A 111,586-nucleotide genomic window follows, 5' to 3' on the forward strand; every position below is an offset into this window, starting at 1 on the left:
ACCAACGACATCAGCCACGGCGAACTGATCCGCACCACCGCCGACCAAACCTTCACCATCGACCCCTGCAACCTCCAACTCCTCTACCAAGGCCGCTCCCCCAACTCCGGCGGCGACTACGGCCTCCTGCCCTACCGCCCCGGCCTGCTCACCCTGCGGCGCTGACGCTCCGCCACTCCACGACCCGGGGCGGGTTCGGCACCACGCCGAACCCGCCCCGGGTCGTACGTCCCTCGGCCGCCGCGACGTTTGGGGCGGGTCCAGGCATGCCGGCGCTACCGCTGGTCGCCGTCCAGGTAGCGCAGCACCGCGGTGACCCGGCGGTCGGCCCGGTCGTCCGGCGGGAGCTGGAGTTTCGCGAAGATGCTCCGGATGTGCTTGTGCACCGCGCCGTCGGTGACGAACAGCCGCTCCGCGATCGCCGTGTTGCCGAGCCCCTCGGCCATCAGCCCCAACACCTCACGCTCGCGCGGCGACAGCTCGCCCAGCGCGGTGTCCGGCCGGCGGTTGCGGGCGAGCAACTGCGCCACCACCTCCGGGTCGATCACGCTGCCGCCGTCCGCGACGCGACGCAGCGCGGTGAGGAACTCCTCGACCCGGCCCACCCGTTCCTTCAACAGATAACCGAGCCCGGCGGCGCCGACCGAGAACAGTTCGGTGGCGAACGCCTGCTCCACGTACGCCGACAGGACCAGCACCGCGAGGCCGGGTCTGCGGCGGCGGGCCTCCACCGCGGCCACGATGCCCTCGTCGGTGTGGGTCGGCGGCATCCGTACGTCAACGATCGCCACGTCCGGCGCGTGCTCGTCGACCGCGACCAGGAACTCTCCCGGGGTGCCCGCCGTGGCGACCACGTCCAGCTCCTCCGCCCGCAACAGCAGCGCCAAACCCTCCCGCAACAGCGGGTCGTCCTCGGCGATCACGATCCGCATGGCAGCTCCACGTGCATCCTCGTCGGCCCTCCCGATGGGCTGGTCAGCGTCATTCGCCCGTCGTACGCCTCGACCCGCCGGCGGATGCCGGTGAGCCCGGAGCCGCGTGCCTCGTCGGCGTCGCCGCGCCCGTCGTCCTCGATGGTGACCAGCAGCCGGCCGTGCTCGCGGCGTACGGCGACGTCCACCTGGCTCGCCCCGCTGTGCCGGACCACGTTCGTCAGCGCCTCGGCCACCACGAAGTACGCGGTGGCCTCGACCGACGCCGCGCAGCGGACGGCCACGTCCACCGCGAGCCGGCACGGAACCGCGCAACTGCCGGCCAGGCCCGCCAGCGCCCCGGCGAGGCCCCGGTCGTCCAGTACGGGCGGCAGGATGCCGCGCACCACCGTCCGCAGTTCGCCGAGCGCCTGTTCCGCCGCGTCCTGCGCCTGCCCGAGGATCTCGTCGGCCCGGTCCGGGTCGCGCCGTACCGCCCGGCGCGCGGCGCCCAGCAGCACGTTGACCGCTACCAGCCGATTCTGCGTGCCGTCGTGCAGCGACCGCTCGATGCGGCGCAGCTCCAGGGCGTGGGCGTCCAGCGCCGCGGCCCGGGTGGCGGTCAGCGCGGCGACCCGCAGCGACAGGTCGACCCCCGGCGGCGGGGGCAGCAGCCACCGGCCGGGCCAGGACTGGAAGCGGACCAGCGCCGGACCGAACCCGACCGCGGCGACCAGCCAGCCCACCCCGAGCACCCCGACCACGAGCGCCTCGGACAGCCCGTCGATGCGCCACCAACCGATCCCCGGTGCGCCGGCCTCGGGCGGGACCAGTCGGTACCACAGCGGGAACGTGATGTCCTGAAGGGCGTAGAGCGGCAGGGCGAGGCCGACCAGGCCGGACACCAGGCCGGTGATCGAGTGGAGCGTGACCCAGCCGAGCTCCCGGCGGACGAACGGGTCGCGCACCGCCTCCCGCAGCTCCTCCGGCACCGGCCCGGGAGCCGGGATCGTCGTGCCCAGACGGGACAGCCGAGCGCGCTCCCGATCGGCCACCGAGCGCACCGTCCGCAACGCGCCGGGCGCCAGCCGCAGACCCACCCCGACCAGGCAGGCCAGTGCCACGACCAGCGCCCAGCACAGCGCGCCCAACGCCAGCAGCGCGGTGCCCAGCCCGCCGACGAGGTGTTCGAGGGCGTCGACCGAGGCGCGCACCCGGCCCCGCACGTACGCCATCGCCGCCCACCTCCCGCGCCAACATAGGCCACCGCGAGCACGGCCGGCAGCGTCCGCGGCGGAAAGTACAGCCTGCTGTACCGCCGCTCGTCGAGCTGGCGGGATCGTCCCCGTCGGGGTCGCCCGCCTAGCGTCGATGGTGTCGTCGAACGTCACCGAGGGAGACAGTCATGACCGACCCGTACCGCATCATCGAGGCCCCGGCCGCCGCACCGGAACGGCCCGGCGGCCTGCTACGTCCGCTGCTGTGGCTGGTGCTCTTCGTCAGCGCGGCGATCAACGCGGTGCTCTCGAGCGTTGTGGACAGCCCGTGGATCGGCTCGGTGTTCGGCCTGGTCGCGGTGCTCTGCGCGGCGGCGCTGATCGTCCACCACCGGCGCAACCGCTGACGCCGTCCCGTCGACGGCGCCCGCAGTCGTTCTACGGGCGTCGGGACGGTCAGCGCTCGGTGGCACTGACCGTCATGCGCTGGGTGCCGAGCACCGAGAGCAGGCGCAGCGCCTCCGCGGAAGGTGAGCCCGGCACCGCGGTGTGGATGACGAGCCGCTGGTCACGGTCGGCGATGTCGAGGACGTCGCAGTTCACGGTCACCGGGCCGACCAGCGGGTGCTGAAAGGTCTTGATCAGGGTGCGCTCGTCGTCGACGTCGTGCGACTCCCACAGTTCGCGGAACCGTTGGCTGCCCGCGAGCAGGTCGCGGACCAGCGCCGCCACCTCGGGGTCGTCGGGGTAGCGGGCGGCGGTGGCGCGTAGTCGCCGGGCCGAACTGCGGGTGAACTCCTCGACGTCGGACACCCCGTACAGCACCCGGCCGTCCGGGTGCGGGCCGAGGAAGGCGCGGCGAACCAGGTTGCGGTCACGTCGGGGCAGCGCCGAGAAGTCCTCCATCAACGCCGCCGCGAGATCGTTCCAGGCGATCACCTCGTAGCTGGCCGACGTCACGTGGGCGGCCGCCTGGGGCAACCGCTCGATCAGGTCGAGGATGCTCTGCCGCACCTCGTGCGGCGGCCCGGCCGGCGGGGCCGGCGGCCTGCCGGCCAGATGGTGCAGGTGGTCGCGCTCGGCGTCGGAGAGGCGCAGCGCGCGGGCCAGGCCGGCCAGCACCTCGGGCGAGGGGTGCGGGGCGCGGGCCTGTTCGAGCCGGGTGTAGTACTCGATGGAGATGAACGCCAGCCGGGACACCTCCTCGCGTCGCAGCCCGGGCGTGCGGCGCCTGGTGCCGGCCGGCAGGCCCACCTCGGCGGGGGTGAGCCGCTCGCGCCGGCTGCGCAGGAAGAGGGCCAGCTCCTGTCGATTCACCCCTCAAGTGTGCGCCGCTGGACGGGCTCAGCCAGTGGCTCACCGCCCCCCGCACCGCGGCGTACGACCGGCTGCCCACCAACCCGCCCTCCTGGCTGGCCGACAACGGACCGCTCACCGCGCAGGAGAAGAGCACCCTGGACACGAACTTCCGCAAGCGTGCCCAGTCCGTGCAGGCGGTCGATCGGCTGATCGGCAACCTGCGCGCCCAGCTCACGACCAGCGGCATCGCCGACAACACCTATGTCGTGTTCAGCTCCGACAACGGCTTCCACATGGGCGAGTACCGGTTGACCGGCGGCAAGCAGACCGCCTTCGACACCGATGTGCGGGTCCCGCTCGTCGTCGCCGGGCCGGGCGTCGTTCCCGGATCGCAGCGCGCCGAGATCGTGCAGAACATCGACCTGGCACCGACCTTCCAGCGCATCGGCGCCGCCGACGTCGGCACGCACGTCGACGGGCGCAACCTGCTTCCCCTCGCGCAGGGCGAGGCGGCGCCGAACTGGCGTACCGGGGCGCTGATCGAGCACCACGGCCCCAACCAGGCCGCCGACGATCCCGACGCCCAGGACCGCCGCAACGGCAGCCCGATCACCTACGAGGCTCTGCGGACCGCGACCTACACCTACGTCGAGTACTCCAACGGCGAACGGGAGTACTACGACAGGACCGTCGACCCGCACCAGCTCGACAACATCGCGGCCGGCCTTTCGGCCACGCGACAGGCCGCGCTGCACGATGCCCTCACGTCGTACGTCGCCTGCCACAGCCACTCGGCATGCTGGGCGGCCGGTCACGTGCCGGCCTGACGAGCGCGGGTTCCCTGGCGGCCTCGACAGCCGTCCCGACGCCGGCTTCACTCCGCGGACGTGACGACCCGCGCGAGTGGAGCCGCGCGGCCGGCTCGGTAGCGACCCGGCGTCGTTCCGATGATCGCGCGGAACGCCGCGATGAAACTGCTGGGGTTGGCCCATCCGCAGGCGTAGGCGGTCCGGGTGGTGTCCCAGCCGTCGGCCAGCAGCACGAGTGCGTGGTAGACCCGCAGCTGCGTCCGCCACTCGTAGAAGGTCATGCCGAGTTCGTCGCGGAACAGTCGGCTGAGGGTACGAGGGCTCACGCCGATCGTCTTCCCGAGTTCGGCCAGCGTGGCGTTGTCAGCCGGCGTCTCGTACAGCATCCGGGCGAGGGCTTGCAGGCGGTCGTCGCGCGGCTCCGGCAGGTGCAGTGGCTGTTCGTGCGCCGCGCGGAGTTCATCGACGAGCACTCGAAGCAGGCGAGAGCGCGCGGAGCGGCTGTAGCCAGGCGTCACGTCGTCGTAGTTGCCCGGGCCGGTCAGGGCGAGCAGGACCTCGCGGGCGAGGCCCGAGGCAACGAACACGGCGGGGTGATCCGGTAAGCGCCCGGCGAGGGATGGCGTAAGGAACACGATCCGCATGTCGGTGTCGCCGTGCGCTCGGTGGTCGTGCGTGCACTCCGCAGGGGTCCAGGAAACCCGGTTGGCGGGAACGATCGACGTGCCGCGCTCGGTGTGCACGGCCAGGATGCCGCTGGCCGCGTACACCAGGTGCCCTCGACCGTGCGTCTGCGCGGCGCTTGTCCCGCCCGAGGGCCAGAGGTGGCGGCCGCCCGAGGGCCAGAGGTGCGACCTCACTCCGGCGGCCGGATGAGATTGGCGGCGAACGGGCATCCGCTGGCTTCCTGTCGGTAGTAAGCCACTCCCTGACCTGGCGACACTACCTCCGGGCGGTGATCTGCGGCCGCACAGAGCCAACCGCCCGCCATCGAGCGGCGTGCCCCGACGCCGAGGCTCAAGAAAGGAAAAACGCATGACGACGTACGTCCTTGTGCCCGGCGCCTGGAAGGGTTCCTGGTCGTTCGAAGCGGTGGTTCCGCTGCTGGAACGCGCTGGCCATACGGTGCACGCGCTGACCCTGACCGGTCTGCGGCCGGACGACGACGACGCGACCGTGGCGACCGCCAACCTCGACACGCATGCCGACGACGTGGTGCGGCTCCTCGATCGCGCCCACCTCACGAGCGCGACGCTGGTCGGCCACAGTTACGCCGGGATGGTGATCGCCGCCGCCGCGGATCGCGCCGGCGGTCGGATCTCGCGACTCGTGCATCTCGACGCCTACGTGCCGCGCGATGGCGAGTCGTGCTGGTCGGCGACGAACGAGCACTTTCGGGCGGTGTTCGCCGCCGGCGCCGCGGGCACCGGCTACGCCGTCCGGCCGCCGGAGGGCGGCGATCCCCGCCGCCGTCCCCATCCACTCGCGTCGTTCCTGCAGACGATCCGGCTCACCGGCGCCGTTGCCCAGGTCCCACGACGCGAATTCGTCTACTGCTCGGGATGGGAGGACCGGACGCCGTTCGCCGCGCTCCGCGCCCGGCTCGACGCCGACCCCGCGTGGCAGGTCCACGACCTCCCCACCGGCCACGACGCCATGCACGAGGCCCCCGAGGCGGTCGCCGCGCTGCTGCTCGACGAAGGCGGCCCATCGCGGTGAGGACGAAGGGCGGCCAACTACTCCAGGAGTTGTTTCAGCGTGCCGAGGTTGTCCCGCATCCCGCCCTTGAAGAGCCTCTCGGCAAGCGGTCCGAGGAGTGCGGCCGGGCCGGTGAGACCGGCCGCGCTGATCGTGCCCTCCAGGATGAGTCTCGTGGTGCCGCCCGACGGCCGGACGAGGTAGCGGTAGGTGAACGGGGTGGGCCCGGTCAGCGAGGTGAAGGTGACCTCCTCGCCCTCCACGTATGCGGTGATCGACACTTCGTTGCGGGCGGCCCGCCGGGCAGGTCTCGATACACCTCGTACCGGGTTCCCAGGCCACCGGCGCCTCCGACGCGCTCCACGCGTCGCACTGCCGAATACCACCGCGGCATGGTGGTGAAGTCGGCGACGAAATCGAACACCCGCCCGGCTGGGGCCGCGATGTCCAGGTCGAGGTGAAAGGTCATGGTGTCCCCTGTGTGCGTGCCGCACCCCGACCACGCGGTCAGTCCTTCTGCCTCTTCTCGGCAGCGAGGCGGTTCGCGAGGGCGAGGCCGGCGGGTGATTGTCGGGTGAAGCCGTGCAGGAAACCGATGAACGCGTCGATGTCCGTTCCCGCACTCGCCTGGTCGAGCAGGTCGTACAGCTGATTCTCGATCTCCGCGACACGGCGGGCCGTGTCCCGGCCCGGCCCGGTGAGCGTGAGCCGGACCTGCCGCCGGTCGTGTTCGCTGGTGGTTCTCTGCACGAGACCCGCGGCGACGAGTCGGTCGACGATGCGACTCGGGCTGGTGCCGGTGTCGCAAACGAGCATGTCGCCGAGTTCCCGGAGGGCGAGCGGTCCGTGGTCGCCGATGATGCGCAGTGCCTCCGATTGCGCGGGCGTGACACCGATCTCGGACAGCAGCACCGTGAGCTGGCGGTTGCCCTCTCGTTGTGCCGCGAGAATGAGGTAGCGAAGCTGTTCGGCTGTTCTCACACCCGCATCGTGCCGTGTTCACGCAGCGCCGTGGCCAGGAGCCCGGCCGCCGCGGGGTCGTGCGCGGCGAGAATCGGCATGCTCGGGTAGCGGGCAGCCAACGCGTTGACGCGCCGGGTGGTTTCGTGCAGACCGGTGGCGTCGCCGACTCCGGGGATGCGGTCGGCCGCGAGCCGCCGCACGTCGTAGGTGACGTCGCCGACCAGCAGCATGGGCGGCAGCCCCGCACTGCGCAGCAGCAGCGACATCGAGCCGGGCGTGTGCCCGGGGGTGGGCAGCAGCAACAGCGAGCCGTCACCCATGACGTCGTACGCGTGCGTGAACGGCGCGATGGCGGGGTCTTCGACGCGCTGCGGGGTGACAGCCGTGAAGGTGACGCCGGGGATGTGGATGTGTTCGCGCAACAGACCCGCGAACGCCGCGAACCTTTTGTCGACCTCCGCGAGTTCGGCGGCGTCGACCAGGACCCGCGCCGATCTCGGCAGCTCCCGCAGGCCGCCGATGTGGTCCTGGTGCAGGTGGGAGAGGACGGCCACCCGTACGTCGGCGATGTCGTAGCCCACCTCGCGGAGCCGGTCGGTCAGGGTCGCGCCCGCCGGAACGTCGAACGTGGCGAGGCGGCGGTAGATGTGTCCGGCCGGGCCGCCGGGGAAGTAACCCGGGTCGGTGACCGAGCGGCGGTCCTGGCCGGTGTCGAACAGCACCAACCCGCTGTCGTGCTCGATGACGTAGACGTTGATCGGGAGGGGCTCGGTCCAGCGGCGAGACGTGTTGAGCCACCACATCAGCGGGGTGCCGTTCGTCTCGCGATGCTCGGGGCGGATCCGGACGGTGCCGGTGCTGACAACCGTGACCTGCTTGATCGGTGTCATCGCGAACTCCTTAGATGTCGCGACATACATGTCGCGACATGAATTAGATGTGCGAAGCATCCGGCCTGTCAAGCCCTATGCGATCCGGGTATAGGTTCGATGGGTGGATGTGGTCGCCGCCTGCCGGGCCTTCGTCGCCGTCAGTGGCCACGGCAGCTTCACCTCCGGCGCCGCCGCTGCGGGCATCCCCCAGTCGGTCGCCAGTCGCCGCATCGCCGCCCTGGAGGAGCACTTCGGGGCGCGGCTGTTCGACCGGTCGTCCCGCGCGGTGCGGCTGACGTCGTTCGGCCAGGACATGCTGCCATCGGCCCGGCGCCTGGTCGACCTCGCCGATGCCATTGGCGACGACGCCCAGCGGGCACGGTTGCGCCCGCTGCGCGTCGCCGTACCCGAGATCTGCTCGCCACACCACCTCGCCGCTCTGGTGGTCGCGGCGCGGCGGCAGCAGATCCACCTGGAGGTACGGCCGGCCGGCCCGGCCGAGCGTGAACGGCTCTGTCGAACCCTGGAGGTCGCTGCCGGGATCGTGGCGGTTCCGGAGGCGGCGGCGTCTTGGCGGGTGCCGCTCGGACTGGCCGCCCGGACCCCCTTCCCGGCGCCGACGGTGTTCCTGGAGACGCTGCGCAGCGGCCGGGCCCGCACGCAGGCACGCCGGCGGATCCTGATCCAACCCGAGGACGACGTCGCGCACCTGCGGGACCCCCTGACCCGTGCCAGCCAGTCGGCCGGCCTGGGGCCGGCCCAGGTGGCGGTCGCGCCGTCCCTCGTCGACGCCGCGGCAGCGGCCCTCGGCTCCCCCGACCTGCTGCTCTGCTCCCGTCAACAGGCCGAGGACTTCGGACTGCACTGGTGCCCCCTCGCCGACCCCCGGCTCCTGCGAGGCTACGAGGTCGCCGCCGGCGTACGCGAGGACCTCAATCAGCTCAGCACGGTCCTCGACGCGGACATCGCACGATGCCTGGGCGCGACCGATGGCGACCCGGGGCCGGCCAGGGGTCGCACACGCGGTGACCGCACGACGGGAGATCCTGCGTGAGCGCCACCGCCGTCGTCCGCAACGCCCAGGACCTGCTCGACGAGGCCGGGTTGCACGGCGCGTTCCTGGTCCGCAACCTCGACACCGGCGAGGAGCTCGGCTTCGACGCGGACACCCCGTACCCGACGGCGTCGCTGGTGAAGGTGCCGCTGGCGGTCGCCGTGCTCGAACGGATCGCGCGCGGGGAACTCGACCCGGCGGCACCCGTTGACGTCCTGCCCGGTCGAATCACCACACCCGGCCCGACCGGGTTGAGCCGCTTCCGCCATCCGGCGCGGATCGCCGTGGACGACCTGCTCTACCTGAGCACCTCCGTCAGCGACGGAGTCGCAGCCGACGCCCTGTTCGACCTCGTCGGGCCCACCGAGGTCGCCGCCGAGCTGCGGCGACTGCGGATCGAGGGCATCGCCGTGCGACACCGGGTCGGCGACCTCGCCGAGACCCCGGCGGAACGTCTCGGCCCCGACGACGTACACCTGGCCCACGCCCTCGCCATCGGCGCCGGAACCCCCGGCCAGGGCCACCCGGTCGCCCAACTCGACGTCACCCGCGCCAACACCGGATCGGCCCGGGCCTACGTCGACCTGCTGCACGCCCTCTGGCGCCCGTCGACGATCCACGAGACCACCGCCGCGCGGGTACGCGCCCTGATGGGCGACAACCTGCACCGCCAGCGGCTCGCGCCGGACTTCACCTCCGACGCGTCCCGCTGGTCGTCCAAGACCGGCACCCTGCTGCACCTACGCCACGAGGTAGGGGTGGTGGACCACGCCGACGGTCAGTCGTACGCGGTCGCCGCGCTCACCGCATCCCGGGTGCCCGCCGTCGCGCAGCCCGGCAGCGAGGCGACGATGGCACACGTCGCCCGGACACTGCACGGCCACCTCCGCACGGGCACCCTGCCCTGGTGGAGTTAGTCAGCTGGTGGCCCGGGCGCACGCTCGGCGGCACGGCACTCCGTCACAACGCGGCGACCACGACCTCCGTTGCCCCGGCGATGAGGGCGTTGTCGTAGCTGGCGTCCTTCTCGTCGCGGCTGGACAGCACCGCGAGGACGATCGGCGCCCGGTCCGGCGGCCAGATCACCGCGATGTCGTTGCGGGTGCCGTAGCCACCGGCACCGGTCTTGTCCCCGACGACCCAGCCATCGGGAACACCGGCGCGGATCAGCTCGCCGCCGGTGGTGTTGCCCCGCAGCCAACCATTGAGGATGTCGCGGTCCGCCGGTTCGAGGGCGTGGCCGACGGCGTACGCCCGCAGATCCTGGGTCAGGGCCCTCGCGGTGCTGGTGTCCCGCCGGTCACCTGGCCTCGCCTCGTTGAGCTCGGTCTCGTAGCGCGCCGGATCGGTGACCTTGTCTCCGACCTCGCGCAGTTCCTTCTCGAACTTCTGTGGTCCGCCGAGCTGACGCAACAGCAGGTTACCGGCGGTGTTGTCGCTGTAGCGCACGGCCGCGTCAGCGATCGCGCGCAGCGTCATGCCCTCGGCGACGTGCCGCTCCGTGATCGGCGAGTAGGTCACCAGGTCGTCCGCCGAGTACCGCACCACCCGGTCCAGCTCGACGTCGGTGGTCTCGTCGAGGACCTCGGCGGCGGCCAACGCCTTGTACGTCGAGCTGTACGCGAACCGCTCGTCGTCCCGGTACTGCACGGTCCGGCCAGTGCCGGTGTCGATCGCGTAGACCCCGAGCCGAGCGTCGAACCTCTCCTCCAGTTGCCGGAACTCGTGGTCCCGGTCAGCGGCGGTGGACGGGTTCACCGTTGCCGCACGGTCCGGCGTCGGCTGCTCGGCGGCATCGGCGGGGCCGCAGGCGGCCAGTGACACCACTGCCAGCGCGGTTACCAAACCGTCTGTCGAAAACACCATGATCGCTCCTTGTCGGTGTCGTGAGGTCCGGCGCGGGCGGCGCCGGTCGGACAAGGCTCGACCCTGACAGGGATTCGGCATGCGGTCGAAGACGGAACTGGCGGTGTTCATGCTGATCTGGCATCGCCCGCGCCCTGACCGACCTCGCTCCACCGCTCGACTCGGACCCGTCAGGAGCTGGTCCCGCGAAGGGACCATCGGCGCACCAGAAGGCAGAAGCCCAGGGCGGGACCGGTCAGGCGGCTGCGACACGTCCGTAGCCTCGTCGACGACCCACTCAACCCCGGACGCCTCCGGTCGCGTCTCTCTCTGCATCCGCTCGTGATCGCGAGGCGGATATGACCTGGAGGTGGCGTGAGTCGGTACGAGGACGACGAACAGTTCCGGCTGTTCGTACAACGACAGTGGGGGCCGTTGCTCCGAACGGCCTACCTGCTGACCGGCGACCGGGGAACAGCGGAGGACCTGGCGCAGTCGGCGTTGGAGAAGACTCATCGGCGCTGGGGGCGGGTACTGCGCAGGGACGCCCCCGAGGTCTACGTACGCCGGGTGATGGTCAACACGGCGATCTCCTGGCGGCGTCGGCGGCGGCCGCTGGAGGTGCCGCTGCTGACCTCCGACAGCGCGCCGACGCCGGACGCGTACGCGCAGGTGGAGGAGCGGCAACTGCTCCTCACCGCGCTGCGGCGGTTGCCCCCCAGGACCCAGGCGGTTCTGGTGCTGCGCTACTTCGAGGACCTCAGCGAGGCGGACACCGCCAAGGTTCTCGGCTGTTCCATCGGCTCGGTGAAGAGCCAGGCGTCGCGCGGGTTGGCCCGAATGCGGGTGGAGTTCGCCCCACCCGCCTCCCAGTCCCCGGTACGGCTCGAGGAGGAACTGGCATGACCGAGAGCTTCGCAGATTCGACGCTCAGTCCTGCGCTATGGCAGGCCGCGCACGGCGTCAACGTAGCTGAGGACCCGTGGCCGGGGTTCGCCCGGCGCGAGCGACGGCACCGGCGGACGCGGCTGATGCGGGCGGTGGTGGCCGCTGCGGTCGGAGTCGCGCTCGTGGGGGTCCAGACCAACGTGGTGCCCCTGCCCGGATGGGCGCCTGGCATCGCGGTCGCTGCCGCCCCGACAGCGCTGCTCGACGCGCCGCCCCGGGGCGCGCTGGCCGGCGATCAGGCCTGGCTGGGCTCGCTGCGGGCGCGGATCAGCACCGACAGCCCGTTGGGTGGATGGAGCCCGGACGGCATCTGGAAGGTCGGCGATCGTGACCGGATTCGTTTGCTTTACGGCAGTGACCAGCCGGGCCAGCGGGTCGCGCTGGTCGCGGTGCCGCTCCGCCTCGGCCTACTGAGCAAGCAGGCGCTGGTCTGGTACGTGGGTCCGGCCGGGGCCGGTGCCGAACAGATGCGCTACGCCGGCCACAGCGAGGGCGTCGACGACCCGGTGATGACCCTGATGCAGGCCGGTCCCGACCGGGGCGGATTCGCGGTCGTCGTCGGGCCGGCCGAGTCCACCGTGATGATCAGTGGCGACCCTCGGTACACACCGAGGGGAACCCTGGAGTACCAGGACCTCGCCAGGGCGGACGGCAGCGGGGTCGGGTTCGCCGTCCTGCCCCCCGCGCCGCTTCGGAACGAACCCGTCGTCCGGGTCAGCCGTGGCGACCAGCTGCTCTACCAGGGGGGCCTGGGCGGCGGCCCGTACGACGCGATCGACCCGACCGGACCGGAGATGGACGTCCTGCTCGCCGCCGCCCGACGGGGTGCCCGAGGTACGCCGGTGGACGATGCCAGCCTGCGCGACTTCGTCCAATCGGCACTCCTCGACAGTCGTCTCCCGGCTGCCGGGACGACAGTGCGGGTGCGTTGGTCGGGCAGCGGGCACGGCCAAGCCGCCACGCTGCTCACCGTGCAGCCTGCCGGCGGCGGGGTGATCGCGTACGCCAGACACGGCGACGACCGAACCGGCTGGTGGACCGACCTGCGGCTGCTGCTGCCGGCCGAGGGCGCCGACCAGCGACCAATCGGCTGGCGGATCCGGGCCGACGACGGCACCCGTCCGCCGACGGACCAGGTGCGGGTGATCGCCCCGCCGGACGCGGCCCGCGTCACGGTCACGATCGGCGGCGCACCCCCCGCCACGGTCACCCTCGACGCGTCGAACGCCGGCATCACCCGGATACCGCCGGACCAGCCGGCCACCCTCACCGCGTACTCCACGGACGGCAGCGTCCTCGGAGCCACTCCGGTGCCGCCGGTCGAGGCCGACATGTCGGGCCTGCCGGGCGACAGCCCGGCTACCCGGGTGACCCCCTGACGAACCGAAAGCGTGGGCGAGCCGTCCGAAGACGGCTCGCCCACGCCGCCGTCCGCAGTCAGGGTCCGCTTGACGTGGCACCCCCGGGCGGTGGCCCGATCCCCGGGGAACGCGTCAACGGCGAACAGGTCGCCACGGTCACGCTCGTCGGCGTTGAGGTGGAGCAAGTTGATCTTGGCCATGCGCGGAGAGTAAGAAGGTCTTCACAGTCCTGGCTAGACAAGAAGAAGCCCCCTAGCGGCCGTTGGGCCTGCTAGGGGGCTGTATGTGCGCCCGAAGGGACTCGAACCCCTAACCTTCTGATCCGTAGTCAGATGCTCTATCCATTGAGCTACGGGCGCTTGTGCTCAGCCAGTCTACACACCCGGCTTTCGCGCGGAGACTCCGGGATTCGAACCCGGGAGGGGCTTTAAGACCCCAACCGCATTAGCAGTGCGGCGCCATAGACCAGACTAGGCGAAGTCTCCCTGGTGATCCGCAGACCACCGCGCCCGAGGATACAGGTCGCCACCCACCGGGAGCAAAACGACTTCCGGGGTACGGCCCGGTCCCCGTGTTTCACCCCTGTGCGGCGGCGTGATCGGGACTACGCTCCATCGATATGCAGGAGCAGCCGCCGAGCGAGCCGACCCGTCGAGAGCCTGCTGAAAGAGCGCGTCGACGCTCTCCGCGGCCCACCTTCACGCCGCCGACCGCCGCCGAGCAGCCCGACGAGACGACTGCGCCGCCGGCAGCCGCTCCGGCGAGCCCGCGTCCTCGACGGGCCAAGGCTGCCCCGGCCGTGCTGTTCCAGCCACCGGACCCCGAGCGCCCCCTGCCCCGCCAGCCGCGCCGCTCGTCTCCGGCATCGAGCGTCCCACCCGCCGCCGACCAGGCCGGCCCGCCACCTGACGCCTCACCGGCGGGCCAGGCCGGCCCACCGAATAACACCCCAGCCCGCGACCAGGCCGGCCCGTCGGTGAACACCCCGGCCGATGAGCAGGCCAGCCTGCCGGCGACCGCCCCAGCCACCGACCAGGCCAGCCCCTCCGACGGCACCCCGGCAGCGGAAATGGACCAGCCGGGCAACAAGCGGGCGACCCCCAAGGCCACCCCCAGCAAGAAGGCCACCTCAGCCGAGAAGGCCCTCCCGGCCAAGAAAGCCACCCCCACCCAGCGGGCCACCCCAGCCAGGCAAACCGCCCCGGCCGACGAGATCACCCCAGCCAGGAAGGTCACCCGAGCCAGGAAGGCCGCCCCGGCGATCAAGCGCAACGCCACGCCCGCGCAAGCCACCTCGGCGCCGCAGCCCTCGACCGCCATGGCCGGAGCAGAGCACGACCCGGTGCCGGCTTCGGGGCGTACCCCGGAATCGGATGTGCGGGCGGTGATCGCCCGCCTGCGCGACCACCCGGGCTTCGCGCCGGAGTTGCTGGCGCTGGAGGCGGTCCGGGCGCTCGGTCCGGGCGCCGCCGAGTGGGCGCAGCGGCTGCGGGCCCGGTATCCGGACGCGCCGGCGGACGGCCTGGCGCGGCTGGCGACCCGGCGGTACGTGCGGGCGGCGGGCGCGGGAGGGGCGGCGGCCGCGCTGGCTGGGCTCTTCGCGCCGCTCGCCGAGCTGGCCTCGGTGCTCTGGACCCAGTCGAACCTGGTGTTGCGACTGGCTGCGGTGTACGGCAAGGATCCGACGCACCCTGACCGGGCCGCCGACCTGCTGGTGCTCACCCTGGTGCATCCGGACGCGACGAGCGCGCAGGAGGCCCTGCTCGCGGCACAGACGACTGGCGATCCGGTCGAGGGCGCCTGGCCGAGGGCGGCGGAGGCCGCGTGGCGGCTGGCGGCGCCGCTCACCGCCCAGGCGGGCGGGTGGGTGGCGTTGCGGTTGGCGTCCCGCCTGTTGCCGGGTGCGGCGGTGGTCGCCGCCACGTTGGGTGACGCGGCGGCGGCCGATCGGTTGGCCGCCCGTGCGGTGGCGGCCTACCGGCCGGGCCGGCGCTGAGGGTCAGAGCCAGGTGAACCAGTCGCGGGGCAGCAGCGCGTAGCCGACGAAGGCGACCACGTCGAGCAGGGTGTGCGCGATGATCAGCGGCAGCACCCGGCGGGTTCGCAGGTAGAAGAGGCTGAACACGACGCCCATGATCGCGTTGCCGACGAACGCGCCGAAGCCCTGGTAGAGGTGGTAGCTCCCGCGCAGCAGCGCACTGGCCGCGATGATCGCGGCGAGCCGCCACTGGAGCTGGCGTAGCCGGGTGACCAGGTAGCCGACCACGATCACCTCCTCCAGCAAGGCGTTCTGCACGGCGGAGAGGATCAGCACCGGAACCGCCCACCAGACGTGCGGCAGGGCCGCCGGCACCAGCGTGGCGTTGATGCCGAGCTGTGCTGCCGCCCAGAACAGGGCCAGGCCGGGCAGGCCGATCAGCGCGGCCAGGCCGGCACCCCGGGCCAGGTCCTGGCCGGGCCGCCGCGCGTCCAGGCCGAGGGTCCCCACCGGGTCGCCGGGGTCACGGCTGAGCAGGTGTACGGCGAGCAGCACGGGCAGCAGCGCGAAGACGATGCCGAGGAGCTGGTACGTCAGGTCCAGCCAGGGTCGGGCCGACGCCGAGGTGTTCAGTGACGCGGTCTGCTTGGAGAGCGGCCCCTCGGCGGTCAGCTTCGCGATGATCGATACCACCGCGTAGACCGCGGACTGGCCGAGGGAGAGGCCGAGGACCAGCAGCGTCTCGGTCCCCAGTACTCGGCGGGACACCGGGCGGGTCAGCTCAACGGTCACCGCACCACTCTGCCCGACGGACGGCACCGCGGGCACGGCCGATCGGCCGGCGTGAACCGATCGCACATTCTGTGCGACCGGTGAGCACGCTCCGTGGAGATTCTATGAGCGCCCGATCCGCTGCCGTCTGGAGAAGGAGCACCGGTGGACAACGTCGCACGGTTGCTGAAGGAGAGCTGGACCCTCGTCGAGGAGGACCGGGAGCGGCTGAGCGGGCACTTCTACGCCCGACTGTTCCTGCTCGACCCCGCCCTGCGGCAGCTCTTCCCGGTGCAGATGACCGGCCAGGGTGACCGCCTGCTGGAAGCGATCATCACGGCGATCCACACCGTGGACGACCCGGAGAGCTTCGACGAGTTCCTGCGAGCGCTGGGCCGGGACCACCGCAAGTACCACGTCGACGACCGGCACTACGCCACGATGGGCGTCGCGCTGCTCGATGCGCTGCGCAGCACCGCCGGCGACGGCTGGAACCTGGAGTACGACCAGGCATGGCGGGACGCGTACGCGGCGATCGCGGCGAAGATGGTGGCCGGGGCTGCCGACGACGACAACCCGCCGTTCTGGCACGCCGAGGTGCTGACCCACGAGCGGCACGGCTCGGACGTCGCCGTGCTGACCTGCCGGGCCCTGCAACATCCGCTGTCCTGGCGGGCGGGCCAGTACGTCAGCCTGGAGCTGCCCCGCTTCCACCCGCGGGTGTGGCGGAACTACTCGGTGGCGAACGCCCCGAACGACGACAACGTGCTGGAGTTCCACGTGCGGAGCCCCGGCGCGGGGTGGGTGTCCGGGGCGCTGGTCCGCCGCGTACAGCCCGGGCACCTGCTGCGCCTGGCGGCGCCGATGGGGTCGATGACCCTGGACCGCTCCTCGGAGCGGGACATCCTCTGCGTGGCCGGCGGCGTGGGGCTGGCGCCGATCAAGGCGCTGGTGGAGGAGCTGGCCAGCTACAACCGGACGCGCTGGGTGCATGTCTTCTACGGCGCCCGGCACGCGACGGACCTGTACGGGCTGGCTGGCCTGCAGGAGTTGGTGGCCGCGCACCCGTGGTTGTCGGTCACCGCAGCGTGCAGCGACGACCCCGACTTCGACGGCGAGTTGGGCGACATCCCGGACGTGGTGGCCCGGTACGGCCCGTGGACGACGCACGACTGCTACGTCTCCGGGTCGGCGCAGATGGTCCGGTCGACGCTGCGGGTGCTGGCCGCGGACGAGGTGCCGCCGCCGAACATCCGCTACGACACGTTCGGCGATCTCTAGACGTTCCTCCCCCCACACCGGGGCGCGTGCCCCTGCCCCCTGGGGCACGCGCCCCGGTCCCCGCCCTGCTCAGTAGCGCCAGGGTTGCCCCGTCTCCCGGTATTCCTCCACCGGCACCAGCGGCACGCCGGGCGCCATCCGGTCGACGTAGAGCCGCCCCTCCAGGTGGTCGATCTCGTGCGCGACGAGCCGGGCCATGCCGAACTCGAACGAGGTGATGATCCGGCTGCCGTCGTACTGGGCGTGTTCCACGTCGAGTCGCAGCGGTCGGGGCACCAGACCGCGGTGGTCGAAGAAGGAGAGGCACCCCTCGTACTGCTCGTCGGTCTCCGGGTCGGCGTCGACCACCCGCGGGTTGAGCAGGACGACCGGTTCCGCCGTCCGGTCGGGGGGTCGGACCACGGCGGCGGCGCGGCCGACGCCGAGCTGCGGTGCGGCGATGCCCACTCCCTTGTTGAACGGGTGCAGCTCGTCGAGCCGGGACAGCGCCATGGTGAGTCGGTCCACGACGTCCCGGGCCACAGGTTCCTCGCCGGGCAGGTCGAACTGCCGGACCTGCTGGCGGAGGAGGTCGGCCCCACGCTGGACGATGCCGATCCCGCGCATCCGCTCGCTGGGGCGGACCCGGGTGCCGCCGGGACCGACGTCCGGGTCGGCGTCCGGCCGAGCCCGGAAGCGCCACTGCATCCGGTAGCGGGCGTTGAGCGGCGGGGCGTCGGTCTGCCAGTCGTAGATCGCCCGGTCGCCCTCGTCGCGACGCTGCGGCGCCGTCCGCAGCGGGCCCTCCTCCGCGGAGAGCGAGGTTTCCACGCCCCAGACCTGCGGGTCGAGGGCCACCGGCAGATCCAGGCGTACGGCGAGGTGCCGCGTGGGCAGCCGGACGGCCCGCTGGAACCAGGGGCCCCACTTCTCGTGCCCGACGCTGTACGCGTACTCGATGATGGCCCGGTCGCCGGGGTAGAGCGGGAAACGCCGTTCGCCGTTCTCGAAGAGCAGCCAGATCTCCTTGAACGCGTCCCGGTCGTGTTTCGCCCGCCAGTGCATCGGCTCCGGGTCGCCGGCGCCGTCGTCGCGGCGGGCCTGCAGTTGCAGCTCGGCGAAGGTGAGCGGGTGTTCCCGGTGGTGCCGGTTGGAGCGACCGGGGTCGTTCGGGTAGCGGTCCACCGCGACGCGGACGAGGTAGCGGGTGACCGGCTCGGTGCCGGCGTTGTAGAGCTCGCGGCGGATGACGCACCGGTAGGCGTCGTCGGTGTGGGTGAGGGTGGCCAGTTCCCGCTCCACGACGAGGCCGGTGCCGGGGGGCAGCCACTGGCCGGGCAGCGGGGGTTTGCGGTGCGGTTGGCCGGACCGGGAGTGCCGGAGGTCGTCGTACTCCCGGAAGCGCTGCCAGATCGCGCCGCTGGCCTCCAGGACGGCCTCGGCACGGCGGGCGAAGTCCTCGGTCGGGCGGTGTCGGCGCCCCTCGACGTGGCTGACGTAGGACGGGTCGAACCCCATCAGGATGGCCAGTTGCTTCTTGGACAGGCCTCGCCCGGCACGATGGCGGGCAAGCTCGGCCGCGAAGGAGTCGGCAGCCCGTTCGAGGGGTGACGTCGTCATCGGCTTCCTCGTGGCCGGGAGTATTAGTTTCACGTTCCGTGGCGAAGCGCACACGCATCTGCCACCTTGTCGACACAACGCTTGACAATCCACCGACGGTGATCGATCCTGCGGCGGCGTTTTCGGAGGCCGGGCGCGGGTAGTACGCCGGGGCGCGGAGCGCTGCTCTCGCCGGGAGCCGAAGTGACCCGGACCTCCCGATCCGACCGAGGCAAGGCTTCCCTTAGACCGGCAGGCGTGGTTAGGCTAGCCTTAGCTCAGGACGACGCTGCTCGTCCGCCGGGGCACGCTCCCGGTCACGCGGACGGGGGATGACACGGTGACAGCGGTGATGCCGAGGCGGGACGTGACCGCCACGCCGCTCGCCCCCGTCACCGCGGCGCTGCGGGCCATGTTCGGCACCGACGACCTTCCCGGTCTCGCCCGGGGCCTGCTGGTCGACGACGAGTTCGGTTGGACGCCCGCCACCACCCTGATCGACGGCACCCGCCTGCCGGAGCTGCTGCACTCGGCCAGCGTCCGCTGGGGTGGCACCCCGCACGCCTGCGCCGCGCTGGCCTGGAAGTCGTACAGCTACTGGACGGCGCTGCCGGTCGTGCTCGGCTGGGCCTCGGCCCGCCGGGTGCCGCTGCTCGACCCGTCCGACGTGCTGATCCACTTCGAGGACCACCGGCCCCTGCTCACGCTGGGCCTGCGCCACGGCACCACCGTGGCCGTGCTGCCGAGCGACCCGCTGGCGCTCTCCGGCCTGCCGGAGGTACGCGTCGTCGCCGGCGAGGCCGAGTTGCTGGCCGAGCTGCGTGCCTCCCTGCTCGACGCCCACCTGGCGCCGCTGATCGCCGCGATCCAGGCGGAGGTGCGGGTGGGCACCCGGACGCTGCTCGGCTCGGTCGCCTCCGGCATCGCGCACGGCATCCTCCGGGCCGCGGACGCGCTGCCGGGCTCGACGGTGCAGAGCATCGACACCCTGCTCGGCGCGCTCGACCTGGCTGACCTGGTCGAGCTGGTGCCCGGCCCGACCGGTGAGCCGAGCGTGCAGCGACGCACCTGCTGCCTGGCCTTCACGCTGCCCAGCCCGAAGGTCTGCCAGGGCTGCTGCGTCCGGCAGGGCTGATCCCGCGAGTCCAACTCCCGGGCCGGCCCGCTCAGTCGGTCAGCGGCCGGACGTCCCACACCCAGACGCCGCCGGTGAAGACCGGTTGGATCCCGGTCAGCTCGGTCATTCCGCGACGCAGTTCCATCTCGTGCTCGTGCGGCCCGAGGATCACCACGCCGGCCCGCCAGTAGCGCAGGTCGTCGACCGCCTTGACCCGATCCTGCGGGGTGATCGGCGGCACCGCGCCGGTCCGTCGGATGGTGGCGAAGAAACTGCTGGTCGGCCGGGGCGGCGCGGTGAACAGCGCGACCTTCGGCGGCTCCGCGCTCGGGCGGGTGTCCGGTCCGAGGAAGTAGCCCCGGGCCAGCGGCATGTCCAGCCGGGTCGCGGCGGACCAGCGCAGCGGCTCCGCGTAGTTCGTGTCCGGCAGCGGCAACGTCACCACGCTGCGCCCACCAGCCACGTAGGGCCGCCACGCCCCGCTGGTCACGAAGGTGGGGACCGGGTCCAGCTTCACCACGGGCAGCGGGGTGGGCAGGATCGGCAGCAGGGCCATCGTCAGCACGGTCGCGGTGGCGAAGCGGATCTGCGGCCGAGCGGCCGGATGCGTACGGGCCAGCTCGCGGGCGCGCTCGGCGCCGTAGGCGAGCAGCACCCCGACGATCGGGGTGATCGCCAGCGCCCACCGGGTCGGCACCACCGAGTGCAGGATCGGCAGATTCTCCAGCGCGGCCCAGGGCCCCGGCACGCCGGTGCCGTGACCGGCGAAGCGGATCTCCCGCCCGAGCGAGAGCACCGCGAAGAGCAGCCCGAGCCCGGCCAGCGCGAGCACCACCACCGACCGCCGCAGCCACCAGACCAGGGCGACCACCAGCACGAGCAGCGACCAGCCGAAGAAGCTGTTCTCCTCGGTCGGGTTCTTGGCCAGCCCGGCGGCGGTGCGCGGGCTGCCGGCCAGCGATTCCCGGGAGTACGCGACGAACGAGGCCAGGTCACTGGAGTAGCCGCGGATCAGGCTGGACAGCCCGGAGTAGGCGCCGGGTCCGAAGAACTGCACGTACAGCGGGTACGCCAGCAGCAGGCCCGCGACCACGGCGGCGACGGCCAGGCCCGCGAGGAAGGACCGGGCGCGTGACCGCAGGGCGGGGCGGCCGAGGGCCAGCGCGCCGACGATCACGCCGAGCCCGATCGCGGTCATCAGCAGGATCTCCAGGTTGAGAAACGCCTGCCAGACGATCACCAGAGCGAGCAGCACCCCGTCGCGCAGCCAGCGGCCGGATTCGGCGAGCCGCAACGTACGCCAGATGATCAATGGGACGACGAACTGCGACACGATGTTCGGGTGCCCGTTGCCGTGCGACACCATGGCCGGCGCGAACGCGCAGAAGCCCGCGCCCAGCCAGGCCGGCCCCCGTGCTCCGACCAGGACGCGGGAGAGCAGGAAGTACCAGGCGGTGGCGGTGGCGATCATTCCAAGGGTGAGAAAGAGCAGGAATGCCGCACGTGGCCCGAACAGCAGGGTGACCGGCGTCATTGGCAATGAAATGGATAATACGGACGTATTTGCCATGAGGTTGACGCCGTCCGGCACGTTCATCTGATCCGAATGGAACGGGTACGCAAAATGCGTGACCACTCGCGCACCGTGCGCCATCATCCATTCGAACTGTGACTGGTCGGAGCGGTTGTCTCGCACTCCGCTGCCCGGGTCCCACCAGAGACGCCCGGTGACCCAGAAGCCGAGCACCACGAAGCTCAGCACGGCGGCCAGATCGGCCCACTTCCCGTTACGGCGCAACCGATCGCCGCCGCCGGCCTCCTCCACCGGCGACGCGGTGGCCGGGCCGTCGCCGGGCGCGTCCGGTTCGGGAGTAGTCATGACAATTCATAGGGTAGTCAGCGTATGGCGGTGCCGTGACATGTTTCGGGGTACTGCCGTACTATGTGCCGGGTTCGCCGACCGCCGATCACGTGCCCACCCCCCGACCGCAATTCGGCCAACCGCTCCCCCGATTCTTCTGCCATCCAAGCGGATGATTCACTCTGTCGGTCCAGGCACGGGTCGAGTTCATATCGTGAGGAATCGACGCATGGCAGAAATCACTGGGGATCAGCGCGTCCAGTCCGAGGTGCTGGAGGGCCTGGCAACGGCCGTCAACCACCGCCGCTGGTTCGTCGAGCTGGCGGTGCCGTACCTCGGTGACGACCCGATCGAGATCGGCAGCGGCCTCGGTGACTACGCGCTGGAATGGTCGCAGCGGCTGCCCCGGTTCACCGCCACGGAGGCCGACCCCGACCGGCTGGTGCAGCTCAAGGAGCGCCTCGCCGCCCAGCCCGGCATCGACGTCCGGCAGATGCTGCTCCCGCACAACGACCGGGGGGACTACAGCGCCGCGGTCTCGTACAACGTCCTGGAGCACATCGAGGACCACGTGGGCGCGCTGCGCAGCATGCGCGACCTCGTCCGCCCCGGCGGCGCGGTGATCATCATCGTGCCGGCGTTCCAGTTCGCCATGAGCCCGGCGGACATCGCCACCGGCCACGTCCGCCGGTACACCAAGAAGACGCTCGGTGCGGCGATGACCGAGGCCGGCCTGACGGTGGAGAAGATCCACTACGCCAACGCGCTCGGGTTGATCGGCTACTTCATGGCCACGAAGGTCTTCCGGCTGATGCCGAAGGAGGGGCCGATGGTCAAGGTGTACGACACCCTCGTCCTCCCCGCCACGAAGGCCGCCGAACAGGTCGTCCGACCCCCGTTCGGCCAGTCCGTCTTCGCCGTGGCCCGCGTCCCGGCCTGACCTCACCCCCACCCCGCCTCAACGCCGTTGCCACAGGGCGGCGGCCGGCGAGGTAAGAGCTTGATCATTGGGCGCCCCTGGGCACCCTGCGGTGGCAGGGCGTTCGGGTCGCCCTTTGCTCTGCTTCAACCTACGCAACACCCGGGGTGCCCGGATCGGACGCACACTGTTGCGTGGGTTGAAGCAGAGCAAAGGCAGCGATGCGGGCGATACGTGGGTGCCTGCCTGCCTCGTCCGACACTGATCCACTCCATATCGCCGACGTGGGGGCATCCAGACGCCCGGACACCCCCACGTCGGCGACGTGCAGTGGATCAACCGCCCGGCTGCCTCGCTGGCCGCCCGGGTCGGGGTCACTCCTTGATCTGATAGGTCGGCCGGATCACCGCCCGCGCGATGGTGTGGAAGGTCAGGTTGAAGCCGACGTAGGCCGGGCTCGCGTCCGGGGTGAGGTCCAGGCGGTCGACGTCCAGGGCGTGCACCGCGAAGACGTACCGGTGCGGGCGGTCACCGGTCGGCGGCGCCGCCCCGCCGAAGCCCTGCTCGCCGTAGTCGTTGCGGACCGAGAAGGCCCCACCGAGGTCGGTGCCCGCCGCGCTCCCCGCGCCGGTGGGCAACTGCGTGACGTCGGCCGGCACGTTCACGAGCACCCAGTGCCAAAAGCCACTGCCGGTCGGTGCGTCGGGGTCGTAGCAGGTCACGGCGAAGCTCTTGGTCTCGGCGGGGAAGTCCGACCAGGTCAGGTGCGGCGAGACGTTCTCACCACCGGTGCTGCCGTGCCCGTGTCGGGCGTCCATCGGCTCGCCGTTCTGCACGTCGTCACTCGTCAGGGTGAACGAGGGCACGGTCGGCAGCAGCTCGTACGGGTCCGGGGCAATCGGTCGTTCGAGGGTCATCGGGACGCGTCCTTCCGGGTGTTCGCAAGATTCCTCCGCCCTTCTTACCCCCTCCGGGTCGGCCGGACTCGGGAAGTACCGGGGTGCCGGGGGACGAACTGCCCGCCGCTATCGTTATCGACCGGCACCGTGGCGCGGGGGGACTTCTTGGCACGCATCTGGCGCGACTTCCTGGTCGCTGCGATCACCGCGTTCCGGCGACCCGACGAGCGGAAGGTCGCTGAGGAGCGCCGACGCGCCGTCGAACGCTTGGCCGCGGAGACCATCCGGGACAACCGACGGGCCACCAAGCCGCCGGAGTGACGCCGGGGTTACCGGGCTTGCCGGTGGCTCGGAGAGGCAACGCTCTCGGCCTGCTCACCGCGCTGACCGCTCGATCCGCCTGGGCGGCTCGGGCCGCCCGTGCCGCGGTCAACTCCGCGGATACCGCCGCCGCTGTCCACAAGAATAAGGGTGTGGGATTCAAACCCACAAAAGAACCGCCACCTATCCGCTCTTACCGGAGGGGATAATTAACGGATACGCCATTATGGACAGGGGCGCGAATTGACGATGCCGCCTTCGGCCGAATTCGCGCCCCTGCCTTGTTCAGATCAGTAGCAAGGCGAGACGGAGTAGACAGGGTCCCAGTCGGCAGAACCAGTGGACGGGCTCTTCGCGAGGACCCGGATCGGGATGCCCTCGGAGCCGAGGAGGTACGGGCTAGGGGCACCGCTGGACTGGTTGTTACGCCAGTAGCCCGTACCCGTCCAGTTGTAGACGTCGTAGATCTTGCAGTCGTAGAGGTAGAAAATCTTCCACGCGGCACCGGCCCAGACCTGCGCACAGAAGTAGCCGTAGGAGCAGGTGTAGGTGCCACCCGGCAGCACAGTCGACGTGCGGACGGACGGCGAGATCGTGGGCGTCGCGGCGATTCCCATGTCACTGGGCGCCGGCGGCGTGGTTACGAGAACACCGCCCGTATCGGAGTTCGAGGAAGCGACCGCGCCAGCCGACTCGGCGCCAACGGCTGCCGGTCTGGCTGCTGCGGAAGCTGTGGTGGGGACGCCGGTGGCCACGACCACAAAGGCCGCGGCCACGATCAGCGCACGCGAAAATCGCTGCATAGTAGTCCTCCCGTGATGGCATGTAACCGCCCCTACTACCCGAGCAGTATTCAGCATCCCAACGAATCTGTCGAGTGGTGTCGCTGGATTGATGAGCCACCCTGAGGCATTCACATCTGTGACCAGGTGGCGCGGAATTGGAGAGCGCGACAGACGGTTACGCGCAAGGCTGGGATTCGAATGCGCAGGTCGTTGCCGCCCGACCGAACTCGAGAGGCCAAGGGCGCAGCTCTCCGCTGGCGCAGCGCCGTGAGGGCTGCCGCCGCCGAAACTTTCTACGCGGACCGGTCCTTCGACGACGCGATGGCGGATCCGCCATCGCCGACCCGCCCTCGACCAACGCTCGCCCTGATCAGAGTGCTCCTTGCGGGGCACGCTGCGGAGGGTGTGGGATTCGAACCCACGAAGACATCGCTGCCTTACCGGTTTTCAAGACCAGCGCCATCGGCCACTAGGCGAACCCTCCCGGACCGCCACCCGCGGGTGTGCGGCCGTGAATAGTCTGCCACGACACCCACGGGTCGGCTCGGCGTCCCTCCCCGAATGCACCGGCCAGAGCGGCGGCCGCGTCCACAGTGGCCGACGCGGTGTCATGCCCGCGGCAACGCCCACGGCACCGGGGTGTGCCCTGCGTCCCACGGAGGCATCGGGTAAGACTGAGGTCATGCGAGCCATCACCGTTCCGCAGCCCGGTGGACCCGACGCGCTGGTCTGGGCCGAGGTCCCCGACCCGGAGCCCGGTCCAGGCGAGGTGATCGTCGCGGTGCGGGCCAGCGCGGTGAACCGCGCTGACCTGCTGCAACGGCAGGGGCAGTATCCGCCGCCGCCGGGTGCGCCCCCGTACCTCGGGTTGGAGTGCTCCGGGGTTATCGACGCGATCGGGCCGGAAGTGACCGGTTGGGCCGTCGGCCAGGAGGTCTGTGCGCTGCTGGCCGGCGGCGGGTACGCCGAGCGCGTCGCCGTGCCCGCCGGGCAGCTGCTGCCGGTGCCGGCCGGCGTCGACCTGGTCGACGCCGCGGCGCTGCCGGAGGTGGCCTGCACGGTCTGGTCGAACCTGGTGCGGGTGGGCCGGCTCGGCTCGGGTGACACGCTGCTGGTGCACGGCGGGGGCAGCGGGATCGGCACGTTCGCGATCCAGTTCGGGGCGGCCCTCGGCGCCACGGTCCTGGCGACCGCCCGCGCGGCCAAGCACCCCCGCCTGCGCGAACTGGGCGCGGCGGACACGATCGACTACCGGGAGCAGGATTTTGTCGAGGAGGTCCGCAAGGCCACCGACGGCCACGGCGCGGACGTCATCCTCGACATCATGGGCGCGTCCTACCTGGGCCGGAACGTGGCCGCGCTGGCGACCGGCGGCCGGCTCGTGGTGATCGGGATGCAGGGTGGTCGCAAGGCCGAGCTGGATCTCGGTGCGCTGCTGACCAAGCGGGCCAGCGTCGCGGCGACCACGCTGCGCTCCCGACCGCTGGCCGAGAAGGCGGAGATCGTCCGGGGCGTACGCGATGAGGTGTGGCCGTTGGTCGAGGCCGGCGCGGTCCGCCCGGTGGTGGACCGGCGGCTGCCGATGGCCGAGGCTGCCGAGGCGCACCGGCTGGTCGAGTCGAACGACCACGTCGGGAAGGTGCTACTCACCATCGGATGAGGCGCGGGGCAACATGAGCCGTGCGCCGGGGCCCTCGCCGGCCAGCGCGTCCCCCGGGTTGTAGAGCGTGCAGCGTTGCAGGGACAGGCAGCCGCAGCCGATGCAGCCGTCCAGGTCGTCGCGGAGTTTGGTGAGCAGCCGGATCTTCTCGTCCAGCCGGCCGCGCCAGCTCGCGGAGAGCCGCTCCCAGTCCTGCGGGCTGGGGGTGCGGCTGTTCGGCAGCGACTCCAGCGCCGCGCGGATCTCGTCCAGCGAGACGCCGACCTGCTGGGAGATCCGGATGAAGGCGACCCGTCGCAGTTCGGTGCGGGCGTAGCGCCGCTGGTTTCCGCCGGTGCGATTGGCGCGGATCAGACCGAGCCGCTCGTAGTAGCGCAGCGCCGACGGCGCGACGCCGGAGCGGACGGACAGCTCGCCGATCGTCAACGAGTCCTGCATCACCGGGTCCTTGAGTTGAAGTGGACTTCAACTCAAGGCTAGCCCGAACGGATGAGCGCTCAGCGGGTCGCGGCGGCGGGACGGCGGCGTGCGCGCTCGCGACCGAGGATCCAGATCGCCTCGACGCCGTCCTTCCAGGTGATCTTCTTGCCCTCTTCGCGGCCCCGCGCCCGGTAGCTGATCGGCACCTCGTACGGGCGGATCCGGCGGCGCAGCAGCTTGCCGGTCACCTCGGCCTCCATGCCGAAGCCGCGCGAGCGCACCTCCAGCGACCGGTAGAGCTCCACCGGCATCAGCTTGAAGCAGGTCTCCAGGTCGCCGATGTACGAGTTGAAGAGCACGTTGGCCGCCATCGTGACGCCCTTGTTGCCCATCACGTACCAGAAGCTGTAGGCGCTGTGGCTGCCGAAGGTGCGATTGCCGTAGACCACCGTGGCCCGCCCGTCGAGCACCGGGGCGAGCAGCTTGGGGATGTCCTGCGGGTCGTACTCCAGGTCGGCGTCGAGGATGACCATGTATTCGCCCTCGGCGCTGTCGACCGCCGTCTTGATGGCCGCGCCCTTGCCCGCGTTGCGCTGGTGGGTGATCACCCGTAGGCGGGCGTCGTCGGCGCGGCCGAGGACCTCGCCGGTGCCGTCCCGGCTGCCGTCGTCGACGACGACCAGCTCGATCTCGCAGGGGTAGTCAACCGCCAACGCCTGCTTGAGGGCATCCGCGATGCGTTCTTCCTCGTTGTAGACCGGCATGAGGATCGAGAGCTTCACGGGAATCTCCACGGTGGCGACAACACGTCGGGCCTAGCCTAGCCTGGCTGGTCAGCCCGACGGTGGCCGCCACCGTCGGACAGTCGGCGTGGCGGGCTCAGCGCGATGGTGTTTACTTCCCGCCATGTCGGCTGCCGGCTCCCTGCTCGCGGTGCTCCCCGCCGCCTCGGTGCTCCTGCTCACGGTCGCGACGAAGCCCCGCGGGGTCGACCCGGTGTCGCCGTCACGGCTCGCCGCGGTGCGCGCGGCCCTGGTCGCCGGGGCGTACGCGGTGCTCGTCGTCGAGGTGCTCGGCGCGCTGCACGCGCTGACCCGGCCGGCGTTCGTCGCCGCCTGGCTGCTCTTCCTGCTCGCCACCGCGACGGCGGTGGGCCTGCGCTGGCGCCGGGAGACGCCGGCCGCCGAGGTGCCCGCCGCGACGTCCCGGCGGGTGCCGGTCGGCGCGGCGGTGACCGCCGGCGGCGGCCCGGAGACGTCCGTCCCGCTCGCCGACCGCGGCCCGGCCGGCGGGCGCGACGCCACGCCGGTCCCGACCGGTGAGGTACGCGCCGGCCTGCGCAGGGCAGCCGAGATCTGGCGTACGGCGAGTCGGGGCGAGCGGCTGCTCGCCGGCGGCATCGGGGGACTGGTGCTGCTGGAGTTGCTGGTCGCGCTGCTGGCCGAGCCGAACAACTTCGACTCGCAGACCTACCACCTGCCCAAGGTCGAGCACTGGGTGGCCCAGGGTGACCTGGACTTCTGGCCCACCGCCATCCACCGGCAGGTGACCATCCCACCCGGCGCGGAGTACCTGCTCCTGCACCTGCGCCTGCTCACCGGCGGAGACGCGCTGCACAACCTGGTGCAGTGGGCCGCCGGGGTGCTCTGCCTGCTGGTGGCCGCACGGATCACCGCGCAGCTCGGCGGCGGCCGGCGGGCTCAGTTGATCACCGCATTCGTGCTGGCCAGCACCCCGATGGTGGTGCTCCAGGCGACCAGTACGCAGACCGACCTGGTCTGCGCGGCGTGGGTGGCGTGCGCGGCGACCCTCGTCCTGGACGGGCTGCGTCGGCGGACCGGTTGGGGGACGCTGCTGGGCCTGGGCGCGGCCACCGGGTTGACGGCGGTGACCAAGACCAGTGGCCTGATCGCGGTGGGTCCGCTGCTGGTGCTGTGGGGACTGGCCCAGCTCCGGCTGGCCCTGGCCGACCGGGCACCGGCCGCCCGTCGGGTTCGGCCGGTCGCTCCGGTGGCCCGCGTCGTCGGTGGCTCGGCGCTGATCCTGGTGGTGGCGGCGCTGGTGGTCGGCCCGTTCCTGACCCGGGTGACCGCCGAGTTCGGGCATCCGCTGGGCCCCCCGCGGCTGCGGGAGTCGATCCCGATGGAACGGCACGATCCGGCGTCGATCCTGGTCAACGCGCTGCGGATCGGGCACACGGCGTTCGACACGCCGCTGGCGCCGCTGCGCAGCGCCAGCGCGGACGCGATCATCGAGGGCGCGGACGTGATCGGTGTCGACCCTCAGGACCGGGCGATCACCTTCGGTCGGGAGGTCTTCCCGGTGCCCGCCTGGTATCCGGACGAGGACCGGGTGGCGTTCCCGATCGCCGGGGCACTCGCGTTGCTCGGCGCGCTGGCCGCGCTCGTCCGCCCACGCCGGCTCGATCCCGGGCAGGTGGGGCCGCTGCGCTCGTACGCCGTGGTGGTGCTGACCACCGTGCTGCTGCACACCGCGATGCTCAAGTGGCAGCCGTGGGGTAACCGGCTGCTGCTCTACGCCCTGGTCCTCGCCGTGCCGCTCGCCGGTTTGTGGCTGGACGCGCTCCTGCGCCGCCACGCGAGCCCGGAGCCCGGGGTGACGGCAGGGCGGCGGTCGGTGGCCACCGTGGCGACCGTCGCCGTGTTGGCCACCTCGGCGCTGGCCGGGGTGCTGGCGCTGTCGTACGGCTTCCCGCGCCGGCTCGTCGGCTCCGGCTCGGTCTTCACCACCTCGGACTGGGACACCCGGTTCCTGCGCCGGCCGCAGTGGGCCGACGAGTTCCGCTGGGCAGCGGCGGCGGTCCGCGACAGCGGCGCGCGGCGGATCGGGCTGGTGGAGCAGAACGACAACTGGGAGTACCCGTGGTGGCTGCTGCTGCGCCAGCCGGACGGCGGCTCGCCGGAGCTGGTGTCGTTGCAGTCGGTTCTGCCGGAACGGCCGCCGGCCGACCCGGCCTCGGTGGACGCGATCGTCTGCACCGGCAGTCAGCCCGCCTGCGCCAAGCTGGTTCCGGCCGGCTGGCGGTTGGAGTTCCGCGGCTACGTGGGCTACGCCCTGCCGCCCGCCCGCTGACCGCCGGATGCTCGGGCCGGGCCGGGCCGAGCCGGGCCGAGCCGAGCCGAGCCCCGGCTCAGCGCCCGGATCGTCCGATCCGGGCGGTTCTGCATCCCGCGCGCAAGGATCCGAGGCGCATTCACATCTGTTGATCCGCACGTTACCGTCTGGTAACTCAATCGACCTCCCACGATTGAGCCGAAAGGAGTGTGTCGATGCCTGCCACCCCCGCCAGGCCAAAACGCGCGACCCGACGACGGGCCACCACCGTCGCCGTCGCCGTCGCCGCTCTCGTCCTGCCGATGCTCGCCGGACCGGCCGCCCCCGCCACCGCCGCCGACCGACCCGCCGTTGCACCACTCCCGGCCAACCTGGAGGCCATCCGGGCCGCCGAGGCGACCGCCCTCTACGGCAGCCCCGCGATCCGCCCGATCGAGCAACGCCGCACCGCACTGATCACCATGGGCGACAGCGAGATCTCCGGCGAGGGCGTCGGCAACTATGTCCCCGGCACCCATCAGGCCGGCAACTGGTGCGACCGCTCATACGACCAGGCGGTGTTCCGCACCGGCATCCCGTCGGACGCCCAGTACAACCTCGCCTGCTCCGGCGCCACGCCGTGGAACCTCATCGCCGGTGGCCCGACGCAGCACAACGAGCTGAACCAGGGCGACTACCTCGGGATCAAGGCGCGCAACACGCACGTCAAGCTGATCTGGGTGGTGGTCGGCGCGAACGGCGACGGCACCATCCAGTTCGGGCCGGTCGCCACCGACTGCGCCATACGCCGGGTCTTCTTCCAGGGCGCCTGCTACCCCACCTACACCGACCAGTGGACGATCCGCACCGACGGCAGCCGCCAGGCCGTGACCGACGCGCTCAACGACATCCGGCAGACCATGACCAACGCCGGCTACCTGCGCTCGGACTACGAGCTGGTGCTGATGTCCTACCCGAGCCCGGGCAGCCCCGACGTCGAGGACAACCCGAACTTCCCCGGCTGGTACTCCGGCGGTTGCCTGCTCTACCTCGCCGACGCCGCGTTCGCCCGGAACAAGGCGGTGCCGCTGTTCGAGTCGGCGCTGCGAACCGCCGCGGCGAACACCGGCACCCGCTACCTCGACGCGAGCCGGCTCTTCCACGGCCACGAGGCGTGCACCGACAACACCTCGGTTCGCGGGCTCTACATCGAGGTGGGAATCTGGGACGAGAACGCCGCCCGGCAGTCGTTCCACCCCAACGCCCGCGGGCACGGCATGTTCGCCCAGTGCATCACGCAGTTCTGGAACTCCGGGCAGCAGCGGGCCAGCTGCGTCGACCCGGCCAGCACCGGCAGTGGTGTGCTCTACCCGGGCCTGCTGGAGTTCAAGCAACTGCGCAACCTCGCCACCGGCACCTGCGTCGACGGCAAGGGGTACGACTCCCGCAACGGCACCCCCCAGCAGCCGTACACCTGTCACGGCGGTCGTAACCAGGGCTTCTGGTACGACTCCGCCCGGCGCTCGCTGCACTCGGAGCTGTCCCACGACCGGTGCCTGGACGTCTCCAACAGCTCGATGACCGCCGGCACCGCGGTCAACGTCTACGACTGCAACGGCACCGCCGCCCAGCAGTTCGTGTTCGCCGGCAACCAGCTCAAGCCGGCGAGCGCCAGCAACCTCTGCGTGGCGTTCGACAACCCGTGGCTGGGCACCCCCCGGTTGCGGTTGGCCACCTGCTCCAGCAGCACCCGCCAGCAGTGGTCGTACGAGTCGCGCAGCTTCGCCAACCCGGTCGGCTACGGTCACGACGACTTCATCGGCTCCCGCGTCTACTGAGACAGTGACGGGCCCCCGGGCGTACACCCGGGGGCCCGTCGCTCACTTGTCGCGCGGGATGAGGATGAGCCGGGCGACTCCCTTGTCGCCGTCCTTCGCACCGGCGACGCCGAGCTTCGCGCCGACCTTGACCTCGCTCGGCTGCACCGTCGCGCGCCGCTCGACGACCCGCAGGTCGTCGCCGAAGGTCCAGGTCATCGTGAAACCGTCGGTGGACTTGACGGTCATCGAGTCGCCGTCGATGGCGGTCACCTCGCCGCGCTGCACGGCGACCGTCTGCGTACCGTTGTCCTTGGTCTGCACCACCGCCTCGCCGTGCAGGGTGTTCTTGCGCAGCTGCACGCGGGCCTGGTGGCGCTTGCGCCACTCCTCGCCGCGCTTCTGCCGGTCCTTGTCCCGAGCCGTCGGGGAGGCGCCCGGCGTCGGGGTGGCCGGGGCGGCGACGGTCTGCACGTCCAGGTCGGTGGCGTCGAAGCCCATCGCGGTCAGCGCCTGGCCCTCCACACCCATCGCGGCGGCGACCTCGACCGCGGCGTCCCGCGCGGGCTGGCTGGCCACCTCGGCCGCGCCGCAGCCGCTGACGCCGAGCGCGACCGCCGCGAGCAGCGCCGTGGTGCCGGTGACGAATCCCCAACGTGGCATGACTCTCCCTCTCGTCCGTGGAGCCCTCAGCCTTCCCCGCGAGGACGAGCGGACCGTCAGGCAGATGTTCGGGTCAGGTAAGGATCACCGGGCAGCCGGACCGTGAAGGCGGCGCCGCCCTCGGGCGCGTGACCCGCGACGATCTCGCCGCCCAGCCGGCGGACCAGCCCGGCGGCGAGGGCCAGCCCCAGCCCGCTGCCCACCTTGCGCACCCCCCGGTAGCGCTCGTGCAACGCCCCCCGCTCGAACGCCACCGCCAGGTCGTCGTCGGTGAAGCCGGGTCCGCCGTCGCGGACCTCCAGCACACCGCCGGCCGCCGGGTCCGCACCGACCGGCCGGACCGCGAGCACCACCGGCGCCCCCGGGGGTACGACCCGCAGCGCGTTCTCCAGCAATCCGTCCAGCACCTGTCGGATCCGACCCGGATCGGTGTACGCGGACACCGGCTGACCGGGCGTCTCCACGCGGAACGACACACCCACGGCGGCGCACCGACCCAACCAGGTCGGCTCGGCCTCGGCGGCCAGCCGGGTCAGGTCGACCGGCACCGGTTCCAGCGGAAAGTCGGCGGCCTCCAGCCGGGCCAGCGCCAGCAGGTCGCCGATCAGCCGGTCCAGGTGCTGGGCCTCGGCCAGCATGGTCCGGCCGGTGCCGGCGGCGTCGTCCGCGTCGATGACGCCGTCGGCCAGCGCCTCGGCGTACCCCCGGATCGCGGTCAGCGGGGTCCGCAGCTCGTGCGAGACGGAGAGCAGGAACTCCCGCTGCCGGCCCTCGCTGGTGGTCAGGGCCGCGGCCAGGCCGTTCAGCGCCTCGGCCAGGTCGGCGACCTCGTCCGGCGGTTCGACCGGCACCCGGACGGCACGGTCTCCGGCGCGCAGTCGGGCGGCGGCGGTGGCCGCGACGCGGATCGGTCGGGCCAGGCGGCGGGCCAGCAGGAGGCCGGCCACCACGCCGGCGGCCAACCCGGCCAGCAGCGGCAACCAGAGGCTGAGCAGCACCTGCGCCCACAGGCCGTTCGACGTGGCGCGGGACAGCACCACCCCGTTGCCGCCGGGCAGCGCCCGGCCTTCCACCAGGGCGCGGTGGCCGTTGACCGGGCGGCGGGCCGATACGTTGCGGCCCTGCCCGATCCGCTGCACCACGCGGGCCGGCAGGCCCGACCGGTCGACGGTCCCGCGCCGGATCAGGTACGCGTCGATGCCCTGGTCGCGCAGTTGCTGGATGAGCCGCTCCTCGTCGGCGGTGCGACCCCGGTCCAGTCGGATGCGCAGCACCTCGGCGGCGAGTCGGGCCTGCGCGGCGAGCGCCTGCTGGTCGCGTCGCTCCGCGCCGCGGATCGCCAGTGGCACCGCGACGATGGCCGTGACGAGCACCGACACCAGTGCCACCGCGCAGGTGACCAGCACCGCGCGGGCGGTCAGCGTCCGGCCGAGCCGCCTGCGCCGGGGTGCGGCCGGCGGGCGGGCGCCGACCACCGGCAGCGCCATGGTCGGCGACTCGGAGCGCACGGGCTGCTCAGGCATCGACCGCGTACCCCACGCCCCGGTGGGTACGGATGACGCTTGCCGGGCCGAGCTTCGCCCGCACCTGGGCGACGTGCACGTCCACCGTGCGGGTTCCGGCGTGCGCGGCGTAGCCCCAGACGCCGGCCAGCAACTCCTCCCGGGTGAAGACCCGGCCGGGCCGGGCCATGAGATGCGCCAGCAGGTCGAACTCGGTGGAGGTGAGCTGCACCGGTACGCCGGCGGCGGTGACCGTCCGTCGGGCCGGGTCGAGGGTCACCGGGCCGACGATGCGCGGTCGTTCCGCGCCCTCGGGGCCACCGGCGGCGCGGCGCAGCACCGCGCGTACCCGGGCGACCAACTCGCGCGGGCTGAACGGCTTCGTGACGTAGTCGTCGGCGCCCAGCTCCAGGCCGACGATCCGGTCCACCTCGTCGTCGCGGGCGGTGAGGAAGATGACAGGCGTCCAGTCACCGGCCTCGCGCAACCGGCGGCAGATCTCGGTGCCGGGGAGACCGGGCAGGGCGATGTCCAGGACGCAGGCGACCGGGCGCAGCCGGCGGGCGGCGCTCAGGCCGGCCTCGCCGTCGCGTTCGAGGTGCACGCCGAACCCGTCGCGGGTGAGGTAGAGCCGGACCAGGTTGGCGATGGCCGGCTCGTCCTCGACCACGAGGACGAGCCCGCGGTGCGGCGGTTCGAGGGTCACCGGCCCATGATTGCCGACCCGATCGGCTCGGCGCGATCGGTACGTGTTCGAGTTCGGTAAAGGAGACGTGAAGGGCGACCGGCCCGCCGGGCGTCAGCGCGCCACGGCGGGGCGGAACACGCTGGGTCGGACGGCGGCCGGCGTGTCACCGATGGTGGCGACGATCCGCTCGCGGGGTGCCCGCAGACGGGTCCGGAACGCGTGGTTGAGCAGCGCGTCGAGCTGCCACACCTGCTTCGGGTGGCTGGTGCGGATGAGGAACCGCTCGCGGATCCCGTCGATCGCGGTGGCGGCCAGCTCGACCGACCCCAGCCGGGGGTCCGGGCTCCAGGTCACGTTGCTCAGCTCGCGCAGCTCGGTGTTGAGGTGCAGGCGCAGCCGGTGCAGGAGCCTCGTCTGCTGGGTCACCACCAGTCGGCGGTGGGTGAGCAGCAACAGGTAGTCGCCGGTGACCGGGCGGTCGGGGCGGCTGCAACGGGTGACCAGGATGGTGGCGTCACCCGAGCCGACGCAGCGGCGGAAGACCGGCATGTGCCGACTCACGGTCTGTACGGCCAGGCCGGCCTCGGTGGCGGCCGGGAGGAACGTTCGGGAGAAGACGTCCATGACCTGCCCAACGACCTCCCCGGCACCGGTGATGTGGGTCACGTCGGAATTTTGGAAGTTCCACGCGGCACGTCGCACCGCCTGTCCGACTTCCGACCCGGACGGATGTCGGTCAGTGTTCGGGCTGAAGTGGGATGGCGGCGAACAGCTCGGCGAGCCATCCGGGCACCGCCTCGGCGTACTCCGCGCGGGCCGGGTCGGAGGTGTCCAGGGCCCGCCGCCAGGAGAGCGACCGGCTCACCGCGCCCAGGTTCATGGCCAGGTCAGCGGCCTCGACGAGGGTACGGCGGTCATAGCGATCGGTCCACGCCTCCAGGTAACCGTCGCGCAGCCGGGCCAGGCTGGCGTCGTCCGCCGACAACGCGGTGGCGTACCGGATGGAGCGCAGGGTCACCAGCAGCGTGCCGAACGGGTGCGCCACCGAGGCGTCGCCCCAGTCGAAGTAGCGGTACCCGGCCGGACCGGCGAAGACGTTTCCGTCGTGCAGGTCGTCGTGCTGCACGGTGGCCGGGATGCCGATGTCCGCGAGCCGGCGACACCGCTGCGCGTACGCCGGAAGCTCCGCCCGCAGCCGCTCGTACGTCGGGACGGCGAGCCCACCCTCCGCGCCGACGCGCAGGGACTCGCGATCGTCGAGTAGTTCGGCGAGCAGTCCGGGCAGCACCTCCGGGCGGTGGTCCGGTACGCCGAGGGCGACCAGTTCGTCGGCGCGTGGCGCGGTGGCGAGTTGGAGTGCCGCGTACCCGGGCAGCGCCCGCTCCCAGTGCGCCAGGTCGGGGTCTCGGCCCAGCACGTCACGCAGTGACTCGCCGCCGTCGGGAAGCAGCGCCCAGCCCCGCTCCCGGTCCACCCCGATCGGGGCCAGCACCCGCTCGGGCGCCAGCCCGGCCAGCGTCGCGATCAGGACCGCCTCGTGGGTCGTGCCCCGGTTGTTGGCCTTGAACCAGACCGGCCCGCCGTCGGTCGGCACCCGCCAGACCAGCGACCACGGCCGGACGCGGGGCTCCACCGGCCCGGTGACCCGCCGGCCAGCCCGACTCAGCTGCTCGTCCACCCAGGATCGGGCCTGCTCCTGCCACTGCACGCTGGACCAGTCGGGGGCGCGCTCGTCGGGAATCGTCGTCACGATGGCACCCTAGGCGGCGTGCCCGACGCGGGGCGAGAGCATTTCCCGAGGTGCTCCTCGGCTGGCCGCGAGCGGCGAGGTCAGACCAGCTCGACGATCGTGGCGTTGGCCATGCCGCCGCCCTCGCACATGGTCTGCAGGCCGTAGCGGAGCCCGTTGTCCCGCATGTGCTGAAGCATCGTGGTCATGATCCGGGCGCCGGAGCCGCCGAGCGGGTGCCCGAGGGCGATCGCGCCACCGCGCGGGTTGAGCCGCTCCGGGTCGGCCTCGGTCTCCGCGAGCCAGGCCAGCGGCACCGGGGCGAACGCCTCGTTCACCTCGTACACGCCGATCTCCTCGATGCCCAGCCCCGCGCGGCGCAGCGCCTTCGCGGTGGCCGGGATGGGCGCGGTGAGCATGGTGACCGGGTCGTCGGCCGCGACCACTGCGGTGTGGATGCGGGCCAGCGGGCGCAGACCGTGCCGGCTGGCCCACTCGGACGTGGTCACCGCGAGCGCGGCGGCGCCGTCGGAGATCTGGGACGCGGACCCGGCGGTGACCACGCCGTCGGCGCGGAACGGGGTGGGCAGTTCGCCGAGCTTGTCCAGTGAGGTGTCCCGGCGGATGCCCTCGTCGGCCGTGAACTTGCCACCATCGGCGAGCGGCACCGGGGTCAGCTCCGGGTCGAACGCCCCGGCGTCCTGCGCGGCGGCTGCCTTCTCATGGCTGGCGAGCGCGAACTCGTCGAGCTGCGTACGCGAGAGGCGCCACCGGCGGGCGATCAGCTCGGCCCCGACGCCCTGGTTGAACGGCAGCGGTGCGTCGTCGGCGAAGCCCTCGACGCCCCGGTAGCGGGCGCGGAGCTGATCGCTGAACGGCATGCCGCCCGCCACACTGGAGCCCATCGGCACCCGGGTCATCGACTCCACCCCGCCGGCGACCACCAGGTCTGCCTGGCCGGAGAGGACTGTCGCGGCGGCGAAGTGCAGGGCCTGCTGGCTGGAGCCGCACTGCCGGTCCAGCGTGGTGCCGGGCACCGTCTCGGGCCAGCCGGCGGCGAGCACCGCGTTGCGGGCGATGTTCCAGGACTGCTCGCCGACCTGCGACACGCAGCCCCAGAAGACGTCGTCGACCTGCGCCGGGTCCAGGCCGGTGCGCTCGGCGAGAGCGCGCAGCACGTGCGCCGACAGGTCGACCGGGTGGACGCCGGCGAGGCTGCCCTTGCGCCGCCCGACCGGGGTCCGCACCGCGCCGACGATGACCGCGTCACTCATGTTTACTCCCCGGTAACTTGGGCTGCCCCGATCCTACGTCGTGCGTGGACCCCTCGTCCGCCCGCGGGGCGAGCTGCCGCGACTCCCAATAGCCGCGGACCGCTGGCATGCTGGGCGGGTGGACGAGACCTCCCCGGCGCGGCAGTGGCGGGTGCCGACGAACCTGCCGGTGGCGAAGCTGGCCGGCGCGGTGCTGCTGGTCGCCCTCGGCCTGCTCTTCGCCGACGGCGACCCGATCCGGCTGGTCGTGGCCGGTGTGGCCGCCGTCGCGCTGGCCGCCTGGGCGGTCCGGGACCTGGTGGCGCCGGTCCGGTTGGCGGTCGATCCGGCGGGGCTCACAGTCATCCACGGCTTCGCCGGCCGGCGGCTGCTGCCCTGGCCGACGGTCGAGGCGATCACCGTGGACCGCCGGCAGCGGTGGGGGGTGAGCGGCGAGGTCCTGGAGATCGACGCGGGCGAGTCGCTGCACCTGTTCGGCAGGTACGACCTGGGGACCACCCCGGAGGAGGTGGCCGCCGAGCTGCGCGCCGCCCGGCGGCACCCCTGAGCCGTCAGCTCAGCAGTTGCGCGGTGCGGAACAGGACCAGGCCGAGCAGGATCAGCAGGATGATCGCCCCGCCCACGGCCTGCACCAGCGTGCGCCGACCACGTGGCGCGTACGCGAGGACCGCCGCCATCGCCCCGCCGACCACCAGGCCGCCGAGGTGCCCGGGGATGGAGATGCCCGGCACGGTCAACGTGAACACCAGGTTGATCACCAGGATGGGGATCACCTGCGAGATGTCCCGACCGAGCTTGCGCTCGATGATGATCAGCGCGGCGAAGAGGCCGAAGACGGCCGTGGACGCGCCGGCAGTCGCCGAGTTCTGGGCGCTGAACAGGTAGGCGGCCACGTTGCCGCCGAGGCCCGCGACCAGATAGAGCGCGCCGAAGCGCAGCGGCCCGAGGTTGGCCTCCAGCGACCGGCCGAGCACCCACAGCGCCCACATGTTGAGCAGCAGGTGGATCACGCCGTAGTGCAGGAACATCGCGGTGATCAGCCGATACCACTGGCCCTCGGCGATGCCGCCGAGCGTGCCGTCGGGGAAGACCGCCAGCCCGAGCACGGAACCCCAGTTGGTCAGCGGGGTGCCGCCGCCCATCAGCCCGCCGAAGCCGGAGCCGCCCAGGGCCGCGTCCCCGCCCCGGTCGGAGGCGATGGACAGCAGCATGACCAGCACGTTCAGGGCGATGATGCCCTTGGTGACGTAGCCGTGCCGGCCGGCCGTACCACCACCGAAGGCGGTACGTGCCGGCCGGACGGTGCGACGTCCCTCGTTGACGCACTCCGGGCACTGGTGCCCGACGGACGCCTCCCGCATGCAGTCCGGACAGATCGGCCGGTCGCAGCGGGTGCACCGGACGTAGGTCTCCCGACCAGGGTGCCGGTAGCACACCGGGGTGGTCGGCGGGGACTCGCTCACCGGGCCGATCCTCCGTCCGCCACCGCGCGGCTCACCGACGCTGGCCGGCGCGGTGCTCCGGAGCGCTCAATCATGCGAGCAAAGGTACCTCGCGGGTTCGTCAGGCGGCAGACCGCTCGATCTCGACCCGCTCGATGACGACGTCCTGCAGCGGACGGTCGCTCGGGCCGGTCGGGGTGTTCGCGATCGAGTCGACGACCTTCACCGACTCCTCGTCGGCGACCTGGCCGAAGATGGTGTGCCGGTTGTTGAGGTGCGGCGTCGGGGACACGGTGATGAAGAACTGCGAACCGTTGGTGCCCGGTCCGGCGTTCGCCATCGCCAGCAGGTACGGCCGGTCGAAGCGCAGCTCCGGGTGGAACTCGTCGGCGAACTTGTAGCCCGGCCCGCCCCGACCGGTGCCGGTCGGGTCGCCCATCTGGACCATGAAACCGCTGATCACGCGGTGCGAGATGGTGCCGTCGTAGTACGGCCCGCTGCCCGGCTGACCGGTGCGCGGGTCGGTGTACTCCCGGTTGCCCTCGGCCAGGTCGACGAAGTTGCGGACCGTCTTCGGAGCGTGGTTTCCGAAGAGCTCCAGCCGGATCGGGCCAGCGTTGGTGTGCAGGGTGGCGTAGACAGCCTCGGCCACGGGTACTCCTCACTCGTTGGTCAGTTCCATGCGGATCCTCCCATGTGCCCGATCTGGCAGTGCGGAGGCATCCGAAGGTGGAGGATGACGAAGGAACAACTCCCAGGAGGTAGGACCGTGTTTGGATTCGGGCGGCGTCAGTCCCAGGGCCAGCTCGCCAAGGCAGAGCTGAACCAGAGCATCAGCCACCTGATGCAGGCAGCCAACCACGCGGCCAAGGGCGCGGGCGCGACCGTCGGTCCGCGGGTCCAGGTGGCCCGGGGCTACGTCGGGCCGGCCGCGGTGAAGGTGCGCGACCGCGCGTCGACCGGCTGGGGAACCACACTCACCACGCTGGCACCGCTGGCGGCGGCGGCCCGGGACGGCGCCACGCAGGCAGGGCCGCTGACCAGGAAGGCCAAGTCGAAGACCATGCGGATCACCGGTAAGAAGAAGCAGCCGCGCCGTCGCGGCTCGATGATGACCGGCCTGCTGGCCGCGGGCGCCATCGCCGGCCTGGCCGGTGCGGTCGCCCTGCGTCGCCGCCGGGAGCAGCAGGAGTGGGCGGAGTACGACCCGACCCGCACCCTGGAGCCGATGCGCGACGAGGTCGAGTCGATCGAGGTGCAGACGCCGGCCGCGCCGGGCGCGACCAAGGGGACCGACGGGTCCGCCATGGCCGGGATGACCGGCGCCGGCAGCTCGGCGGTGGCCGGCGGCGACAGCGCCAGCACCACCGGCACGGCCACGCCGACCAGTGTCCGCCCGACCGGCAAGGTCCCGTCGGTCGCCGAGGGCGCCACGGACGTCTCCGGGCGACCGACCGACGACCTCACCAAGGCCCTGGGCAAGGACACCGCCCGCACCAACGGCCGCCGCTGACCCCCGACACAGCAGCGCAGCGAGCGCCGGCGACGCGGGTTCACCCCGCTCGCCGGCGCTTTCGCGTCTCAGAGCCTTTCGCGCCGGCCCGCGCCGTCGCGGGTCAGAGCCAGCCGTTGCGGCGGAACCAGCGGTAGAGGGCCAGGGAGACAGCGAGCATCAGAGCCAGGGCCACCGGATAGCCGTACGTCATCTTCAGCTCGGGCATGTTGTCGAAGTTCATGCCCTCGACGCCGGCGATGGAGGTCCAGACCGCGGCGATGGCCGCCCACGCGGCGATCTTGCGCATGTCGTTGTTCTGGTCGACGGTGACCTGGGCCAGCCGCGCCTGCAGGATCGAGTTCAGCAGGTCGTCGTACGAGTTCACCTGCTCGACGGTGCGGCTCAGGTGGTCCTGCACGTCCCGGAAGTACCGCCGGATCTCCTTGGGCACATCGCGGTTGACCTGGGAGGTCAGGTTCATCAGCGGCCGCTGCAACGGGATCACCGCCCGCTTGAACTCCACCAGCTCCCGCTTCATCTGGTAGATCCGCTGAATCCGGCCGTGGCTGTTGCGGTCGAAGACCTCGGCCTCAAGCTGATCCAGGTCGTCCTCAAGCTGCTCGGCCACCTCCAGATAGAGGTCGACCACCCGGTCGGTCACGCCGTACGCCACCGCCCACGGGCCCTGGAGCAGCAACTCCTGCTTGGTCTCCAGGTCGGCGCGGACCGGGGAGAGCCGGCAGGCGTCCCCGTGCCGGACGCTGATCAGGAAGTTCGGGCCGATGAAGAGCATCACCTGACCGGTCTCCACGACCTCGGAGGTCTCGGTCAACTCGGTGTGCTCGCAGTACCGGGCGGTGCGCAGCGCCAGGAAGCTGACGTCGTTGAACCGCTCCAGCTTGGGCCGCTGCTCGGCCTTCACCGCGTCCTCGACGGCCAGCTCGTGCAGGCCGTACGTCTCCGCGATGGCGGACATCTCGGCCAGCTCCGGCTGGTGCAGCCCGATCCAGACGAAGCCGTGCTCCTCCCGGCGTGCCGCCTCCAACGCGTCCGCGTAGTTCCAGTCGCCGGGCTGCCGCTTGCCGTCGATGTAGAGCGCGCAGTCGACCACCCCGCTGCGGCCGGCGCCGGTGGGGGCCGGAGTGGGCGGCGATCCGTCGGCGTTGAGCATCCTGGTCACCGCCCGGACCGGGGACGGCCAGGCCCGGGGTCGCAGCACCCGGGACGTGTTCAGCGGGACCGTCCGGCCCCGCTCTGCCCGATCCGTCATCGCGACACCTCCCCGCGCTCGCCTGCGGCTTGCAGGCTACGCCGGTGGTCGCCACCGGCAGGTGTGACGGCGGTCGCGGGTGCGGCGCCGGGCGGGCCGGGCCGCATCGGGGGGTGAAGGACGACACGGCCCACCCGGCGCCCGTGGGGGCGGGGGTTGTGCTGCACGCGTGCCCGAGGTGGCGGCGGGGTGACCCCCGCTACACCTGACGGGTGACGCTCGCAGCATTGTGAGCCGCCGGCCGCCCGCTGGGGAGTCCCGGGACGGCCGGCATTGTCGTTCTGTCGGGAACCCGACAGAAATCAGCTCCGGACAGCCTCGACGGCCGCCGCGAGCCGCCGGACACCCTCGTCGATCTTGTCGGCCGTCACGGCCGAGAAGGCCAGCCGCAGGGCGTGCCGCCCACCGTCGAGAACGAAGTCGCTGCCCTTGACCACCGCGACACCACGCTCGGCCGCCGCCGGGGCGAGCCGGTCCACCAGCACGTCCTCGGGGAACTCCACCCACAGGAAGTAGCCGCCGTCGGGCTCCACGAACCGCGCCTGCGGCAGGTGCCGGCGCAGCGACTCGGCCAGCACCCGGGCGCGTTCGCCCAGCGCCGCCCGAACGGTCTCGATCGAGCGGTCGATGTCGCCGGAGACGCAGAACTGGTGCACGATCGCCTGCGACACCATGCCGGGTGAGATGTAGAGGCTCGTCGCGTTCTTGGCGATGTCGGCGATCAGATCCGCCGGACCGACCAGATAGCCGACCCGCACGCCCGGGCAGACGGTCTTGGTGAAGCTCGACGCGTGCACGACCACGTTGCGGGTGTCCAGCGAGAGCATCGACGGCAGCGCCTCGCCGCGGAAGCGGATGTCCGCGTACGGGTCGTCCTCGAAGATCGTGAACTCGTACTCGGCGGCCAGGTCGAGCAGTTCGCGGCGCTTCTCCAGCGACAGGGTCATGCCGGCCGGGTTCTGGTAGTTGGGGATGACGTGCGCGAGCCGGGGGCGGACCCCGGACTCCAGCAGCTTGCGCAGCTCGGCGGTGTCCAGACCGTCCGGCTGGACCGAGATGCCGTGCAGCTCGCTGCCCATCCGCTGAAGGTTGAGCAGCGTGCGGTCGTACGTCGGACGCTCGACCACCACCGCGTCGCCGGGACGGACCAGGTGGTCGAAGAGGAAGGCGTCGGCCTGGAGCGAGCCGTTGGTGACCAGCACCTGGTTGGCTTCCACCCCGTGCTTCTCGGCGATCCACTTTCGCAGCGGAAGGTAACCGACGGAGGTGCCGTACGCCGTGACCCCCGCGGGGTCGGCGTCGAAGGCGCGTACGGCGGCGGCCTTGAGCCCCTCGACATCGACGATGTCCAGCGAGGGCGCCCCACGGGCAAAGGAGATCAGCTGCTCGGCGGTCATGGATATTGAGCGTACGGGCGGCGGCGGGGGACGCGCGGACGGCACGGCGATGTCCGCATCCTGAGCCACCGGGACGGGTGACCCGGGTCGGCCGGTCGCCGTCAGATCAGACCGGAAGTGCGAGCGAGTCGTGCTGCGTCGCCCGGGAAAGGCCCTCAAACTGCACGCCGAGCGCGTCGAGGAGCTGGCTCCAGTCGAAGTAGGAGCGCCATGCGACGATCCGACCCCGGCGTGCCCGGACCACGTCGGCAACCTCCCAGCTCACCGAACGGCCGGTCGGAGCGACGGTGCCGTACGGCGAGTGCAGCGTGCCGGTGTGGGTGCCGGTGAGGCGCAGCTCCACGGCCGCGCCGCCGGACGTGCGCACCACGCCCAACGGGTCGACCCGCAGGTCGGCGAAAGCGCCCGTCCAGGTGCGCAGCAGCGCGGGCAGCTCGATCGGCCGGACCGTGACACCCGGCATGGCGTAGAACGCCTCCGGGGCGTACAGGTCCGGCAGCCGGGCCACGTCCCGCCGCAGAAGCATCGCGTACTGCTGCTCGACCAGGCGCTCCGCGTCACGCATCGGGCCCTCCCCCGCGGGCCACGGCATCTCCGCGCCCGCGAGGGATCCTTACCCGTCGATCCGGCCTGGCACACCTGCGCGGGTCAGGTCGTGGCGGCCACCTGACTCTCCGCCCAGACCCGCATGATGTCCCGAACCGAGATCACCCCGGCCACCTCCCGGCCGTCGAGCACCACCAGGTGCCGGAAGCCGCCCCGGGCCATCGCGGCGGCGGCCTCGGCAACCGTCCACTCCGGCCCCGCGTAGACCACGTCCCAGGTCAGGTGGGCGCCGGTGCGTTCGGTGTCGCAGTCGAGGCCCGCGCCGATGGCCTTCAACACGTCGCGTTCGGTCATGATCCCCACGCCCTCGGAGTCCGGGTCGATCACGACCGCCGACCCGACACCGCGGGCCGACATCATCCGGGCCGCCTGACGCAGCGTGTGCTCCGGACCGACGACGAGGACCTGGCTGGACATCGCTTCCCGTACCTGCATCACACATCACCCCTTTGGGACGGTGGCATTCGGTACGCACATGGTCGTCGGTGGATGTTTCCGGGACAAGACCGGGCATCGTCGCAATGCCGGGCCGCTCGCTACTGTCGAAGCGTGTCCACCGAGCCCCTGCGCTGCGCCGGCGCGCTGATCGTCGACCACGACGGCCTGGCCCGCATCGAGTACGACTTCCTGGTCCGGGGTCTGATCCGGCGGATCGCGGAGGAGGGCTTCGCCGTCCTGCGGTCGATCGATCGGTGAACACCGTCGAGCTGGCGCCGCACCGGATCGCCGGGCTGCTCGCCCCGGCCGTGGACCGGACGTTCCGCGCCGGCATGCTGGCCGGCCGCGACGGTGGCGGCGCCGAGCTGAGCCAGCGGTACGGCGGGCCGACGGCGAACGGCTTCCTGGTGGACCTGCGCACCCGGCTCGCCGCGCCGGGCGGCACCGTCGACGGGCCGGGTTTCGCGGCGATCACCCGCTACGCCGACCCGGTCACGGTCCGCCGGGCCGTGGACAAGCAGGTGGCGTACGGCATGCTCCACCGCCGCCCGGACGGGGCGCTCTCCGCCACCGAGCGGGGCACCGCCTTCCTCACCGAGCTGTACCAGGTGCACGCCGAGGTCACCGAGGAGCTGTGGGCCGGGCACGACGAACGGGTCACCCGGCTCGTGGCAGCGCTCGGCCGGCTGCTGACGTACGCCCTGGTGCTGGCCGACACCGACGGCGACCGGAACGGGTCGGCGTTCGCGGCGCTGGCGCCCCCGCACGAGCCGGACGGGACCCCGCCCGGCGTGCTGCTGCTCAACCGGCTCGGCACGCTGCGCTACCACCGGGCCGACGCGCACGCCGCCGCCTGGACGGCCGCCGGACACACCGCGTCCAGCGTCGCCGCCCTGCCCGCCGGCCCCGAGCGGCTCGCCATCGAGCTGGAGACCGACCGCCGGGCCGCCGGCCCGTACGCCGCGCTCGACGCCCAGGAGCGGCTGACCATGCTCGCCGACCTGGCGGCGCTGCCCGGCTGACCCGGTTGGCCGGAGCGGCACGGCCGGCCGGCGCTATCCTCCACCGGTGACGGGGAGCAGGACGAGGGAGGATGTCGCGATGATCGGAATGGTGCTCGCGGCCGGAGCGGGACGACGGCTGCGCCCGTACACCGACACCCTGCCCAAGGCGTTGGTGCCGGTGGACGGCGAGACGACGATCCTGGACATCGCGCTGGGCAACCTGGCCGAGGTCGGGCTCACCGACATCGTGATCGTGGTCGGCTACGCGGCGGACGCGGTCCGCGAGCGGCAGGCCGACCTGGAGAAGAAGTACGGGGTCACGCTCACCCTGGTGCACAACGACAAGGCCGAGGAGTGGAACAACGCCTACTCTCTCTGGCTGGCCCGGGAGTACTTCGCGCGCGGGGTGCTGCTGGTCAACGGGGACACCGTGCACCCGGTGAGCATCGAGAAGACCCTCCTGGCCGAGCGCGGCCCGGGCATCCTGCTCGCCGTGGACACCCTCAAGCCGCTGGCCGAGGAGGAGATGAAGACCACCTTCGACGCCGCCGGCCAGCTCACCCGGATCACCAAGATCATGGATCCGGGCGAGGCGTACGGGGAGTACATCGGCGCGACGCTGATCGAGCCGCAGGTCGCCGACGCGCTCGCGGACGCGCTGGAGGCGACCTGGCGGCGGGACCCGAACCTCTACTACGAGGACGGCTACCAGGAGTTCGCCGACCGGGGCGGGGAGGTGCGGGCGGCGCCGATCGGCGACGTCCCCTGGGTCGAGGTCGACAACCACGCCGACCTGGCCCGCGCGCGGGAGATCGCGTGCCGCTACTAGCTCGGAGCGTCCTCACCCCGCTGCACATCGACGTGCGACGCGGGGCGGTCGCCGACCTGGGCGCGATCCTGGCCGACGGGCGGATCTCCTCCGGGGGCGACGTCGCGGTGGTGGTCGGCCCGGGTCAGGGCGCGCAGATCGCGGAGCTGATCCGACCGTCGCTGCGGACGGCCGACGTGTTCACGGTCGCCGGGGCGACCCTGGACGCCGCCGACGACCTCGGCGGCAAACTTCGCGCCCGGTCGTACGACGCGGTGGTCGGGATCGGCGGCGGCAAGACGATCGACGTGGCCAAGTACGCGGCCACCCGCCGAGGGCTGCCGATGGTGTCGGTGGCGACCAGCCTCGCCAACGACGGGATCGCCTCCCCGGTGGCCAGTCTCATCACCGAAGGGATCAAGGGCTCCTACGGAGTGCACATCCCCATCGCGGTGATCGTCGACCTGGACTTCGTGGAGAGCGGCCCGGACCGGCACAACCGGGCCGGCATCGGCGACGTGATCAGCAACATCAGCGCCCTGGCCGACTGGGAACTGGCCCGGCAGGTACGCGGTGAGCCGGTCGACGGGCTGGCCGCCTCGCTGGCCCGGGCGGGCGCCGAGGCGGTGCTCAACCACCCGGGCGACATGACCGACGACGCCTTCGTCACCGTGCTGGCCGAGGCGCTGATCTCCAGCGGCCTCGCGATGGCGGTCTGCGGCAGCAGCCGACCGGCCAGCGGCGGCTGCCACGAGATCATGCACGCGGTCGACTCGCTCTTTCCGGGCACCGCCTCGCACGGCGAGCTGGCCGGGCTGGGTGCGCTGTTCTGCACCTGGCTGCGCGGAGACCTGCGCCGCTTCGGGGAGATGTCGGCCTGCCTCGCCCGGCACGGCCTGCCCCGACTCCCCGCCGAGGTGACGCTCACCGACGACCAGTTCATCGAGGCGGTGCAGTTCGCTCCGCGTACCCGACCGGACCGGTACACGATCCTCGAGCACCTGGCCCTGTCGCCTACCGAGACGCGGGAGCGGCTGGCAGACTACGCCGGTGCAATCCGCGACCAGCTTGGCTGACCCCCGTCCCACCGTCGCCGACTTCCACCGGGTGAACCGGGGTGGCGGCCTGTTCAGCGAGTCGATCAGCCAGTGGCTGGGGGCCGTCTTCGCGCTGGTCGCGCAACGCCTCGGGCTCCGCCCGACCGCGTTGACCATCACCAACCTGGTGCTCGGGCTGGCCACCTCCGTCACCGTGGTGGCGCTCGCCGAGCCGGTCGCCGACGGGGACGTACCGGCCTGGGTGGTCGGCCTGCTCGCCCTGGTCGGCTGGCAGGTCGCGTACTCCCTGGACTGCGCGGACGGGCAGCTCGCCCGGGTGACCGGCCAGGGCAGCGCGGCCGGCGCCCGCGTCGACGTGCTCTGCGACGTGGCCGCGCAGATCGCCCTGGTGGCCGCCCTGGCCGCCACCGCCGTGGCGCAGGAGCCGTCGACGCCGACCTGGCTGGTGGCGACCTTCGCGGGCACCTGGATGGTCAACCTGGTGACGTCGGTGATGCAGGCCGGCCCGAACGCGGCCAGCATGGTCACCTCGACCTCGCTGCCGGTACGCCTCGTGAAGCTGGTGCGCGACTACGGCGCGGTGGTCTTCGTGGCCGCCCTGGTGCTGGCCGTGGCCCCCGCGCTGGTCCTCTGGGTGATCATCGCGTTCACGATCGTCAACGGTGGCTTCCTGCTCGCCAGCATCGCCTTCTCGGCCCGCGCCTCCCTGCGCTGACCTCCCGCCCGCGCCACTCCCAGACCGGTGCCAAGGGTGTTCGAGTCCTCCTTTGCTCTGCTTCAGCCCAGGAAACACGTGGCGTCCGATATCCGGACACCGGGTGTTTCCTCCGCTGAAGCAGAGCAAAGGGAGCGAACAGTAGGTGCTCTCCTCCCGCGCTCCGGAGTTACGGCGTTACGGCGTGGGCCATCCCCGCGTAGATGTCGATGAGCTGCTTGGTGACCACGTCCGGGTGGAAGGTCCGCTCGTAGCGGGCGCGGGCGGCCAGGGTGAGCCCGGACGCGCCGGCCCGGGCCACCGGCAGGGCTGCCGCCAGCGCGGCCGGCTCCGGAGCCACCACCCAGCCGGCCTCGCCGAGGCCGATCCCGGCCGGCATGACCGGCCCGCCGCCCCCGGCGACCGCCGAGGCGGTCTCGGCCGGGCCGGTGCCGGCGGGCTCGTGCGGGGCGTCCGCTCCGACGAGGTATGGAATGCCGCCCAACGCGGTGCCGAGCACCGGCCGACCGCTGGCCAGCGCCTCGATGATCACGGTCGGCAGCACGTCGTGCCACATCGAGGCCGCGATCACCACGGCGCTCGCCTCGACGGCGGCGCGTACCCCGACGCGGTCGAGCTGACCGAGGTAGACCACGTCGGGTCGCTCGGCGGCGGCGGCCTCCACCAGCGGGCGCAGCTCGCCGTCACCGGCCACGCGGAGCGTGCCCAGGGTGCCCGCCGGATGGCGACGCCAGGCGTCCAGCAGCAGCTCGACACCCTTCTCGGGCGAGAGCCGGGCCATGTAGAGGAAGCCGTCGCCCAGCGGGGCCGGCCGGCCCGGATCGGGTACGGCATTCGGCTTCACGACGATCCGGTCGTCCGGAATGCCGTAATCGCGGAGGTGGTCGGCGATGGCAGTGGTGAGCGCGATGTACCGGTCCACCGAGCGCCAGGTGCCCCGGTGCACGGCCAGGGTGGTCGCCATCAGCGCGCTCTGCGCCGTCGAGTCGCGGTAGCACCGGTGCTTGATCGCCGGCACGCCCAGCGCCCGACCCTTGCAGTCCTGGCAGATCACCCCGTCGCGGAAGTAGATCCCCGACGAGCAGACCTGCCGGTAGTTGTGCACCGTCTGCACCACCGGCACGCCGTGCCGGTGCGCGGTCCGCACCACCCACGGCGAGATCAGAGGGTACGGGTTGTGCAGGTGCAGGACGTCCGGGCGGTGCTCGGTGAGCAGCCGGCTCAGGTCCTGCTGAGCACGCGGCGCCCAGATCGGCGAGATCGGCAGCAGCGCCTTGGCCGCCTTCGACATCGACGGGATCTCGTCCGAGCTGCGGATGAAGGGCAGCACCTCGACGCCGGCAGCGGTGAGCTGAGCGATCTCCGAGTCGACCATCGTGTTCTCGCCGGAGGGCTGAGCTTCCCGGTACCGGTTGTGCGCCACCACGATTCTCACGGGAAAGAAGGCTACCGTTGGCTGGTGCCCGAACTACCGGAGGTTGAGGCGCTCGCGGGTTACCTGCGGCAGCGCGCGGTGGGGCGGCGTGTCGACCGGCTGGAGATCGCCGCGATCAGCGCCCTGAAGACGTACGACCCGGCACCCGCCGCGGTCGCTGGTCGGGCGGTGGTCGACGCCCGCCGGCACGGCAAGTTCCTCGACGTGGTCGTCGAGGGTGATCTGCACCTCGTGGTGCACCTGGCCCGGGCGGGCTGGCTGCACTACCGGGAGGCGTTTCCCGCCACGACGCCGCTGCGACCCGGCAAGGGCCCGATCGCGGTGCGCGTCCGCCTCGACGACAGCTCCGGCTTCGACCTCACCGAGGCCGGCACCCAGAAGAAGCTGGCCGCGTACCTGGTCACCGACCCGGCCGCAGTGCCGGGGGTGGCCAAGCTGGGCCCGGACGCGCTCGCCGCCGACCTGCCCACCTTCGCGGAGCGGCTGCGCAGTCGGCGCGGACAGGTCAAGGGGGTGTTGACCGACCAGTCGGTGCTGTCCGGGGTGGGCAACGCGTACTCGGACGAGATCCTGCACGCCGCGAAGCTGTCCCCGTTCGCGATCACCGACCGGCTCACGGACACCCAACTCGCCACCCTGCACGCGGCGACCCGCCAGGTGCTCGGTGACGCGGTCGAGCGGTCCCTCGGCCAGCGTGCCGCCGAGCTGAAGGGTGAGAAGCGGTCCGGGTTGAAGGTGCACGCCCGCACCGGGCTGCCCTGCCCGGTCTGCGGGGACACCGTGCGCGAGGTGTCGTTCGCCGATTCGAGCCTGCAGTACTGCGCGACGTGCCAGACGGGCGGCAAGCCGCTCGCTGACCGAAGGTTGTCCCGACTTGTACGGTGAGTAATTGCACTCGGCGACTACGGAGCGGAATCGGCCAGACTGAGCCGAAGCTCCCGTCCACCGTTCTCGCCACACGCGCATCCATCGGTATAGTGGCCCGGTCCCCGGCTTCTGAAATGGTGCGGAGCCGGCCAGATCCCGCCGGCACCATCGGTCGCCAATCTCCTTCGGGGCGACGACCGGTCGGAGCCCGCGTGGGAGACTGGGACGGTGGGCGACCCGGGCCCTCACGCCGAGTGAGCGGCCCGTGTCATGCGGGAGGACATGGGTGAGGTGACGGCAAGCCTCCAGCGCCCGGTATCCAACGAAGGCCGGAGCAGACTCGTGCGGCACGTCGACAGCTTCGAGATCCAGCCGCCGACGCCGCCGTCACACAACGGCGTCCCTCGGTCGGCGTGGGCCAGGGCGCGACGCCGTGTCTCCCGCTGGCACCGCCCCTACACCGCCATCCTGCTGCTGCTCGACTTCGGCGCGGCGGCGTTCGCCAGTTGGATCGCGATCCAGCTCTTCGACCAGGCCGCCTCCGGCTTCTCCGGCACCAACCAGGATCCGACCTGGTTCCACACCGTCTCCTACCTGCTGCTGCCGCTCGGCTGGGTGGTCATCCTCTGGAGCAACCGGGCGTACGACCGGCGCTATCTGGGGCTCGGGCCGGACGAGTTCAAGCGGGTCATCCGGGCCGCCGTCACGGTCGCGGCCAGCGTCTCCTTCCTCGCGTTCGCCACCAAGACCGCGCTGTCTCGCTGGACGGTCGGCACGGCACTGCTCGGGGCGCTCCTGCTGATCCTGTGGGGCCGCTTCGTCGCCCGCTGGGCGCTGCACTACATCCGTCGGCGGGCCGGCCAGGCGGCACACCGGATGGTGCTGGTCGGCACCCTGCCGGAGTGCCTGGAGGTCTACGCGGCGGTCACCCGCAGCCCGAACGCCGGGCTGGTCCCGGTCGCGATCCACATCACCGACGGGTACGCGGCGGCCCGCGGGGTGCCGACCCCGGTACCGGTGCATGCCGGCCGCGACGTCCTGGCCCTGGTCCGCGAGGTCGGTGGGGACACCATCGCCGTCTGCGGGTCGGCCAGCGCCGAGCCGGGCGAACTGCGCCGGCTGGCCTGGCAGTTGGAGGGCTCCGGCGTCGACCTGGTGGTCGCGCCGCAGTTGACCGACATCGCCGGCCCTCGGGTGCACATCCGGCCGATCGAGGGTCTGCCGCTGCTGCACGTCGAGGAGCCGACCCTCTCCGGGCCGGCGCTGCTGGCCAAGAACCTGATGGACCGGGTCGCCGCCGGCCTGGGCCTGCTGCTGCTGATCCCCCTCTTCGTCGCCATCGCCGTGGCGATCCGCATCTCCGACCCCGGGCCGGTGTTCTTCCGCCAGCCCCGGGTGGGGCACGAGGGGCGCACCTTCCGGGTGTGGAAGTTCCGGACCATGTACGTCGACGCCGAGGACCGGCTGGCCAGCCTCACCGACCAGAACGAGACCGACGGCATGCTGTTCAAGATGAAGCAGGATCCCCGGGTCTTCCCGGTGGGTCGCTTCCTGCGGGCCTCGTCGCTGGACGAGCTGCCGCAGTTGATCAACGTGCTCTGGGGTGAGATGTCGCTGGTCGGGCCCCGCCCGCTGCCGGCCGACGACGGCGACTTCCTGGGCGACGTGCGGCGTCGCCTGCTGGTCCGCCCCGGCATGACCGGTCTCTGGCAGGTCTCCGGCCGCTCCGACCTGTCCTGGGACGAGGCCGTCCGGCTGGACCTCTACTACGTCGACAACTGGTCGCTGGCGTACGACCTGAGCATCCTGTGGCGCACCGTCGGGGTGGTGCTCGCCCGCAAGGGCGCGTACTAGCGCGGAGGGCCGCGAGCCGTCAGGATCGCTGCGTGGGTGGCAACCTCTCCGCCGTCGTCGGCGTCGTCTCGCTGGTCACCGCGCTCACCGCGGCCCTGCTGGCGGTGCTGCGGCTGCGCGCCCGGCGCGGCATCGCCACCGCCACCCAACGGGCCACCTACGAGGTGCTGCACACCGCCGGGCTGGCCGCCGAGCCGCTGCGGGCGGGGCTGAGCGCGGCGGGCGCGACGAAGGCCGTACGCCATCTGCGGGCCCTGGTGGGCGCGGTCGGGCTGGCGCTCACCGACGCCGACGAGGTGCTCGCCCTCGACGGGCGCGGCACACACCACGGTGAGCAACTGCTCGCGGCGGCCCAGCGCTCGGTGGCCACCGGGCGCTCGACGGTGCTCGGGGAGTCCGACCTGCGGTGCGACCGGGTCGACTGCCCCATCCGCGGGGCGGTGGTCGCGCCCCTGCACGGGGCGGACGCCCGGGTGGTCGGCGCACTGGTGGCGATCGCCGACGGCGTGCCGGCGCCGGGACTGGTCCAGGCCACCCTGGAGACGGCGCACTGGGCGGGCAACCAGCTCGCCCTGGCCGAGCTGGACTCGTCACGGGAGCGGCTGGCGAGAGCGGAGGTCCGGGCGTTGCGGGCGCAGATCAGCCCGCACTTCATCTACAACGCGTTGACCGCGATCGGCTCGTTCGTCCGCACCGACCCGGAGCGGGCCCGGGAGTTGATCCTGGAGTTCGCGGAGTTCACCAGGTACTCGTTCCGGGCGCACGGCGAGTTCACCACGCTGGCCGAGGAGCTGCGGTCGATCGACCGGTACCTGACGATCGAGCGGGCCCGGTTCGGGGACCGGTTGCAGGTGCGGTTGCAGATCGCCCCGGAGGTGCTGCCGGTGACGCTCCCGTTCCTCTGCCTTCAGCCGCTGGTGGAGAACGCCGTCCGGCACGGGTTGTCCCGCAAGCCGGGCACGGGCATGGTGAGCATCGAGGCCCGGGACGCGGGCGCCGAATGCCACATCACGGTGGAGGACGACGGGGTGGGAATGGATCCGACCACGCTTACCGCCGGCATCGCCGAGCTGGCCCGCAGCGCCGGCGACCCGGGGGACGACCCGGGTCAGCACGTCGGCCTCTCCAACGTCGACGAGCGACTGCGGTCGGTCTTCGGGGACCGCTTCGGTCTGGTCGTCGAGACCGGGCTGGGCTCGGGCACCCGGGTGAGCATGCGGGTGCCGAAGTTCCACCCGGGCGTACGGGCCGGCTCGTGACCACCGGCTTCCTGCGGGTGCTGGCGGTGGACGACGAGCCGCCCGCGCTCGACGAGTTGGCGTACCACCTGCGGGCCGACCCCCGGGTGGCCCGCCTGCACACCGCCGGGGACGCCACCGAGGCGCTGCGGCTGCTGCGCGACGGTGACGTGGACGTGGTCTTCCTGGACATCCGGATGCCCGGCCTGGACGGCATGGAGCTGGCCCGGGTGCTGCGCCGGTTCGCCCGGCCGCCGGCGATCGTGTTCGTGACCGCGTACGACGACGGGGCGGTGGACGCGTTCGACCTGGGCGCCACGGACTACGTGCGCAAACCGGTACGCGCCGAACGGCTGGCCGAGTCGCTGCGCCGGGTGATCGGCTCGCGGGTGGTGCCGTCGCATCCGGCGGCGCTGGCCCGGGCCGAGGAGGACCCGACCATCCCGATCGAGCTGGCCGGCACCACCCGGATGCTGCCGCGCTCGGCGGTGCGGTGGGTGGAGGCGCAGGGCGATTACGCCCGGCTGCACACCGCGGAGGGGTCGCACCTGGTGCGGGTCTCGCTGGCCACGCTCGCCGAGCGGTGGGCGGACGCCGGTTTCGTCCGGGTGCACCGGTCGTACCTGGTGCAGTTGAAGTTGATCGCGGAGCTGCGCCTGGTGAACTCCGGGTACGTGGTGGTGGTCGACTCCACCGAGCTGCCGGTGAGCCGGCGGCACACCCGGGAGCTGAAGGACAAGCTGGTCAGGGCGGCGAAGCAGGACTGGAGTCGCTGAGGCGGGAAAGCTCCCGGCCCTCCCGTACGTTGTACGATAGCCAGTACGACAACCGGGAGGCCGCCGTGCACGAGACTCCGTTCGACGCCGAGACCGAGTTCGACCGCCAACTCGACCACCTGGTGCGACTGGGCTATCCGGCCCTGGCCGGGATGCCCGAGAGCGCCTTTCGCGACCTGGTCGCGCCGCTGCGGGCCCGCGCGGTCGACGGCGCCGCCGGCCTGCCCGCGCCAACCGACGCCCGGGTGCCGTTCCTGCTGGTCGTCACGCGGGACCTGGTCGGGGTGGAGCCCCGGCTCGCACTCACCACCCTGGCCGGCAAGCGCAAGCCCGGCTTCCTCGACCGGCACTACGCCGAGGACGACCTGCCGCGCTTCGACCCGATCAAGGAGCTGGAGGTGCCCGCCGGGCCGGCGTACCTGCTCTTCGACGTCGACCGTGGTGAGGAGTTCCGCAACCTCGCCCCGGCCGCGGCGATGGAGGGCATGACCGCCCAGGATCGACTGCCGCTCACCATCGACGAGGGGCTCGCCTTCATCACGCTGTATCCGGAGGCGCTGGCCAGCAACAGGTGCTTCTCGCTGGTCGGCTCGCGGTGCGGTGACAAGCGGGTGCCCGCCCTGTGGATCAGCCAGGGCGCCCCGAAGCTGGGCTGGTGCTGGTACGGCAATCCGCACACCTGGCTCGGCTCCGCCTCGGCCCGCCCGGTACGCGTCGGCCTGGAGTAACCGGCGCACGGGCCATCCTGACGGCTCGCTCGGTCGTCCACAACGAGGCTCGGGCGTTCGCCGAGGCCACCTGTCGTGACCCTCGGGTTATCCACAGGGGTGAACCGTTCTCCACAGGTTATTCACAATGCCACCCACTGATCTCCACGGTGGCTCCCTACAGTCAGACCCCATGAAGGAACGCCGGGTCCTGGTCGTCGAGGACGAACGCACCATCGCCGAGTCGGTCGCCGCCCGACTCCGCGCCGAGGGTTTCGCCGTGGAGATCGCCACGGACGGCCCCAGCGCGGTCGAGCGGTTCCGGACCGGCCAGCCGGACCTCGTCGTCCTCGACGTGATGCTGCCCGGCTTCGACGGCCTGGAGGTGTGCCGGCGGATCCAGGCCGTCCGGCCGGTGCCGGTGCTGATGCTCACCGCCCGCGACGACGAGACCGATTTGCTGGTCGGGCTCGCGGTCGGCGCGGACGACTACCTCACCAAGCCGTTCTCGATGCGCGAGCTGGCCGCCCGCGTACACGTGCTGCTGCGCCGGATGGAACGGGCCGCGACCCCCGCGGCACCCGCCATCCGGCTCGGCGACATCGAAATCAACGAGGCCGAGCGGCGGGTTCGGCGCTCCGGCGCGGACGTGCACCTCACACCGACCGAGTTCGACCTCCTGATCCACCTCGCCGGTCGGCCCCGCACCGTGCTACCCCGGGAGCGGCTGCTCGCCGACGTGTGGGGCTGGGCCGAAGGCACCGGCACCCGCACCGTGGACAGCCACGTCAAGGCCCTGCGGCGCAAGCTCGGCGCCGATCTCATCCGGACCGTGCACGGCGTCGGGTACGCCCTGGAGGTGCCCGCGTGACCAACCACCGGGTGGTGGACTGGCTGGACCGGGCGCTGCCTCGCCCGCTGGACCCGGTCCGCTCGATCAAGATGAAGCTCGGCGTCCTGCTGGTCGCCTCCTGGGCGGTGGCCATCGGCTACTTCTGGTACGGCATCGGCTGGCTCCCGCCGGGCACGTCGATCACCGTCATCTGCATCGCGCTGGTCACCTCGCAGGTGCTCGCCCACGGGATGACCTCGCCGCTGCGCGAGATGACGGCGGCCGCCGGGGCGATGGCCCGCGGCGACTACACCCGTCGGGTGCGCGCCACCTCCCGCGACGAGGTGGGTGAGCTGGCCCAGGCGTTCAACAAGATGGCCGAGGACCTGCACGCGGCGGACCAGCGCCGACGCGAGCTGATCGCCAACGTCTCCCACGAGCTGCGTACGCCGATCACCGCGTTGCAGGGCGTACTGGAGAACATGGTGGACGGCGTGGCCGAGCCGGAGCCGGCGGCCCTGCGCGCGGCGCTGTCCCAGACCGAACGGCTCGGCCACCTCGTCGCCGACCTGCTCGACCTGTCCCGTCTCGACGCCGGGGTGGTGCCGCTGCGCCGGGTCCGCATTGACGTGGGGGACTTCCTGGACGAGGCGGTGGAGCACGCCACCGCCAGCGCCGCCGGAGCGGGGCTCGACGTGGACTTCCGACTCCGCGAGTTGGCGGTGCCGCTGACCGTGCGCGCGGACCCGTGGCGGCTGCACCAGGTGTTCGCGAACCTGCTGGACAACGCGGCGCGGCACAGCCCACCCGGCGGCACCGTGCGGGTGAGCGCCGAGGAACACGCCGGCCAACTCCACGTCGAGGTGAGCGACGAGGGGCAGGGCATTCCGACGGCCGAGCGTTCCCGGGTGTTCGAGCGGTTCACCCGCGGCGACCGGGCGGCCGGCGGTGGGACCGGCCTGGGGCTGGCCATCGCCCGCTGGGTCGTCGAACTGCACGGCGGTCAGATCGGGGTCCTCGACCCGGCCGGAGCCGCCAGAAACTCCCAGCCCGGTTGCCGCATCCGGGTCACCATCCCGAGCAACGGGCCACACCGAGAAGAGGCCGCATGACCAGCCCTGGCAGCACGTCCGCACCGGCCACCGGACCGACCGGACCGACCGGACCGCAGCCCACCCCGCCCGTCCAGGCCTCCCAGCCCGGCCAGCCCGCTCAGCCTGGCCAGCCCGCTCAGCCTGGCCAGGCCTCCCAGCCCGGCCAGGCCTGGGCCGGCCCCGGGCCGACGCCTCCGCCGACGGCCGGCCGGCCCCAACCCTGGCCACCGCAACCCTGGCCGGCCCAGCCCGTCCGACCACGGCCACCGTCGCTGCTCGCGCGGTGCTGGCCGGGGCCGACCGGCACCGCCCATCCGCTGCTCCTGGGCGTGTTGACGGCGGCGGCGGTCGTCGGCGCCTCGGTGCTGACTGTGGTCCGGCCCGGATTGGGCTGGCTGGTCGCCGCATTGGCGGCCACCGCCGCGCTCGCCACCGCCAAATTCGTCATCCGGTCCGGCACGTCATCTTCCGCGACCGACCTGACCGAACGCACCGCGTCCCCCGCACCGGATCCCCGACCGGGACCGCCGCCGAGCGCACCGGGGTCACCGCCGGCACCGCCGCTGACCACTGCGCCCGCTGCGGCCACCGCCGAGTCGACCTCCGCCGGCACGCCAGCCGCAACGGCGGGAGCCACCACCCTCGCGTCGACCCCGGACGCCAGCACGACTGCCGCCACCAGCGCCGCACGGCCACCGGCGGCCACGCCGGCCCCGCCAGCCGCGACGGCTGCGGCAGCCGCGACGGCTGCGGCAGCCGCGACGGCTGCGGCAGCCGCGACGGCTGCGCCGACTCCCACCGCCGCCACGCCAACCGCTGCACCGAGTCCAACCGCCGTGCCGGGTCCGACCCCGGCGCCGGCTTCGCCAGCGGCCGCGACCACCGTCCGTCCCGGTGCCACGGGGGCACCGGGGCGGGCGGCGCAGGCCGCCTGGGCTGCCGCGACGGTCGCGCTGATCGCCGTCGGCACGGTCCGGGCCGCCGGTTGGCTCTTCGTGCTCTGCCTGCTCGCCGCCGCGGTGACCGCGACGCTCGCGGTGACCGGTGGCCGGACCCCGTTCGGGATGCTGCTGGCCGTGACGCTGCCGCCGGCCGCGACGGTCCGAGCGCTCCCCTGGGCGGTACGCGGGCTGCACCGCACCCGCTCGTCCGGGCCCGGGATCGGGCGGATCGTGACCAGCCTGGCGATCTCGGTCGGTCTGCTGACGCTGTTCGGTCTGCTGTTCTCCTCCGCCGACGCGGTCTTCGCCGATCTGCTGGCGGGCCTCCTGCCGGACATCTCGCCGGGCGGTGTGGTCGGCTGGGTGGTACGCCTCGGGCTGATCGGCCTGGGCCTGCTCGGCGGCGCGTACCTGGTAAGCCGGCCGCCCGACCTGGACAGTCTGCGGGCGAAGCCGGGCCGGCCGGTGCACCGGCTGGAGTGGGCCCTGCCGCTGGTGCTGCTCGACGCCCTGTTCGCCGCCTTCGTACTGGTGCAGTTGACCGTGTTCTTCGGCGGCGCGGGGCACGTGTTGCGTACGGCCGGCCTCACCTACGCCGAGTACGCCCGAAGCGGGTTCTGGCAACTGCTCGCCGTCACCGCGCTCACCCTGCTGGTGATCGCCGTCGCGGCCCGCCGGGCACCGAAGGCCACCCGTGCCGACCGGCTGCTGGTCCGGGTGCTGCTCGGTGTGCTCACGGCACTCAGCCTGGTCGTCGTCGCCTCGTCGCTCTACCGCATGCAGGTCTATGCCGACGCGTACGGCGCCACCCGGCTGCGGCTCTTCGTGGCGACCGTCGAGCTGTCGCTCGGAGTGCTCTTCGTCCTGGTCGGCGTGGCGGTGGCGCGGCTACGGGCCGACTGGTTGCCCCGACTGGTGATCGGCACCGCGGTGCTGGCGCTGCTGGGGTTGGCCCTGGTCAACCCGGACCGACTGATCGCGGACCGGAACGTCGACAGGTACCTCGAAACCGGCCGCCTCGACCTCACCTACCTCTCCGGGCTGTCGGCCGATGCCGTACCGGCCCTGGCCCGGCTGCCCGAGCCGATGCGGACGTGCGCGCTTCGGGGGATCGCCTTCGAGCTGCCCGAGGACGGCTTCTGGGCGACGAACCTCGGCCGGGAACGGGCCCGGTCCGTCCTGGACGCGACCCAGGTGACCAGCAGCGCGGCGAACTGTGCCGCTCAGCTGCGCTGGTGAGCGCGAACGCTTGACAATCGCGCTGGGCGGGCAAGACTGCCGGGGTGGCCGAGCAACTGTCTGACGTGGGGTCGGGCGGTGCGGTACCGCCGCCCCGGCGGGCCCGGATCGTGTTGGCCGACATCACCCGGCGGGACACCCGCTCCGAGCGGACCCGCGCCGAGTTGGCCCAGCAGACCCAGGTCGGCGAGGCGCTGGTTCGCGGCCTGGTCCGCGCCCAGCTCGCGCTGGCGTTGCGGCTGTCGCTGGTGGTCGTCATCGGGCTGGGCGGGCTGCCCTGGCTGTTCGCCATCGCACCGTCGCTCGGCCGGACCACCGTGGCCGGCGTCAACCTGCCCTGGCTGCTGCTCGGCTTGGTCTCGTTCCCGTTCCTGATCGCGGTGGGTTGGGCGTACGTGCGGCTGGCCGAGCGCAACGAGCAGGACTTCACCGACCTGGTGCAGCGGCCGGAGCGCTGACGTGGGCAACGACTACGTGGTTCCGGCCATCGTCGCGGTCACGCTGGTCACCGTCGGGATCGGCTTCTACGGGCTGCGGCTGGCGCGGACCACTTCCGACTTCCTGGTCGCGTCCCGGGCGATCAGTCCGACCTGGAACGCCGCCGCCATCGGCGGGGAGTACCTGTCGGCCGCGAGCTTCCTCGGCATCGCCGGCCTCGTCCTCAAGTACGGCGTGGACGTCCTCTGGTATCCGGTCGGGTTCGCCGCCGGCTACCTGGCCCTGCTGCTGTTCGTGGCCGCGCCGCTGCGCCGCTCCGGCGCGTTCACGCTGCCCGACTTCTGCGAGCTGCGGCTGGGGTCCCGTCGTCTGCGCATCCTCGCCACGGCTTTCGTGATCTTCATCGGTTGGCTCTACCTGGTGCCGCAGTTGCAGGGCGCCGGGCTCACCCTGGCCACGGTGGCCGGCTCCCCGTACCCCGTGGGCGCCCTTCTGGTAGCCGCCGTGGTGACCGCGAACGTGGCGCTCGGCGGAATGCGGGCGATCACCTTCGTCCAGGCGTTCCAGTACTGGCTCAAGTTGACCGCTCTCGCCGTACCGGTGATCTTCCTGGCGTTGCAGTGGCAGGCCGACGGCCGCCCGGCGGTGACGCCGCCCGACGGGCCGACGTTCCGGGCCGCGACCACAGTCGTGGTCGAGCACCGCGCGACCCTCACCCTGGCCGACGGCGACATCCGAGAGGTACGCCCCGGCGACGAGCTGTCCTTCGCCGCCGGTGACCCGGTGCCGGAGGTGTCCGGGGTGGCCACCGACGCGGGGGACTGGTTGCTGCCCAGCGCCGCCGGTGACGACGACCGGGGCCTGTTCGGGACGTACTCCCTGATCCTGGCCACGTTCCTCGGCACGATGGGCCTGCCGCATGTGCTGGTCCGTTTCTACACCAACCCCGACGGCGCGGCGGCGCGGCGGACGACGCTTGTGGTCCTGGCCCTGGTCGGCGCCTTCTACCTGCTGCCCACCCTGTACGGGGTGCTGGGCCGGATCTACACACCGCACCTGCTCGTCAGCGGGCAGACCGACGCAGTGGTGGTGTTGCTGCCCGGCGCGGCCCTCGGTGACGGGCTGGTCGGGCGGCTGCTCGCCGCGCTGGTCGCGGCGGGAGCGTTCGCGGCTTTCCTCTCCACCTCGTCGGGGCTGCTGACCAGCGTCGCCGGGGTGATCTCGACGGACGTGCTCGGCCGGGGCTCGGTGCGCGGCTTCCGGCTGGCCACCATCATCGCCGGGGGTGTGCCGACGGCGCTGGCCCTGCACGTCTCCGGGCTGGACGTGTCCCAGGTGGTCGGATTGGCCTTCGCGGTCGCCGCGTCGAGCTTCTGCCCGCTGCTGGTGCTCGGCATCTGGTGGCGAGGGCTGACCGACCTGGGCGCCGCCGCCGGTGTGCTGGCCGGCGGCGGGGCGGCGATCGGGGCGGTGCTGGTCACCGTGCTCGGCCCGCCGCTGTCGGGCTGGCCCGCCACGCTCACCGCGCAGCCGGCCGCCTGGACGGTGCCGCTGGCGTTCACCGTGATGGTCGCGGTGTCCATGGCGACCCGCCGACGGGCGCCGGCCGACGTCGCCGCCACCATGCTGCGCCTGCACACTCCCGAAGCGTTGCGCCTATGAGGCAGCGCGCCTAGTTGATCCACTCCAGATCGGCGAGGTGGGGCCATCCGGACGTCTGCAGAGCCTCACATCGGCGATATGGCGACGGCCATGCTCACCGGGGCGGGGAGGCGGCGCTGGAAGGCTACGAACTCCGCCTCGGGGATGATCGCGGGTCCGTCCGCCGCCGGAGGACGGAACTGGCGGTCGGCGGATAACGTTCGCTCCATGACTGGTGAGCACCCCGCGCTCGCGCTGCGTGGCCTGGCGAAGCGGTTCGACGGCACGATCGCGGTGGCGGGCGTCGATCTGGACGTACCGGCCGGCTCCTTCTACGGTCTGCTCGGCCCGAACGGCGCCGGCAAGACCACCACCCTGTCGATGGCGGTCGGGCTGTTGCGGCCGGACGCCGGTTCGGCGTGGGTGCTCGGCCAGGACGTCTGGCGCGATCCGGTCGCGGCCAAGCGGCTGCTCGGCGTGATGCCCGACGGGGTACGGCTGTTCGACCGGCTGACCGGTGCGGAGCTGCTGGCGTACCACGGACTGCTGCGGGGGATGGACCCGGCCGTGGTCGACCAGCGGGCCGCCGAGCTGCTCGACGTGCTGGCGCTCGGCGACGCCGGCCGGACGCTGGTGGTGGACTACTCGGCGGGCATGAAGAAGAAGATCGGTCTGGCCTGCGCGCTGCTGCACGGCCCCCGGGTGCTGGTGCTGGACGAGCCGTTCGAGGCGGTCGACCCGGTGTCGGCGGCGCTGATCCGCGACATCCTCACCCGGTACGCGGCCGGCGGTGGCACGGTGATCTTCTCCAGTCACGTGATGGAGGTCGTCGAGCGGCTGTGCTCGCACGTGGCGATCCTCGCCCAGGGGGCCATCAAGCGGGTCGGCACGATCGCTGACGTCCGCGGCGGCCGGTCGCTGGAGCAGGTCTTCGTCGAGGTGGTCGGCGGGCGCACCGCGACCGGTGACGAGCTGTCATGGCTCTCCCGGTGAACGTCGCCGCCGCGCCCGCCGGTCCGGCGCGGACGGTCTCCGCCCGGCACTTCGTGCGGCTCAAGCTGCGGGTGATGGGCAACAACTTCCGGGGTCAGGGCTGGCGGATCGCGCTGTTCATCGGTGGCGCGCTGGTCGGGCTGTGGTTCGCGGCCAGCGCCTTCTTCCTCTTCGCCGCGCCGGGCCTGGCCGGCAACGGCCGGTACGCGGTGCTGGTCGCGGCCGCCGGCGGTGGCCTGCTGGTGCTCGGTTGGCTGCTGCTGCCCCTGGTCTTCTTCGGCGTGGACGAGACCCTGGACCCGGCCCGGTTCGCGCTGCTGCCGCTGCCGCGCCGCACGCTGGTCACCGGCCTGTTCGCCGCCGCGCTGGTCAGCGTGCCGGTGCTGGCGATGTCGGTCGCCGTGCTGGGGTTGGTGCTGACCGCGTGGGCGTTGGGCGGCTGGTCCGCCGGCCTGGTGGCCCTGGTCGGCGTACTCGCCGGGTTGTTGCTCTGCGTGGCCGCCAGCCGGGCGGTGACCAGCGCATTCGCCAGTATGTTGCGGTCCCGCCGGGTGCGGGATCTGGCGGCCGTGCTGCTGGCGGTGGCCGCCGCGCTGCTCGGGCCGTTGCAGGTCGTCGGCCTGGCGGCGCTGCGCGAGACGGACTGGACCCGGCTGACCGGTGCCGCGACGGTGCTCGGGTGGACGCCGTTCGGGGCCCCCTGGACCGCCGGCATCGACGTGGCGCAGGGACGGGTGTGGGCCGCCCCGCTCAAGCTGCTGATCACGGTGGCGGCGATTGTCGCCCTGCTGGCCTGGTGGTCCCGCTCGCTGGAGTCGGCGATGGTGGGCACGGCGAGCACCGGCAAGGCCCCCGCGCAGCGCGGCGTCACCGGTGGGGCGGTCGCCCAACTGTTTCCCCGGGCCGCGGGCTGGGCCCGACGAGACCGGTTCGGCGCGCTGGTCGCCCGGGAGGCCCGTTACTGGTGGCGGGACGCCCGTCGCCGGGCCAGCCTGATCACGATCGCGGTGGTCGGCATCTTCGTACCCGTGTTGATCAATGTCACGGGCGGGGACTTCGCGGCCGAGGACGGCGCGGGGTTCACGGCGGCCACCAGCGACAGCTCGCCGGTCGTGGTCACCATCTCGCTGCTCTTCGTCGGCGTGCTCGCGTCGGTCACCCTGGCCAACCAGTTCGGCTTCGACGGCAACGCGTACGCGGCGAACGTCGTGGCCGGCGTGCCCGGCCGGGTCGAGCTGCGCGCGCGGATGACCGCGTTCTCGCTGTACGTCCTGCCGATGCTGGCGGTCGTCGCGGTGGTGCTGTCGGCGCTGCTCGCTCGACCGGCATGGATCGGGCTGATGGTCGGCAGCCTGGCCGCCACCTACGGTGTCGGGTTGGCGGTGAACAGTTTCGTGTCGGTGCTCGCGGCGTACGCGCTGCCGGAGACGAGCAACCCGTTCGCGATGAACAGTGGCGCGGGCGTGGCGAAGGGCCTGCTCACCCTGCTGTCCATGATCACCACGGCGGTGGTCGCGGTGCCGATGGTGGTGGCCGCCGCGCTGCTCGGCGACGCCTGGCTCTGGCTGGCCCTCCCGGTCGGCGCGGCGTACGGGCTGGGGGCGGCGCTGCTGGGCGCGTACCTGGCCGGTGACGTGCTGGACCGCCGTCAGCCGGAACTGCTGGCCACGGTCACCCCGCGTCGTTAACCGGCGTTTCGACCGGTGCCGTGGGCGCTCTGGGCGGCCTGGGCGACGAAGCCACGCCAGGCGGCCGGAGCGAAGGTGAGCGTCGGACCGGAGCGATCCTTGCTGTCCCGGACCAGCACGACACCGGGCAGATTGTCCGCCACCTCGACGCAGGCACCACCGGTGTCGCCGGATCTGGTCGACGTCCGCCAAAGCGGTTGAGCAACGGTCATGGCGTCACCTTCAGCTTCCGGATCAGATCCAGCGAAGCGCCAGCGGACAGCGCCTCGCCGAGCAGGCTATCCCATTTCCGACCAATCAGACGAACGACGTCCGGGTCGTCAATGACGTGTCCACGAGCGACGTCCTCCACGTAGGTGACCCGTTCTCCATCGGGCAGTTCAGCGAGCAGAAATCCACCGGTCAGGCCGACGTGCGCCCCGATATCGAGCGGCACCACGTGCAACCTGACGCTGGGCAGGACGGCGAGTTCCAACAGGCGACCGAGCTGAGCGTCCAGTGCCGCCGGCCCACCCACCGGGCGTCGTAGGGCGATCTCGTCCAGGACAAACACGCACTGGGGCGGCTCTGCGCGCTGCCACAACTGCTGCCGATCCAACCGGACCGCGACCAGGTCGTTCACCACGTTGACCGGGTTCAGGCCACCGGCCGAAATCACCGCGCGGGCATAGTCCTCGGTCTGGAGCAGGCCAGGAATCAGGCACGGCTCGAATTCACACAGCCGGATCGCCTCCTCCTCGTGGTGTCGCCACGGAACGAACCAACTCGGCAGCCTCTGTCGGTCGGCGGCCCTGAGGAGTTCGGCGAGGAGGCCGCCGGTGGCGAGAGCGTCGTCCGCGGCGACCGCGAACTCCATGGTCGGCCGGCGTCGGCCGGTCTCGATGGCGGCCACCGTGGACGGACTCCACCTGATCACGGTCGCCAGTGCCTCTTGGGAGACCTCTGCACCCGCCCGGGCGGCCTTCAACGCCCGTACCCACATCTCGATGTTCATCCTTACCTTCCCGGTAAGTACGCGGCTGCGCTGCGTAGTAAGCCCTGGAATCCTCCCCCGCCCGAGGCCGGGAGTCCAGGGTGGAGGACGCGCGGCCCGGCCGGTGGAGGCGACGTCCCGGCGGTCGGTCCTGCGTCGGGCCGCCCCGGTCATCCCCCGATCGGGGCGGCCCTCGTCGACTGGGAGGGGATCGCTCATGATCGGGTCAGTCCTCGGTGGGAACGGGGCGCGGTGGTCGTACCTCAGGAGGAAGGCCGTGGTGTCGACGGCCGTGCCGGGTCGGCCACCGGCGGGCGCGCGGCCGACGGGCGGCGCCCGGGACGGCGCGGGCCGGGGCGCGGCATGTCGCGCCCGGACGCCGGACACCACAGCGAGCCGTCCTCCGCCCAGAGCGCGCGAAGGCCGGCGGGTGCTGCCGGTGCTGGCGAACGGAGGATTGCGGTGAGCCGGCCGCACGTGCCGATGCGCCCGCTGTGGCGGTGTCGGGGCTGCGGCGCGCTCTGGCCGTGCCAGCCGGCGCGGCTGGCGCTGCTCGCCGACTACCGGCACGACCGCACCGCGCTGCTGGTCTACCTGGGCACGCTGATGGTGGAGGCGGGCGATCAGCTGGCCCGGCTCAACGGGCGACCCGCCGACCTGCACGAGCGCTTCCTGGGCTGGGCGCGGGGCCGGGGCGGCACAATGTTTCACGTGAATCATGAGCCGGGTGCCGAGATCCACCACACCGACCCGTTCGCGGTGCCGACCGGGCAGCGGTCGCCGGTCCGCCGGCTGCGGGGTCGGCTCGCCGCGCCGGTGACCCTCTGGACGGCGCCCGGCCCGGCGGGCCTGACCGTCTCGTCCACCCTGGTCGCCGAGGGGGAGCCGGACCGGCTGCTCGGGTTAATCGACGCGGAGTCCGACCTCTGGGCCGCTGTCGAGGAGGCGGGCCGGTTCGCGGTCGCGCCGCTCGGCCCGGCGCACCGCCAGCTCGCCGACCGGTTCGCCGGCCTCTTTCCCGCCCCGGGTGGGCTGTTCGCCACCGGCACGTGGACCGAGACGCCCTACGGGCCGGTGCCGACCGACGCCGGCGGCTGGGTGGGCTGCCGCCTGGACACCGCCCGGGAGTACGGCTGGGGTCTGCTGGTGGAGGCCACCATCGAGGTGGTCGACCTGGCCGAGGAGGCCACGCCGCTGCTGCACTACCGGGGGCGCTACCACGAGCTGCCGGGCTGACCTGGGCGGCCCGTCCGGACCGACCGGTCACCGGAGTGACCTGGGTCACTCGGCGCAGCCAGCCAACCGCTCGGCGCACTCGACGACCAGGGTCGATCTCGGCCTTCCCCGTCGGGGAGCGTGCTCTCTACGGTGCGCGAAACTACCCCCGACGCCTGTGAAGGTGGTGATCCACAGATGTCCACGGACACACCCGCGCCGACCGCTTCCCAGCCGGACAAGTACCTGGCCGTGCAACGGTCGGACGAGTTCGCCGGGCTGCGCCGCGCGCTACGCGGCTTCGTCTTCCCGATGACCGTCGCGTTCTTCCTGTGGTATGCGCTCTACGTCATTCTCTCCGCGTACGCCCGGGACTTCATGGGCACGAAGCTGTTCGGCAGCAACATCAATGTCGCGCTGGTCTTCGGCCTGCTCCAGTTCGTCTCCACGTTCGTGATCGCCTGGCTCTACTCCCGGTACGCGGACCGGAAGATCGACCCGGTCGCCGACCGGATCCGTGCCGAGATCGGGGAGGTGACCCATGAAGACGGTCCTCGCGGCTAATCCGCTCCTCGCGGCCGAGGCCGGCAACCACACGGCCCGCAACCTGACGATCACGCTGTTCCTGGTGTTCGTGGCGGTGACCCTGGGCATCACCATCTGGGCCAGCCGGCAGACGAAGACGGCGACCGACTTCTACGCGGGCGGTCGTTCCTTCTCCGGCTTCCAGAACGGCATGGCGATCGGCGGCGACTACATGTCCGCCGCCTCGTTCCTCGGCATCGCCGGCATCATCGCCCTCTACGGCTACGACGGCTTCCTCTACTCGATCGGCTTCCTGGTCGCCTGGCTGGTGGCGCTCCTGCTGGTCGCGGAACTGCTGCGCAACTCCGGCCGGTACACGATGGCCGACGTGCTGGCCTTCCGGATGCGTCAGCGTCCGGTGCGGACGGCGGCGGCGGTCTCCACCATCACGGTGTCGATCTTCTACCTGCTGGCCCAGATGGTGGGCGCCGGCGCGCTGGTCGCGCTGCTGCTCGGCATCAAGCCGGGAACGACCTTCCTCGGCATGGACGCGGCCACCGCCAAGGTGGCGACCATCATCATGGTCGGCGCTCTGATGATCATCTACGTGACCGTGGGTGGCATGAAGGGCACCACGTACGTGCAGATCGTCAAGGCGTTCCTGCTGATGACCGGCGCGCTGCTGATGACCATCCTGGTGCTGGCGAAGTACAAGTTCAACCTGTCGTCGCTGCTCGGCGACGCCGCCGCGTCCTCGGGCAAGGGCAGCGCGTTCCTCGAACCGGGGTTGCGCTACGGCGTCGAGGTGGCGGGTAACGCGACACAGACCTTCTACAACAAGGTCGACCTGCTGTCGCTCGGCATCGCGCTGGTGCTCGGCACGGCCGGCCTGCCGCACATCCTGATCCGCTTCTACACCGTGCCGACCGCCAAGGCGGCCCGCAAGAGCGTGCTCTGGGCCATCGGCATCATCGGCACCTTCTACCTGCTCACCCTGGCCCTCGGCTTCGGTGCGGCGGCGCTGGTGGGCAGCAAGGCGATCACCGCGCAGGACAAGGCCGGCAACACCGCCGCGCCGCAGCTGGCCGAGGCGCTCGGCATCGACTTCTTCGGCGGCGACCTCGGTGGAGCGGCCCTGCTCGCGATCATCGCGGCGGTCGCCTTCGCCACCATCCTGGCGGTGGTCGCCGGGTTGACCCTGGCCTCCTCGTCCAGCCTGGCGCACGACTTCTACGCGAACGTCCTGAAGAAGGGCGAGACGTCGGAGCGCCAGGAGGTACGGGTCGCCCGGATCTCCGCCCTGGTGATCGGCGCGATCTCCATCCTCCTGTCGATCTACGCGCAGAACCTCAACGTGGCGTTCCTCGTGGCGCTGGCCTTCGCGGTCGCCGCCTCGGGCAACCTGCCGGCGATCCTCTACAGCCTGTTCTGGCGGCGGTTCAACACCTCCGGCGCGGTGTGGGCGATCTACGGCGGTCTGCTCTCGGCCGTGCTGCTGGTGTTCTTCTCGCCGGTGGTCTCGGGCGCGGCGACGTCGATGTTCCCGGACCACGACTGGCAGTGGTTCCCGCTGTCCAACCCGGGCATCCTCTCCATCCCGTTCGGCTTCCTGTGCGGGTGGATCGGCACCCTCATCTCGAAGGAGAACGACGAGGCGAAGTACGCGGAGCTGGAGGTGCGCGCCCTCACCGGTTCGGGCGCCCACTGACCCGCGGCACGGGCCCCCTGTTGACGCCACGCGTCAACAGGGGGCCTCTTGCGGTAAACAGGGGTCGGTAGGCTGACCGGCATGAAGGTTGCTGAGCGCTTCGGTTCCGGTCACCGCGTTCTCGTCACCGGCGGCGCCGGTTTCGTCCCGTCGCACCTGGTCGACTCCCTGATCGCCCGGGGCTGCACGGTGGTGGCGCTGGACAACTTCGTCACCGGCTCCAAGGAGAACGTCGCCCACCTGCTCGACCGGCCAACCTTCACCCTGGTCGAGGCGGACCTCTCCGACGGCCTGCCGACGCACCACCCGGCGCTGGCCGAGCGGTTCGACGCGATCCTGCACATGGCCTCGCCGGCCAGCCCCACCGACTTCGCGCAACTGCCCGTGGAGATTCTCCGGGTCGGCTCGGTGGGCACCCTGCACCTGCTGGAGCGCGCGGTCGCCGACGGCGCCCGGTTCCTGATGGCCTCCACCTCCGAGGCGTACGGGGACCCGAAGGAGCACCCGCAGCGCGAGACCTACTGGGGCAACGTCAACCCCATCGGCGTCCGCAGCGTCTACGACGAGGCGAAGCGCTTCTCCGAGGCGGCCACGATGGCGTACCACCGCTACCGCGGGCTGGACGCCGCGATCGTGCGGATCTTCAACACGTACGGCCCGCGGATGCGCCCGGACGACGGCCGGGCAATCCCCACCTTCATCTCCCAGGCGCTGCGCGGCGAGCCGATCACCGTGCACGGCACCGGCAACCAGACCCGGTCGATCTGCTTCGTCGAGGACCTGGTGCGGGGCATCCTGCTGCTGCTCGACTCGACCGAGACCGGCCCGGTCAACTGCGGCACCGAGCACGAGATGTCCATGCGTCAACTCGCCGAGTTGATCGGGTCACTCTCCGACAGCAGCTCGCAGGTGACGTACATCACCCGCAGCTCGGACGACCCGGAGATGCGCCGCCCCGATCTGACCCTCGCCCGTGAACTGCTCGGATACGAGCCGACCGTGACGCCCGAAGACGGCCTGCGACGCACGATCGAGTATTTCCGGGCGCGGCTAGGGTAACCGGCTCACGGCGGAGCACCGCGAGCTGAGTGTCGCCTGAGGGCGGTAGTGGCTCCCGCTACGTACCCTGAGTTACATGTCAGCGACCTCTGCCGGCGTTCCTCACCCGCACCTGCACCGCAGCGCCGGGCGCGCCTCGGTGCCCAGCCCCGACCGGGGCGCCTCCGGACGCGCGCGTCCCGCCGAGGCGCGCTGGTACCCGCCGCACGACGAGCAGCAGCCCGGTCCGGGCGGCCCGGCGGGGCCGACGGGACCGGGCGGGCCCGGTGGGGCCGGCGGGCCGGGACGGCGTGGCCCCCGGCCGCGCTGGGGACGGATCGGCCTGGTGGCCGGGATCGCGGTGCTGGTGCTCGCGCTGCTCGGCGGCCTGGGCGCCTGGCTGTACGCGCGCAACCTCAACAACGACCTGGCCCGCACGGACCCGTTCGCGGAGATCACCGGCGGTCGGCCGGCGAAGCCCGTCGACGGCGCGTTGAACATCCTGCTGGTCGGCAGCGACTCCCGGGACCCGGACGCGCCGGTCGACACCAAGAGCCAGTGGCGGGCCGACACGGTCATCGTGATGCACATCCCGGCCGACCACCAGTCGGCGTACCTGGTCTCCATCCCGCGTGACCTGTACGTGCCGATCCCGCAGAGCGCCGGGGCGGACTGCGGCTCCGGCCAGCGCGCGAAGATCAACGCGGCGTTCGCGTTCGGTGGCCTGCCGCTGGCGGTCCGCACCGTGGAGTGCTTCACCGACGTCCGGATCGACCACGTGATGGCGATCGACTTCGGCGGTTTCAAGGAGGTCGCCGACGCCCTCGGCGGAGTGGACCTGAAGGTGGAGCGGACGATCACCTCGATCCACAAGCCGTACCGGACGTTCACCAAGGGCACCAACCACATGGACGGCGCCGAGGCGCTGGACTGGATCCGGCAGCGCAAGCAGTTCCCGGACGGCGACTTCGCCCGGATGCGGCACCAGCAGGAGTTCCTCCGGGCGCTGATGGACAAGGCGGCGAGCACCGGCACCCTGGCGAACCCGAAGAAGCTCAACGACTTCCTCAAGTCGGTGACCGCCGCGGTGACCGTCGACCAGGGCTTCTCGGTGACGGACATGGCGGTGCAGTTCCGCAACCTGCGTGGGCAGAACCTCACGTTCCTGACCAGCCCCAACTCGGGCAGCGACACCATCAACGGCGAGTCGGTGGTGGTGTCCGACCGGGAGAAGGCGCTGGCGATGTACCGGGCCATGTCGGCGGACACCATGGCGGACTGGGTCAAGGCCAACCCGCCGAAGAGCACCGACGGCGGCTGAGCGCAGGGTGGACCGCGTCGGCGGCGACGCGGTCCACCCTGAAGCGAGCCGACCTCGCCTTTACGGTCATCGAATGGGGACGATCGCCCGGTTGACGGCACCTGTCGTCCCAATTGAGTCCAGATGAACTCGCAAAGTCGAATTGATGTACGTACAGTGGGGCGGCCCCCTCCTGATCACGAGCTGGAGCACGAATGCCGGTTCAGGCCAGCCGTCGCCCTTCGTCCGCCGGATCCGCCGCGCCGAGCGGCCGGATCGCCGCGTCCATACCGGTGCAGCCGGGCCCGTCGAACGGTGGTCCGGGCGGTCGCCCGCCGGGTGGCGGCAACGGCCGGACAGGCGGGAAGGGGCCGGCGAAGAAGCGGCCCCGCCGCAAGGATCCGCTCTGGGCCCGACTGACCGTGATCTTCGGCGCGGTGCTGATGCTCAGCAGCGGGGTGGCCATCGTCGGCACCAAGGTGCTGATCGGCCAGGCGACCGGCGACATCGCCCAACGCAACCTGCTCGGTGATGCCGGCAAGACCGACGCGGAGGGCGGCGCGAGCCTCGACGGTCCGATCGACATGCTGCTGCTCGGCGTGGACGCGCGCGAGCGTTGGGCCGCCGACGACGTCCGCTCGGACAGCATCATCATCCTGCACATCCCGGCCTCGCACGACCAGGCGTACCTGATCTCGATCCCCCGCGACACCGAGGCGCAGATCCCGCCCTTCAAGAAGAGCGGCTTCACCGGTGGCACCGACAAGATCAATGCCGCGTTCCAGGCCGGCGCCCGCAACGGTGGCGGCTGGGAGGGCGGCGCCCAGTTGATGGCGCAGACGATCAAGCGGCTCACCGGGATCAGCTTCGACGGCGCGGCGATCATCAACTTCGGTGGCTTCAAGAACGTCATCGACACCCTGGGCACCGTGAAGATCTGCGTCAGCTACGAGGTCAAGTCGAAGCACATGTCGTTCGTCGACGGCAAGCCCATGTGGAACGCGGACGCCAAGAAGACCGGCAAGACGATGACGCCCGTCGTGCACAAGAAGGGCTGCCAGGAGATGGAGGGCTGGGCCGCCCTCGACTACGCCCGGCAGCGCTACGGCCTCCCCGGCGGCGACTACGACCGGCAGCAGAACCAGCAGCAACTGATCAAGGCGATGGCCCGCAAGGCCACCGACGGCGGCATGCTGACCAACCCGGCCAAGCTGAACCAGCTGATCAAGGCGGCCGGCAAGGCGTTCGTCCTGGACACCGGCGGCGTGCCGATCGAGAACTTCATCTTCACCATGCGTGGGGTCACCGCTAACGAGCTGACCATGCTGAAGACCAACAACGGCAGCTTCAACGGCAACGGCAACAACCGTGAGGCGTTGAACGAGGAAACAATGCAGATGTTCCAGGCGGTCAAGCAGGACAAGCTCGCCGAGTTCGTCTTCACCCACCCCGAGGTGATCTCCGGCCGCAAGTGACGGCCGCCGCGTCGCTTCACGCCGCCTCGCCTGAGGCGGCGCCGCCTCGGGCCGCGTCGCCTCAGGCCGCCCGCTCCAAGTCGCGGAAAGCCCGACGACCGGTTCGCTACCGCCCGTAGCCTGACGTGAGCAGGTTTCACGTATCGGCTGCGGGGAGGCGGTCACGTCCAGGTGGGGCCGGAACGCAGCGGACCGGGCACGCCCGGCCGCGCCCCGCCGCGCCCGCTGGTCACGCCTCCTGCTCGGCGTCGGTCTGGCCCTCGTCCTGCTGGCCGGGCTCGCCCAGATCGGGCTCAGGACGCTGACCCACCGGTACGACCGTACGGTGACCAAGGAGCAGCTGCTCGACGCCGACGCCCGCACCGACCGGACCGACCTGGACGGGCCGCTCAACTACCTGCTCATCGGCACCGACCGACGCGCCGGCAGCAGCGAACCGGACCAGCGCTCGGACACCATCCTCATCGTGCACGTGCCCGCCGGGCGGCGGGAGGCGTACCTGGTCTCCATCCCGCGTGACCTGCTGGTCTCCATCCCGCCCGCGAACGGCTTCGGCGGCGGTCCAGACAAGATCAATGCTGCGTACGAGCACGGCGGCGGCGGGCAGGCCGGCACCCGACTGCTCTCCGTCACCCTGAACCGGCTCACCGGCATCCGCTTCGACGGCGCCGCGCTGATCGACTTCTCCGGCTTCCGGAAGGTGATCGACCTCCTCGGCGGGGTGCAGATGTGCGTGGACACCCAGGTCCGCTCGATCCACACCAACCGCGTCTTCCCCACCGGCTGCCAGCGGATGGACGGCGCGCAGGCGTTGGACTACGTACGGCAGCGCTACGACCTGCCCAACGGCGACTTCGACCGGCAGCGCCACCAGCAGCAACTCCTGCGGGCGATGCTGGACAGCGCCGGCAAAGCCGACCTGCGCAACAACCCCGTCAAACTGGACCAGGTGCTCCGCGCGGTAGGCGGCTCGTTGACCGTCGACACCAACGGCGTACCCCTGGAGGATCTGCTCCTCGCGCTCCGCGCGCTGCCGCCCGACGGGATGCGCGGCGTTGAGGTGCCCTCGTCGCCGCAGACCATCGACCAGGTTTCGTACGTGGTGCTCGACAACGGCGGCAACGGGCTCTTCGAGGCGGTCCGGGGGACCCGCGTACCGGCCTGGGCGCAGGCCAATCCCCGCTGGGTGACCCGGTTGTGACCGTACCGACGGCCGGGTCGGTGCCGATCCGGCCCGCGAGGATCTAGTGTTGCTTCCTGTGTTCGGACCCCAGGTTCCCACCGTGCCCGTGACCCAGATCGCCGACGACACCTACCTGCTCGACGTGCGGGAGGCCGACGAATGGGCGGCCGGCCACGCACCCACCGCCCACCACCTGCCGATGATGGAGCTGCCGGCGCGGCTGTCCGAGGTGCCCACCGACCGGGACGTGGCCGTCATCTGCCGCTCCGGTGGACGTTCCGCCCAGGTCGTTGCCTACCTGGTCAACAACGGCTGGGAGCAGGTGCGAAACGCCGACGGCGGGATGCGCCAGTGGGCAGCGGTCGGCCGTCCGGTGGTCGACGCGAATGGGCAGCCCGGCCAGGTCATCTGAGGCGGCCGGGATGGGCGGTCCTCTGGTCTTCGCGCACCGCGGCGCCTCGTACGACCTTCCGGAGCACACCCTCGCCGCGTACCTGCGCGCCCTCGACGAGGGTGCCGACGGGCTGGAGTGCGACGTCCGGCTGACCCGCGACGGGCATCTGGTCTGCGTCCACGACCGGCGACTGGACCGCACCAGCAACGGCCGCGGTCTGGTCAGCGCGCGCACCCTCGCCGAGCTGGACGCCCTGGACTTCGGTTCCTGGCATCCCGGCAGCGCGCCGAGCGGTGACCTGCCGCCGGACGAGTCGCACACCCGGCTGTTGACGCTGGCCCTGCTGCTCGACGCGGTGCTCGCCGCCGGGCGGCCGGTCCGGCTGCTGGTGGAGACGAAGCATCCGTCCCGCTACGGCTCGACCGTGGAACGGCGGTTGGTCGAGCTGCTGCGGCGGTACGGGCTGGCCGACCCGGCACCGGACGACCCCGTCCAGCTCACCGTCATGTCGTTCTCCCCGCTGGCCGTCCGACGGGTCCGGGAGCTGGCCCCGGCGCTGCCCACGGTGCTGCTGTTGGAGGTGCTGCCGCCCTGGCTGCGGCTGGGCCGGCTGCCGTTCGGCGCCCGCATCGCCGGGCCGGGCATCGGCCTGGTCCGGGCCCGCCCGCACCTGCTGCCCGCGCTGCGCGCCGCCGGCAACCAGGTGTACGTCTGGACCGTCAACGAGCCGGCCGACGTGGAGTTGGTGCTGGCCGAGGAGGTGGACGGGATCATCACCGACCGCCCGGCGCACGTCCTGGCCCGGCGGGACCGCTGAACGGGCCTCAACCGGGGGTGCCGAAAGCCGTGCCGGCGGGGCAGACTCGGCACATGCCGGAGCGTATCGATTTTCCCGCTCTTCTCGCCGGCCACACCGTCGCGATCGAGTCGATCAATGCTGGGGACGCGGGCCTGCCGGTCCTCACCCAGCTGCTCCGGGTAACCCAACCGGCGCTGGGCGCGACCGGCATGGCGTTCGTCGAGTTCGGCCCGACCGGTGGCCGGGTGATCGCGGCGACCGGCGCGGCGGAGTGGGCGCTCGGCCGACCGCTCGCGGCGGACGACCCGGACACCGTCTGCCTGCTCTCCGGGCCACGGGTGGCCCAGGTTCGGGTGACCGACCTCAACGGCAAGCTCGCCGCTGAGCTGGCCGGCAGCGGGTTACGCCGAATGGTGGTGGCCCGAGCCGAGATCGGCGGTCACACCGTCGGCAGCCTGCACGCCCTCTATGCGGGAGACGCCGAGCCGGACGCCGAGCAGCGGGGGGTGGTCGCCTACCTCGCCTCGTGCGTCGGGCACATGTACGGCGACCAGAGCGGGTTGCCGGTGCACGGCGACGGGCCGGTGGTGGCGGCACTCGCCGACGGGCTGGCGGTGGTCGACCGGGACGGCCACGTCCGGCTCTGGAACCCGGCCGCCGCCCAGGTCACCGGCCGGACAGCGGAGCAGGCGTTGAAAGGCCCGCTGCCGTTCCCGTTGCCGCCCTCCGGGCAGGTCCGCGACCACCGGCTGCCGGACGGGCGCTGGCTGCGCATCACCTCCGGCGACCTGCCCGGCCCGGGCGCGCTGCGGGTGGTCACCTTCCGCGACATCACCGACCAGCAGCGCCGCGATCACGACCGGGAGCTGTTCGTCGCGGTCACCAGCCACGAGCTGCGCACGCCGGTCACCGTCATCAAGGGGTACGCGGACACCCTCACCGACCACTGGGAGTCGCTGACCGAGGGAGACCGGCGACAGGCCGCCCGGGTGATCGGGCAGCGCGCCAACGAGCTGGCCCGGCTGGTCGACCGGCTGCTCTCCTCGGCGGCCGAGGCGGGGCCGGGGGACGACCCACCGACCCCGTTCGACCTCGCTGAGGCGTTGCGCGCCGCCATCGTGGACCTGCCGGCGGAGCTGCGGCACCGGCTGACGCTGCGCCTCCCCGCCGACCTGCCCAAGGCGCTCGGCCACCGGCCCAGCCTGGCCACCGTGCTGACCGAGCTGGCGACCAACGCTGGCAAGTACTCGCCGCCGGGCTCCCCCATCGAGATCACCGCCGGGGTGGACGGCCAGTTGGTCGCGTTCCGGGTCAGTGACCGGGGCATCGGCATCCGGCCGGAGCACGTGGAGCGGGCGTTCGACCGGTTCTGGCAGGGCGAGTCCGGCGACCGGCGCGGCTACCCGGGAGCGGGGCTCGGCCTCTATCTCGTCCGCCGGATCGTTGAACAACAGAATGGATGGGTATCCCTACGTCCGAGGACCGACGGCGGTACGGTCGCAGAGGTGCGGCTACCGCGCGGTTGACCGACGGTGGCGCGACGTGGAGGCGACGGTGGCAGCGGCAGTGAGGGATCGGGCGTGGTGCGTGGTGGTTCCCCACCATGCCGCCGGCGCACGACTGGCGCGACACCGGCTCGCCGACGACCTGGCTGACGTCGTGACGCCAGCGCTTCTCGCGGATCTGATCGCGGTGCTCGCCGAGCTGGTGGGCAACTCGGTCCGGCACGCCCGGCCGCTGCCCGGCGGCGTGGTCCGGGTGGCGTGGCGGCTGCGAGCCTCGGCCGAGGGCCCGCGGATCCAGTTGCGGGTGACCGACGGCGGCGCGGGCACCAGCCCGCGGATCCGCACGGCCAGCCCGGACGCCGCGGACGGGCGGGGTCTGCACATCGTGGCCGGCCTGGCGACCCGCTGGGGCGTCGAGCGCGACGGCATGGGCCAGCGCGTGTGGGCGGAGTTCGACCCCACCCCCGCCTCCCACCCCGACCTGGTACCAGCCGCCTGACATCGTTGATCATGAAGTTATTGCCACGACACGCCGTGCGCGGTGACAATAACTTCATGATCAACAAGCGGTGGGGTGGGTGGGTCCGGCGGCGGGACGGGCGGGGCCTTAGGCTGTGACGCCGTGAGCAAGCGTCGAAAGAGCCAGCGAACCGCCGCCGACACCGCGCCCCGGAAGGACAAGGTGCGCGACGTCTTCGTGCCGCGACCGTTCGAGGGGCTGGCCGACGAGTCCGAGTGGATCGCGCTGCGCGAGCTGGTGCCCGCCGCGTCCGCGCCGCTGCGGCTGGCGCCCGCCCTCGTCGAGGAATTCGGGGACCGGTCGGCCACGCTGGCCACGGTGCTGCCGATGGCCGCGCCGGCGGTGAGCAAGCCGGACGGCCGGGTGCTCATCGGTCTGCAACGCCACCAGCAGTCCGGCGACGTCTCCCGGGACCTGGCCGAGGCGCTGCTCTGCGCGCTGCGGACCGAGCCGGGCGGCCAGGTGTCCGTACCACCGCTGCCCGGTCCCGGGCCGCGACTGCAGGACATCCTGGTGGACGGCCCGCTGGAGATCACCATGCACGACGGGTTCGAGTTCTGGCTCGACCCCGGCGCGACCGACGACCCGAGCGTCCAGGCGTCGCTGGAGCGGGCGAACGCCGCCATCTACCCGACCGTGCGGATGACCGCCGCGAAGGCCGCGTACTGGTGCCAGGTCCCGGAGAAGGCGCACGTGCGCTGGGTGCTCCCGGACGACGAGGACGCCGCACTGGACGCGCTGGCCCGCCTCGGCGCGGCGGGCACGCTGACGCTCGGCGAGCAGACCAAGTTCGCCGGGATGTTCCGCGCGCACGGCCGGCTGGTGCCGGTGTGGGACCTGCCGGAGGAGACTCCGGCCGACGACTGGGAGGACCCGGTCGCGCAGTTCGCCAAGCGGTACGCGGAGGCGCTCGCCACCACCGAACCGCTGGACGCCGCCGGCCGGCGGGCCCGCCAGGGGCTGCTCGGCCGTCAGCTCACCCTCCGCTGACCCCGACGCGCGGCCCGTTCACCCGTTGACCGGCAGCGGGTCGCGCACGATCGGGCAGGACATGCAGCGCGGGCCTCCCCGGCCGGAGCCCAGCTCCGAGCCGGCGATCGGGATGACCTCGATGCCGGCCCGCTCCAACTGCGCGTTGGTCTCGGTGTTGCGCTCATAGCCGACGCAGAGCCGGGGCGCCAGGGCGAGGGTGTTGTTGCCGTCGTCCCACTGCTCGCGTTCCGCGGTGACCGGGTCCAGGCCGGTGTCGATGACCCGGAGCTGGTCCAGGTCCATCGCGTCGGCGGCGGCCCGCAGGAAGGGCGCCGGGCCGTCCACACGTGGGTCCTCGCCGTCCGCGCCGGCGATCACGGTGTACGCCGAGAGCGTGCTGGCGATGTTCGGATACATCAGCACGGCGTCGGCGTCGACCATCGTGCACACGGTGTCCAGGTGCATGGTGGCGCGCTTCTGCGCGATCGGCACCACCAGGATGGTGTGGGCCAGCCCGGCGGCGAAGACCTGCCGGCCGAGGCGTTCGGCGCCGGCCGGGGTGGTGCGCTCGCCCACCCCGACCGCCAGGACGCCCGGTGCGAGCAGCAGGACGTCCCCGCCCTCCAGGTGCTCCAGATTGGGGCGGTAGACGAACTCGGTGCCGGCGAAGCGCGGATGGTGGCGGTAGATGGCGTCGGTCAGGGTGGTCTCCCGGCGGCGGGCCGGCATGGCCAGGCTGGTGACACCGACCCGGTCACCGATCCACAGCGACGAGTCCCGGGTGAAGAGCAGGTTCGGCAGCGGGTCGATGACGAAGTCGTGCCGGTCCATCAGGGTGTAGACCAGCCCGCCCGGCCGCTCCGAGCTGATCCGCAGCTCCTCGTGGGCGAGCCCGGCGGTGAGCACGTCGGCCAGCGCGGCCGGGTCGAGATAGGCGAGGTGGTCGGCGACGCGGGCGCGGAGCGTGTCGCCGAGTCGACGAGAGCGCAGCACCTCCTCGGTCAACTCGGCGCGGGCGTCCTCGACGGCCAGCGTCTCGGCCAGCAGGGTGGCCAGATAGAGCACCTCGACCCCGCGCTCGCGCAGCGCGGCCGCGAACGCGTCGTGCTCCTCCTGGGCGCGGCCGACCCAGGGGATCGCGTCGAACAGGAGTGAGTCGTTGTTGCGAGGGGTGAGCCGGGCCAGTTCCGGGCCGGGCCGGTGCAGCAACACGGTGCCGAGCCGGCCGACTTCACTGTCGACGTAGTGGGTCACCCCCGCAGCGTAGGGCAGGGTTTGGCGGCATCCGACAAAAGAACTGTGGATGAATATGGCATTCATCCACAGTCACTCCGGCGCTCCGGCTTGCCGAACACCGGGAGTGGCAACGTAGGGTAGTGAGGACATAACTTCGAGGGACCTTTTGCCGGAGGTCGACGACGATGACTGTCTTTCCCGCACGACGAGCCGTACCGACCGCCAGGGCACTGCCGCCCATCGCGGTGCCCCACCCCCGCGTCGAGTCGCCCGGGGCTCTGGAGCCGGTCCGTCCGACACCGCTCGAATGGGCCCGCCGCCGCCGTGCCGAGCGGGGAGCCCGTCGACTGGAGGCGGCCGGAGCCCGCGCGCTCGGTCAGCTCGACCATCTCGGGCCGGCCTGGCACGTCATCGAGTGGCCCCGCACCGACGTGGCGGACGTCCTGCTCGACCGCACCCAGGACGACCGCGCCGGGTTCCTCGCCATCGGGCCGAGCGGCCTGTTCGCGGTGACCATCGCCGACCACGGCCGGGCCCGGGTGCTCGTCGCCGGGGACGTCGTGCAGATCAACGGCAAGCGGCCTCCGTACGTCACCGAGGCCCGGCGGGACGCCAGGCGGGCCAGCAAGGCCCTCTCCGACGCGGTGGGGCTGACCATCCCGGTGACGCCGGTGCTGACCTTCGTGGGCTCCGGCGTGATCAGCGTCTACGGCCTTCCGAAGGACTGTCTGATGGCCACCCACCGGGAACTGGATCGGCTCCTCGTGGCCGGTGGCAGCCGGATCAGCCCGGCCACGGCCGAGAAGCTGTCCCGGGTGGCACAGCACCCGAGCACCTGGCTGAACGGCACCTACCGTCCATCGGCCGACTACCGGTGGTACGACGAGGGCCGAACGGCCGCTGACAAGCCGGCCCACCGCCGGTAACGTCACCGGCGACGCCACGCGGCCCCGGTCCCCCACTACCCACCGGCTCCCGCGCCGTCGCCGGCCGCCCCGGTTCGAGCTGTGCGGTCCGGTGACCTGGTGCGCTCGGTGATTCCGTCGGCGACCGGCTAGCGTGGACAGTCCGTCGGTGGACATAGGAGGCGCGGTGGCCCACGTCGAACTCTCGCTCTCGGAAGTGTTCGTGCCGTCGGCGCGGGCCTCGACAGAGCTGGAGTCCGACAACGTCGGCCAGTGGTCCTCGACGGTCGACCGGGCCGATGAGCCCTGCCTGCTGATCGACGCCGACACCCGGGTCGTGGCCATCTCCGCCGCCGGCTGCGAGCTGCTCTGTCTGGGCGACCCGGCCGGCCTGATCGGGCGACCGCTGCTCGACGGCGGCCTGCGACTGCTGGATTTCACCGCAAACCGGGGCGAGCTGACCGAGGCCGAGATCGACAAGATCCCGCCTCTGCTGGCGCTCTCCTCCGGCCGGCTCGCCCGTGGGCTGCTGCGGGTGCAGGCCGCCTCGCCGGACAGCTCCGACGCGACGGTCGACGCGATCTCCACCCCGGTGCTCACCAACGGCGCCGTGGCCGGCTCGCTCACCTTCTTCTCCGAGGTCTGACCTGCGGCGCAATATGTCGTTCGCCGCCTGACCTGCGGCGCAATGTGTCGTTCGCCGCACGCGGCGATGGCGGGATGGGCCCACATCCACGCCGTAAGGTGCCCTCATGCTCGATATCGCTCTGCTGCCGGGGGAGTACGCCGTGTGCCGGTTGCGGGCCGACACCGCCCTGCCGGCCGCGCTGTCGAGTGGGCTGGGCCGCGCCGACGTGGTCACGGTGAGCTGGACCGCCGACGGGATCTCGGTGATCTGCCCGACCGACCGGGTGCCCGCCCAGGCCGTGGTGGAGACCACCTGGCGCTGTCTGCGCGTCGTCGGCCCGACGGGCGTGGACGCCACGGGAACACTGGCGGCGCTCGTCGACCCGCTCGCCGCGGCCCGGGTCAGCGTGGTCACGTTCTCCACCTTCGACACCGACTACGTGCTGGTGCCGACCGTCCGGTTGACCGAGGGCACGGCCGCCCTGGAGCGCGCCGGGCACCGCGTCCTCGGCTGAGCTTCACCCCGCCGTCAGCTCGCCCTACGATGGGCTCGGCCACCCCGGCCGCGATGACGTTTCCCGATGTCCGAGGATCGGCCCGTGCCGTTCGACCCGCCCCGCCACCCGGCTCCCCCGCCCCGGGCGACAACCGCCATCACACCCGTGGCGGTTCGCGCGCTGCCCGTGGCCGGGGCCCTGCTGGCGCTCCTCACCATCGGGGCGCTGACCGGCTGCGGCGCCCCTCCCGAGCTGCGCGACCCGGCCGGGGTGCCCACCGGCGCCGGCACCCCGACGGCGCCCGGCCCGACCGGCGTCCCGACCGGCACGCCGTCCACCGTGCCGAGCGCACCACCGGCCTTGACCCCGTCGGCCACCCGGGACCCGGGTCTGGTCGCGACGGCCTGCCGGAACGGTCCGACCGGGCAGCGGGTGGTGCAGCTGCTGCGCGGCCGGGCCTCGGTGCTCCCGGACAACGTGCGGGTCCGGGTCCGCACCGGGCCGCTGTGCGCCGCCGACTGGCAGTACACCGTGCTGGAGGTGACCGGGCACGAGGAGCTTCAGGTCGTCACCCGGGGTCGGCCCACCGCCCCGGAACTGGTCACCGCCGGCACCGACGTGTGCACCATCGAGGTGCGCGCCACCGGGCCAGCCGGGATCCGTACGCTCGCCTGCGATGCTTCTCCGGCGGTCCAGCCGGGTGCGTAGTCTGGTCGACATGCCCGGAACACCGCCCACGCGCTTCGTCTACCTCGGCCCGGAGGGCACCTTCGCCGAGCAGGCCCTGCGCACCGTCCCCGCCGCCGAGCGTGGCACCCGGACGCCGGCCCGCAGCGTCGGTGAGGCACTGGACAGCGTCCGGGCCGGGGACGCTGACGCGGCGCTGGTGCCGCTGGAAAACTCGATCGGCGGGGCGGTCGGCGTCACCCTGGACGAGATGGTCGAGGGCGACCCGCTGGTGATCACCCGAGAGGTGATCCTTCCGGTCGAGTTCGTGCTCGCCGCGCGTGCGGGCACGACGCTGTCGGCGGTCCGCACGGTCGCGGCGCACCCGCAGGCGTCCACCCAGTGCCGGGGCTGGCTGCGTGACCACGTACCCGACGCCGTGGTCGTCGACGTGCTCTCCAACGGCGCGGCAGCCGCCGGCGCCGGGTCCGGCGAGTACGACGCGGCGATCTGCGCCCCGATCGGGGCCGCCCGACACCGACTCGCCCTGCTCGCCGACAAGATCGCCGACCACCCCGACGCGGTGACCCGTTTCGTCCTGGTCTCCCGCCCCGGGCCACCCCCACCGCCGACCGGCGACGACCTCACCTCGCTGGCCGTCTACATCGCCCACGACCGGGTCGGCGCGCTGCTGTCGGTGTTGATGGAGCTGGCCGTCCGTGGCGTCAACCTGACCCGGATCGAGTCCCGCCCGACCGGCGAGGCCCTGGGCCGGTACGTCTTCTTCCTCGACTGCACCGGCCACGTGGCCGACGTACGCCTGGGTGAGGCGTTGCAGGGGCTGCGCCGGGTGTGCGCCGATGTCCGTTTCCTGGGGTCGTACCCGCGGCATCGCTGGGTCGACGCGGCGGGCGAGCGGCCCGTGCCCGCGCCGGCCGGCCTCTCCGACGTCGACTACGCCGACGCGGCGGCCTGGCTGGCCCGGCTGCGCACCGGCGAGTTGAGCTGACCGGCCGAGCAGGCGAGCAACACGCGTACGGGCGCTCCGGTGCGACCGGGAGCGCCCGTACCCGCGTCGGTGGTCAGCTCAGCAGACCGCCGAGCAGACCGCCCTCCTGCTGCTGCTGACCGCTGCCCATGACCGGCGGCTCCTCGGACGGCTGCACCACCACGAAGCCCTGACCGGCGAAGCTCATCGTGAACGACTCGCCGGTGCGCCGGCCCAGCAGCGTGCCAAGACCGAGCTGCTCAGCCCGGTGGTAGCCGGTCTGGAGGTTGGCCGACCAGCAGACGGCGGCCTGCGGGTCGACGTACGTCGGGGCGTCCACGTTGAGCACCACCGGGGTGCCCTTGGTCGTGATGGCGATCCTGCCGTACCCGCTGAACACGCAGTTGAACAGGCCGGACGAGGAGGCCATCCCGGCGCCGCCGACCATCCTGATGTCGTACTGCAGGGTCGAGTCGAAGGCCAGCACGCTGGAGCCGTTGATGGACAGGGCGTCGCCCGGCTCCAGGTCGATGATGTGCACGTCCTTGGCCAGCTCGGCGAGGAAGACGTCACCCTGGCCGGTGACCTTCATCAGCGGGACACCCTCGCCGGTGAGCTTCTGCTTGAGGAACTTGCCGAGCCCACCCGAGCCCAGCGCCTGGAACTGCACGTTGCCCTGGTAGGCGACCATCGACCCGACCCGGGCCATCGCCTCGCCGTTGAGCTCGATCTTCAACATCTTGGAGTTCTGCAGCCGCATGCCGGCCTGCGCGGACTCCTTCTCCAGATTTTCCGCCGAGAACAGCTCGCTGCGCATGAAAGGTGCCTCCTGAAACGGTCGCGGTCGCTGCACCGACGGTAGGCGACCACGGCAACCAGGGGCCATCGGCGAAGCGGCGTGCCGCGCTCTGACCTGGCGGTGTGCGGCCGGGTCAGCCCCAGCCCAGCGCGTGCAGTCGCGCGTCGTCGATGCCGAAGTGGTGGGCGATCTCGTGCACCACGGTCACCGCGACCTCGTCGACGACGTCCTCGTCGCTGTCGCAGATCCGCAGGATCGGACGGCGGTAGATGAAGATCCGGTCCGGAAGCACGCCGGCGTAGTCCCAACCCCGATCGGTGAGCGCGTGCCCCTCGTAGAGGCCGAGCAGGTCGGGGTCGGTGTGCGGTGGGTCGTCCTCGACCAGGATCACCACGTTGTTCATCAGGCCGAGCAGTTCCTCGGGCACCTCGTCGAGGGCGTCAGCCACCAGCTCCTCGAAGCGCTCGCGAGTCATGTCCACCGGCACGGCGTCCATTCTGCCCGACGCCGCACCGATCGGCCGGCTCACGCGCGGCCACCCCGGCCGGGGCCGCGCGTTCACGAAAGAGAGCGGCCACCCGGGACCGGGCGGAGGCTCCTTCCGTGAACGTGCGGCGTGCGTCGCCGGGTCAGGAAGCCAGGCGAGCGGTGAGGGTGATCTCGGCGCCCGGCGAGAGCAGCCGGGAGATCGGGCAGTTGGCCTTGGCTGCCTCGGCGAGCTTCTGGAACTCCGCCTCGTCGACCCCGGGCACCTGGCCGACGGTCTCCAGGTCGATCCGGGTCACGCTCATTCCGGCGTCGGTCTTGTCCAGGTGGACCTTGGCGGTGGTCTCGACCGAGGTGGGCGTCGAGCCGGCGTCGGCGAGGGCCTTCGAGAACGCCATCGAGAAGCAGCCGGCGTGCGCGGCGGCGATCAACTCCTCGGGGTTGGTGCCCTCACCCTCCTCGAAGCGCGACTTGAAGGAGTAGTTGCCGGACAGGCCGCCCTTACCGGTGCGGACGGTGCCGGAACCCTCGGTGAGATTGCCCTGCCATTGTGCGGAAGCGGTACGGATAGGCATGAGGAGAACGCTAGCGGAAAGGCGCCTCCCGAGCGACCGACCGGCACCGACGCCTGCCGTGCGATTCCCGTCACCCCTGGCGGAGGCGCGACGCGGGCGGCTTCGGCAGCGGCACCAGCGCGACCCTCTGTGCCATGATTCGACGCAGGCCCGCGACCGGCGGAAGGATGGCCGATGTCCGAGGAGCTGCCCATCCCGCGCCAGGGCGACCCGTCCGACGGGCCGGCCGTGATCGAGTGGGGTGCCGACGAGCCCGCCACCGGACGCCGCCGCCTCGGCGGGTCCCTGGCCGGCATCACCCGGGATCCCCGCCTGCCCGTGCTGCTCGCCGGGCTCGGGGCGGTGGCGGGGGTGGCCTCGCTGCTCGGCGAGTGGCTGGTGATGACTCTGCCGAACGGCGGCCCGGCCGGTGCCACCTCGATCGACGTGCCCGCCGGGGTGTCCGACGTCGGCGGCTTCGGCATCGGCTACCTGGTCGGTCTGCTCGGGCTGGTCTGCACGGTGGCACTGGCGCTGCGGGGCACGGCGGCCGTCCGGCCGAACGCCCGACTGGTCGGGTTCACCCTGAGCGGGGCGCTGCTGGCACTGCTGGTCGCGGCGACGGCGACACTCGACGACCCCGGTCAGCGCAACTACTTCTACGAGCCGGAGGACAACTTCCGGGTCGAGTACGGTCGCGGCCTGGTGATGGCGTTCGTGGCCTGCGTGCTGCTCGCCGCGGCCCTGCGGCTGGCCCCGAACGCGCCGACGGAGGACAACCGTTCCGGGGCCGCGACGGGGCAGGGCTGGCGCCGTCGGCACCTCGACCCGGTCGAGAAGGAGGACGGCCCGCCCGCGCCGGCCGACCTGACCGTGACCGCGGCGGCGCCGTTCGCCCGCCCCGAACACCCCAACGCCTGAGTCGGCCAGGCCGACCCCGACCCGCCGATCTGGCGCTTTCGGCAGCGACAGAAGGCGCATTCCACCGCATATCGGCGACCGGAAGTACAAGATCGTGGAGGTTGGGGAACGGGCCTGGAGTTGGTGCCCGATTCGCCTGGAAGACATGGTTCGGGCGCGTTTACCGAGGTACGGTTGCTGCCCGCCGTCACGCCGGGCCTCGCTTTCCCTGGCCTCGGCAGGTGCGACGGCGGCGGGCGAAGGAGGAACGATGACCCGCCCGGGACTGCCCAAACTGATCGCGACCGACCTCGACGGAACGCTGGTCCGCAGCGATGACACCGTCTCCGCGTACACCCACGGGGTGCTCGACCGGGTGCGGGCCGCCGGAATTCCGGTGGTCGGCGCGACCGGACGCGGCCCCCGACTGACCGAGCTGACCCGCAACGACATCCGGGCCGCCGACTTTCTGGTGATGGCCGGCGGTGGACGGGTGGTCGACCAGAGCGACCCGACCGGCCCGGTGGTGCTCCGCGACGAGCGGCTGCCCGCCGAGGTGCTGGCCCGGCTGCTCGCCGACCTGGAGGCCGAGGTCGGCCCGCTGACCGTGATGGTCGAGGCGTCCGACGAGCACGACGCCCCGCTCTGGGGTGACTACCACGAGAGCTGGCCCTACCAGGACCGGTTCGAGGCGCGCAGCCGCGCTGAATGCCTCTCCTGTGACGTGATCAAGGCCTTCGCCCGGACCGCCGACCACCACGTCGACGAGCTGCTGGCGGTGGCCCGCGGGATCGTCTCGCCGCAGGTTGCCTCGCTCACCCAGGCCGGGCTCGGGTTCATCGAGATCTGCCCGCCCGGCGTGGACAAGGCGACCGGGCTGACCGTGGTGGCGCAGAGCCTGGGGGTCGACCCCGCTGACGTCCTGGTCTTCGGCGACATGCCCAACGACCTGCCGATGTTCGAGTGGGCCGGCTGGTCCCGGGTCGCGGTGGCCAACGCGCACCCCGCGCTGCGTGCCGCCGCCGACGAGGTGACCCTGCGCAACGACGACGACGGGGTGGCGGTGTACCTGGACCGGCTACTGTCCCGGTGATGCGAGACACCCCTGCGCTGGTCGCCACCGACATCGACGGCACGCTGATCCGCGACGACCGCACGCTCAGCCCGCGCACCGCCGACGTGCTCGCGCGGATCACCGCGCGAGGCACGCCGGTCGTCCTGGTCACCGGCCGTCCGGTCCGCTGGCTCGAGATGGTGTACGACCAGCTGGCCGAGCCGCTGCCGGCGGTCTGCGCCAACGGCGCCGTGGTCTACGACCCGGTGCGGGACGAGGTGCTGCGGGCCGACCCGCTCGCGCCGCAGCACCTGGCCGAGGTGGCCGAGCGGCTGCGGGCCGAGGTGCCCGGGATCAGCTTCGCCGTGGAGATCATGGACAGCCGCCAGATGCGGCACGAAACGGACTACCCGCTGCGCTGGGACGTCGACCCCGACGGGATCCGGCCGGTCGAGACACCGGAGGAGCTGCTCTCGCTTCCCGCGGTGAAGTTGCTCGCCCGCGCCGGCGAGCAGGACCCGGACGCGTTCGTCGCACTGGTGGCGGCAGCGGTGGCGGGCTTGGCCGAGGCGACGCACTCGTCGTCCTCGGGGCTCGTGGAGATCTCCGCGGCCGGGGTGACGAAGGCGGCCGGGCTCGACTGGTACTGCGACCGGATCGGCGTGCCCGCGGCGGACGTGCTGGCCTTCGGCGACATGCCGAACGACGTGCCGATGCTGAGCTGGGCCGGGCGCGGGGTGGCGGTGGCCAACGCGCACCCCGCCGTCCTCGCGGTCGCCGACGAGGTGACCGGGGCGAACTCCGAGGACGGCGTGGCGGCGTACCTGGAGAAGATCTTCGGGGTGGACTGACCGGCCAGGTCAGAGGTACTGGCCGGTGTTGTGGCCCTCACCGCCGCCGGGCTGGCCGATGCCCGGCATTCCGGGCACCACACCGCCGGGGCCGCTGGGCAGCGCCTGCCGGCCGCCGCGCATCTGCTCCAGCTGGACCCGCGCGGCCATCTGCTGGGCGACCAGGGCCGCCTGGATGCCGTGGAACAGGCCCTCCAGCCAGCCGACGAGCTGGGCGTGCGCGATACGCAGCTCGCCCTCGCTCGGGGCCTTGTCCTCCGTGAAGGGCAGCGAGATCCGCTCCAGCTCGTCGCGCAGCTCGGGGGCGAGACCCTCCTTGAGCTCGACGATCGACCGCTCGTGGATCTCGCGCATGCGGTGCCGGCTGGCGTCGTCCAGCGGGGCCGCCTTGACCTCCTCCAGCAACTGCTTGATCATGCTGCCGATCCGCATCACCTTGGCCGGCTGCTCTACCAGACGGGTCGGGTCCTCGCCCTGCCCCTCCTCGGTCTGCATGGTGCCGATCGGCCGGCCGTCCGGACCGACCACCACCACCGTGCCGGAGTGGCCGGAGTCGTCGGGGCCGGGCTGGTCGTTCTGCTCAGCGGAGCGCGCTTCGGTCATGGGGTCCATCTTTACCCAGTGGGCGCGACCCATGCCGCCCGGGACCGACTCCCAGGGCCGAACCACCCGGGCGGGGCGCGCTACCGTCGCGCCATGCCTGCCGACCCACGCGCCGTGCTGACCCGGCCCGCGCCGGAGCCGGACCTGACGGTGGCCTACGGCGACCACCCGGACCAGATTGCCGACCTGCGCCGGCCGGCCGGTGTCGGTCCGGCCCAGCCGCTGGTCGTCGTGGTGCACGGTGGTTTCTGGCGCTCCGAGTACGACCGCCGCCACACCGGCCCGCTGGCCGCCGCGCTCGCCGCCGAGGGCTACCCGGTGGCGCAGCTGGAATACCGGCGTACGGGGCAGCCGGGCGGCGGCTGGCCGGGCACGTTGACCGACGCGCTGGCCGGGATCGCGGCGCTGCCCGAGCTGGCCACCGAGGCGCTGCCGGGTCGGGTGAGCAGGGCTGCGCCGATCGTCATCGGTCACTCCGCCGGTGGCCATCTGGCGCTGTACGCGGCGGCCACCGCGCCGTCGACGGTGAGCGGAGTGCTGGCCCTGGCCCCGGTGGCCGATCTCGCGGCGGCGTACCGGCTGGATCTGGACTCGGGTGCGGTGGCGGCGCTGCTCGGCGGCGGCCCACTCGACTTCCCGGACCGGTACGCGGCGGCCGATCCACGATCATTGGTACCGATCCGGACACGGACAGTAGTCGTGCACGGTTCGGCGGATCTGCAGGTGCCGGTGGCGATGAGCCGGGACTTCGTCGCGGCGGCTCGTGCCGCAGGATCCGATATTTCCCTTGTCGAGCTGCCCGGATGTGAGCATTTCGGGCTGATCGACCCGGAGTCTTCGGCGTGGCCCCCGGTGCTGGCTGTGTTGCGGTCCCTGCACGATGATCACTAACCATTGACGCAGCGTCGCGGAGCAGGTAGAACGCCGGAGGGGCGGTGTTCTGCCCTGCAACGCTCCTGGAAGGAACTCGGTGTCGCAGATGAATCGCAGGCGGGCGCTCCAACTGTTGGCCGCGCTCGGAACGACCGGGTTCGCCGCCGCGTGCGGCTCCGACACCGAGGGCAAGCCGGCCGCCGCCAAGAGCCCGATCAAGATCGGTCTGATCGCGCCGAAGGCCGGCGGCTTCAAGTCCATCGGTGACGACATCACCAACGGCTTCCAGCTCTTCCTCGACCTGCACGGCCAGCAACTGGGCGGGCATCCGGTCGAGCTGCTGACCGCCGACGAGGGTGACAACGCCAAGACCGGCAAGGCCGCCGTCGACCAACTGCTCAAGCAGAACGTGCTGGCGCTCACCGGCGTGGTCAACTCGGCGGTGATGGTCGGCATCCGCGACACCGTGGAGGAGGCCCGGGTCCCGCTCATCGGCTCGAACGCCTCGCCGAGCAGCCTGCAGAGCGTCGTCTACATCTGGCGTACGTCGTACGTGCTGGACGAGGCCGGCCGGGCGCTGGGCCGCTACCTGCGCGACCAGCTCCCGGCGAACGGCCGGATCGCGATCATCATGCCGGAGAACGTGGGTAGCCCGGACGTGGTGCGGGGCTTCAGGCAGGAGTTCGGCACCTCCGACCCGCGCATCGCCGACCCGGTGACCAACACCAACCCGACCCCGAACCCGGGCAAGGGCACCTACGTGGCGGACATCGAGAAGGCGCTGCGCAAGAAGCCGACCGCCGTCTTCTGCTTCTTCGCGGGCTCGGCCGCCGTGGAGTTCATCAAGCAACTGCGCGACCAGTTCAGCGGCCCCGTCTACGCGCCCGGCTTCCTCACCGAGGGCACCGTGCTGGAGAGCCTGGGCCGGGACGCGCTCGGCATCCAGACCGCGCTGAACTACTCGGCCGACCTCAACAACACGTCGAACCGGGTCTTCGCCTCCGCCTACCGCAAGAAGCACCAGACCACGCCGACGACCTACGCGATGGCGTCGTACGACGCGGCGCAGGTGCTCGACCAGGCGATCCAGCTGACCGGTGGGTCGCCCACCCCGCAGCAGGTCAACCTGGCGCTGGGCCGGATCGGCCAGATCGACAGCCCGCGCGGCATCTGGCAGTTCAACCAGCCGCGTACCCCCCAGCAGAAGTGGTACCTGCGCGAGGTCCAGCGCGACGGTCAGGTCATGTCGAATGTGCTGATCAACGAGCTGGCCACGCTCGGCTGAAACGCCCACCACAAGCAGCAGCAGGGGCCGGCCTCCGACGGGGAGGCCGGCCCCTGCCGTACGCGGCAGTGTTCGGGTCAGTGCCGCAGCTCGGCGATGCAGCACTTCACGCTGCCGCCGCCCTTCTTCAGCTCGGCCAGCTCGACCGGCACCGGGTTGTAGCCGGCGGCCTTGAGCTTGCCCGCCAGCCGGGTGGCCTCGCTGTTGAGCACCACGTTCGCGCCGTCGCTGACCAGGTTCAACCCGAAGGCCATGGCGTCCTCGTCGTCGGCGATCACCGCGTCGGGGAAGAGCTGGGTCAGCACCCGCTGGCTGGCGGCCGAGAACGCGCCGGGGAAGTAGACGACGTTCGAGTCGTCGATGGAGGCAAGCGCCACGTCCAGGTGGTAGAAGCGCGGGTCGATGAGGCGCAGCGACACCACCGGGCGGCCCAGCGCCTCCTGCGCCTCGGCGTGGGCCGGGATCTCGGTGCGGAAGCCGTGCCCGGCCAGGATCAGCCCGCCGTGCGCCTCCGGTAGGTAGGCGAAGTCACCCTCGCCCTCGTTGGTCTCGCTCGGGGCGATGAACCGGCAGCCCTGCTCCGCGTAGAACGCGTGGTGCGCGGCGGCCTCGCCAGCCCGCTGCTCGTGCTTGAACCGTGCGCCGTAGACGCTGCCATCGACCATGAAGGCGCCGTTGGCGGCGTACACCATGTCGGGCAGCCCGGGCTCCGGCGTGAGCAGGTGCACCTCGTGGCCGAGGCCGACCAGCGTCTCGCGCAGCCGGTCCCACTGCTTGACGGCCAACTCCCGGTCGACCGGGGTGGTCACGTCCATCCACGGATTGATCGCGTACTCGACCGCGAAGTGCTCGGGCGAGCACATGAGATATGTCCGCTTTCGCGAGACTCGCTGCTGGTTCACGGTCACCAAGGGTAGGTACCGTTGAACTTTGGTAACAGCCACAACCATTGCTTCCCAGAGGCGGAACGTTGCAGATAGACGCCGTAGACCAGCGGATCATTGCGTTGCTCGTCGCTGACGCCCGCGCGTCGTACGCCGACATCGGCGTCCGGGTGTCACTCTCCGCCCCGGCGGTCAAGCGCCGGGTGGACCGACTGCGCGCCACGGGCGTGATCAGGGGATTCACCGCCGTCGTGGACCCGGCGGCCGTCGGCTGGACCACCGAGGCGTTCGTCGAGCTGTTCTGCGCCGGTCGGACCACCCCGGCGCAGATCGGCGTGGCCGCCCGCCGGCACCCGGAGGTGGTCGGCGCGTACACCGTCTCCGGCGAGGCGGACGCGCTGGTGCACCTGCGGGCCGCCGACATCGCCCACCTGGAGGCGGCGCTGGAGCGGCTGCGCGCCGAGTCCTTCGTGACCTCCACCCGCAGCACCATCGTGCTGTCCCGGCTGGTCGAGTCCCCCGGCGTCGGGCCGTCCAACCGGGCTTGACCTCAAGCCCGGTTCAGGTGTTGGACTCGTGGCGGCCTGGGCACGACACGAGGGGGACTCCATGCGGGCGATCTGGTTACGTGAATTCGGCGGTCCCGAGGCGCTGGTGCCCGGCCCGGCGCCCGACCCGAGCCCCGGCCCCGGCCAGGTGCTCATCGACGTCGCGCACGCGAACATCACCTTCGTCGAGACGCAGCAGCGCTCGGGGCGCCCCGGCCCGTTCCAGGTCACTCCACCGCTGATCCCCGGCAACGGCGTCGGCGGGGTGATCGTCGCCGTCGGGCCGGACGTCGACCCCGCCCGCATCGGGCGACGGGTGGTCAGCGCCACCGGCGGCTCCGGCGGGTACGCCGAGCGGGCCGTGGTGGACGCCGCCGCGCCCATCGACGTGCCGGCCGGGCTGGCGCTGGACGCGGCCGTGGCCATGATGGCCGACGGGCGTACCGCCACCATGCTCGTCGAGGCGGTCGGCGTCCGCCCCGGCGACCGCGTGCTGATCGAGGCCGCGGCGGGCGGCGTGGGCAGTCTCCTCGTCCAGCTCGCGGCGCGGGCCGGCGCGCGGGTGATCGGCGTGGCCGGCGGGCCGCGCAAGGTGGACCTGCTGCCCGGCCTGGGCGCCGAGGTGGCGGTCGACTACCGGCTGCCGGGCTGGGCCGACCGCATCCGGGACACGGTGGGCGGGGTCGACGTGGTGTTCGACGGCGTCGGCGGTTCGGTCGCCCGGACGGCGTTCGAGCTGCTGGCCCCGGGCGGCCGGATGATCAGCTTCGGGTTGGCCAGCGGCGAGTGGTCCCCGGTGGCACCGGAGGCCGCCGCCGAACGTCAGGTCACGCTGGTCCGGCCGGACGTGCCGCCCGCGCGGCTGCGGGCGTACACCATCGGGGCCCTGGCCGACGCGGCGGCCGGCCAGCTCCGGCCGCTGATCGGCCAGCGCTTTCCGCTGGAACGCGCCGCCGACGCGCACGCCGCCATCGAGGCGCGGGCGACGGTCGGCAAGACCCTGCTGGACGTGGTTTAGAGGTACATGCCGGTGCGGTGCTCCGACTCGTCGCGCCGGACCGGCTTGTCGCCCTCACCGAAGAACCGCTTGCCACCGAACTCGCCGTGCAGGCGGTCGTCCAGCTCGTCGGCGAGGCCGGTCATCACCTGCACCGCCAGCATGAGGTGGGTGGCCTGGAAGTTGCGCCCGAAGACCGGGATGGACGCCCAGACCGTGTCGTCGGCGCAGTAGAGGCGACCGATCGGCATCCGGTTGGTCAGCTCCGACAGCTTGACGTAGAGCCGTTCGGTCGGCTCGACCTCGGTGAGCACCGGGGAGAAGACGTCCACCAGGGATGGATTGTCCCGCACCCGCACGAAGACCATCGCCGAGCCGGCCCGGATGGTGATGTCGCCGTCCGAGTCGATCTGCAACCGCTCGGCGTCGGACTTCAGCATCGTGGACACGACGGTGCGGACGCGGTCCGCCAGGTCGAGCACGTCGTCCCGCTCGGCGGCCGCCTCGGCCAGCGCCTCCTGGAGGTCACCCTCGACGTCGGCGTCCGGGCCGAACTCGCTGCGCGCGGTGCCCAGCGGCTCCACCGTCAACGGCTCACCCTCGGCGTCGTGCACCAGGTAGACGAGGAAGGCTGGGTGCGGGGCGCCGTACACGTCGCGCAGCGTGCGGGACAGCAGCGGGGCGATCCGGGCCGCCTCCGCCGTCGTACCGTCCAGCCCGAACGAGCCGCCGGAGCCGGCCACCACCCCGGGCGGGGACCAGCCCAGCGCCACCATGTCCGCCACCGCGGCACGGTCCAGCCGGTAGCCCTGCGGCAGGGCGGCGTTGCCGACGGCCCGAGCCGACAGCCCGCCGTCGCCGGTCACGTCGACGCTGATCGAGTAGACGGCATCCCCCGTACCGGAGGCGGTGGGGTCGAGGGTCAGTTCGAGGTGCGCGCCGGCGGGCAGCTCCCGCAGCCGCAGGGCGAGCATCCGGGCGAACTCCCGCCACGCCTCGGTCACCTTGGCACGCAGGTCGGTGGTGCTGGGCTCGTCGAGCAGGATCGACTCTGCCGGCTCGGATATGCCGCCGGGCTCACCGTCCGGCGCCGAGGGGTGGTCAGCCGTCATGATCGCCTCCGTCCGTTCCGATCACCCTACCCACGCCGTCCGGGCGTCGAATCAGCCCGGACCGGGATCGGACACCGCCGCCTCTCGCCGTGGCGACGGCCTGGTGGCGGGGGCGCGGCGCGGCGCGGCGGGTCAGGAGGTGGGGTCGTCGGGATCGGCACCGAGCCGGACCGGCCAGTCGGCCGCGAGGGCGCTGAGCCGGGCCGCGGCGTCCGCCGGGTCGGCACCCCTGCCGACGGCCAGCCCGAGCAGGTACGCGGTGACCGGCGCCCCTGGCCGCAGCACCTGGTGGGCGACATCGCGGGCCAGGTCCAGCACCGCCGACACCGGCACCTCGGTCGGGTCCAGACCCACCTCGGCGCAGGCTGCCGTGACCCAGTCGTCCAGCACCGTCATCGCACCCACTCCTCCGCCCGGCGTACGTCCTCGTCAGTGTCGCAGTCGAACCAGGGCGGCGGACCGTCACCGGCCCACGGCACCTCCCGGACGGCGAGACCGGCCAACAGCGCCCGTACCGGAGCACCGGCCAGGCTGCCGCCCCGCTCGGCGGCCAGCCGGGCCAGCCCGGCCCGCAGCGCGGCGACGCGCCACACCCCGCAGAGCGACTGCCGCCGGCCGTCCGCGTCGACGAAGCACACCCCGTCGACTGGTCGCTCCCCGTCGAGGTGGGTCAGCAGGTCGCCGATCGCGGCGCGGGTGAGCAGTGGAAGGTCGGCGGCGAGCAACGCGACAAGCGTCGTGTCGGGATCGAGCAGTGCCAGCCCGGCCGCCGTCGCGGCGACCGGCCCGCCGCCGGGCGGATCCTCGCGGGTGATCCGCACCCCGTCCGCGACACCGTCACCCGGACCGACCAGCACACGCGGCGCGGCATCGTCCACGGCGGCCAGCACCCGGTCACGCATCGACCGGCCACCAACCGGAAGCGCGGCCTTGTCCACCCCGCCCATCCGTCGGGCGGCCCCACCCGCGAGCACCACTGCGGCGTACGTCCCCACCCGGTCACGGTAGCCGGGCCGAGTGCCCGGTGGCGGCGTGCGCTGCCGGGTGCTCGGTGGCGGCGTGCGCTGTCCGGTGCCCGGCGGGGCCCTGCCGGTGCCCGGTGGCGGCGTGCGCTGCCGGGTGCCTGATGACCGGCGGCCGTGCGGGTGGGCCGGGCCGGGGTGCAGGATGGCGGGATGGGACGGGCGACTGACCGACGGGGCGTACTACGAATCGACCTGGACGCGGCGGCCGACGGACGCGCAGCCGTCCGACGGCCGGACACCCTGGCCGTGGAGGAGCCGCTGGAGATCCGGGTCGGCGCGGCGGGCCCGGGCCGGCGCAAGCCGCTCGCCGTCACCATGCGCACCCCCGGCGACGACCTGGACCTGGCGATCGGGTTCCTGCTGACCGAAGGGCTGATCCGGTCGACCGACGACGTGCTGACCGCCCAGCTCTGCGCCGGCGCGGAGACGCCGAACACGTACAACGTGGTGGACGTGGTGCTCGCCCCCGGCGTGCCGGAACCGACCACCGACCCGTCCCGGAACTTCTACACGACCAGTGCCTGCGGGGTGTGCGGCAAGGCGAGCATCGACGCGATCCGGACGCGGTCGCTGTTCGACGTCACGGCGGACCCGCTCACCGTGCCGGCCGCCCTCCTCGCCGAACTGCCCGACCGGTTGCGCGCCGCCCAGCGCGGCTTCGACCGCACCGGCGGGCTGCACGCGGCAGGGCTGTTCAGCCCGGCCGGAGAGCTGGTGGTGCTCCGCGAGGACGTGGGCCGGCACAACGCCGTGGACAAGGTGATCGGCTGGGCGGTGCGGGAACGCCGACTGCCGCTGACCGGGCACCTGCTGCTGGTGTCCGGTCGAGCCAGCTTCGAGCTGACGCAGAAGGCGTGGATGGCCGGCCTGCCGCTGCTGGCCGCGGTGTCCGCGCCGAGCACCCTCGCCGTCGAGCTGGCCGAGGAGGCGGGCATGACGTTGGTCGGCTTCCTGCGCGGCCCGACCATGAACGTCTACGCCGGCCCGCAGCGGATCACGGTCGACCAGCCAGCCTGAACCTCAGCGGCCGGTTTGACCAGGTCCAGCCGTGGTCGCCGGGCCGACCCCCGAGGTGGCCATGGACCCCGCGCCGAGGTGCGGGCTACCGGGCCTGGGTCCAGCCGATGAAGCGCTCAGTCAGGCCAGCCGGTGGCGTGCCACCGTGCAGCTCGGTGAGGTGTTCGGTCGCCTCGGCCTGTAGCGCCGTCAGGTGCTCGATCAACTCGTCACGGCGACCGCGGTACTTACCGAGCAGGCGCAGTTTCGCGGCCGAGCAGGGCCACGCGATCCCGCAGGTGCGACAGCGCCACGTCGGCTTGAGCATTTGGTGTTCGGTCATCTGACAGCCCGCACCGGGTCACGCCGAGTCACCTGGCGGCTGGTCGGCCCGGACGTCAGCAGGTCGACCCCTTCGCGGAGCACGAACAGCTCCCGCCTGGCCCGTGCGGTGCCGTCCGATCCCAGCTCGTACGCCTCGATCCAGGTCCAGCCGTGGTAGGTGTGGCGGTCGGTGAGTTCGCGGATGACCCGGACCGTGATCGGCCGGATGAACTGCGGGCTCGCGGCGCGGGTCAGGCGAACAAGGTCACCGGCCTTGAGCGGTGGCGGGTTCGTGGGCTTGGGCGGCATGGTCCCCCTCCTCGTTGGGAGGGGCCGCCCCGGAGTGCTCGCCCGCGGGGCGGCCCCGATACGAACGCGACCGCCGGGTCTCGGGGGGTCCCTGCCGGCCGCGCCGTTCGGAAGGAACACTTCCAAGGGTTGCTATCCGAATACACTGCGTAGCAATATCTCCTGTGGACGTCTGGGACGTACGGGAGGGGTCGCGGATGAACCGCGCAGTCGCCGAGGCGATGTCAGCATCCGGCCTGACAGCGGACAGCCTCGCCGCCGAAATCGGGGTGGATCCAAAGACGGCGGCCAAGTGGGCGAACCCGGGACGGATTCCCCAGACGCGCCACCGGTCGAAGGTCGCGGCGGTCCTTGGCCGCGACGAGATGGACCTGTGGCCCGACCTGTTCAAGCGGCGCGAGCCAGCATGGCTCCGGCCCTGGACGGACATCGAGCGCGAGGCCGTCGGCTTGCGGTGGTACGAGTCCACCGTGTTGCCCGGTCTCCTGCAGACCGAGGCGTACGCGCGCGCCGTGCTGAGCAGCGGGCTCTGGGCCGACGACGACCTCGCGGCGCACGTGGAGACCCGGCTGCGCCGGCAGGCCGTCGTCTTCGATCGACCCCGTCCACCGCTGACCGTCTTCGTCATCGACGAGGCGGCGCTGCGCCGGGGAAGACCCGACATCATGGCCGAGCAGCTCGATCATCTGATGGTGCTCGCCGAACGGCCGGCCGTGATGATCCATGTGCTTCCCCTGACTGCTGGGTTCCACCCCGGCCAGGCCGGACCGTTCGTCATCGCCAGCACACCGGACGGCGGCGACGTCGGCTACCTCGACGATCAGGCGGCCGGGCGCCTCAGTAATGACGTTGCTCCACTCTGGGCGGTCTGGGATAGCGTGAGGTCGTTAGCGCTACCGCGAGACCTGACCATCGACCTGATGAGAGCGCGAGCATGGATGACGTGACCGGCGCCCGTTGGCGCAAGAGCACCCGCAGCAGCTCGAACGGTGGGGCGTGCGTGGAGGTGGCCGACAATCTGCCGGGCGTCGTGCTCGTCCGCGACACGAAGGACCGGGCCGGGGGCACGCTGGCGTTCGGCCCGGTCGCCTGGGCGAGCTTCGTCGATCTGGCGAAGGAGATTGGTCCGCTGGCGTGATATCCACTCCAGATCGCCGATGTGGGGGCATTCGGGCGTCCCGACGCCCCCACATCGCCGACCTTGAGTCGATCAACCATGGGAGTGCTCGGCTGCCCCTCCGCGATGCCCACTCGTCCGGCGTGGCCGCCACGGTCATGTGACCCGCGGGTCGGCGGCTTATGCGGCCACGATCTCGACAGCCCCGTGCGAGATCTTGACCTCGAACGCCATGCCGGTGCCCTTGGAGAGTTTGGCGAGTGTCGCGATCGACGGCGGCTGGTCGCCAGACTCCAGGCGCGCGATGACCGACTGGGTCATGCCCACCTTGCGAGCAAGCGCGGTCTGCGTCAATTCGTTCGCGGTGCGGTACTTGACGATACGGAGAGCGACGTCGCGAGCGAAGGCTGTCCGGTCCCACTCTGCGCGGAAATCCGGGTCCTGATGACCACACTCATCGACGACCTGCTGTGCAGTTTTGAGGTCGGAACGCTTTATCACTCCTCCTCCACATCCTTGATCCTTCGCTCCGCGGCCTTGACCGCTCGCCTGAAGTCTCGCTGACTGACAACGGCCTCCGGACCGATCGCGCCAACCATGCCCGATTACTACGTGTTCGATGGCGGGTACGGCTTGCAGCTCGGTCAGAGCCTGCGGGTGATAGAGGACTGACCAGGGGCGTCGCCGACTATAGCAAAAGTGCGATACTGCTGCTGCGCAATCTACGGCGGCTGGGCGACGACCGGCCGCGCGCGGGTCAGCGGCGGCCACGTCGGCTCCGCTTGCGGGGGCGGACCACGCCGGGCATCCCGACCGACGGCCAGCCGTCCAGCTCGGAGGGCGGCACACCGCGCCGGAGCAGGTCGTCCAGGAGCAGGGCCAGCGAGTAGTCGGGGTGCAGGCTCAGCGTGCGCTCCAGCGCGACCGCCGCCAGCGCCCCCTGCCCCGCTCGCCAGGCCGCGAACGCCAGCAGCGCACCGGGGGCGGCGGTCAGCTCCGGCTCGGCCCGGCGCAGCACGTCGGTCCAGAGGGCGATGTCCCGGTCGCGGCCGTCGGTGCGTTCCCAGGCGTGGTCACGGATGGGCAGGTGGGTCAGCAGCAGGCTCAGCCAGGCCACCTCGTCGTCGTCGAGGCGCTCACCGCGCCGCTGCCGGCGTTGCGCCTCGCGGACCGCCGCCACCCCGGCGGAACGCAGTGCCCGCCCGCCGAGCAGGTCGCTGGCGGGCGCCTGCTCGACCAGCTCGACCAGTCGCCGTTCCGCCCGGACGGTGGCCGCGTGCAGCGCGTCGCGGGCCGGGCCGTCCACCGGCGACACCTGCGCCACGAGGGCCGCCCGATCGGGGAGGGCGACCTGACCGGCGAACACGGCCGACGCGGTCACCGGGTTGGCCGTCGGGTCGTAGCGCCGACCCTCGGGTGGGCAACAGTCGGCCTCGGTGCACAGGTAGGACCACCACCGGCCGTCGGTCACCCGCAGCGCGTCGAGCACCTCCAGGCCGGCGCCGGTCAGGGCGGCGCGCACCGCGTCCACGCTCGGGGTCACCCGGTCGGGTGGCCCGTAGCCCACCACGGTGGCCGCCTCCGCGCCCTGCCGAGAGATCACCCCGGCCAGGTGTCGGGCACGCTCGACCGGGTCCGTGGACGGTTCGGGCAGGTCGGCGCGGGCGGCGAAGATGATCTGCCGGCCGCGCAGCGCCACCGCGACCACGCTGTCGGCGGGATGGAAGCCGAGCAGGTACGGCACGGCGGCGATCAGGTCGGCGGGCGAGCGGACGGAGAGCTTCGCACGTTCGGTCGAGGTCATGCAGGAAGGCTGCGTCCGTCCTGCGAAGCCTTCCAGGCCCTGTGGATGACACGCGGCTTATCCACAGTTACCGAGCGTATTCATGCAGGTGGACGCGTTTCGATGTGCTCACACGACACCCCGGTGTCATGGGCAGCGGCTACCGTGCGCTGATGGACCTGGCGTACCTGCGCGCGCATCCGGCACACCTGCCGACGTTCCGGACCCATCAGCGACTCCGCGAGACGCCGGTCGCCGGAGGGAACATCTGCGCCGCCGCCCGGCTCACCCTGGACGACGGCCACTCGGTCTTCGCCAAGTCCTGGCCGGAGCGGGCCGACCGGCCGGTGCCCGAGGGCTTCTTCGCCGCCGAGGCCGCCGGGCTGCGCTGGCTGCGCGAGGCCGACGCGATCGGCGTACCCGAGGTGATCGTGGCGTTGCCCGACCTGCTGGCGCTCGACTGGGTGGAGCCCGGCGAGCCGACGCCGGACGCGGCCGAACGCCTCGGTCGGGAGCTGGCCGCCCTGCACCGGGCCGGCGCACCGACCTTCGGTGCGGCCTGGGCCGGCTTCATCGGCGCGCTCGGGCAGGACAACACCCCCGACGACGGTCCCTGGTCGACATGGTTCGCCCGCCGCCGGCTCGCCCCCTATCTGCGGCTGTCGGTCGACGGCGGTGCGCTCAGCAGCGCCGACGCCGCGCTGGTCGAGCAGGTGATCGGCCGGGTCGGCGAGTTCGGCGGGGACGAGCCGCCGGCCCGGGTCCACGGCGACCTGTGGCCGGGCAACGTGCTGTGGGGCGTCGACGAGCGGGCCTGGCTGATCGACCCGGCGGCGCACGGTGGGCACCGCGAGACCGACCTCGCCCAACTGGCGCTCTTCGGCGGCGTCGCGCACCTGGATCGGGTGCTGGCCGCCTACCGGGAGAGCTGGCCGCTGTCCGACGGTTGGCGCGACCGGGTGCCGCTGCATCAGCTGCATCTGCTGCTCGTGCACACCGCGCTGTTCGGCGCGGGCTACCGCGATGCGGTCGTCGAACTCGCCCGAGCCGCCCTGGGCAGCGTCGAGCGCGCTACGGTCGACCGGTGAGTGTCGCCCCACGGACCGACGGCGTCCTCGTCGACCGGTACGGCCGCGTCGCGCGGGACCTGCGCGTGTCCCTCACCGACAAGTGCAACCTGCGGTGCACGTACTGCATGCCGGCCGAGGGGCTGCCCTGGTTGGCCGGCCCGGAGCTGCTCACCGACGAGGAGATCGTCCGGCTGGTCCGGGTGGCCGTCGAGCGGCTCGGCGTGACCGAGGTGCGGTTCACCGGCGGGGAGCCGCTGATCCGGCCCGGTCTGCTCGGCATCGTGGCCGCGGTCGCCGCGCTCGACCCCCGTCCGCGGATCTCACTCACCACGAACGGCATCGGTCTGGACCGGTTGGCGCCCGCGCTGCGTACGGCCGGTTTGGACCGGGTGAACGTTTCGCTGGACACCCTGGCCCCGGCCCGGTTCACCCAGCTCACCCGCCGTCCCCGCCTCGACGCGGTGCTGGCGGGGCTCGCCGGGGCGGCAGCCGCCGGGCTCGACCCCGTGAAGATCAACTCCGTGTTGATGCGCGGCGTCAACGAGGACGAGGCGCCGGCCCTGCTCCGCTTCGCGCTCGACCACGGCTACCAGCTACGGATCATCGAGCAGATGCCGCTGGACGCGCAGCACGGCTGGGACCGCAGCACGATGGTCACCGCCGAGGAGATCCTGGCCTCCCTGCGTACCCATTTCGATCTCAGCCCTGACCCGGCCGAGCGCGGCGCGGCACCGGCGGAGACCTGGTTGGTCGACGGTGGCCCGGCCCGGGTCGGCGTGATCGCCAGCGTGACCCGGCCCTTCTGCGGCGACTGCGACCGCACGCGGCTGACCGCTGACGGCCAGGTCCGCGCCTGCCTGTTCGCCACCGAGGAGTCCGACCTGCGGGCGGCGCTGCGCGGCGGCGCGACCGACGACGAGGTGGCCCAGCGGTGGCGCACCGCGATGTGGGGCAAGCGCGCCGGGCACGGCATCGACGACCCCACCTTCCTCCAGCCGACCCGGCCGATGTCCGCGATCGGGGGATGACCGTGCAGCCGAGACCGCTGACCGTCCGCTACTTCGCCGGTGCGCGCGCCGCAGCCGGCCGCGCCGAGGAGGTCACCCCCGCCGGTCGGTCACTCGACGACCTCACCACCGAGCTGGCCCAGCGGCACGGCGACCGGCTCGCCGCCGTGCTGCGGGTGGCCAGTTTCCTCGTGGACGGCGTCGCCTGTCATGATCGTCGGGCACCCCTGCCGGGCGGGGCCACGATCGATGTCCTGCCCCCGTTCGCGGGCGGCTGAGGGGGGCGCACACATGTTGGCGGTTCTGGGGTTCATGGGCGTCCTGGCGCTGGTCACCGGGCTGATCCACCTCTACCTGTGGAAGCGCCTCATCCGGGACACCACCACGCCGGGTCGCTGGCGGCGGATCGGCGTGATCGCCGCCCTGGTGCTGGCGGTGCTCGTGCCGGCCACCCTCGTCGGCACGCAGGCCGGCCTCTACTGGCTCGCCTGGCCCGGCTACCTGTGGCTCGCGGTGATGTTCTACCTGCTGGTCACGCTCGTCGTGCTGGAAGTGCCGATGCTGGTCGTCCGGCTGGTGCTGCGCCGCCGGGTGACCGCCGCCGAGCCGACCACCGCCGCGCCCGAGCCGGTGCTGGTCGGGGCCGTCGGGCCCGCCGATCCGCCGGCCACCGGCGCCACGACGGCACCGGACCACGACCCGGCCCGCCGTCTGCTGCTGGCCCGCGGAGCCGCCATCTTCGCCGGCCTCACCGCCACCGGCATCACGGGGTACGGCGTCCGCACGGCACTCGGCCCGCCCCAACTCGACCGGGTGCAGATCCCCCTCAGCAAGCTCCCGCGCAGCATGGACGGCCTGCGCATCGCCACCGTCTCGGACATCCACCTCGGCCCCCTGCGCGGGCGGGCGCACACCGAGCGGATCGTCGCCGCGATCAACCGTCTCGACGCCGACCTGGTCGCGGTCGTCGGTGACCTGGTCGACGGCTCGGTCGCCGAGCTGGGCCCCGCCGCCGCGCCGCTGCGTGACCTGCGCTCCCGGTACGGCAACTTCTTCGTCACCGGCAACCACGAGTACTACTCCGGGGTGGAGGAATGGGTCCAGGAGGTGGACCGCCTCGGCCTGCGGGTGCTGCAGAACCGTCGGCAGGAGATCCAGGCCCGGGGCGGTGTGCTCGACCTGGCCGGCGTGAACGACCTGGACGCGGACCCGGCGGGCACTGGCCTCGCCGCCGGTCCGGACTTCGCCGCCGCCCTCGGTGACCGCGATCCGAGCCGCCCTGTCGTCCTGCTCGCGCACCAGCCCCTCGCCGCGAAGCAGGCGGCCCGCTACGGCGTCGACCTGCAGCTCTCCGGGCACACCCACGGCGGGCAGGTGGTGCCGTTCAACCTGGTCGTCGGCCTGGCGCAGCCGGTGGTCAGCGGTCTCGGCGAGGTCGACGGCACGAAGGTCTACGTGACCAACGGCGCCGGTTTCTGGGGTCCGCCGGTGCGGGTGGGCGCCAAGCCGCAGATCAGCCTCGTGGAGCTGCGCTCGGCATAGCGGACGTCACGTCCGCGCGTGGCGGAAGGCGGGCGGCGCGACGGGCGTGACAGGATGCGGCGTGCCCCCGTTCAGCGCCGTACCCCCCGGTGGCCTCCCGCCCTTCGTCGCGGACCTGCACATCCACTCGAAATACTCGCGCGCGTGCAGCCGTGACCTGACGTTGCCGACCCTCGGGTGGTGGGCGCGGCGCAAGGGCATCGCCCTGCTCGGCACCGGCGACTTCACCCATCCCGCCTGGTACGACCATCTGACCGAGACGCTGCGGCCGGCTGAGCCGGGGCTCTACCGGCTCGCCCCGGAGGCGGAGCGCGACATCGCCCGCCGGCTGCCGCCGCGACTCGCCGGCACGACCGACGCCGACGCGGTCCGGTTCATGTTGAGCGTGGAGATCTCCACCATCTACAAGCGGGACGACCGGACCCGCAAGGTGCACCACCTCATCTACCTGCCCGACCTGGAAGCGGTGGCCCGGTTCAACACCGCGCTCGGCCGGATCGGCAACCTCGGCTCCGACGGCCGCCCGATCCTCGGCCTGGACTCGCGGGACCTGCTGGAGATCACCCTGGAGGCGAGCCCGGACGGCTATCTCGTCCCGGCGCACATCTGGACGCCGTGGTTCTCCGCGCTGGGCTCGAAGTCCGGCTTCGACGCGATCGCCGACTGCTACGCCGACCTGGCCGAGCACATCTTCGCCGTGGAGACCGGCCTCTCCTCCGACCCGGCCATGAACTGGCGCGTCGGCAGTCTGGACGGCTATCAACTGGTCTCGAACTCGGACGCGCACTCGCCGCCGGCCCTGGGCCGGGAGGCCACCGTGCTGACCGCCGAGCGGGACTACTTCGCCGTCCGGGAGGCGCTGCGCACCGGCGACGGCCTGGCCGGCACCATCGAGTTCTTCCCGGAGGAGGGCAAGTACCACGCGGACGGGCACCGGCTCTGCGGGGTCAACTGGTCCCCGGAGCGCACCCGGGCCGCCGGGGGGCGCTGCCCCGAGTGCGGCAAGCCGCTCACCGTGGGCGTCCTCAGCAGGATCGAGGAGCTGGCCGATCGACCCGACGGGCACCGGCCGGCACACGCCCGAGAGGTCACCCACCTGGTGCCGCTCGCCGAGATCCTCGGCGAGATCAACAAGGTGGGTGCCCGGTCGAAGAAGGTCGAGGGGCGACTCAACGAGCTGCTCGCCGCGCTCGGCCCCGAGTTGGAGATCCTGACCACGACGCCGTTGTCGGACATCGCGCAGGCCGGCGGCGAACTGCTCGCGGAGGGCATCGGGCGGCTGCGGCGGGGCGACGTACGCCGGGTGCCGGGTTACGACGGCGAGTACGGGGTGATCACGCTGTTCGATCCGGCGGAGCTGGGCTCGCAGGAGACGCTGTTCGACGTACCGGTGCCGGCGCAGCGGCGCCCCGCGGAGCCGGCGGCCAAGGCCACGGCCAAGCGCCCGGCGACGGCCAAGGCGGAACCGAAGCGCAAGCCGGCCCCGGCGCCCGCGCCGCCGATCGCGTCGCCGCCGTCACCGCACGAACCGTTCGAGCCGATGCTCTCCGGCATGGAGGAGGTCGGCACCGGCCTGCTGGACCGGCTGGACGCCATGCAGCGGGTGGCGGCGTCCGCGCCCGGTGGGCCACTGCTCATCGTGGCCGGCCCGGGCACCGGCAAGACCCGGACGCTGACCCACCGGATCGCGTACCTGTGCGCGGAGTTGAACGTCTTTCCCGAGCGCTGCCTCGCGATCACGTTCACCCGACGGGCCGCCGAGGAGCTGCGGCACCGCCTCGACGGTCTGCTCGGCCCGGTCGCCGAGGACGTCACCGTGGGCACGTTCCACGCGCTGGGGTTGACCATCCTGCGGGAGAACGCCGGCGCGGCGGGCCTGCCGGACGGATTCCGGATCGCCGACGACGCCGAGCGGGCGGCGGCGAAGTCGGAGGCCGGCGACGATCTCGCCGGCTACACGGCGCTGCTGCGCAAGCAGGACCTGGTCGACCTGGACGAGCTGGTGAGCCTCCCGGTGGAGCTGCTGCGGGCCGACCGGAAGCTGGTCGAGCGGTACCGGAACCGCTGGCAGTGGATCTTCGTCGACGAGTACCAGGACGTCGACGCGGTGCAGTACGAGCTGCTGCGGCTGCTCAGCCCCGCCGACGGCAACCTCTGCGCGATCGGTGACCCGGATCAGGCGATCTACTCGTTCCGGGGCGCCGACGTCGGCTACTTCCTGCGCTTCTCGCAGGATTTCACGGACGCCCGACTGGTCCGGCTCAACCGCAACTACCGCTCGTCCGCGCCCATCCTGGCCGCCGCCGTGCAGGCCATCGCACCGTCCTCGCTGGTGCGGGGCCGGCGGCTGGACCCGGCCCGACTCGACCCGGAAGCCCCACTCGTCGGGCGGTACCCGGCGGCGTCGGTGGCCGAGGAGGCCGACTTCGTGGTGCGTACCGTCGACGAGCTGGTCGGCGGCCTGTCCCACCGTTCGCTGGACTCGGGCCGGATCGACGGCCGGTCCACCTCGCTGTCGTTCTCCGACATCGCCGTGCTGTACCGCACCGACGCGCAGGCCGCCCCGATCGTGGACGCCCTGACCCGGGCCAACATCCCGGTCCAGAAGCGCTCGCACGACCGGCTGCGGGACCGGCCCGGCGTGGCGGCCATCGCCCGCGAGCTGCGGCACGCCGACGGGCTGGCCGGCTCGCTCGCCGCCCGGGTGCGCCTGGCCGGTCAGGTGGTCGCCGAGCGGTTCGCGGTGCCCACCCTGGACGGCGCCGGCAGCACGGTCCGCCCCGACGACGTCCGCTCGGCGGTGGACCTGCTGACCCCGCTGGCCCGCCGCTGCGGCGACGACCTGGAGACGTTCCTGTCGCAACTGGCCACCGGCGCGGAGGTGGACGCGCTCGACCCGCGCGCCGAGGCGGTCACCCTGCTCACCCTGCACGCCGCGAAGGGCCTGGAGTTCCCGGTGGTCTTCCTGGTCGGCGTCGAGGACGGGCTGCTGCCGTTGCGCTGGCCTGGCTCGACGCCCGACGAGGACGCGGTCGCCGAGGAACGCCGGCTCTTCTTCGTCGGCCTGACCCGGGCCCAGGACCGGCTGTACGTCAGCCACGCCGCCCGCCGGACCCGGCACGGCGTGGAGCGTGACTGCGCACCCTCGCCGTTCCTCACCGCGATCGACCCGGGCCTGTTCGAGCGGTTCGGCGAAACCGAGCCGCGCCGCCCCAAGGACCGCCAGCTCCGGTTGATCTGAGCCGGCCGCCGCGCTTTCGGTCGCCGTGATGCGTGGAATGCACGCTGTGTCGGCACCGAAACTGCCCGATCGGCGCGGGGTGGGGGTCAGCTCACGAGCGCGGCCAGCCACGTGCCCGCCAGCAGGGCCGGGCCCAGGGGCAGCAGGGTTTCGCGGCGGACTTGCCGCGCCACGAGCAGGCCGAGGACCAGGATCCCGTGCAGCAGATGTGGCAGGAGCAGCCCGGTGAGCAGGGCGTCGCGGCCCAGCCAGCCCAGCGGCAAGCCGAGGACGGCGGCGAGTTTCACGTCCCCGAAGCCCAGCCGGGATCCCGGCAGCAGGGCCAGCAGCACGTACGCCGCGCCGGAGACCGCCGCGCCGACCAGCGCGCCGACCAACCGCCCGGGAGTGCCGGCCAGCAGGGCCGCGCCGGTCAGGCCGCCGAGGGCCAGCAGGCCGGCCGCCGCGACCAGCGAATCGGGCAGCCGCAGGCACGCCAGGTCGACCGCGGCCAGCACCAACCCCACCGCCGCCACCGCGAGGAGAACCGGCAGCGCCGGATCGTCACCCTGAGCGACGGCGAGCCCCACGAACACCGCGGCCGCCAGCGGCGGACCGAGCCAGACCCCCGCGCCGCGTCGAGGCCGCGCCGGCCGGGAGGTGAAGCGCCGGGCCAATGGGGGTACGACGAATCCGACCACCCCACCGAGCAACGCCACCCCCACCAGCACAGCGGCCGACATGGGCCGGACGCTACCGGCGGTCGCCCGTCCGCGCCGTCCCCGATCGCGGTTCCGCGCCCGTCCGGCGCGGGCGTTCCGTGCTCACCACCAGGGCCACCCCGGCGACGATGACCGCCCCGCCGAGCAGCACCCGCCCGGTGATCGGCTCGGCCACCAGCAGCGCCCCGAGCGCCACCGCGACCGCCGGGTTCACGTACGCGTACGTCGAGACCAGCGAGATCGGCGCGTTCTGCAGCAGCCAGACGTACGCGGTGAAGGCCACCAGCGAGCCGGCCACCATGAGGTAGCCCAACGCCAGCCAGGACCGGGTGCTGACCGCCGCCGGGTGGAACTCGCTCAGCTCGCCCCGGCCGGCGGCGACAACGGCCAGCGCCACCGCGCCGGCCACCATCTGGTACACCGTGCCGACGAACGGGTCGGCGGGCACCCGGATCCGTCCCGACAGGAACGACCCGACCGACCACGCGATGGCTCCCACCACCACCGTCAGCGCGCCGACCAGCGGGACCGCGTCCGCGCTGCCGGCGGGCAGCACCAGCAGGACCAGACCGACGAAGCCGAACGTGACCCCGGCGAACGTCCAGACCGGGGGCCGGTCACCGGTGGCGGAGCGCAGCAGCACCACGAGCAGCGGCACTGTCGCCACCAGCAGCGCGGCGATTCCGGACGGCACCGCCACCCCGGGCGGCCCGGATTCGGCGAGCACCACCAGGCCGTTGCCACCGGCGAGCAGGAGCACACCGACCAGCGCGGCGGAGCCGAGCTGCCGACGCTGCACGCGAAGCGCGCCCGGCCCTCGGCGCAACCGCAGCACCACCGCCAGCACCAGGCCGGCGACGGCGAACCGCAGGGCGGCCGACAGCAGCGGCGGCAGCGTCTCCACCGCGACCCGGATGGCCAGATAGGTGGAGCCCCAGAGCAGGTAGACCACGATCAACGCGGTCCAGACCAGGGCTGGCTTGGCGGCGGCGGCGCGGCGGCCGGGCAGGGCGGCGGCGCTCGGTGGAGATGAGCTCATCGGTGGACCACGCTACGGTGACCTCGGAGTCGGCGTCGCGCATTGGTGGCCGGCCTCTCACCAGATGTGCAGGAGGGCGGCATGACGAACTACGGACCACCGGGTGAGGGCTTTCGAGGCCCGTGGCGTGGGCAACGGCCCGACGAGACGCCCGGCCGGCCGCCGCAGCAGCCCTATCCGTCGGGCCCCGAGCCCTACCCGCCGACGGTCCAGGCCTACCCGCCCGCCCCTGCGGAGCGCCCCGGGTCCTACGGCGACGGTCCGTACGGCGGCGTACCGGCGAGGCCCTACGGTGCGGGGCCCTCGTACGGCGGGGAGCGCGGGACACCGTACGGGGCTGAGCCGTCCGGCGCGCCCTACGGCGGCGGACGGTACGGCGGGGAGACCGGGGCGCCCTACGGTGGCGCGTACCCGCCGGCCGCGGCGAACCCCCCGTACGGCGGAGAGCCGTACCGGCCCGACGACGGCCCGTACGGCGGTGACCCCGCACCCGACCCGTCCGGACGCGGCAGAGGGCCGCTGATCGCTGTGGTGGCCGTCGTGGTGCTGCTGGCGCTGGCCGGTGGCGGCGCGTACTGGTTTCTCGGCCGGTCCGACGACCCGGCCGCCCCGGTGGCCGCGCCGACCGTTTCGGCCGGTGTCGGGGCGCCAAGCGCGGACGTGACCGAGCCGGCCGAGCCGGTGCCGAGCGCCGCCGCACCGGAGTCGTCGGCCGACCCGCGGTTCGTCAAGGTCGGCCAGTGCGTGCGCAACGACGGGGCGGCCGGCGGCAAGCCCAAGCTGCTGATCAGCGGCTGCACAGCGAAGTCGTACGAGGTGCTGCGCCGGATCGACGGCGCGACCAGCGGCGAACGCGACGCCGAGGCCAAGTGCGCCAAGGTCGACGGCTACACCAACTGGTACTTCTTCGACAGCGAGCTGGACACCCTCGATTTCGTCCTCTGCCTGAGGCAGCGCTGACCACCCACCCTCTGGGGATGACATGACGACCTACGGACCATCGGGTTCCGGGCAGCCGGACGACCCGTACCAGCGCCCGCCGACCGGCCCCGACGGCCCGCCACCGGTCGACCCGACCGTCCCCCAGTGGGGTCCGCCGCCACCGCAGCCACCGCAGTGGGGCCCGCCGCCGCAGCCGGCGCAGTGGGGTCCCCCGCCGCAGCCGGCGCAGTGGGGTCCGCCGCCGCAGCCCTCGGAGTGGGACGCACCGCCGGGGCCGTTCCCACCCGCCGGGCCCACTCCCGGCGAGACGGCGGCGCCGTGGCCTCCGCAGGCGCCCGGCGGGTACGGGATGCCACCCGTCCCGCCGGCGAAGAGGAGCGGCGGGAAGATCGCTCTCATCGTCGCGCTGGTGGTCCTGCTCCTGCTCTGTCCCTGTCTCGGCCTCGTCGGCTGGGCGGCGTGGAAGGTCGCCGACAGCGACAGCGACTCTGCCGCACCAGCCCCGTCGCTGAGCGCACCCGTCGTCCCGCCGGGCCTGCCCAGTGACGCCCCGAGCCCCGTCCTGCCGTCCCCGGACGAGGAGGAGTTCGCCAAGGGGGACTGCGTGGTCAACGACGGCAGCGAGGACGACGCGGACCTGCGCAAGGTGCCGTGCGGCCCGAACACCTACCAGGTGCTGCTGCGCATCCCGGCGACCACCGACGGGGACCGGTGCGAGACCCTCGCGCCGCAGGCGACCGCGAACTACGTGCACGACAATGCGATCGACGTGTTCGATTACGTGCTCTGCCTGAAGAAGCGGTGATCCTTGCGCAAACTAGGGCTGTCTAGCATGGACGCTAGACAGCCCTAGTTTTATCTCGACGGCCGCAACACGCCGGTAGCCCCATCTATCCATATCTAGCTTCGCAGCTAGAGGGCCCGATACTCTGCGATGCGTGGATCCGGTCCGCAACCCGTACGCCCCGGGCGCCGGCCAGCGCCCGCCCGAACTCGCCGGGCGGGGGCGGGAGCTGGACGTCTTCGACATCGTGCTGGAGCGCATCGCCCGCGGTCGGCCCGAACGCAGCCTCATGCTCACCGGCCTGCGCGGCGTCGGCAAGACCGTCCTGCTGAACACCCTGCGTTCCCAGGCGATCAACCGACTCTGGGGCAGCGGCAAGATCGAGGCCCGGCCGGACCAGTCACTGCGCCGCCCGGTCGCCGCCGCGTTGCACATGGCGGTCCGCGAACTCGCCCCCCGGCACCGCGCCCCGGACCGGATCGACGCCTTCCTCGGGGTGCTCAAGGCGTTCGCCCAGCGGTCCACACCGACCGGCCGCGCCGGGACCCCGTCCAAGCTGCGCGACCGGTGGCAACCCGGCATCGACGTGCCCGCCGCCAGTGGCCGGGCCGACTCGGGCGACATCGAGATCGACCTGGTCGAGCTGTTCAGCGACGCCGCCGCCGTGGCCAGTGACGTGGGCACCGGCGTCGCGCTCTTCATCGACGAGATGCAGGACCTCGGGCCGGAGGACGTCTCCGCGCTCTGCGCCGCCTGCCACGAGCTGTCCCAGATCGGCGCGCCGCTGATCGTCGTCGGCGCCGGGCTGCCGCACCTACCGGCCGTGCTCAGCGCCGCCAAGTCGTACTCGGAGCGGCTCTTCCGCTACCAGCGCATCGACCGGCTCGATCGGATCGCCGCCGACCAGGCGCTCTGCGCGCCGGCCGAGCGCGAGGAGGTGGAGTACGAGCAGAAGGCGCTCGACCTGCTCTACGAGAAGTCCGGCGGCTACCCGTACTTCGTCCAGGCGTACGGGAAGGCGACCTGGGATCATGCGCCACGGTCGCCGATCACCGCCGCCGACGTCCGGGTCGCCGCCCCCGAGGCCGAGGCCGAGCTGGCGGTCGGCTTCTTCGGCTCCCGGTTCGAGCGAGCCACCCCGGCCGAGCGCGAATACATGCGGGCGATGGCCACGCTGTCCCTGGTGGAGGGCGAGTCCGGCGGCGTGGTCCGTGACGACATGGACGCCGCGGTGCCCACCGCCGAGATCGCCCGCGCTCTCGGCCGGAAGCCGGCCAGCCTCTCCCCGGCCCGCGACGCGCTGATCAAGAAGGGGCTCATCTACTCCGGCGAACGGGGCACGGTGGCCTTCACCGTTCCGCACTTCGGCCGGTACCTGCGCACCCAGCCAACCTGACCGCCGCGCCCGCCAGCGCGTTCAGACCCTGGACCAGGGCGCCGGGAAGACCACCTCACCACGCGGCGGTGGACCCTCCTCGCTGGTGGACGGCGGCAGCACCAGCGCCTGCCAGGGCTCCCCGAGCCCGGCCCACGGGCTGGTGAGGCCCAGCTCCGCGGCCGGCCCGAAGCCGAAGCGGCGATAGAACGCCGGGTCACCGAGGACCACGACCAGCCGCTCGCCCAGCTCGGTGGCGGCGTCCAGCGCGGCCTGCACCACCGCGCTGCCGTGCCCGACCCGCTGTCGGTGCGGCGCGACCGCCACCGGCCCGAGCGCCAGGGCCGGCGCGACGGCACCGCGATCGGGCCGCACCCGCACCCGGGTGAGCAGCGAGTATCCGACGACCTCGCCGCCGTACTCGGCAACCATGGCCAGCTCGGGCAGCCAGGCGTCGGTGCCGCGCAGGTCGTCGACCAGCCCCACCTCCGGCGGCGTCTGCACCTCCGGTCGGGCGAACGCCGAGGCCAGCACCCGACGCACCGGGCCGGTATCGGCCGGACCTTCGGGGCGGAGCCGCAGCGTCGTCACCCGCGCGACGTTACCCGTGACGGCCCGTCCATCAGCGATGGTCGCTCGAATCGGCGTGGCGCACGTGCACATCGGCCGATCCGGATCCGGCGGTTGCCGGGGTAGCAAACGCCCCGACGGGGTATGACTGATCCATGACGCCCGTACGCTCCCTTGCCCGCGCCATGCTGAGCGGCATCTTCGTGGTCAGCGGGTACCGCAATTTCCGCAACCCGCACCGGCTCGCGGAAACCGCCAAGCCGGTCACCGACCGGGTCGCGCCGCTCCTGCAGAAGGCGCACCCGAACTTCCCCACCGAGACCGAGACGTTGATCCGACTCAACGCGGCGGTGCAGGTCGGCGCCGGGCTGATGCTGGCCACCGGGCGGTTCAGTCGGCCCGCCGCGCTGGTTCTCGCCGGTACGTTGGTGCCGGTCACCCTCGCCGGGCATCCGTTCTGGAAGAACGACGACCCGATCGCCAAGAACAACAACGAGATCCACACCCTGAAGAATCTCGGGCTCTTCGGCGGCCTCCTGCTCGCCGCCGCCGACACCGGTGGCAAGCCGGGGATCCGCTGGCGTACGGGTCACCGCATCGGCCACTCTCGACGTTCCATGCAGCGCGCCGTCCGCACCGCCCGCCGCGAGGCCCGGATCGCCGTCCGGTCAGCGGCCACCGCGCGTCGACTTCCCGGCTGACCTGCCTCGATCTGCTTCGGTGTCACCCCCACCCCCCGCTAAGGCGACGAATTACCTGAACCACCCGGTAGGCGTTAACGCGGTGGAAATGTCAAAAACATGTGTGGGATCGGACACGGTCGCATAACGCGGGAGGCACTGACGTGAGGCGCCGTTCTAGGCTCCGTGCAGGACCTGGACGGGTAGGACGACCTTGGTACGGGGGTGGCCACGCCATGCCGACGACTGTCGGTAGACGGGCGGACCGCCTCGCCCCAGTTCAACGCATGACGCGGGGGATCGATCGCAGGAACGTCGTACGGGGCGCCATCGTGGCCG

119 protein-coding genes, 3 tRNA genes and 1 pseudogene (1 of these 123 cut by a window edge) are annotated in these 111,586 nt (G+C 72.3%); 72 read left to right on the top strand and 51 right to left on the bottom strand.

Translation table 11 applies throughout. From position 1 onward, the window contains the following. Positions 1-165: non-reducing end alpha-L-arabinofuranosidase family hydrolase (locus tag ABZT87_RS04840; protein ID WP_355134568.1), on the top strand; the 165-nt coding region annotated here is incomplete at its 5' end. Positions 166-275: 110 nt separating this feature from the next. On the opposite strand, the gene ABZT87_RS04845 is transcribed toward ABZT87_RS04840, so the two are convergent. Together ABZT87_RS04845 and ABZT87_RS04850 are read right to left on the bottom strand one after the other, a co-directional pair. After that, positions 276-932 carry a response regulator transcription factor gene (locus ABZT87_RS04845; RefSeq protein ID WP_354862894.1) on the bottom strand — a complete coding sequence of 219 codons (657 nt, stop codon included), beginning with the start codon at positions 930-932 and terminating at the stop codon, positions 276-278. After that, positions 920-2,146 (bottom strand): sensor domain-containing protein, encoded by a 1,227-nt coding sequence (locus ABZT87_RS04850; protein WP_355133715.1) that lies wholly within the window; start codon positions 2,144-2,146, stop codon positions 920-922. Before ABZT87_RS04850 ends, ABZT87_RS04845 begins: the two co-directional genes overlap by 13 nt. Positions 2,147-2,316: 170 nt before the next feature. On the opposite strand from ABZT87_RS04850, the gene ABZT87_RS04855 reads away from it, so the two are divergent. After that, positions 2,317-2,535, top strand: a complete 219-nt coding sequence (locus ABZT87_RS04855; protein ID WP_354862891.1) for a hypothetical protein — start codon at positions 2,317-2,319, stop codon at positions 2,533-2,535. Between the two features lie 49 nt (positions 2,536-2,584). On the opposite strand, the gene ABZT87_RS04860 is transcribed toward ABZT87_RS04855, so the two are convergent. Next, on the bottom strand, positions 2,585-3,445 hold the full coding sequence (locus tag ABZT87_RS04860; protein WP_355133717.1) for a helix-turn-helix transcriptional regulator: 861 nt from the start codon (positions 3,443-3,445) through the stop codon (positions 2,585-2,587). Between the two features lie 137 nt (positions 3,446-3,582). Between ABZT87_RS04860 and ABZT87_RS04865 the strand changes: the two genes are divergently transcribed. After that, positions 3,583-4,254, top strand: a complete 672-nt coding sequence (locus ABZT87_RS04865) for a sulfatase-like hydrolase/transferase (protein ID WP_355134570.1) — start codon at positions 3,583-3,585, stop codon at positions 4,252-4,254. Between the two features lie 47 nt (positions 4,255-4,301). Here ABZT87_RS04865 and ABZT87_RS04870 read toward each other — a convergent pair whose 3' ends face one another. Then, positions 4,302-5,006, bottom strand: coding sequence for an AraC family transcriptional regulator (locus ABZT87_RS04870; protein WP_355133719.1), 705 nt, complete (start codon positions 5,004-5,006; stop codon positions 4,302-4,304). Between the two features lie 229 nt (positions 5,007-5,235). On the opposite strand from ABZT87_RS04870, the gene ABZT87_RS04875 reads away from it, so the two are divergent. Next, entirely contained in the window at positions 5,236-5,955 is a 720-nt protein-coding gene (locus ABZT87_RS04875) for an alpha/beta hydrolase family protein (protein WP_355133721.1), read from the top strand. 17 nt (positions 5,956-5,972) lie between these two features. On the opposite strand, the gene ABZT87_RS04880 is transcribed toward ABZT87_RS04875, so the two are convergent. The 4 genes from ABZT87_RS04880 to ABZT87_RS04895 form a co-directional block, all read right to left on the bottom strand. Further along, positions 5,973-6,215, bottom strand: a complete 243-nt coding sequence (locus tag ABZT87_RS04880) for an SRPBCC family protein (RefSeq protein ID WP_355133723.1) — start codon at positions 6,213-6,215, stop codon at positions 5,973-5,975. Further along, entirely contained in the window at positions 6,164-6,403 is a 240-nt protein-coding gene (locus tag ABZT87_RS04885) for an SRPBCC family protein (RefSeq protein ID WP_355133725.1), read from the bottom strand. Before ABZT87_RS04885 ends, ABZT87_RS04880 begins: the two co-directional genes overlap by 52 nt. A 38-nt stretch (positions 6,404-6,441) precedes the next feature. Continuing rightward, entirely contained in the window at positions 6,442-6,846 is a 405-nt protein-coding gene (locus ABZT87_RS04890; protein ID WP_355133727.1) for a MarR family transcriptional regulator, read from the bottom strand. Between the two features lie 65 nt (positions 6,847-6,911). After that, positions 6,912-7,787: an N-acyl homoserine lactonase family protein gene (locus ABZT87_RS04895; protein WP_355133729.1), complete on the bottom strand. Its 876-nt coding sequence runs from the start codon at positions 7,785-7,787 to the stop codon at positions 6,912-6,914. A 103-nt stretch (positions 7,788-7,890) separates the two neighbouring features. Between ABZT87_RS04895 and ABZT87_RS04900 the strand changes: the two genes are divergently transcribed. Continuing rightward, complete coding sequence (locus tag ABZT87_RS04900) at positions 7,891-8,823, top strand: LysR family transcriptional regulator (protein ID WP_355133731.1); 933 nt, start codon at positions 7,891-7,893, stop codon at positions 8,821-8,823. Continuing rightward, the gene (locus ABZT87_RS04905; RefSeq protein ID WP_355133733.1) at positions 8,820-9,740 is read left to right on the top strand and encodes a serine hydrolase; all 921 of its coding nucleotides are present in this window, start codon (positions 8,820-8,822) and stop codon (positions 9,738-9,740) included. The genes ABZT87_RS04900 and ABZT87_RS04905 overlap by 4 nt, the downstream gene beginning before the upstream one ends. 43 nt (positions 9,741-9,783) lie before the next feature. Here ABZT87_RS04905 and bla read toward each other — a convergent pair whose 3' ends face one another. Then, complete coding sequence (gene bla, locus ABZT87_RS04910) at positions 9,784-10,689, bottom strand: class A beta-lactamase (RefSeq protein WP_355133735.1); 906 nt, start codon at positions 10,687-10,689, stop codon at positions 9,784-9,786. 354 nt (positions 10,690-11,043) lie between these two features. On the opposite strand from bla, the gene ABZT87_RS04915 reads away from it, so the two are divergent. Beyond that, entirely contained in the window at positions 11,044-11,574 is a 531-nt protein-coding gene (locus tag ABZT87_RS04915) for a SigE family RNA polymerase sigma factor (RefSeq protein WP_354862881.1), read from the top strand. After that, positions 11,571-12,995 (top strand): hypothetical protein, encoded by a 1,425-nt coding sequence (locus ABZT87_RS04920; RefSeq protein ID WP_355133737.1) that lies wholly within the window; start codon positions 11,571-11,573, stop codon positions 12,993-12,995. Before ABZT87_RS04915 ends, ABZT87_RS04920 begins: the two co-directional genes overlap by 4 nt. A gap of 268 nt (positions 12,996-13,263) precedes the next feature. On the opposite strand, the gene ABZT87_RS04925 is transcribed toward ABZT87_RS04920, so the two are convergent. Then, positions 13,264-13,336: transfer RNA gene (locus ABZT87_RS04925), tRNA-Arg, on the bottom strand. A gap of 35 nt (positions 13,337-13,371) precedes the next feature. Beyond that, positions 13,372-13,462 (bottom strand) — tRNA-Ser (locus tag ABZT87_RS04930). A gap of 314 nt (positions 13,463-13,776) precedes the next feature. On the opposite strand from ABZT87_RS04930, the gene ABZT87_RS04935 reads away from it, so the two are divergent. After that, a complete protein-coding gene (locus ABZT87_RS04935) occupies positions 13,777-14,973 on the top strand; it encodes a hypothetical protein (protein ID WP_355133739.1) in 1,197 nt (398 codons plus the stop codon). 3 nt (positions 14,974-14,976) lie between these two features. Here the strand turns inward: ABZT87_RS04935 and ABZT87_RS04940 are convergent, their stop codons facing one another. Continuing rightward, positions 14,977-15,747, bottom strand: coding sequence for a CPBP family intramembrane glutamic endopeptidase (locus tag ABZT87_RS04940; RefSeq protein WP_355133741.1), 771 nt, complete (start codon positions 15,745-15,747; stop codon positions 14,977-14,979). Between the two features lie 144 nt (positions 15,748-15,891). On the opposite strand from ABZT87_RS04940, the gene ABZT87_RS04945 reads away from it, so the two are divergent. Then, positions 15,892-17,007 carry a globin domain-containing protein gene (locus ABZT87_RS04945; RefSeq protein WP_355133743.1) on the top strand — a complete coding sequence of 372 codons (1,116 nt, stop codon included), beginning with the start codon at positions 15,892-15,894 and terminating at the stop codon, positions 17,005-17,007. Positions 17,008-17,076: 69 nt separating this feature from the next. On the opposite strand, the gene ABZT87_RS04950 is transcribed toward ABZT87_RS04945, so the two are convergent. Then, entirely contained in the window at positions 17,077-18,606 is a 1,530-nt protein-coding gene (locus ABZT87_RS04950) for a peptide deformylase (protein ID WP_355133745.1), read from the bottom strand. 331 nt (positions 18,607-18,937) lie between these two features. On the opposite strand from ABZT87_RS04950, the gene ABZT87_RS04955 reads away from it, so the two are divergent. Next, entirely contained in the window at positions 18,938-19,720 is a 783-nt protein-coding gene (locus ABZT87_RS04955) for an IucA/IucC family C-terminal-domain containing protein (protein ID WP_355134572.1), read from the top strand. A 31-nt stretch (positions 19,721-19,751) separates the two neighbouring features. Here the strand turns inward: ABZT87_RS04955 and ABZT87_RS04960 are convergent, their stop codons facing one another. Then, positions 19,752-21,581: a hypothetical protein gene (locus tag ABZT87_RS04960; protein ID WP_355133747.1), complete on the bottom strand. Its 1,830-nt coding sequence runs from the start codon at positions 21,579-21,581 to the stop codon at positions 19,752-19,754. A gap of 211 nt (positions 21,582-21,792) precedes the next feature. Between ABZT87_RS04960 and ABZT87_RS04965 the strand changes: the two genes are divergently transcribed. Next, the gene (locus tag ABZT87_RS04965; protein WP_354857265.1) at positions 21,793-22,503 is read left to right on the top strand and encodes a class I SAM-dependent methyltransferase; all 711 of its coding nucleotides are present in this window, start codon (positions 21,793-21,795) and stop codon (positions 22,501-22,503) included. A 353-nt stretch (positions 22,504-22,856) separates the two neighbouring features. Here the strand turns inward: ABZT87_RS04965 and ABZT87_RS04970 are convergent, their stop codons facing one another. Further along, entirely contained in the window at positions 22,857-23,399 is a 543-nt protein-coding gene (locus ABZT87_RS04970; protein ID WP_355133749.1) for a YbhB/YbcL family Raf kinase inhibitor-like protein, read from the bottom strand. 147 nt (positions 23,400-23,546) lie between these two features. Here ABZT87_RS04970 and ABZT87_RS04975 point away from each other — a divergent pair, with 147 nt between their 5' ends. Then, positions 23,547-23,702: a hypothetical protein gene (locus tag ABZT87_RS04975; protein ID WP_355133751.1), complete on the top strand. Its 156-nt coding sequence runs from the start codon at positions 23,547-23,549 to the stop codon at positions 23,700-23,702. A gap of 290 nt (positions 23,703-23,992) precedes the next feature. On the opposite strand, the gene ABZT87_RS04980 is transcribed toward ABZT87_RS04975, so the two are convergent. Beyond that, positions 23,993-24,319, bottom strand: a complete 327-nt coding sequence (locus ABZT87_RS04980) for a hypothetical protein (RefSeq protein ID WP_355133753.1) — start codon at positions 24,317-24,319, stop codon at positions 23,993-23,995. A gap of 565 nt (positions 24,320-24,884) precedes the next feature. Further along, positions 24,885-24,971 (bottom strand) — tRNA-Ser (locus ABZT87_RS04985). Between the two features lie 198 nt (positions 24,972-25,169). Here ABZT87_RS04985 and ABZT87_RS04990 point away from each other — a divergent pair. After that, complete coding sequence (locus ABZT87_RS04990; protein ID WP_355063489.1) at positions 25,170-26,147, top strand: NAD(P)H-quinone oxidoreductase; 978 nt, start codon at positions 25,170-25,172, stop codon at positions 26,145-26,147. Here the strand turns inward: ABZT87_RS04990 and soxR are convergent. Then, positions 26,130-26,585 (bottom strand): redox-sensitive transcriptional activator SoxR, encoded by a 456-nt coding sequence (soxR, locus tag ABZT87_RS04995; RefSeq protein WP_355133755.1) that lies wholly within the window; start codon positions 26,583-26,585, stop codon positions 26,130-26,132. The two genes, ABZT87_RS04990 and soxR, sit on opposite strands and share 18 nt — an antisense overlap. Before the next feature lie 59 nt (positions 26,586-26,644). Continuing rightward, a complete protein-coding gene (locus ABZT87_RS05000; RefSeq protein WP_355063487.1) occupies positions 26,645-27,349 on the bottom strand; it encodes a glycosyltransferase family 2 protein in 705 nt (234 codons plus the stop codon). A 124-nt stretch (positions 27,350-27,473) separates the two neighbouring features. Between ABZT87_RS05000 and ABZT87_RS05005 the strand changes: the two genes are divergently transcribed. Together ABZT87_RS05005 and ABZT87_RS05010 are read left to right on the top strand one after the other, a co-directional pair. After that, entirely contained in the window at positions 27,474-29,660 is a 2,187-nt protein-coding gene (locus ABZT87_RS05005) for a glycosyltransferase family 39 protein (protein ID WP_355133757.1), read from the top strand. Between the two features lie 197 nt (positions 29,661-29,857). Then, a complete protein-coding gene (locus ABZT87_RS05010; protein ID WP_355133759.1) occupies positions 29,858-31,459 on the top strand; it encodes a ricin-type beta-trefoil lectin domain protein in 1,602 nt (533 codons plus the stop codon). Positions 31,460-31,501: 42 nt separating this feature from the next. Here ABZT87_RS05010 and ABZT87_RS05015 read toward each other — a convergent pair whose 3' ends face one another. The 6 genes from ABZT87_RS05015 to ABZT87_RS05040 all read right to left on the bottom strand — a co-directional run bounded on the left by ABZT87_RS05015 (position 31,502) and on the right by ABZT87_RS05040 (position 37,294). Further along, positions 31,502-32,101 carry a hypothetical protein gene (locus ABZT87_RS05015; protein ID WP_354857291.1) on the bottom strand — a complete coding sequence of 200 codons (600 nt, stop codon included), beginning with the start codon at positions 32,099-32,101 and terminating at the stop codon, positions 31,502-31,504. A 56-nt stretch (positions 32,102-32,157) separates the two neighbouring features. Beyond that, the gene (locus ABZT87_RS05020) at positions 32,158-33,624 is read right to left on the bottom strand and encodes a histidine kinase dimerization/phospho-acceptor domain-containing protein (RefSeq protein ID WP_355133761.1); all 1,467 of its coding nucleotides are present in this window, start codon (positions 33,622-33,624) and stop codon (positions 32,158-32,160) included. Next, positions 33,617-34,309 carry a response regulator transcription factor gene (locus ABZT87_RS05025; RefSeq protein WP_355133763.1) on the bottom strand — a complete coding sequence of 231 codons (693 nt, stop codon included), beginning with the start codon at positions 34,307-34,309 and terminating at the stop codon, positions 33,617-33,619. Before ABZT87_RS05025 ends, ABZT87_RS05020 begins: the two co-directional genes overlap by 8 nt. Positions 34,310-34,402: 93 nt before the next feature. Further along, complete coding sequence (locus tag ABZT87_RS05030; RefSeq protein WP_354857365.1) at positions 34,403-34,915, bottom strand: hypothetical protein; 513 nt, start codon at positions 34,913-34,915, stop codon at positions 34,403-34,405. Between the two features lie 112 nt (positions 34,916-35,027). After that, a complete protein-coding gene (locus tag ABZT87_RS05035; protein WP_355133765.1) occupies positions 35,028-36,041 on the bottom strand; it encodes an aminoglycoside phosphotransferase family protein in 1,014 nt (337 codons plus the stop codon). Positions 36,042-36,121: 80 nt separating this feature from the next. After that, positions 36,122-37,294 carry an acetyl-CoA C-acyltransferase gene (locus tag ABZT87_RS05040; protein ID WP_354857300.1) on the bottom strand — a complete coding sequence of 391 codons (1,173 nt, stop codon included), beginning with the start codon at positions 37,292-37,294 and terminating at the stop codon, positions 36,122-36,124. A 118-nt stretch (positions 37,295-37,412) separates the two neighbouring features. Here ABZT87_RS05040 and ABZT87_RS05045 point away from each other — a divergent pair, with 118 nt between their 5' ends. Then, positions 37,413-37,841, top strand: coding sequence for a PH domain-containing protein (locus tag ABZT87_RS05045; RefSeq protein WP_355133767.1), 429 nt, complete (start codon positions 37,413-37,415; stop codon positions 37,839-37,841). Positions 37,842-37,845: 4 nt separating this feature from the next. Here the strand turns inward: ABZT87_RS05045 and ABZT87_RS05050 are convergent, their stop codons facing one another. Together ABZT87_RS05050 and ABZT87_RS05055 are read right to left on the bottom strand one after the other, a co-directional pair. Further along, positions 37,846-38,757: a rhomboid family intramembrane serine protease gene (locus ABZT87_RS05050; protein ID WP_355133769.1), complete on the bottom strand. Its 912-nt coding sequence runs from the start codon at positions 38,755-38,757 to the stop codon at positions 37,846-37,848. A gap of 100 nt (positions 38,758-38,857) precedes the next feature. Next, positions 38,858-39,388 (bottom strand): peptidylprolyl isomerase, encoded by a 531-nt coding sequence (locus ABZT87_RS05055; protein ID WP_354857306.1) that lies wholly within the window; start codon positions 39,386-39,388, stop codon positions 38,858-38,860. Positions 39,389-39,472: 84 nt separating this feature from the next. On the opposite strand from ABZT87_RS05055, the gene ABZT87_RS05060 reads away from it, so the two are divergent. After that, the gene (locus ABZT87_RS05060; RefSeq protein ID WP_354857307.1) at positions 39,473-40,249 is read left to right on the top strand and encodes a hypothetical protein; all 777 of its coding nucleotides are present in this window, start codon (positions 39,473-39,475) and stop codon (positions 40,247-40,249) included. A 103-nt stretch (positions 40,250-40,352) separates the two neighbouring features. Here ABZT87_RS05060 and corA read toward each other — a convergent pair whose 3' ends face one another. The 4 genes from corA to ABZT87_RS05080 form a co-directional block, all read right to left on the bottom strand. Next, positions 40,353-41,501 carry a magnesium/cobalt transporter CorA gene (corA, locus tag ABZT87_RS05065; RefSeq protein ID WP_354857309.1) on the bottom strand — a complete coding sequence of 383 codons (1,149 nt, stop codon included), beginning with the start codon at positions 41,499-41,501 and terminating at the stop codon, positions 40,353-40,355. A gap of 302 nt (positions 41,502-41,803) precedes the next feature. Then, complete coding sequence (locus ABZT87_RS05070) at positions 41,804-42,898, bottom strand: PLP-dependent aminotransferase family protein (RefSeq protein ID WP_355063471.1); 1,095 nt, start codon at positions 42,896-42,898, stop codon at positions 41,804-41,806. Positions 42,899-43,004: 106 nt separating this feature from the next. Next, the gene (locus ABZT87_RS05075; RefSeq protein WP_355133771.1) at positions 43,005-43,463 is read right to left on the bottom strand and encodes an ester cyclase; all 459 of its coding nucleotides are present in this window, start codon (positions 43,461-43,463) and stop codon (positions 43,005-43,007) included. 83 nt (positions 43,464-43,546) lie between these two features. Next, entirely contained in the window at positions 43,547-43,939 is a 393-nt protein-coding gene (locus ABZT87_RS05080) for a CBS domain-containing protein (protein ID WP_354857317.1), read from the bottom strand. A gap of 114 nt (positions 43,940-44,053) precedes the next feature. Here ABZT87_RS05080 and ABZT87_RS05085 point away from each other — a divergent pair, with 114 nt between their 5' ends. From ABZT87_RS05085 to ABZT87_RS05105, 5 genes are all read left to right on the top strand, one after another. Next, positions 44,054-44,200 (top strand): hypothetical protein, encoded by a 147-nt coding sequence (locus tag ABZT87_RS05085; RefSeq protein ID WP_355133773.1) that lies wholly within the window; start codon positions 44,054-44,056, stop codon positions 44,198-44,200. Further along, complete coding sequence (locus tag ABZT87_RS05090) at positions 44,197-44,964, top strand: hypothetical protein (RefSeq protein ID WP_354857323.1); 768 nt, start codon at positions 44,197-44,199, stop codon at positions 44,962-44,964. The genes ABZT87_RS05085 and ABZT87_RS05090 overlap by 4 nt, the downstream gene beginning before the upstream one ends. A 79-nt stretch (positions 44,965-45,043) precedes the next feature. After that, positions 45,044-45,775 (top strand): phosphocholine cytidylyltransferase family protein, encoded by a 732-nt coding sequence (locus ABZT87_RS05095; protein ID WP_007453659.1) that lies wholly within the window; start codon positions 45,044-45,046, stop codon positions 45,773-45,775. Beyond that, positions 45,763-46,830 carry an iron-containing alcohol dehydrogenase family protein gene (locus ABZT87_RS05100; RefSeq protein WP_355133775.1) on the top strand — a complete coding sequence of 356 codons (1,068 nt, stop codon included), beginning with the start codon at positions 45,763-45,765 and terminating at the stop codon, positions 46,828-46,830. The genes ABZT87_RS05095 and ABZT87_RS05100 overlap by 13 nt, the downstream gene beginning before the upstream one ends. Then, entirely contained in the window at positions 46,805-47,527 is a 723-nt protein-coding gene (locus tag ABZT87_RS05105) for a CDP-alcohol phosphatidyltransferase family protein (RefSeq protein WP_355133777.1), read from the top strand. The genes ABZT87_RS05100 and ABZT87_RS05105 overlap by 26 nt, the downstream gene beginning before the upstream one ends. A gap of 169 nt (positions 47,528-47,696) precedes the next feature. On the opposite strand, the gene ABZT87_RS05110 is transcribed toward ABZT87_RS05105, so the two are convergent. Continuing rightward, positions 47,697-48,962 (bottom strand): glycosyltransferase, encoded by a 1,266-nt coding sequence (locus ABZT87_RS05110; protein ID WP_355133779.1) that lies wholly within the window; start codon positions 48,960-48,962, stop codon positions 47,697-47,699. Between the two features lie 24 nt (positions 48,963-48,986). On the opposite strand from ABZT87_RS05110, the gene ABZT87_RS05115 reads away from it, so the two are divergent. The 7 genes from ABZT87_RS05115 to ABZT87_RS05145 all read left to right on the top strand — a co-directional run bounded on the left by ABZT87_RS05115 (position 48,987) and on the right by ABZT87_RS05145 (position 56,348). Beyond that, entirely contained in the window at positions 48,987-49,847 is an 861-nt protein-coding gene (locus ABZT87_RS05115; protein ID WP_355133781.1) for a DNA-formamidopyrimidine glycosylase family protein, read from the top strand. 264 nt (positions 49,848-50,111) lie between these two features. After that, the gene (locus tag ABZT87_RS05120) at positions 50,112-51,683 is read left to right on the top strand and encodes a sugar transferase (protein ID WP_354857367.1); all 1,572 of its coding nucleotides are present in this window, start codon (positions 50,112-50,114) and stop codon (positions 51,681-51,683) included. Positions 51,684-51,715: 32 nt separating this feature from the next. Next, positions 51,716-52,942, top strand: coding sequence for a histidine kinase (locus ABZT87_RS05125; RefSeq protein ID WP_355133783.1), 1,227 nt, complete (start codon positions 51,716-51,718; stop codon positions 52,940-52,942). Then, positions 52,939-53,697 (top strand): LytTR family DNA-binding domain-containing protein, encoded by a 759-nt coding sequence (locus ABZT87_RS05130; RefSeq protein WP_053651534.1) that lies wholly within the window; start codon positions 52,939-52,941, stop codon positions 53,695-53,697. Before ABZT87_RS05125 ends, ABZT87_RS05130 begins: the two co-directional genes overlap by 4 nt. 65 nt (positions 53,698-53,762) lie before the next feature. Continuing rightward, positions 53,763-54,425: a DUF5701 family protein gene (locus ABZT87_RS05135; RefSeq protein WP_355063459.1), complete on the top strand. Its 663-nt coding sequence runs from the start codon at positions 53,763-53,765 to the stop codon at positions 54,423-54,425. Positions 54,426-54,597: 172 nt separating this feature from the next. Then, complete coding sequence (locus ABZT87_RS05140; protein ID WP_355063457.1) at positions 54,598-55,275, top strand: response regulator transcription factor; 678 nt, start codon at positions 54,598-54,600, stop codon at positions 55,273-55,275. Beyond that, entirely contained in the window at positions 55,272-56,348 is a 1,077-nt protein-coding gene (locus ABZT87_RS05145) for a HAMP domain-containing sensor histidine kinase (protein ID WP_355133785.1), read from the top strand. Before ABZT87_RS05140 ends, ABZT87_RS05145 begins: the two co-directional genes overlap by 4 nt. A 118-nt stretch (positions 56,349-56,466) precedes the next feature. On the opposite strand, the gene ABZT87_RS05150 is transcribed toward ABZT87_RS05145, so the two are convergent. Beyond that, the gene (locus ABZT87_RS05150) at positions 56,467-57,129 is read right to left on the bottom strand and encodes a hypothetical protein (RefSeq protein WP_355133787.1); all 663 of its coding nucleotides are present in this window, start codon (positions 57,127-57,129) and stop codon (positions 56,467-56,469) included. 37 nt (positions 57,130-57,166) lie between these two features. On the opposite strand from ABZT87_RS05150, the gene ABZT87_RS05155 reads away from it, so the two are divergent. The 5 genes from ABZT87_RS05155 to ABZT87_RS05175 all read left to right on the top strand — a co-directional run bounded on the left by ABZT87_RS05155 (position 57,167) and on the right by ABZT87_RS05175 (position 63,270). Further along, positions 57,167-58,510: a DUF4173 domain-containing protein gene (locus ABZT87_RS05155; protein ID WP_355133789.1), complete on the top strand. Its 1,344-nt coding sequence runs from the start codon at positions 57,167-57,169 to the stop codon at positions 58,508-58,510. A 44-nt stretch (positions 58,511-58,554) separates the two neighbouring features. Beyond that, the gene (locus ABZT87_RS05160) at positions 58,555-58,968 is read left to right on the top strand and encodes a hypothetical protein (protein ID WP_354857349.1); all 414 of its coding nucleotides are present in this window, start codon (positions 58,555-58,557) and stop codon (positions 58,966-58,968) included. Position 58,969: 1 nt separating this feature from the next. Then, a complete protein-coding gene (locus ABZT87_RS05165) occupies positions 58,970-60,610 on the top strand; it encodes a cation acetate symporter (RefSeq protein WP_355133791.1) in 1,641 nt (546 codons plus the stop codon). A 207-nt stretch (positions 60,611-60,817) separates the two neighbouring features. After that, positions 60,818-61,582 carry an ABC transporter ATP-binding protein gene (locus ABZT87_RS05170; RefSeq protein WP_266247300.1) on the top strand — a complete coding sequence of 255 codons (765 nt, stop codon included), beginning with the start codon at positions 60,818-60,820 and terminating at the stop codon, positions 61,580-61,582. After that, complete coding sequence (locus tag ABZT87_RS05175) at positions 61,567-63,270, top strand: ABC transporter permease (RefSeq protein WP_355133793.1); 1,704 nt, start codon at positions 61,567-61,569, stop codon at positions 63,268-63,270. The genes ABZT87_RS05170 and ABZT87_RS05175 overlap by 16 nt, the downstream gene beginning before the upstream one ends. Here the strand turns inward: ABZT87_RS05175 and ABZT87_RS05180 are convergent. Both ABZT87_RS05180 and ABZT87_RS05185 read right to left on the bottom strand, forming a co-directional pair. After that, complete coding sequence (locus ABZT87_RS05180) at positions 63,267-63,482, bottom strand: DUF397 domain-containing protein (RefSeq protein ID WP_355133795.1); 216 nt, start codon at positions 63,480-63,482, stop codon at positions 63,267-63,269. The genes ABZT87_RS05175 and ABZT87_RS05180 overlap by 4 nt on opposite strands. After that, a complete protein-coding gene (locus ABZT87_RS05185; protein ID WP_355134574.1) occupies positions 63,479-64,264 on the bottom strand; it encodes a helix-turn-helix transcriptional regulator in 786 nt (261 codons plus the stop codon). The genes ABZT87_RS05180 and ABZT87_RS05185 overlap by 4 nt, the downstream gene beginning before the upstream one ends. 462 nt (positions 64,265-64,726) lie before the next feature. Between ABZT87_RS05185 and ABZT87_RS05190 the strand changes: the two genes are divergently transcribed. The 12 genes from ABZT87_RS05190 (at position 64,727) to ABZT87_RS05245 (ending at position 76,895) form a co-directional block, all read left to right on the top strand. Beyond that, positions 64,727-65,479, top strand: coding sequence for a flavin reductase family protein (locus ABZT87_RS05190; RefSeq protein ID WP_355134576.1), 753 nt, complete (start codon positions 64,727-64,729; stop codon positions 65,477-65,479). 177 nt (positions 65,480-65,656) lie between these two features. Then, complete coding sequence (locus tag ABZT87_RS05195; RefSeq protein WP_234582629.1) at positions 65,657-66,022, top strand: DUF485 domain-containing protein; 366 nt, start codon at positions 65,657-65,659, stop codon at positions 66,020-66,022. Continuing rightward, positions 66,000-67,691 (top strand): cation acetate symporter, encoded by a 1,692-nt coding sequence (locus tag ABZT87_RS05200; RefSeq protein ID WP_355133797.1) that lies wholly within the window; start codon positions 66,000-66,002, stop codon positions 67,689-67,691. Before ABZT87_RS05195 ends, ABZT87_RS05200 begins: the two co-directional genes overlap by 23 nt. Positions 67,692-67,772: 81 nt before the next feature. After that, positions 67,773-68,750: an NAD-dependent epimerase/dehydratase family protein gene (locus tag ABZT87_RS05205; protein WP_355133799.1), complete on the top strand. Its 978-nt coding sequence runs from the start codon at positions 67,773-67,775 to the stop codon at positions 68,748-68,750. A gap of 76 nt (positions 68,751-68,826) precedes the next feature. Beyond that, a complete protein-coding gene (locus ABZT87_RS05210) occupies positions 68,827-70,050 on the top strand; it encodes an LCP family protein (RefSeq protein WP_355133801.1) in 1,224 nt (407 codons plus the stop codon). Between the two features lie 194 nt (positions 70,051-70,244). Further along, a complete protein-coding gene (locus ABZT87_RS05215) occupies positions 70,245-71,504 on the top strand; it encodes an LCP family protein (protein ID WP_354855817.1) in 1,260 nt (419 codons plus the stop codon). Between the two features lie 238 nt (positions 71,505-71,742). Then, on the top strand, positions 71,743-72,705 hold the full coding sequence (locus ABZT87_RS05220; protein WP_355134578.1) for an LCP family protein: 963 nt from the start codon (positions 71,743-71,745) through the stop codon (positions 72,703-72,705). Between the two features lie 58 nt (positions 72,706-72,763). Further along, the gene (locus ABZT87_RS05225; RefSeq protein WP_355133803.1) at positions 72,764-73,099 is read left to right on the top strand and encodes a rhodanese-like domain-containing protein; all 336 of its coding nucleotides are present in this window, start codon (positions 72,764-72,766) and stop codon (positions 73,097-73,099) included. A 10-nt stretch (positions 73,100-73,109) separates the two neighbouring features. After that, positions 73,110-73,898, top strand: coding sequence for a glycerophosphodiester phosphodiesterase family protein (locus ABZT87_RS05230; RefSeq protein ID WP_355133805.1), 789 nt, complete (start codon positions 73,110-73,112; stop codon positions 73,896-73,898). 53 nt (positions 73,899-73,951) lie between these two features. Further along, entirely contained in the window at positions 73,952-75,406 is a 1,455-nt protein-coding gene (locus ABZT87_RS05235) for a PAS domain-containing sensor histidine kinase (protein ID WP_355133807.1), read from the top strand. Between the two features lie 61 nt (positions 75,407-75,467). Then, positions 75,468-75,884: an ATP-binding protein gene (locus ABZT87_RS05240; RefSeq protein ID WP_355063530.1), complete on the top strand. Its 417-nt coding sequence runs from the start codon at positions 75,468-75,470 to the stop codon at positions 75,882-75,884. A 123-nt stretch (positions 75,885-76,007) separates the two neighbouring features. Beyond that, positions 76,008-76,895, top strand: coding sequence for a DUF5926 family protein (locus ABZT87_RS05245; RefSeq protein WP_355133809.1), 888 nt, complete (start codon positions 76,008-76,010; stop codon positions 76,893-76,895). 18 nt (positions 76,896-76,913) lie between these two features. On the opposite strand, the gene ABZT87_RS05250 is transcribed toward ABZT87_RS05245, so the two are convergent. Then, positions 76,914-78,131: an arginine deiminase gene (locus ABZT87_RS05250; RefSeq protein ID WP_355063441.1), complete on the bottom strand. Its 1,218-nt coding sequence runs from the start codon at positions 78,129-78,131 to the stop codon at positions 76,914-76,916. 167 nt (positions 78,132-78,298) lie between these two features. On the opposite strand from ABZT87_RS05250, the gene ABZT87_RS05255 reads away from it, so the two are divergent. From ABZT87_RS05255 to pheA, 5 genes are all read left to right on the top strand, one after another. Beyond that, positions 78,299-79,039, top strand: a complete 741-nt coding sequence (locus ABZT87_RS05255; RefSeq protein ID WP_234582638.1) for a hypothetical protein — start codon at positions 78,299-78,301, stop codon at positions 79,037-79,039. Between the two features lie 166 nt (positions 79,040-79,205). Next, positions 79,206-79,664: a hypothetical protein gene (locus ABZT87_RS05260; RefSeq protein WP_354855809.1), complete on the top strand. Its 459-nt coding sequence runs from the start codon at positions 79,206-79,208 to the stop codon at positions 79,662-79,664. Positions 79,665-79,770: 106 nt separating this feature from the next. Further along, positions 79,771-80,160 (top strand): ACT domain-containing protein, encoded by a 390-nt coding sequence (locus ABZT87_RS05265; RefSeq protein WP_354855808.1) that lies wholly within the window; start codon positions 79,771-79,773, stop codon positions 80,158-80,160. Between the two features lie 66 nt (positions 80,161-80,226). Then, entirely contained in the window at positions 80,227-80,850 is a 624-nt protein-coding gene (locus ABZT87_RS05270) for a hypothetical protein (protein WP_355133812.1), read from the top strand. Positions 80,851-80,860: 10 nt separating this feature from the next. Further along, positions 80,861-81,817: a prephenate dehydratase gene (pheA, locus tag ABZT87_RS05275; RefSeq protein WP_355063437.1), complete on the top strand. Its 957-nt coding sequence runs from the start codon at positions 80,861-80,863 to the stop codon at positions 81,815-81,817. 73 nt (positions 81,818-81,890) lie between these two features. Here the strand turns inward: pheA and ABZT87_RS05280 are convergent, their stop codons facing one another. The 3 genes from ABZT87_RS05280 to ABZT87_RS05290 all read right to left on the bottom strand — a co-directional run bounded on the left by ABZT87_RS05280 (position 81,891) and on the right by ABZT87_RS05290 (position 83,656). Further along, positions 81,891-82,613: an AIM24 family protein gene (locus tag ABZT87_RS05280; RefSeq protein WP_234582643.1), complete on the bottom strand. Its 723-nt coding sequence runs from the start codon at positions 82,611-82,613 to the stop codon at positions 81,891-81,893. 115 nt (positions 82,614-82,728) lie between these two features. Continuing rightward, a complete protein-coding gene (locus ABZT87_RS05285; protein ID WP_354855823.1) occupies positions 82,729-83,076 on the bottom strand; it encodes a metallopeptidase family protein in 348 nt (115 codons plus the stop codon). A 148-nt stretch (positions 83,077-83,224) separates the two neighbouring features. Continuing rightward, complete coding sequence (locus ABZT87_RS05290) at positions 83,225-83,656, bottom strand: OsmC family protein (protein ID WP_007453754.1); 432 nt, start codon at positions 83,654-83,656, stop codon at positions 83,225-83,227. Between the two features lie 174 nt (positions 83,657-83,830). Here ABZT87_RS05290 and ABZT87_RS05295 point away from each other — a divergent pair, with 174 nt between their 5' ends. The 3 genes from ABZT87_RS05295 to ABZT87_RS05305 all read left to right on the top strand — a co-directional run bounded on the left by ABZT87_RS05295 (position 83,831) and on the right by ABZT87_RS05305 (position 86,440). After that, positions 83,831-84,556, top strand: a complete 726-nt coding sequence (locus tag ABZT87_RS05295; RefSeq protein ID WP_355133814.1) for a hypothetical protein — start codon at positions 83,831-83,833, stop codon at positions 84,554-84,556. 250 nt (positions 84,557-84,806) lie between these two features. Beyond that, positions 84,807-85,628, top strand: coding sequence for an HAD family hydrolase (locus ABZT87_RS05300; RefSeq protein WP_355133816.1), 822 nt, complete (start codon positions 84,807-84,809; stop codon positions 85,626-85,628). Then, entirely contained in the window at positions 85,628-86,440 is an 813-nt protein-coding gene (locus tag ABZT87_RS05305) for an HAD family hydrolase (protein ID WP_355063433.1), read from the top strand. Before ABZT87_RS05300 ends, ABZT87_RS05305 begins: the two co-directional genes overlap by 1 nt. 9 nt (positions 86,441-86,449) lie before the next feature. Here ABZT87_RS05305 and ABZT87_RS05310 read toward each other — a convergent pair whose 3' ends face one another. Continuing rightward, positions 86,450-87,052 carry a bacterial proteasome activator family protein gene (locus ABZT87_RS05310; RefSeq protein ID WP_354855802.1) on the bottom strand — a complete coding sequence of 201 codons (603 nt, stop codon included), beginning with the start codon at positions 87,050-87,052 and terminating at the stop codon, positions 86,450-86,452. An 84-nt stretch (positions 87,053-87,136) separates the two neighbouring features. Between ABZT87_RS05310 and ABZT87_RS05315 the strand changes: the two genes are divergently transcribed. Both ABZT87_RS05315 and ABZT87_RS05320 read left to right on the top strand, forming a co-directional pair. Next, positions 87,137-87,934: an alpha/beta hydrolase gene (locus ABZT87_RS05315; protein ID WP_355133818.1), complete on the top strand. Its 798-nt coding sequence runs from the start codon at positions 87,137-87,139 to the stop codon at positions 87,932-87,934. A 79-nt stretch (positions 87,935-88,013) separates the two neighbouring features. Then, on the top strand, positions 88,014-89,201 hold the full coding sequence (locus ABZT87_RS05320; RefSeq protein ID WP_355133820.1) for an ABC transporter substrate-binding protein: 1,188 nt from the start codon (positions 88,014-88,016) through the stop codon (positions 89,199-89,201). 77 nt (positions 89,202-89,278) lie between these two features. Here ABZT87_RS05320 and ddaH read toward each other — a convergent pair whose 3' ends face one another. Continuing rightward, a complete protein-coding gene (gene ddaH / locus ABZT87_RS05325; RefSeq protein ID WP_355133822.1) occupies positions 89,279-90,112 on the bottom strand; it encodes a dimethylargininase in 834 nt (277 codons plus the stop codon). A 59-nt stretch (positions 90,113-90,171) separates the two neighbouring features. Here ddaH and ABZT87_RS05330 point away from each other — a divergent pair, with 59 nt between their 5' ends. Together ABZT87_RS05330 and ABZT87_RS05335 are read left to right on the top strand one after the other, a co-directional pair. After that, positions 90,172-90,633 (top strand): Lrp/AsnC family transcriptional regulator, encoded by a 462-nt coding sequence (locus ABZT87_RS05330; RefSeq protein WP_354855798.1) that lies wholly within the window; start codon positions 90,172-90,174, stop codon positions 90,631-90,633. A gap of 61 nt (positions 90,634-90,694) precedes the next feature. Continuing rightward, positions 90,695-91,651 carry a zinc-binding dehydrogenase gene (locus tag ABZT87_RS05335; protein ID WP_355133824.1) on the top strand — a complete coding sequence of 319 codons (957 nt, stop codon included), beginning with the start codon at positions 90,695-90,697 and terminating at the stop codon, positions 91,649-91,651. Here the strand turns inward: ABZT87_RS05335 and ABZT87_RS05340 are convergent. The 3 genes from ABZT87_RS05340 to ABZT87_RS05350 form a co-directional block, all read right to left on the bottom strand. Continuing rightward, on the bottom strand, positions 91,648-92,742 hold the full coding sequence (locus ABZT87_RS05340) for a hypothetical protein (RefSeq protein WP_354855796.1): 1,095 nt from the start codon (positions 92,740-92,742) through the stop codon (positions 91,648-91,650). The two genes, ABZT87_RS05335 and ABZT87_RS05340, sit on opposite strands and share 4 nt — an antisense overlap. Positions 92,743-92,874: 132 nt before the next feature. Further along, positions 92,875-93,138 (bottom strand): DUF6457 domain-containing protein, encoded by a 264-nt coding sequence (locus ABZT87_RS05345; protein WP_234582654.1) that lies wholly within the window; start codon positions 93,136-93,138, stop codon positions 92,875-92,877. Then, a complete protein-coding gene (locus ABZT87_RS05350; RefSeq protein WP_355133826.1) occupies positions 93,135-93,737 on the bottom strand; it encodes an NTP transferase domain-containing protein in 603 nt (200 codons plus the stop codon). Before ABZT87_RS05350 ends, ABZT87_RS05345 begins: the two co-directional genes overlap by 4 nt. Positions 93,738-93,917: 180 nt before the next feature. On the opposite strand from ABZT87_RS05350, the gene fdhD reads away from it, so the two are divergent. Further along, positions 93,918-94,784, top strand: a complete 867-nt coding sequence (gene fdhD, locus ABZT87_RS05355) for a formate dehydrogenase accessory sulfurtransferase FdhD (protein ID WP_355133828.1) — start codon at positions 93,918-93,920, stop codon at positions 94,782-94,784. A gap of 85 nt (positions 94,785-94,869) precedes the next feature. Here fdhD and ABZT87_RS05360 read toward each other — a convergent pair whose 3' ends face one another. Both ABZT87_RS05360 and ABZT87_RS05365 read right to left on the bottom strand, forming a co-directional pair. After that, a complete protein-coding gene (locus tag ABZT87_RS05360; RefSeq protein ID WP_354855793.1) occupies positions 94,870-95,106 on the bottom strand; it encodes a flavin reductase in 237 nt (78 codons plus the stop codon). Beyond that, positions 95,103-95,396, bottom strand: coding sequence for a hypothetical protein (locus tag ABZT87_RS05365; protein ID WP_354855792.1), 294 nt, complete (start codon positions 95,394-95,396; stop codon positions 95,103-95,105). The genes ABZT87_RS05360 and ABZT87_RS05365 overlap by 4 nt, the downstream gene beginning before the upstream one ends. Before the next feature lie 197 nt (positions 95,397-95,593). On the opposite strand from ABZT87_RS05365, the gene ABZT87_RS05370 reads away from it, so the two are divergent. Continuing rightward, a complete protein-coding gene (locus ABZT87_RS05370) occupies positions 95,594-96,343 on the top strand; it encodes a DUF5753 domain-containing protein (protein WP_355063418.1) in 750 nt (249 codons plus the stop codon). Further along, positions 96,340-96,534, top strand: a complete 195-nt coding sequence (locus ABZT87_RS05375; RefSeq protein ID WP_354855822.1) for a DUF397 domain-containing protein — start codon at positions 96,340-96,342, stop codon at positions 96,532-96,534. The genes ABZT87_RS05370 and ABZT87_RS05375 overlap by 4 nt, the downstream gene beginning before the upstream one ends. 159 nt (positions 96,535-96,693) lie before the next feature. Here ABZT87_RS05375 and ABZT87_RS05380 read toward each other — a convergent pair whose 3' ends face one another. Together ABZT87_RS05380 and ABZT87_RS05385 are read right to left on the bottom strand one after the other, a co-directional pair. Further along, positions 96,694-97,014 carry a helix-turn-helix transcriptional regulator gene (locus ABZT87_RS05380; RefSeq protein ID WP_355133830.1) on the bottom strand — a complete coding sequence of 107 codons (321 nt, stop codon included), beginning with the start codon at positions 97,012-97,014 and terminating at the stop codon, positions 96,694-96,696. A 256-nt stretch (positions 97,015-97,270) separates the two neighbouring features. Next, positions 97,271-98,317 carry a DUF4192 domain-containing protein gene (locus tag ABZT87_RS05385; protein ID WP_354855790.1) on the bottom strand — a complete coding sequence of 349 codons (1,047 nt, stop codon included), beginning with the start codon at positions 98,315-98,317 and terminating at the stop codon, positions 97,271-97,273. Positions 98,318-98,469: 152 nt separating this feature from the next. On the opposite strand from ABZT87_RS05385, the gene ABZT87_RS05390 reads away from it, so the two are divergent. From ABZT87_RS05390 to ABZT87_RS05410, 5 genes are all read left to right on the top strand, one after another. Continuing rightward, positions 98,470-99,384: a fructosamine kinase family protein gene (locus ABZT87_RS05390; protein WP_355133832.1), complete on the top strand. Its 915-nt coding sequence runs from the start codon at positions 98,470-98,472 to the stop codon at positions 99,382-99,384. Then, positions 99,381-100,394, top strand: coding sequence for a GTP 3',8-cyclase MoaA (moaA, locus tag ABZT87_RS05395; protein WP_355063408.1), 1,014 nt, complete (start codon positions 99,381-99,383; stop codon positions 100,392-100,394). Before ABZT87_RS05390 ends, moaA begins: the two co-directional genes overlap by 4 nt. After that, positions 100,391-100,651 carry a MoaD/ThiS family protein gene (locus tag ABZT87_RS05400; protein WP_354855787.1) on the top strand — a complete coding sequence of 87 codons (261 nt, stop codon included), beginning with the start codon at positions 100,391-100,393 and terminating at the stop codon, positions 100,649-100,651. The genes moaA and ABZT87_RS05400 overlap by 4 nt, the downstream gene beginning before the upstream one ends. Before the next feature lie 13 nt (positions 100,652-100,664). Beyond that, positions 100,665-101,915, top strand: coding sequence for a metallophosphoesterase (locus ABZT87_RS05405; protein ID WP_355133834.1), 1,251 nt, complete (start codon positions 100,665-100,667; stop codon positions 101,913-101,915). Between the two features lie 61 nt (positions 101,916-101,976). Then, complete coding sequence (locus tag ABZT87_RS05410; protein ID WP_355133836.1) at positions 101,977-105,156, top strand: UvrD-helicase domain-containing protein; 3,180 nt, start codon at positions 101,977-101,979, stop codon at positions 105,154-105,156. 86 nt (positions 105,157-105,242) lie between these two features. Here the strand turns inward: ABZT87_RS05410 and ABZT87_RS05415 are convergent, their stop codons facing one another. Further along, positions 105,243-105,878: a prepilin peptidase gene (locus ABZT87_RS05415; RefSeq protein ID WP_355133838.1), complete on the bottom strand. Its 636-nt coding sequence runs from the start codon at positions 105,876-105,878 to the stop codon at positions 105,243-105,245. A gap of 10 nt (positions 105,879-105,888) precedes the next feature. Continuing rightward, on the bottom strand, positions 105,889-106,896 hold the full coding sequence (locus tag ABZT87_RS05420) for an EamA family transporter (RefSeq protein ID WP_355133840.1): 1,008 nt from the start codon (positions 106,894-106,896) through the stop codon (positions 105,889-105,891). 504 nt (positions 106,897-107,400) lie between these two features. Between ABZT87_RS05420 and ABZT87_RS05425 the strand changes: the two are divergent. From ABZT87_RS05425 to ABZT87_RS05435, 3 genes and pseudogenes are all read left to right on the top strand, one after another. Next, positions 107,401-107,856, top strand: a pseudogene (locus ABZT87_RS05425) (flagellar basal body protein FliL); the annotation flags it as partial. Between the two features lie 331 nt (positions 107,857-108,187). Beyond that, on the top strand, positions 108,188-108,643 hold the full coding sequence (locus ABZT87_RS05430) for a hypothetical protein (protein WP_355134580.1): 456 nt from the start codon (positions 108,188-108,190) through the stop codon (positions 108,641-108,643). A 133-nt stretch (positions 108,644-108,776) separates the two neighbouring features. Then, positions 108,777-110,018 (top strand): ATP-binding protein, encoded by a 1,242-nt coding sequence (locus ABZT87_RS05435; protein WP_354855782.1) that lies wholly within the window; start codon positions 108,777-108,779, stop codon positions 110,016-110,018. Positions 110,019-110,039: 21 nt separating this feature from the next. Here ABZT87_RS05435 and ABZT87_RS05440 read toward each other — a convergent pair whose 3' ends face one another. Further along, positions 110,040-110,588 carry an N-acetyltransferase gene (locus ABZT87_RS05440; protein ID WP_354855781.1) on the bottom strand — a complete coding sequence of 183 codons (549 nt, stop codon included), beginning with the start codon at positions 110,586-110,588 and terminating at the stop codon, positions 110,040-110,042. A 134-nt stretch (positions 110,589-110,722) separates the two neighbouring features. On the opposite strand from ABZT87_RS05440, the gene ABZT87_RS05445 reads away from it, so the two are divergent. Together ABZT87_RS05445 and ABZT87_RS05450 are read left to right on the top strand one after the other, a co-directional pair. Beyond that, positions 110,723-111,268 carry a DoxX family protein gene (locus ABZT87_RS05445; protein WP_354855780.1) on the top strand — a complete coding sequence of 182 codons (546 nt, stop codon included), beginning with the start codon at positions 110,723-110,725 and terminating at the stop codon, positions 111,266-111,268. Positions 111,269-111,483: 215 nt separating this feature from the next. Beyond that, on the top strand, positions 111,484-111,586 hold the 5' portion of the coding sequence (locus ABZT87_RS05450) for a glycosyltransferase 87 family protein (RefSeq protein WP_355133842.1). Its footprint extends 1,343 nt past the window's final position; 103 of the gene's 1,446 nt are visible here — the first part of the coding sequence; its start codon is at positions 111,484-111,486; its stop codon lies off the right edge, out of view.

Origin of the sequence: Micromonospora sp. NPDC005237 (assembly GCF_040607775.1) — a bacterium.
Taxonomy (GTDB): Bacteria; Actinomycetota; Actinomycetes; order Mycobacteriales; family Micromonosporaceae; genus Micromonospora.

Coding starts and splice junctions, on each gene's coding strand:
- ABZT87_RS04845 (WP_354862894.1), bottom strand. CDS start 932: ATGCGGATCGTGATCGCCGAGGACGACCCGCTGTTGCGGGAGGGTTTG.
- ABZT87_RS04850 (WP_355133715.1), bottom strand. CDS start 2,146: ATGGCGTACGTGCGGGGCCGGGTGCGCGCCTCGGTCGACGCCCTCGAA.
- ABZT87_RS04855 (WP_354862891.1), top strand. CDS start 2,317: ATGACCGACCCGTACCGCATCATCGAGGCCCCGGCCGCCGCACCGGAA.
- ABZT87_RS04885 (WP_355133725.1), bottom strand. CDS start 6,403: ATGACCTTTCACCTCGACCTGGACATCGCGGCCCCAGCCGGGCGGGTG.
- ABZT87_RS04895 (WP_355133729.1), bottom strand. CDS start 7,787: ATGACACCGATCAAGCAGGTCACGGTTGTCAGCACCGGCACCGTCCGG.
- bla (WP_355133735.1), bottom strand. CDS start 10,689: ATGGTGTTTTCGACAGACGGTTTGGTAACCGCGCTGGCAGTGGTGTCA.
- ABZT87_RS04920 (WP_355133737.1), top strand. CDS start 11,571: ATGACCGAGAGCTTCGCAGATTCGACGCTCAGTCCTGCGCTATGGCAG.
- ABZT87_RS04950 (WP_355133745.1), bottom strand. CDS start 18,606: ATGACGACGTCACCCCTCGAACGGGCTGCCGACTCCTTCGCGGCCGAG.
- ABZT87_RS04955 (WP_355134572.1), top strand. CDS start 18,938: ATGCCGAGGCGGGACGTGACCGCCACGCCGCTCGCCCCCGTCACCGCG.
- ABZT87_RS04960 (WP_355133747.1), bottom strand. CDS start 21,581: ATGACTACTCCCGAACCGGACGCGCCCGGCGACGGCCCGGCCACCGCG.
- ABZT87_RS04965 (WP_354857265.1), top strand. CDS start 21,793: ATGGCAGAAATCACTGGGGATCAGCGCGTCCAGTCCGAGGTGCTGGAG.
- ABZT87_RS04970 (WP_355133749.1), bottom strand. CDS start 23,399: ATGACCCTCGAACGACCGATTGCCCCGGACCCGTACGAGCTGCTGCCG.
- ABZT87_RS04980 (WP_355133753.1), bottom strand. CDS start 24,319: ATGGGAATCGCCGCGACGCCCACGATCTCGCCGTCCGTCCGCACGTCG.
- ABZT87_RS04990 (WP_355063489.1), top strand. CDS start 25,170: ATGCGAGCCATCACCGTTCCGCAGCCCGGTGGACCCGACGCGCTGGTC.
- soxR (WP_355133755.1), bottom strand. CDS start 26,585: ATGCAGGACTCGTTGACGATCGGCGAGCTGTCCGTCCGCTCCGGCGTC.
- ABZT87_RS05005 (WP_355133757.1), top strand. CDS start 27,474: ATGTCGGCTGCCGGCTCCCTGCTCGCGGTGCTCCCCGCCGCCTCGGTG.
- ABZT87_RS05010 (WP_355133759.1), top strand. CDS start 29,858: ATGCCTGCCACCCCCGCCAGGCCAAAACGCGCGACCCGACGACGGGCC.
- ABZT87_RS05015 (WP_354857291.1), bottom strand. CDS start 32,101: ATGCCACGTTGGGGATTCGTCACCGGCACCACGGCGCTGCTCGCGGCG.
- ABZT87_RS05020 (WP_355133761.1), bottom strand. CDS start 33,624: ATGCCTGAGCAGCCCGTGCGCTCCGAGTCGCCGACCATGGCGCTGCCG.
- ABZT87_RS05030 (WP_354857365.1), bottom strand. CDS start 34,915: ATGGACGTCTTCTCCCGAACGTTCCTCCCGGCCGCCACCGAGGCCGGC.
- ABZT87_RS05040 (WP_354857300.1), bottom strand. CDS start 37,294: ATGAGTGACGCGGTCATCGTCGGCGCGGTGCGGACCCCGGTCGGGCGG.
- ABZT87_RS05060 (WP_354857307.1), top strand. CDS start 39,473: ATGACGAAGGAACAACTCCCAGGAGGTAGGACCGTGTTTGGATTCGGG.
- corA (WP_354857309.1), bottom strand. CDS start 41,501: ATGACGGATCGGGCAGAGCGGGGCCGGACGGTCCCGCTGAACACGTCC.
- ABZT87_RS05070 (WP_355063471.1), bottom strand. CDS start 42,898: ATGACCGCCGAGCAGCTGATCTCCTTTGCCCGTGGGGCGCCCTCGCTG.
- ABZT87_RS05075 (WP_355133771.1), bottom strand. CDS start 43,463: ATGCGTGACGCGGAGCGCCTGGTCGAGCAGCAGTACGCGATGCTTCTG.
- ABZT87_RS05080 (WP_354857317.1), bottom strand. CDS start 43,939: ATGCAGGTACGGGAAGCGATGTCCAGCCAGGTCCTCGTCGTCGGTCCG.
- ABZT87_RS05095 (WP_007453659.1), top strand. CDS start 45,044: ATGATCGGAATGGTGCTCGCGGCCGGAGCGGGACGACGGCTGCGCCCG.
- ABZT87_RS05120 (WP_354857367.1), top strand. CDS start 50,112: ATGGGTGAGGTGACGGCAAGCCTCCAGCGCCCGGTATCCAACGAAGGC.
- ABZT87_RS05140 (WP_355063457.1), top strand. CDS start 54,598: ATGAAGGAACGCCGGGTCCTGGTCGTCGAGGACGAACGCACCATCGCC.
- ABZT87_RS05170 (WP_266247300.1), top strand. CDS start 60,818: ATGACTGGTGAGCACCCCGCGCTCGCGCTGCGTGGCCTGGCGAAGCGG.
- ABZT87_RS05175 (WP_355133793.1), top strand. CDS start 61,567: ATGGCTCTCCCGGTGAACGTCGCCGCCGCGCCCGCCGGTCCGGCGCGG.
- ABZT87_RS05180 (WP_355133795.1), bottom strand. CDS start 63,482: ATGACCGTTGCTCAACCGCTTTGGCGGACGTCGACCAGATCCGGCGAC.
- ABZT87_RS05185 (WP_355134574.1), bottom strand. CDS start 64,264: ATGAACATCGAGATGTGGGTACGGGCGTTGAAGGCCGCCCGGGCGGGT.
- ABZT87_RS05190 (WP_355134576.1), top strand. CDS start 64,727: ATGCGCCCGCTGTGGCGGTGTCGGGGCTGCGGCGCGCTCTGGCCGTGC.
- ABZT87_RS05195 (WP_234582629.1), top strand. CDS start 65,657: ATGTCCACGGACACACCCGCGCCGACCGCTTCCCAGCCGGACAAGTAC.
- ABZT87_RS05200 (WP_355133797.1), top strand. CDS start 66,000: ATGAAGACGGTCCTCGCGGCTAATCCGCTCCTCGCGGCCGAGGCCGGC.
- ABZT87_RS05205 (WP_355133799.1), top strand. CDS start 67,773: ATGAAGGTTGCTGAGCGCTTCGGTTCCGGTCACCGCGTTCTCGTCACC.
- ABZT87_RS05210 (WP_355133801.1), top strand. CDS start 68,827: ATGTCAGCGACCTCTGCCGGCGTTCCTCACCCGCACCTGCACCGCAGC.
- ABZT87_RS05215 (WP_354855817.1), top strand. CDS start 70,245: ATGCCGGTTCAGGCCAGCCGTCGCCCTTCGTCCGCCGGATCCGCCGCG.
- ABZT87_RS05230 (WP_355133805.1), top strand. CDS start 73,110: ATGGGCGGTCCTCTGGTCTTCGCGCACCGCGGCGCCTCGTACGACCTT.
- ABZT87_RS05235 (WP_355133807.1), top strand. CDS start 73,952: ATGCCGGAGCGTATCGATTTTCCCGCTCTTCTCGCCGGCCACACCGTC.
- ABZT87_RS05255 (WP_234582638.1), top strand. CDS start 78,299: ATGACTGTCTTTCCCGCACGACGAGCCGTACCGACCGCCAGGGCACTG.
- ABZT87_RS05265 (WP_354855808.1), top strand. CDS start 79,771: ATGCTCGATATCGCTCTGCTGCCGGGGGAGTACGCCGTGTGCCGGTTG.
- ABZT87_RS05270 (WP_355133812.1), top strand. CDS start 80,227: ATGTCCGAGGATCGGCCCGTGCCGTTCGACCCGCCCCGCCACCCGGCT.
- pheA (WP_355063437.1), top strand. CDS start 80,861: ATGCCCGGAACACCGCCCACGCGCTTCGTCTACCTCGGCCCGGAGGGC.
- ABZT87_RS05280 (WP_234582643.1), bottom strand. CDS start 82,613: ATGCGCAGCGAGCTGTTCTCGGCGGAAAATCTGGAGAAGGAGTCCGCG.
- ABZT87_RS05290 (WP_007453754.1), bottom strand. CDS start 83,656: ATGCCTATCCGTACCGCTTCCGCACAATGGCAGGGCAATCTCACCGAG.
- ABZT87_RS05295 (WP_355133814.1), top strand. CDS start 83,831: ATGTCCGAGGAGCTGCCCATCCCGCGCCAGGGCGACCCGTCCGACGGG.
- ABZT87_RS05300 (WP_355133816.1), top strand. CDS start 84,807: ATGACCCGCCCGGGACTGCCCAAACTGATCGCGACCGACCTCGACGGA.
- ABZT87_RS05305 (WP_355063433.1), top strand. CDS start 85,628: ATGCGAGACACCCCTGCGCTGGTCGCCACCGACATCGACGGCACGCTG.
- ABZT87_RS05310 (WP_354855802.1), bottom strand. CDS start 87,052: ATGGACCCCATGACCGAAGCGCGCTCCGCTGAGCAGAACGACCAGCCC.
- ABZT87_RS05315 (WP_355133818.1), top strand. CDS start 87,137: ATGCCTGCCGACCCACGCGCCGTGCTGACCCGGCCCGCGCCGGAGCCG.
- ABZT87_RS05335 (WP_355133824.1), top strand. CDS start 90,695: ATGCGGGCGATCTGGTTACGTGAATTCGGCGGTCCCGAGGCGCTGGTG.
- ABZT87_RS05340 (WP_354855796.1), bottom strand. CDS start 92,742: ATGACGGCTGACCACCCCTCGGCGCCGGACGGTGAGCCCGGCGGCATA.
- ABZT87_RS05345 (WP_234582654.1), bottom strand. CDS start 93,138: ATGACGGTGCTGGACGACTGGGTCACGGCAGCCTGCGCCGAGGTGGGT.
- fdhD (WP_355133828.1), top strand. CDS start 93,918: ATGGGACGGGCGACTGACCGACGGGGCGTACTACGAATCGACCTGGAC.
- ABZT87_RS05360 (WP_354855793.1), bottom strand. CDS start 95,106: ATGACCGAACACCAAATGCTCAAGCCGACGTGGCGCTGTCGCACCTGC.
- ABZT87_RS05365 (WP_354855792.1), bottom strand. CDS start 95,396: ATGCCGCCCAAGCCCACGAACCCGCCACCGCTCAAGGCCGGTGACCTT.
- ABZT87_RS05370 (WP_355063418.1), top strand. CDS start 95,594: ATGAACCGCGCAGTCGCCGAGGCGATGTCAGCATCCGGCCTGACAGCG.
- ABZT87_RS05385 (WP_354855790.1), bottom strand. CDS start 98,317: ATGACCTCGACCGAACGTGCGAAGCTCTCCGTCCGCTCGCCCGCCGAC.
- ABZT87_RS05390 (WP_355133832.1), top strand. CDS start 98,470: ATGGACCTGGCGTACCTGCGCGCGCATCCGGCACACCTGCCGACGTTC.
- ABZT87_RS05400 (WP_354855787.1), top strand. CDS start 100,391: ATGACCGTGCAGCCGAGACCGCTGACCGTCCGCTACTTCGCCGGTGCG.
- ABZT87_RS05405 (WP_355133834.1), top strand. CDS start 100,665: ATGTTGGCGGTTCTGGGGTTCATGGGCGTCCTGGCGCTGGTCACCGGG.
- ABZT87_RS05415 (WP_355133838.1), bottom strand. CDS start 105,878: ATGTCGGCCGCTGTGCTGGTGGGGGTGGCGTTGCTCGGTGGGGTGGTC.
- ABZT87_RS05420 (WP_355133840.1), bottom strand. CDS start 106,896: ATGAGCTCATCTCCACCGAGCGCCGCCGCCCTGCCCGGCCGCCGCGCC.
- ABZT87_RS05430 (WP_355134580.1), top strand. CDS start 108,188: ATGCCACCCGTCCCGCCGGCGAAGAGGAGCGGCGGGAAGATCGCTCTC.
- ABZT87_RS05445 (WP_354855780.1), top strand. CDS start 110,723: ATGACGCCCGTACGCTCCCTTGCCCGCGCCATGCTGAGCGGCATCTTC.